Here is a 115,343-nt window from a genome sequence, read left to right as displayed (position 1 = left end):
GTTCACATTCTGCACGATATCCATTCAACTCTAATTGACGGCTATGTACAATCACATCACCTTGTTGAATTTGTTTCGTATTAGAGAATGTATGTGGCATTGTAGAACGTTTGATACCTGAAGGTGACATTACAAAAAATCCAAATTCCGCATCTGGATAGTTTTGAGAAATCGTGTCGAATAAATAACTGTTTCCAAAGTTATCGATATCCATTTCAGTCAAACCTGCTTTCGCATGTTCAATCGTTTGCGCCACGGCTTGACTGACAATTTCTCCACTCTCTCTAATAGCTTGTTGTTCATCTTCATATTTATAAGTTCGTTGTTCTACTAATGCTTGACCGATATCTTTCACTTTAAAGTTATGACTCACAATATCTAAATAAAATTGTGTGGGTAAGAAGCCTGTTTCAATCCCAATCGTTGAGACATTTTGATATTTTTCTAATAAGTCATTAAAGACTGTTTGATAATGCGTCGGAACATCATCTGTGACTGGAATTTCAGTATACGTATAGATATCTTGAATACCCGTTTTATCTCTGAAATGCGCTTCTTCTAGTTTCGGCGCAATTACTTCAATGTTTTCCTGGGAAATAAATAAAATAATCGGACGCGAATAAATGACAGCTTTAAAGCCAGTAAAATACATTTGATTCTCAAAATTCATTACAATACTTAAATCGATGTCTTGTTGTTTCATCGTTTCTCTAAACGCATCAAGACGTTGTTTCAAGTTCACGTTGGTTGCCTCCTTTAGAAGTAAATAATGTCACAACTACTAACACAATAATCGCCAGCGGCACAGAAATTAACGCAGAGTTAATACCTGTACTTTGAACAAAACCAAGTTCCCAAGTCAGTGTTGTTACTAAACCGACTGCCATTGAAGCAAGACCTCCTGCTTTCGTGACTTTCGGATAAATAAACACTGCTAATAATGCCGGTGTAATTCCTGCACCGTATACGGTATAAGCGTACATTTGAACAGATAACACTGATGGGAAGTACATTGTTAATAAGAATGCGATCACACCTAAAATCGGTACAAGAATTCTTGTCATCAATAACATCTTATTTTCATGCTTATACTTAAAGTTATCCCCGAACAAGTCATAAATGACACTTGTCGCAGCAGATAATAAATATGAATTTCCTGTAGTAGTAATAAACGCAGTAAGTGCTGCAATGAGCACACCGCCAATCACAATCGGCAATTGACTCGTTAACGCAATCAAAGCCATTCCTGGTTCAATTTTTGGGAAAATCGAACGAGAAATAAATGCGAGCAATGAAATAAGTGGTGTCACGATTAATAAACCGACAATCCACCCAATCGTACCGATACGTGTCACTTTATTATCACGAGATGACGCCAGTCGTTGATAAATATTCTGATCACCTAACAGTAAGAACAACATTGGAATATAGAAACCTAAAATTTGAACAAAAGTTAATGTTCCCATTGGTTTCAAATGTGTTTTCGGTACATTCGACAAAATAGTATCCCAGCCGCCACCGACCGCAATTGCGACAGGTACTGCGATAATCAACGCAATTGTAATTAAGAATGCACTTAACGCATCTGTTGGTGCGACTGACATCAAACCGCCCATAGTCGCAAGTAAAATAATAATCACTGCCGCAATAATAGTGCCGAGTTCTACTGAAATACCTGTTGAAACATGTAATACATAGCCAAGTCCTTGATATTGATACGAGACAATCCCTACAAACGCCAAAATGATAATGACTGCCGCAAAGTAACTTGCGACCTTTCCATATTTCATCTCTAATATCTCAGCTACAGTATATTTTCCATAGTTTCTGACCTTCGAACTAATAATAAAAATTGTCCCTATTCCGATGATACTCGGAATCGCATAACCGACTGCCGGCCATAATCCAAAACTATAAGCCAGCGAGTTTTGACCGCCTGTGACAGAACCACTACCGACCCATGTCGCAAGTAATGTCCCCATTAATACGACTGGCCCGAGTGTTTTACCTGCGAGAATAAAGTCCTCATTACTCTCTACTTTCTTTGAATACACAAAACCTAATGCAACCATCAATACCCCATAACCAATGACGAACCAAATTAAAATTGGTTCAGCAGAAAATCCCATAATATTCCCCCCTGTATATAAAAAACTAACCGTTTTTCAACGATTAGCTTAAGAATAAAGATTAATTTTAGCACAAAATTAAAACAATAGTAACAACAATCTAATTATTCTGATATTTTAAGAGAGAATACGTCTAAAAATACAATTTATAGTTTCGTAATTTTACCGATTTGTGCTGCTTGAGCGCATTCTAAGGTCTTTGTATATTCAATCGTTTCAACTTCCACATCTTCGTGTAAGATAATATGATCTCCACGAATGACTTTCGCTTTAACACGGTCGACTTCTATACGATCCCCTTCAATAACCTCAGCAGTTAAGTATGCAGAATCTGACTGAGAAGTCATGACAGTTATAAATTTAAACTTCTTCTTTTCTCCATCGTGTTTGCGTATGTGAATCACATTGCCCCCAATTTCGCGAACATAACTATCTTGTCGCACATGTACGTCAACAGTATCTGCATTCAACATTCCTTCGACTTTAACTTGACCATCGATTTCAAGTTCATCTATTTCGCAATTACCTTCTGTTTCAAGTACCCCGAGAAGTTTTAATCTTTTACCGTTTAAATGACCTTTGACATCAACAGTTCCTGTCACTTTAAGTAATTCAAATGTTAAATCTTCTTCTACTTCAACTTCACCGATAATAGAAGCTGTTGTTACATGTACATTTTTACGACCAGTGAAATTACCTATCAGTTTGATTTTGTTTACATTGACTTGGTCTGATGCGGTAATTTCACCCGTCATTTTAATGTTATTAACACTGGTTTCAAATGGAAATTGAACTTCTCCCAATAAAGTAATCGCGTCATATTCACTGTCTTCTAATTGCTTCTTACCCATGCCTTTGATGGACTGACTCATGATGTTTACACTTCTTTCTTAAATAGGTTTTGGATGTTAATTGTTTCTAAGACTCTTACACTATCATCGATTTTAATCGGCGTATTTTGTTCAACCAGCAAATAAAACGTGATTCCGAATTTACGGCAGATATATAATTCTGCTTCTTTATCATTTTCACTATATTCTAGTAAAAACGCCTGTAAATCTTGTGCTTCTTCCATTGAGACAATACTGCGTGTTACTACTTCATCTAAAATAGTACCCACATAAACCGCTTGATCTTGCGGATATTGTTCTAACAAGACTTTACCGACTTCGCGATAAAAGAAACCTGCCCATGATTGAATCAAAGTGTCATTATCTTTGTATTCAATTTCTGGTTCATAACCGTCATCTGCGAACATTTTGACCATATCATCTAAGACATAGTCATGTTTATAACGTTGAATATCTTCGATTCTTTTAATGACTTTGGCTTTAGGTAAGAACGTTTCTTGACCTGTAAAAGTAGATTTACGAATGAACCATTCATCTGGAATTAAGTGTTTACGTTTCCAACGATACAATTGGCCGTAAGTAATGCCACATTCTGTTAATAAGTCTTTTTTGCTGATTAATTGTTCTTTCATAATTATCCTCCTAATCATAATGTAACATAACACTGTTACATGTACGAGTGTTTTCGCTATTTTCCCATAAAAAATAACCTGATCTAGACGGATGCATACGCAAACTGGCTGGATCAGGCTCCTCTTTAGCTATCTATTGTTTCCTTCTACCTTTAAATATCTCGAGTATGATTAATACGATGCATACCACCATAACTATCGTGATGAGTACAGCCACGATATAGTTTAGTCCTATGGTTGATGCGACTATCATTTCAATCAATGCTAACAAGCACATTAACGCAATCAGCAGCGATATTTTCACCAAGTTCATCGTTTCACCCCATCTATTTCTCTTAGGTATTTGCTTCTATTATGCCCGATAACGCGATTATCCTCAAAGCAAAAACTTAAGGTTTGCGTGTTTTGTCAAAAGTTGGGGTAAATTTATACAAAGAAACATAAAACTTTCTTTATGTTAATGGAACGGTTATGATATAGGTATAAAAAGTATACTAGATAAATAGGAGGGATAGTGTGACGCTGATTACAGGACATCATCATATCTCAATGTACACAAAAGATGCGCGTGAAAATAAACAATTTTATACAGAAGTCTTAGGTTTACGCCTAATTGAAAAATCTGTGAACCAAGATAATCCATCGATGTACCACTTATTCTATGGGGATGAAACAGGTGCACCAGGTACTTTGTTAACTTTCTTTGAAATGAAAATGTTAGGAAAACATCATTCAGGTACCAATAGTATTGAACGATTAGTATTACTCGTACCTAATGAAGCAGCATTAGGTTATTTCAAAGAACGTCTGAACGAGAATCAAGTTGAAACAGAAGCTATCACATACCTTAGACAACAAGCATTAGCTTTTGAAGATCCTGACGGCTTAAAACTAATACTCATGGTCAATGGCGACAACGCAGTTCCTAACGCTTGGCATGCGAATCCTTATACAGATGTACCTCAAGAATTTCAAATTTTAGGAATGGGACCTGTAGAATTACATTTACGCAATTTACAACCTACTATCGACTTTCTAACCAACACATTAGGTTATCACGCACACTTTGGCGATGATAATGTCTATACATTAAATCCTAGTGGACGTTATACAGACTTTGTCTTAGTTGAAGAACAAGGTCAAAGTGTAAAACCTGGACGTGGTTATGTACATCATATTGCAGTGAGTGTACCAACTGATGAAGCTTTAGAAACATTATTAGATAAATTAGAACAATTGCCTGGCAGTACTTCAGGTATTATTGACCGTTATTTCTTTAAATCTATCTACTATCGTAACAACAAAATTTTATATGAATTCGCAACAGAAGCACCTGGTTTTACGGTCGACACAGATGTTAAAGATCTAGGCAGCAAACTCGCATTACCTGACTTCTTAGAACACAAACGCGAACAAATCGAAAGCCAGTTAGAAGAAATTTAAGTTAGAAAATCTAAAGATTATATATAATATTCACCGACTGGAATCAAGGTGAAACTGCATTAAAAAGAAGCGCTGGGATGTCATATCTCAGCGCTTCTTTACACTTACCTCAAACACACTAACCCTTGTCATTACAGGAGTTTTAAGACATACCTAAGACTAACCTTTTAGTAAGACGTCATGATACTCCGGTGTCTCTTCTAATACTTGTTTAGCGAATGGGCAAGTGGCTAAAATTTTAATATCATTTTCTCGTGCATAATTCACACCCGCTTCAACTAACTGCTTCGCAATACCTTGTCCACGTAAACTTTCATCTACACCTGTATAATCGATAATAATTTTATCTTTGCCTGTCGGTACATATGTCATTTCTGCATCTGAATTTTCTTCTGAATCGCCTACATAGAATTTATTGTGTCCGTGTTTAATCTCTGCCATACTATCTCCTCACTTTCAAATAAGTTGGTATAAAAGTTATACCACTAACTTCTCTTTCTAAACACAACGAATGATTTAACAATGACAAATATCTACTTAATCTCTATTCATTTTAATATTGTAACGTTCATTTAATATAAAAAGAGTGGAAAAGCGTAAGGCAATTCTATAAACTTAGAATGAAGATATACATCAAGCACCAAGATAAAACTATAGATATAGGGAGCCAACATCATGTTTCAAGCTATCAAACGTATTCTATCAGTCGTTGTCACTGCATTGCTTGTGACAGCTGTCATTGTCACTGGAATGATTGCTTATGATAAATATAAGCATCACAGCAGCGATCAAGTAGATGCTGCGAAATACTATGAAAATAAAGAAAAACAAAAAGAGAAGAAAACTGAGAAAAAAGAGAAAAAAGAACATAAGCAAGAAGCGCCAGAAGAACCTGTGGTAGAGGAACAAGTACATCATGAGGTCCAACAATCAACTGTACATATCTATCAAGCACCTCAACCTGAAGAAAAACCTGAACCTAAACAAGAAAAAGAAGAAACAAAAGAATATAAACCTGGCGAAGGTGGCGGATCACATCCAGAATCAAAACCACAACCCCAACAAGCACAATCGAAACCGCAACCAGAGCCACAACCTGTTCAACAACAAAAACCAGCCCAACCTGCGCAACAACCACAAGGGCAAGGACATTAATCTCAATAGAGAGGACTCAAAAGGTTCTCTCTATTTTGTTATCTTTTCAAATCATCTACATTTCACTCTGTTTCTTAATCATATAAGCAGTGCTATACTTTGAACATACAAAGAGAGAGAATAGGCAGGCTACATATATGTTTAAATCCATGATTCAAAACGTACCTGCCGCGATTTGCGGTTTAGCTTTAGGTACATTTACTTTTAGTCACATTTTATTTCAAATCCACTTAGCTTGGCTAGGTTTATTAGCAACTACTCTAGGTAGTATTTGCTTGGTTTTATTTTTTATTAAGTTGATACGCTTTCCGAAAGCATTAGGCTTAGAATTAAAGGACAGTAATACTTTTGCGATTATGCCTGCATTACCTATGGGTTTCATGACACTCGCTTCAATTTTAAAATCACAATTCCATATTGATAACCTAATACTCACAAGTTTCTGGATAGGTGCTGTATTGCTACATATTATTTTAATGATTTGGTTTATCCTTTATTTCATTATAAAGCACCGCACATATCCAAATACGAGTTGGTTTGTAATGTTTGTCGGTATCGGCGTGATTGGTGAGACGGCTTCATCGTTTTACGCTAAAATCGGTATCTTTGCGATAGATTTCAGTTCAGTCTTATTCTGGATTCTTTTAGCGTTTATTTTACTTGAAAGAATGTGGCATTATTATCCGAAAGATCAATTACCGATGGCAGTCATTATTAGTGCACCTGCGTCCTTATGTTTAAATGCATATCTATCTTATACTGAAAGTTTATCAGTCAGCTATATTCTGTTTTATTTCGTCATTGCGCAATTTCTATTTGTGTTCTCAGTTATCTTCTTGCCTCAAATCATTGAGAAACGATTCAAACCCGCATATGCTGCACTGACTTTCCCGTGGGCTGTTACTGCTGCCTCAACGTATCATCTTTATACACAATTAGACCTCCCTGGTATTTCCCAGGAAATGCTTGGAATCCTTGCGATGATTGAAATCATCTTTGCGGGATGTGTAATCGTGTGGGTCTATTTCCGTTATACAAAACACATCTTTAACACATAAAACAAGCGCGCTAGTCCTCAGACTAACGCGCCTCTTTTATACACTCATTATTATTTATTTACCAAAATATCTTTGTCATCTGTATTTTCAATAAATGCTTTTGCGAACCAGCATTGTGCATCAATTTTTAAGTTATTTTCTTTCGCATACTCTAAACCGGCATGGACTAATTGATTACCTACACCTTGTCCACGTAAGCTTGGATCTACACCTGTATGCGTAATCGTCATCACATCGTCGTTCATTGTATAATCCATTTCTGCATCTGGTTTCGTTTCATCACCAACATAAAATTTATTGTTGCCATGTTTAATCTCTGCCAAGTATCTCACCTCATTTAAAGTTCTATATATAGTTATTATACCCGTTTGTGTGAAAAACAAATGTAACTTAGCTTCCAAGGACTTTGTATATGAGAATTCTTGCTTTATTCACCCTATTTTAGTGCATTCAATATTAAGTTTATAAACAAACTTATTGCATATTTACAATGATTTGTTAAGCTATTACAGTGGAAAATAATGCTTATCGGTAAAAAAATAGGTCTAATGCATCATTTAGGTTTTAGCTTTTTCCTTTATAATGAGAAATAGATAGAAAGATTGAGGAGTATCATAATATGGATTATAGAGTATTGTTATATTATAAATATGTCACTATAGATGACCCAGAAACGTATGCGGCAGAACACTTAGAGTTCTGTAAAGCACACAATTTAAAAGGCCGTATTTTAGTCTCTACTGAAGGGATTAATGGTACGTTATCAGGAACAAAAGAAGACACAGACGCTTATATTGCACATATGCGTGCAGATGAACGCTTCAAAGATATCACATTCAAGATTGATGAAGCAGAAGGTCATGCATTTAAGAAAATGCATGTACGTCCAAGACATGAAATCGTAGCACTTGATTTAGAACATGATATTGATCCACGTGAGACAACAGGTAAATATTTATCACCTAAAGAATTCAGAGAAGCATTAGATGATGAAGACACTATCGTCTTAGACGCACGTAATGACTATGAGTTTGATTTAGGTCATTTCCGTGGCGCAGTTCGTCCAAACATTACACGTTTCCGTGATTTACCGCAATGGATCAGAGACAATAAAGATATGTTCATGGATAAGAAAATTGTCACTTATTGTACCGGCGGTATCCGTTGTGAAAAATTCTCAGGCTTCTTACTTAAAGAAGGCTTTGAAGATGTTGCACAATTAGAAGGCGGTATCGCAACGTACGGTAAAGACCCTGAAACACAAGGTGAATTATGGGACGGTAAAATGTACGTCTTCGATGAACGTATCAGTGTAGACGTTAACCAAGTAGAAAAAACAGTGATTGGCAAAGAATGGTTCGATGGTACACCATGCGAACGTTATATCAACTGCAGTAACCCTGAATGTAATAAACAAATCTTAGTTTCAGAAGAAAACGAACACCGTTATTTAGGTGCTTGCTGTAAAGAATGTGCAGAGCACGAACGTAATCGCTATGTAGCGAAACACAATCTCAGTGATGAGGAAAAAGAACGCCGTTTAGAAAACTTTAAAGAAACTGTCCACCAATAATTATTCAAAACACGATGGGTATTCAGTACCCATCTTTTTTTATGTCTATATTTAAATTGTGTCATAATATAGATGAAAATAAAAAGCACCGTGCTGGTACACGATGCTTTAGAGACCGTTTCAAAGACAGTGACACATTGAAGGTTAAAAAATAAACCATCTGACTTGTCAAAGTTTGTAGATGGTTTATTTTTTCTATTAGAAATGTACAAAAAGATAAATATTACCATAACCCTCGTATTTCTTTCTTATCCTTCAACCTAAACAAAATTGCGGTATATGTAACTAAACACATTATTTGAATGAAAAAGAAATAAGACAGTAAGGTTTGTTTAAGATCTTCTGTTAATGCATAAGTAAGTAAACGATTCATGATAATTATGATACTAAATAACAATAATACATAACCATTCATCACACGTTCTTTTTGGTAGGGAACTGTCTCTTTATACTGTGCCATTTTAAGTCACCTTCCTTACGTTCATCACTCTACCATAAGGTAATGCAATGGCGTTTAAAATTTCCTAAATGTATATAAATATTGCTTAAGTGTCTAAAGTGAATACATTATTTTAGTACAACTTAAAAACCCGCACCTTCGAAGAGTACGGGTTGAACTAATCTATTTAAGACACCTTGTTAGACTGCCGCATCTCGCTGTGACACGATTGGATGATCTAACTCAAATTTCACACCTGCTGTCACTTTCTTGTATTGATAAATGAAATAAGCAATCCAAATTAATGTTAATACAGCACCTAAATAATAGCTAAGCGTTAAATTTAAACCGAAACCAATCTTCTGACTTAAGATATAGACAAAGATATTCCAAGTCATGAATGTCGCTGGTACAGCTGCTACCCAGAAGTTCTTCTTAGCTAGCAACAGATACATTGCGCCGACCCATAATGCAACCACTGCTGTTGTTTGGTTTGCCCATGAGAAGTAGCGCCATAGAATTGTGAAATCAATTTGTGTTAAGCCGAAACTGATAATAAACAGCGGTGCTGCAACGATAATACGTTTAACTAGAGAACGTTGATTGACATTCAAGTAATCCGCAATAATCATACGTGCACTTCTAAATGATGTATCACCACTTGTGATAGGTAAGACAATCACACCTAACACCGCAATTGTACCTAAAACAGAACCAAGCAATAAGTGAGATGCCTCACTCACAACAAGTGCTGCTTCCCCTTTCGCAAGCACTCCTTGCAAGCCTTGATAACCATTAAATAAACTCATACCTGCTGCTGCCCAGATCATCGCGATAACCCCTTCTGCAACCATCATGCCATAGAAGATAAAGCGGCCATTCTTTTCATTGTTCGCAGTACGTGAAATAATCGGTGTTTGTGTCGCATGGAAACCTGATAATGCGCCACATGTAATCGTAAAGAATAACAGTGGGAAAATCGGTGCGCCGTCAGGGTGCATATTTTTTAAACTTAACTCTGGAATCGGTGCGCCTGTTTGAATTAAACGAAAGCCCATTGCGACCGCACTGATTAACAATAACGCTCCAAAGACTGGATAAACACGTCCAATAATTTTATCAATCGGCAAAATCGTTGAAAGAATGTAGTAAACAAAAATAACGAAGATAATAATACCTAACGCAATACGACCGTCCATCATGTTATGAAGCAATAACGCTGGACTCGTCACGAATACTGTTCCCGTAAGCAGCAACAATAAAATCGAGAAGATATTAACGAAGTGCTTCATGACCTTCCCTAAGAATTTACTCGCAAGTTCAGGTAGATGAGCCCCTTTGTTTCGAATAGAAATCATACCTGTTAAATAATCATGAACGGCTCCTGCGAAAATACATCCTAAAACAATCCATAAAAATGCGACCGGTCCATACAATGCCCCCATAATTGGTCCGAAGATTGGACCTACCCCAGCAATATTCAGTAATTGAATTAACGAGTTAGACGATGTCTTCATCGGTACAAAGTCAACATTATCTCGTTGATGATGTGCTGGTGTCGGTCTCCCTGTTTTCGGTCCAAACATCTTATCAATGTACTTTCCATAAGTGAAATAACCAATAATTAGTAAAATGATAGAAATAATAAACGTAATCATTTCACAATCCCCCTTTTTCTATCTCTCTCCCTGTAGTTCAAGATGTGACAACTTTATGAAAGCGTTTTCTTAATTGAACCACATTTCTTTATTTGTCACAAGATTGTGAAATGTTTAGCTAGAAATAGTTGTTACACACTGTTTATTATTGTTTTTATAATAAATTTATGTTATAAAATAATCGTGCTAGTACACTCTTTGAGCCCGTTAAAAGACGGTGACATAGAAAATTTTTAAAATAAGCCATTTCCTTAGTCAAAGCAGAAAGATGGCTTATTTTTTATCTCTTTTTTCAACAAATTTCGTAATAGTAGAGACTAGATTTAGTATAAATTCACCAAATGCCAGTAGCAATACTATTTCAGTTGTACTTCTTATGCGTGTTGTGCGATAATATAAGTGTATTAAAAAAAGAGCCGTGCTATCACACGACTCTTTGAGCCCGTTAAAAGACGGTGACACATTGAAGGTTAAAAAATAAACCATCTGACTTGTCAAAGTTTGTAGATGGTTTATTTTTTTCTATTAGAAATGTACAAAAAGATAAATACTAGAATTGTGAACTGCAAATCACAGAACGCAATCATTATACTTATAGCTTCAAATACACTCATAAAGCATTTCCTTTCTAAATTCAGCGATACCATAGGCATCACCTCCTTTAAATTAGATTTGCCACCCTCTATTCAACTTTCTCATGCATTTATTATATTATGGCTCAATCTACTTTACATTATGACATAATAAAATTCTTTATTTTTATAACCAAATTCAATGCACTTACATGTAAATGTACTTGCAATTTTTACAAATATTTTTATGAAGATGACAGTATGTGTCTAAGTTAAATATCTGAGTATGTGATTGTATTCATAAATCAAATACGACGCTATTTATACGTTTAGATAAAGAAAGGTATGCATAACATATGATTTATACATTGAGCGTTATCCTTATTCCCATAGTTGTCTTAAGCTTCATTATTTACTGTACAGTTAAGCGAAAGCCTTTGTATTATGTCATTATTGCGATGATTCTACTTCAAATCTTTAAGATACTTGATAGTATTTTTATTGAACATAAGTCTGTCCTTCAGGCATTACTTCATCCTTTTGATATTTTATTATGGGTGATATTAATTACTTATGGGATCAGTCACTATCGGAATAAACACAAAGCATAAAACGCCTCGTGATGTCGCGAAACGTTTTATGCTTTGTCTTTTTTACTTAATTTCTCACTTACCGCAATTACCAGTAGCAGTGTAATAATAATTAGTGCTGCGAAACCTTCAATCTTTTCACTTAAAATGGGTTGGTAAACAAACTTGGTAATAAATAGGGTTAAATAACTAATTGAAAAAATAAAAGCGATGATTTTTAACGTTTTAATCATTGTTGTACTTCTCTCTTTCTCTAATTCCTTTCACCTGATTAAGCATACACTTCTTTCTGATTATGTGAATGCTCTTTTAATTATCATATGTAATAGTTATTTAAATTATACAATAAATAATAGCCGCTTCACACACCCATCGTGCGAAGCGGCTATCACTTTATCTCGATATTTTAATCTTCTTTATGTTGGTTCTCTTGTTCTTCTTGTCGCGCTTGTTCTTGCGCTTCTTGTTCTTTTTGAATTTCTTTCTCACGTTTCTCTAATGGAATAGAGAAGTCTTTTTCGTCATCAATATATGACATCTGGAAGTGTTTTGTCGGTTCTCGACGTAAGGCACCCATAATCGCAAAGATCATCAACACTAGGATGATAGAGAATGGTAAGCCTGTCACAAGTGAAGCAGTTTGTAAACTTGTTAAACCACCTGCGATAGTCATTGTGACTGAAATCGCACCGATTAATAAGCCCCAAATAACTTTATCTTTTACGTTAGGGTTATCAACCCCGCCTGTCGCCATACTTGCGACAATGTGTGTTGTAGAGTCAGCACTTGTCACAATAAAGATAAAGATTAAGGCAATGGCTAGAATACTTGTGATATCTGAAATTGGGAATTGTTTCAACAACTCGAATAATGCGACTGAGTAGTCTTTATCCACAATTTTCTCGATACCTGTATTTTGTGTTAATGCAATTTTTAATGCCGTACCACCAAATCCAGCAATCCAAGTGAATGAAATTAATGGTGGAATGATTAATACACCAATGACGAATTCACGAATTGTACGTCCACGTGATACACGGGCAACGAAACCACCGATAAATGGTGACCAAGCAATGACCCATGCCCAGTAGAAGACTGTCCATTGTTGAACCCAACTGTTATCACCTGTGTATGGATTGATACGTAAACTATATTGAATAAAGTGTGTTAAGTAATCTGAAATCGCAAGTGTATAAGATTCTAACACGAATTTTAAATCACCAAAGATTAAGATAAATATCAATAAGATTGCCCCAAGTCCGATATTGATATTACTCAACCATTTAACACCTCGGTTTAAACCTGTAAGTGCTGATCCTAAGAAGATACATACCATAATGACTGTAATCGCAACTTTAGTCACATTTGTATTCGGTACATCAAAGACATGATTTAATCCACCACTGATTTGCATAATACCTAAACCGATAGATGTCGCAATCCCCATCACTGTCGCGATAATTGCGAGAATATCAATCAAGTTACGTAAAGGTCTTGGATAAGCCTCGCCAAAGACCGGTTCCATAGCTGTAGAAATTAATCCGTTACGTTTCTTACGGAATTGGAAGTACGCTACTGTTAAACCTGCCATTGCGAAGATAGACCATTGTGAGATGCCCCAGTGGAAGAAGGTATAACCCATAGCTAAACGTGCAGATTCTGCAGATTGATCTTTAACACCTGGGAACGGCGCATGTAAGAAGTGTGTCAGCGGTTCTGCTACACCCCAGAAGACAATCCCAACACCAAGTCCTGCTGAGAATAACATCCCAATCCAAGACATGAATGAGAATTCTGGTTCAGAGTCATCTGCGCCGAGTTTGAAGCGGCCGTATCGTGAAACGGCTAATGCGATTAAGAAAATATCCAGTACGACAATAATGACTAAGAAGAGCCATCCAAATGCCCCTGCGATGACATCATACGTACTCTGCGCATATTTTCCGAATAGTTTCGGGAAAATGCCCGCAACTAAAGTCGCCAGCAGGATAATCCCTACCGAAGTGAAATAAACTATATTTCTATGTTTTTCTTTCCTGGTTTTCATGTGAAATTAATAATCCCCTTCCCGCTTGTTTCATATAAGCGTTTGTTTCATTAAACCATAAACAGAACATAATCACAATTCATCATTAAAAACATTTACATCATTATTTAATTTTTATTACGAAACATTTTGAGAATTTAATATCAGCCTTACAGACACTTAAAGATGATAACCTCAAGTTTTCATTTATTTTCACAGATTCCAATATATATTTTATAATTTATACCCTTAGTTATTTATATAATAATTACATCTAACAATCATTGTTAAATTTTGAAAATTGTGATAAATTATCGTAAAATTGAATATTTTTAAACAAAGGGGGATTTTTATGCGAAGATTGGGGTACTTCGTGTTAGCCATGACAGTTATTTTAGCGAGCTGCGGTAAATCTGATGATAAGAAAACCGCAAAATCCAATACGTTTCCTGATGAAACTGTTGAGATTATAGCACCCGCTTCACCAGGCGGTGGCTGGGACACCACTGCACGCGCAATTCAGAAAGTCATGTTAGATGAAAAGCTGACAAATCAAAACATTACAGTTGTGAATAAGCCTGGAGGCGGCGGTGAAGTCGGTTGGCAATACTTAAAATCACGTTCACCAAATACAATCGCCATTAACTCAAGTCTATTACTGTCTAATAAAGAATTAGGGTTAAGTGACCTTGGAGATGATGACTTCACTCCTATTGCGATTCTGGCAACTGAATGGATTAGTTTAACCGCATCAAATAAATCTAATTTGAACTCTGGTAAAGAAGTGATGGAAAAGCTCAAGAAAGATCCGAAATCACTGACAATCGGTGTCGCACCTGGTTTAGGAAATAACGACCACCTTGCATTCGTACAAGCAGCGAAACAATACGGTGTAGATGTCGATAAACTTGATTTCTTAGTGTATAAGAGTGGCGGAGATTTACAAACTGCCCTACTTGGCGGTCATGTAGATGTCGCTTCTACAGCAGTATCAGAAGTTAAAGAGCAACATCAAGTACATAAACTGAAAATGTTAGCAGTGTCATCTGATGAACGACTTGAAGGCATTAAGGATGTGCCGACTTGGCAAGAACAAGGTGTCGATATGGTGTTCCCTCATTGGCGCGGTGTCATGGGGACGAAAGATATGACAAAAGAAGAACGTGCTTATTGGGATAAGACCATGCGTAAAGTCGTACATTCTAAACAATGGCAAGAATTACGTAAAAACAATGATTGGGATAACTTCTACAAAGATAGTGCTGAATCTGAAAAATTCTTAAAAGAGCAACGCAAAAAATATGATCAGCTGATTAAAGATGCTGGTTTCTAAGGGGGAATTGTATGGCTCGTTTAATGCCGCCTATTTTACTTACTTTATTAGGCATCATCTATTTAGTTTTAACGCTGAATGTACAACGTTCACGCATTGGTGATCCAAACAGTCCAATGTACTTTCCGCTACTCATTTCAGTGTTATTGATTGTGATGAGTGTAATTTATTTCTTCCAAGAATATAAAAAAAGACATGAGCATTTTGAAATTCTAGACTTGTTACTTCAAAAGAAAACCTTAATACGCTTAGGCGCAACAGTAGTAATGATTATTATTTACGCATTGATTTTTGAACGCTTAGGTTTCTTGATTTCAACAATCCTCTTCTTAGGAGGCGTCTTGTTTTTAATCAATGGGGTGAAACACTGGCTTCAAAATATCATTGTGGCGCTCGTATTTTCAGGGATTACATGGTATACCTTCTCTCAATTATTAGATGTGAGTTTACCATAAGACAAGGGGGAGCAATATGGGAGATATCAATACGTTCTTAGAAGGTCTCACAACTGCCTTTCATCCTATGAATTTATTATGGGTGTTAATCGGCGGATTTTTAGGGACAATTGTAGGCATGCTGCCGGGGTTAGGTCCAGCGACCGCAGTCGCAGTGTTAATTCCTGTGACATTCGGTATGGAACCTGTCAGTGCCTTGATTTTAATGATTGCGATTTATTATGGCGCGATGTATGGGGGATCGCGTAGTTCTATTTTACTGAATACACCAGGTGATGGTTCTGCGATTGCGGCTACTTTCGATGGATATCCTATGACTAAAAATGGGGAAGCGGGCAAAGCTTTAACGATTTCCGCAGTCGCTTCACTCATCGGTGGTATTGTGGCAGTTGTCGGGTTTATTGTACTCGCCAAACCGCTATCAGATTTCTCGCTTCAATTCGGACCACGTGAATACTTTGTATTATTCTTATTTACATTATCGACGATTGTCTCATTATCTATTGGTAAAATGGTCAAAGGTTTTATCGCTACTGCGATTGGACTCATGGTCAGTACAGTCGGCGTCGATTTACAAACAAGCGTTTACCGCTTCACCTTCGATATTCCACACCTAAGTGAAGGGATTAACTTCTTAGTTGTGATTATCGGTGTCTATGCGGTGGCAGAAGTGCTGTATAACTATATGCATCTAGAAGCATTGAAGCCGCCTGATGCGAAATTAGGATCAATGAAGTTGACGAAGACGGATTGGAAGCGGACATGGTGGACTATGTTAAGACAAAGCCCAATTGGATTCGTTATCGGTGTCTTACCAGGTGCTGGTGGTTCTATCGCTTCTATGTTGAGTTACTCTACTGAGCGGCAAGTGAACAAGAATGGTAAAGACTTTGGTAAAGGTGCGATTGAAGGGGTTGCGGCACCTGAGGCGTCTAACAACGCTGCTTCAGTCGGTGCACTGATTCCATTACTTACGATGGGTGTACCTGGTTCAGGAACAACCGCTGTTATTTTAGGTGCAGTTATTATGTTAGGTTTACAACCTGGTCCCTTACTTTTTGAAAATGAACCAGAAACCATTTGGACACTTATTAACAGTATGTTTATCGGTAATATTTTCTTAGTGATTATCAACATCGCACTCATAGGTGTGTTACTTAAGATTTTACGTACACCGCCTAAAGTACTTTATCCAATTATTTTAGTGTTAGCTTACTTAGGTACATACACTTTAGGTTATAGTGTTGTAGATTTCTATATTTTATTAATCTTTGGTTTATTAGGTTTAGGTTTAAAACTTTTAGACTTCCCGATGGCTCCGCTCATCTTGGCAGCTATTGTCGGATCAGATATGGAACAGAACTTCCGTAAAAGCTTAATTACCAGCAATAATAATGTGTTCGATATTTTCTTCGGGTCACCGATCAGTATTGTGTTGACGATTATGACAGTACTTTCATTAACATATCCATTGATAATGAAGATGGTGAAGAAGCGGAAGAAAGCAGAGTAAATGAAAGGCAATGATTTAACATTTTGAAAAACACCGTATAAAGCAGACACTTAAAAAGTGAAAACTTTATACGGTATTTTTTATGTTATCAGTTTTTATTCTTTATCATATTTCTTTGCGTTATATTTCTTATATTTATCGCCATCATTTTTATCTAATACCTTTATCAATGCAGGTCTATAAAGCTTATGACTATATCGCTCTAAACCAAATTTAGTTATACCATCAATGAACTCTCCAACAGTTACATCTAAATTGATTTTTGATCTTACAACTATATTTTTGTCGCAGCTTGGTTGATCGTATTGATTTTTATATATTTTGGCACTCTTATCAAATTTTCTATATTTATCAACTAAATCTTGATTAATTTTCATAATTTCTTGTATATCTTTATTAGATTCGTCTATATGATGACTCATCATTAAGACCAAGTTTTGTAGATGCATATCATACGCATTATAATCATCTGCAACCTCACTTAATATTTCATTAGTCGTTTGTCTATTTAAATTCGACATATCAAATGTAAGTTGGTTATTGCTTATTTTGGCTACTTGAAACACCAAAATATCTAGCATACTGACTAAATCATTTCTATAAGCCACTTCTTGTTCTCGCTTTTGTTTTTCAAACTGCAAATTAATACCATAAATTGTAATGACACATGTTGTAATAGCCCCGATGATTGCTGAAATAATTTCTACCATTTATACCATCTCCTAAACACTAATCTTCTTTTTTAGTATTACACAATATCAAACGTTTTGATATATTATTTACAAAAAAACAAGAAATAATGTTTCAGTTTGAAAATTTAGCATTTCTATTAAAGGTTCATGCCCTATAATATAATGATTTCTAATAAAGTAGCTGGCTCTCTCTGCTAACTGACAACAATTCTTACTACTCCTTCAATTTTTTATGTTAAAAGTCGATATTTACATTATATATTTATGTTAATTTTTATTGAATAAATATTAAATATATATATTGTTATTATTTAAGTGATATTATTGGAATGGGATGTTAGGGATGTTTGCTAATAAACGGAGGCCTAACCATGAATTTTAAAAAAGTTGCTTTCTCACTTTCTGCTTTAACTGTATTATTCAGTGTAACAAGTCAAACTTATATAGATGCTGTTGAACAAATATCTAGTGAAAACGAATCCTCAAGCTTTTATACTAATGAAGAATTAGATATGGAAGGTTTAACTAGGACATTATCTGCTATTGAACACATGCCAGACTCTGTTATTAATGAAGGAAAACCCGCAATTGAAAACTACTTAAATGAACAAGGAGTAGGTGTTCAAACTTACGGAGCAAGTGTCAGTAATTATGCAGCTTGTACAGGAGCAATAGGATATGCACTTGTCACTAATTTTACACCTGCTAAAATCGCAAAAGTAAAGTCTGCTTTAAAAGCTGCCGGGGGCACATTAACGTTTGTTAAGAAGATGTCTGGAGCATATAAACAGTTAAGAAAACTTGGTCATAGTAAACAAAGCGCTGTTAAGAACGCCGCAGCACAAGCTGCAAAAGCGGCTGGACCAGATGTTAAAGAAGCTTTATTAGATTTCTTCGGTATCGCAACAATTGTAGGCGCCTGTGCACCTATCTTTGAAAAATAAAACTACTGAGGTGAATACCACTTGAATACCAAAAAGAAAGAAACACTTTATCTCATAGGATTCGTTATAATTTTGATTGTTTTATTCTTGCCTATCAGCACATTCATTAAAGCTGTTGTAACTATAGTATTATTAGTGTTGGCAGTAATATTAAGGTTTTTTGTTAAGAATAATGATGAAGACAGATAGTTATAAAAATAGCCTCGTCCGCTTTTTTGGACGAGGCTATTTGATCTTTATATTAGTCTAAGAAACCGTTAGGATAAACCATCACTTTTAATGAACCTTGTTTGTTGTTGAGTGCTCTTTCTAATGCTGCTTTTGTATCTTTAAGTTCATATGAATCTGTAAACATTGAGTCTAAATCTGCGTCTGTATTGTTTAACATTTCAATACCCATTGGATAAGTGTTTGCGTAACGGAAGACACCATAAATATTTAATTCACGGTTACCAATGAATGGAATGTTTAAGGCAATTTCCTCTTGTTGTGGTAGGCCAACGATAGATAAGCTGCCGCCTACTGCTAGAGATTGTACAGCTGATTGTAGTGCTGCTGGATGACCTGCTGTTTCAAAGGCATAGTCTGCACCTTTACCATTTGTAATTTCTTGGATACGTTTTACTGGATTTTCTTTAGAGATATTAATTGTTTCAGTCGCACCAAGTTTTAACGCTTCTTCTAAACGAATATCTGCTAAGTCAGTCACGATGATACGTGTCGCACCAAATGCTTTAGCTGCCACAACCGCCATTAAACCAACTGGACCCATACCTGTAATTACGACTGTTGAACCTGGTTGAACTCCTGCACGTTTACAAGCTTGAATACCTACTGAAAATGGTTCGTTTAATGATGCTTGTTCATAAGATAATGAATCTGGAATTGGGAATAAGAAGTCTTCTGGATGTGCAATGTACTGTGCGAATGCACCATCAATCGGTGGTGTTGCTAGAAACTCAACATCTTGGCATAAGTTGTATTGCCCTTTTTGACATTGTTCACATTTACCACATGGTACACCTGGCTCTACTGCGACTCTGTCACCTACTGAAAACTTCGTCACATCTTCACCAACTGCCGCAACCATACCGGCACATTCGTGACCTAAGATTAATGGTTCTTTGACAATGAAATCACCGATTTTACCATGTTCATAGTAATGGACGTCAGAACCGCAAACACCCACTGCCATCATTTTAACTAAGACTTCCTTCGGTCCTAATTTAGGTACATCGACTTCTTTGATTTCAATATCGAATGGTTTATTTAATAAAGCTATCTGCATTGTTTCAGGAATATTATTTGTCATCTGTATAACCCCCGTGATTTTGTTGAATTGATAACAGATCCGCTGTCATCTGTTTCGTATTTTGATAAACGTCTTGATACACTTTGAAGTAACGTTCATAAATTTTATGTTTTTGTGTATGTGGTTTGAATGTCGTGTCGTATTGAATAAAGGTTTCCACACAGTCTTTTAATGAATCGAACCAACCAACACCATATGCAGCTAGAATTGCTGCGCCCATACTTGGTCCTTCTTCGTGTTTTAATTTCTTAACTTCTAAGTTGAAGACATCTGCTTGAAGTTGTAACCAGAAATCACTTTTAGCGCCGCCGCCAATTGAAGTGATGGTGTGGATCGCTGGATAAAACTGTCTGATATAATCTAATGATTCATAAAGCGAATACGTGATGCCTTCAATCACTGCACGTGAGAAATCTACACGTGTTTGTTTACCACTGATACCGATAAAGCTGCCTCTAATTTTTGCATCGCCATGCGGTGTACGTTCTCCCATTAAGTAAGGCGTGAATACTAAACCATTCGCACCTGGTGATGAACTTTCCGCATCTTTCGTAATGTCTTCAAAGCTTTGTTCTGCATAGAAATTACGTTTATACCAGTCTAAACTGAAGCCTGCAGCAAGCGTAACCCCCATCGCATAAGAGATATCCGGTGTGACATGTTTAAAATAATGAATATTATTTTGATAATCACTATAGTCTTTCTGACAAACAAGTACTACACCAGACGTACCGATACTGCACATCGCATCTCCTTCACCGATAATACCGGCACCGAGTGCACCACATGCATTGTCAGCGCCACCCGCAATCACTTTTGTTGAAGTTGGTAAGTTTAATTCTTGCGCTATTGTTTCAGTTACTTCACCCACTACATCTGTTGAATTAACGAGTTCTGGAAGTAAATGTTTAATCTCATAGTACGTGCTTGTTTCTTTATCCCACGCTTCACTTTCACTGTTGTAAAGCAGTGTACCGGATGCATCAGATTTCTCCATTTGAACCTTGCCAGTTAATGCATATCTGGCATAATCCTTTGGAAGAATAAATGTTTCAGCTTTCTCAAAGTGTTGTGGTTCATGTGCTTTCACCCATAATAATTTTGGTAACGTGAAGCCTTCTAGAATAGGATTGCCCAGTAATTTATCTCCGAACTGTGCTTTAATTTCATCACATTGTTCAGTATTTCTAGTATCGTTCCATAAGATTGCCGGGCGAATAGGATGATTGTCTTTGTCTAATAACACTAAGCCATGCATTTGGCCTGAGAAAGACATGCCTTCTATTTGGTACTGACTGTCGTCTAACTGATCTGTCAGTGTTTGAATTGCTTGTTTTGTTGCTTGTACCCATTCATCTGGGTTTTGTTCACTATAACCATTTTGCGGTTGTGAAATACTGATAGGTTCACTGCTTGATGTCACAATCGAACCTTGTTGGTCAACCGCAATCACTTTAACTGAGCTTGTTCCTAAATCTATACCTAAAACAAGTGGTTTCAATATGTTTCATCTGCCTTTTTAAATATTTACATTATCCGGTTTAGGTTGGATTACTTTACGTGGTTTTTCTTTTAATCCTGGTTGATGTACTTTGATGAAGTACGTCAATACAGCACCAAAGAAGTATAATAATGCGAATGCCCATACCACACCGATTTCATTGAAGACTGGTAATAATACTGTCGCAATCACAGATGGTAAGAAGTTACTTAAACCAGCTGCTAAGTTATGTGAAGATAATGTTGCACCAATATGATTTGGTTCTAACGCTGTGAAAATCGCGAAAATCGGAACGAATGCTGATTGTGTAATACCAAATAATACAGCACATAATACGCCGATCAAGAATACGTCTCCGCTAATCATCGGTAAGTAATAGAATGTCAGTGTTGTGATACCGCAACCGACACAACCGAACCACATGACTTGGCGTTTCCAACCGATTTTGTCTGCAGTAATACCCCAGAATACGTCACCAACAATACAAGTGACGTGCATTGTACCCCAGATCCATAACCATTGTTGCATCGTAAAGCCGATTTCATCTGTAAATAAAACTGGGAAGATAATCACTAATCCAAAGAGTGATAGTTGGTTAATAATTCTTACAATGAATACTTTAATAATTTCAGGGTTCTTATAAACCACACCGATATCTTTAAGCACCTTCTTATAACGATCACTTACTGCTAAATCTGCGTTAGGTTTCACATTGTCTTTACCTACTGCGATATAAGCAATAATACCGCCAATCATAATCCATACGATAGATAGCCATAGTGTTCCCATGAAGCCCATATATGGAATTGTAAAACTTGGTAAGTATGAACCTACGACACCCATACCTACTGAGAACATCGCCCAGAACCAACCGATTGCAGTCGCAAGACGTGCTTTATTTGTAATGTATGTCACCCATACTAAGAAACCGTATAAGAATAATGGATATGCGATACCTCTGATACCGTACATCAATAACATCATGTTGTAATTTTCAACTTGCAAACCAAACGTCAAGAAGAGTACATGGAAGACAATCCATAATACAACACCGCTTGTCATTACTTTTCTTGGTCCATATACGTCAGATAAGACTGCCGCTAACCATGAACCTACTACTACCATCACACCATATACCGCAAAGACTAATGATGCTTGGCTTTTGCTGAATCCAATGTCTACGATGTATTTAGACAAGAAGGCTTGTTCAATACCGTCTCCTGTCATAAAAATAAAGATTGCGATAATACCTAAGAATACAACTGTCGGTATTCCCATCCATAACTTTCTATTTTTCTCTATCGTCATTATAGATTTCCCCCTCATTTATAACTAACTTAAACGTTTAAGTTTGACGTTAAGAAAAAAGAACGAACTAGCGTTCATTTTTCTTAGCGCACGATGCTCTTATGGCTAAATGCGTCGATAACTCTACCGAAGTTGCAGGTTCATCGTTGTTCATTTCAATGATTAGTTGTGCTGCACATTCACCGAGTTTACTTGCTGGTTGTTCTACGACCGTAATGGCTGGTGAATATATTTCGTTCCAATGACTATTATCAAAACCGATAAATGAAATGTCTTTGCCGATTTGAATATCCAGTTCTTTAAAGGCTTGTAACGCACCGATCATCAATAAATAGTTCGTTGCGATTAACGCACTTGGCGCATCTTTTGAAGTCAGCCATTGCTTAGTCGCAAGATACCCGCTTCTTATCTGAGCCTCAGTCCCCAATTTATCATCACTAAAACTCATTAAACGCGCATCAACTGTTAACTGGTTATCCATTAACGCTTGTTCATATCCTGCTTGTCTATGGGTAGTTGTACTGATATTAGGATTTGCCAATAAAATCGCAATAGACGTGTGGCCTAAGTCCAATAAGTGTTTAGTTGCTTGGTAACCCGCTGCCTGGTTATTCACTGTGACACTTGGCACATCACTCGCTTCTATCGTTCTGTCTACTGTCACAATCGGTGTCTTTTTCCATTCATCTTTTAATGTCAGGTGCGACGAAACAGGTGCTAACACAATCGCATTGACACGTTGCTTCACAAATAAATCTATCAGTTCGTTTTGTCTTTGTTCACTTTCTTCTGACGAAATCACAATCACTTGCAAGTTGTGTTCTAAACACACTGTAGTTAAACCGTTTAAAATATCCGTAAAGAATGGGTTTTGGTCAGGGACAATAAAGGCAACTAAGTTACTCTGGCCGCTTTTTAACTGACGGGCATACGTATTTGGTTGATAACCTAGCGACTCAACAGCTGCTTCTACTTTCGCTTTCGTTTTTTCGCTGACTTGTCCTTTTTTACCATTCATCACATTTGAAACAGTCGCTACAGAAACACCTGCTGCTTTTGCGACGTCGTGAAGTGTTGGATTATTGTTCATATTGATTACTTCCTTAAACGTTTAAGTTAAAACTGATTCTTATTTTAATGTATCCTAGTATAAATGTAAAGGCTTACATTTACAAAATACAATAAACCCGGCTCCTATGACTACTTAGGAACCGGGTACTGTGATGATTGTTGATGAATCATCTTATATTCACTAGGGGGTTGGGGTTTTATTGGATTATTTTTTAACTAAAGGCATGGATTTTTCCTTTTTTAATGGCAGTCAGAACGTTGATGTCTTCATCTACTAAAATGAGGTCTGCATCTTTGCCTGGTTTGATACTGCCTTTTTGATTATCTATTTTGAGTGCTTTCGCTTGGTTCAAACTCGTTGTTCTCCATGCGTTTTCTAAAGTGTCACCTGTAAAATCAAGTAAGTTTTTAAGTCCTTGATTCATTCTTAATATACTACCCGCAAGAGAACCTGTTTTTAATCTTGCTTCTTTTCCTTTCACTACGACAGTTTGGCCGCCAAGGTCGTATTCGCCTTCTGACATACCTTTCGCGCGCATCGCATCTGTAATCACATAAAAGTGTTCATTGCCTTTCATTTTATAGGCAATTTTAATAGATGCCGGATGAGAGTGTACACCGTCTACAATCAATTCTGTACTTAAATCATCATTCGTCCAGGCAGCACCGAAATCACCAGGGGCACGGTGTAAGAATGGTGTACCTGCATTGTATAGATGAGTAATGTGTTTTGCGCCTTTGGCTACAGCGGCATTGACTTGGTCGAAGTCTGCTGTCGTATGGCCGATAGAGAAGATAATCTCATCTTTAAATGCTTCTAACATAACATCAGCACCTTCCACTTCGGGAGCGAAAGTGAGAATTTTGATATTATGATCTGCTGTTTCTTGGAAATGTTTCAGTTTCTCAACACTTGGTTGTTGCACGTAGGCTGGATTTTGTGCACCGATTTTATGTTCTGAAATAAACGGTCCTTCTAAATGGATACCGACAATTTCCGCAGCATTATAGCTGTTTTGTGTTGCTTTATACGCAACAATTGATTCTAACGCTTTATTAATATTTTCTTCAGATTGTGTCATTGTTGTCGCTAAGAAAGAAGTAGTCCCTTCGCTTAGTAAATTCTCAGCTAAGTGTTGCAACCCTTCAACAGACGCATCCATCGCATCATTGCCATATCCACCGTGGATATGAATATCTATAAATCCTGGAAGTAAGATTTTACCTTCCGCATCATGTTGAGTAAGCGGACCTGTATACACACCACTTTCGACTGCTTCAATTTTACCGTCTTTAATATGGACATATCCTGATTCAATCACTTGATCTTCACTGTAAATCTTAGCGTTGCTAATTACATATTCTGACATGTTTCTACCTTCTTATTCGTAATCTATAATAATAAATCGTTTACTTTCACAATATACTCTTTCGTTTTTCCAACGATATCTTGTGCTTCTCCTAAGAGTTCACCATTTACATATGCGACAATCATTGGCAAGTTCATACCAGCATATAAATCAAACTGCTGACCTTGCATTAATAATTTAGCCGCAACATTGGCAGGTGTCCCGCCCATTAAATCCGCAAAGACTGTAAAGCCGTCTTCTTTGGCCATTTCCGCAAGTAATTTTGCTTGGAAGTCCTCTGCACTTTCTTCTGGTAATAACGGGACAGGAACGATATCAGGTTGTTCACCTAAAATCATTTCTGCACTTTCTTTTAAACCTTCACAAAATGCGCCATGACTGATTAATATTAATTTTTTCATCTCTTTGTTTCCACCTTTGAATTAAGCTTTACCGATAATGCCTAATGCAGATAAGATAATTGATACAACTAATACGATAAAGATGGCTTTAGTTGAACTCATTTTATTGCGTCCAAGTAACCAGTAAATCGCTAATACGATACCAAGTGGTAATAATTTAGGTAAGATCATATCGATATTGTTTTGAACATCAATTGTCAATTTACCGATGTGCGGCATCCAAGCGAACTTCACTTTAATCATCGTGGCGACGAGAGCTCCGACCGTGAAGACCCCGAGCAATGTAGCTGCGTTCGTTAAGTTCTCAAGTCTGTGTTGCATTGTCGTAACAAGGGATACCCCTTCTTTATACGCGAATTCTAATTGTTTCCATCTGAATACCATAACGGCGATTTGAGCTGCTAACCAGATAAATGCGCCGATCGGGTTACCGTTGATTGCCATGTTGGCAGCTAAGGCACCGAAGATTGTCGGGATTAATGAGGCAAAGATTGAGTCACCGATTGCGGCGAATGGTCCCATTAAACCAACTTTCAAACCTTGTACTGAGTCTTTAGCTTTTACTTTTTCTTTCTCTTCCATTGCGATATCAATACCCATGATGATGGTATTGAAGAAGTTACTTGTGTTAAAGAATTGTGTATGAGTTTTCATCATTTCTTTAAGTTCTGGTGTGCCGTCGCCATAAATCTTTCTTAATTGCGGAAGGATAGTATACAAATAACCAGAGGCTTGCATACGTTCATAGTTCCACCCTAATTGATAGGCAAATAAGCTACGGCGATTGATTTGATTAAAATCTTTTTTGGTTAATTTATAAGATGTGCCGTTTTGATTATTAGAGTTCGTCATCCTCAATCTCTCCTTCGCTGTTATTATTCTGAGCTGCGCCACCATACTGCGGTACTGGACGGCTTTCTGATGTACGTTTGTATTCAATTGCCGCAAACGCGAAACCGATCAATGCGATACCTAACATTGATAAACCAGTGAATTTAATACCGAAGTGTTTATCTAAGCCAGCTACTGCTGTACCAAGTCCAGTCATACCATCAAATACAGTTACGAATAATGCTGTTAATACGAAACCTAAAATGAAGTATGGGAAGTGTTTTTTAATAGGTAGATAACGTAAAAGGATTGCGAAACCTACAGCTGGTAAAACGGCACCGGCAACAGTTAAACCATCACCTAACCATTTCAAATCTGAGTTCAAGTAATTTACAACGGCTTTAACTACGCCGCCACCAAAAGCTAATGCTAAGAATACTGGAATCATTCTTGATAATGACCAAGGGATCATACCGTATAAATAGTTTCTTTCAATTGCTTTGTAATCAAATGATTCGATTTTCGCATCGATTCTATGCGCAAAGAATGTGTTAGCAAAACGTGCTAAGATATCTGTTTGAATCATTAAGCTCGCAACTGGCACGGCCAATGTTGCTAAAGCTTGTTGCGGGTTCATTCCAAGTGCTACTGAGAATGCGACCGCAAGTAAGGTACCAGAGTTGGCATCAATTCTTGATGCACCCCCGAATGTCCCTACACCTAAAATCGTTAATTGCATACTACCGCCGATAATCAACCCTGTTGTCACATCGCCCATAATCAAACCGGCGATTAATCCCGCAAATACAGGTTGGCTTAAAGATGAATAAATTTGGATTTCATCTAGGATTTGATACCCTGCATACAAGGTTAATAATAAAATCTGCCACCAAAGTATTTCCATGTTGTCTTCACTCCTGACTATCCCTTAATTAATGTCATAAAATCTTCTGCTTTATCGTTTGGAACCATTTGAGCAGTTATCTTAACGCCTTTTTGTTGAATTGCTTTAAAGTCGTTAATATCTTTATCCGTTACATTGATAGAACGGGTAATAGACTTTGTTTCATCTGTTTGAGACATATTACCTACGTTTAATACATCAAGGTCAACACCTTGATTGATCAGTTCTAAGAAACGATCCGGTTTCTTCGCAATGACCATTAAGCGTTGTGAATCGTATCTGCCTGCTAAAATATTTTCAGCTGCTTTTGCTACAGGCAAGACACTTAAACGCACACCAGCAGGTGTTGCTAATTTCAAGCCTTGCTTGTCAATTGTGCTTTGAGCGACTTCATCATCAATTACCATAAAACGTGTGATATTCAGTTTCGTTGCCTATAAGTTTGCGACTTGACCGTGAATTAAACGGCCGTCAATTCTGTTTGCTATAATCATGATGTTCTCTCCTTACGTTTTGAGGCTATATATTGAGGTGCTTGTAATAAGCGGATTTCCTCTGAGTACTGTCCTTCTGTTTCGAAAATAATGATTTCATTTTGACCTTGTTTCAATAATGCACCTGGGATATACAAAGAAAGTGTCGGGCCTATGTTCCAGTAACGACCTATGTTAAAACCGTTCACTAATACAACGCCTTTACCGAAACCGCTTACATCTAAGTAAGTACTTTCAGGTGTTTCTATGTCAAATTGATATCTGTAGAAACTTGGTTGGTCTGCTTCCCATGCTTGTTCAAAGTGCTTGTCTTCTAACAAGTCAAAATCAATATCGAATTGTTCCCATTGTTGTACAAAGTGCAGATCTTGCATCAAACCTTGACCAAGACCTTTACGTTGTGTCGGTGCGACGAGTTTATAACCATAATTGACACGTCCCATATGTTCGACTAACACATCTGCTTGAACGACAGGTTGTTTTAATGCCACTTCAAACTTGTCACCGATTTCTTCTTGATAGGCGGTATAAACTTTTTCATTGTCTAAGAACAATTGGACACGGTCTCTCGCATCCACGATTCTTAAATACTCTTGTCTAGTCGCTCGTTTCAACTGTGTACGATAAACCATGTAACCATAGCCTGTTCCAGCAGTCTCCATAGATTCTGGATAGAAGCTTTCGCTGTGATGGCTGATGTCGTCTAGGATGTTAAACAAGCTGACTTTATCAGTTAGCGTGATATGCTCTTTAGCCATCAACGGTTTCACTTTCGGTGTTGTTTGTTGAATTTCTGGATGAAGCTTGTGTACCAGCTGTTGAATTTTGTAGTACTTCACGGTTGGATTGCCTGCTTCATCTAAAGGCGCATCGTAATCATAAGATGTCACTTGTGGTAAATCGATACGTCCTCGTGCAGAACAACCATTCCAAAATCCGAAGTTCGTGCCGCCATGAAACATGTAGAGATTAATGGAACCGCGTTTTAATACTTCACCGATTTCATCAATCAATTCATCGCTTTGACGTGTAATAATGCGGTCGCCCCAGCGGTTGAACCAGCCATCCCAAAATTCCATACTCATTAACGGCCACGTTTTGCCGAATTGTTGATGGAACTTGTGCAGGTTGTCTAAACGCTTTTGGGATTTCGAACCGAAGTTGCCTGTCGGTATGATGTCTGCTTCAGCGAGACTGCCGGCCTCTAGACATTGTTGCCATGAGCCGTCTGACGTGAATAGCGGTACTGTTACACCGCGGTCTCGCATCATGCGGGCGAGTGCACTGAGGTAGGTCTTGTCTTCACCATAAGAGCCGTATTCATTTTCGACTTGCATCATGAGGATGGGACCGTGATGGTCGATTTGAAGCGGCGTTAAGATTTCAAATAAGCGGTCGTAATAACGCTCCACATACTCTAAGAATTGCGGATCACGCGAACGCACACGTAAGTTTGGTTTTGTTAACAACCACGCTGGCAAACCACCGAATTCCCATTCTGCACAAATGTATGGAGAAGGTCTGATGATGACATAAAGACCAATAGCTTCAGCCGTATGAATGAAACGTTTAATATCTTTCGTCCCAGAAAAGTCGAACTCACCTTCAACGGTTTCGTGAAAATTCCACGGTACATATGTCTCAACGGCATTAAAGCCCAAGGCTTTCAAGTTGTACAAAGAATGTTCCCAGTCTTCAGGCAACACTCTGAAATAATGAATCGCACCTGACAAAATCTTCAAAGGCTTTCCATCTAACATAAATTCTTCTTCCACTGTGAATTTACTCAACAAGCTCGCCTCCTTGAATATTGTGTCTTAAGCTTCAAATGGATAAATCGTGACACCTTTAACGACACGGTTGATAAATCCATTTGGACTTGGATTATCTGGATTCAATCCTAATTGAACAGATTTATAAAACGCTAATAACTGTCCGAAAATCAAATACGCAAGCGTCAACTCTAAATCACTGTCATGTTCAGCATTTGGGAAAGTAAATGTGAATGCATCATCACTTGTTTTACCGTCTAACACTAAGATTTGATAGTTACGTTCTGGCATATCGATCTCATGAATCACATCTGCTTCATAACGACGTTGATAGTCATTTGCGCCTCTCAACATGATGAATAATGCATTGTCATTCAAACCAGCTTTAGGACCGTGTCTGAATCCAAGTGTAGTTTCTTTCGCAATTTCAATCGCTCCTGCAGTCAACTCGTTTAGTTTCAAGCTGACTTCTTTGGTCAACTCACCTTGCATGCCTGTGCCGGCATAAAAAATTTTCTTGAACGGTTGCGCTGCAACTTCTCTTGCATGTGCATCAATCCAACTGAAGTTCTGTTCGACACGTTTAAAGTAAGCTTCATCGATTTCTTCTGAACTGAATAATAAGCAAGCTGCCAATAACATCGTTGAGAAACTTGATGTCATTGCGAGTGATTTATCATTCGTTTCATCTGGCAAGATAACTTTGAATGCATTCTCAGTATCTGCGTAACGTCCTAAGAAGCCATCTTTATTGTTTGTGATGAAAATGTGATAAACGTGTTGTGACAATTGGTTAAATAATTCTACTGTGCCTTGCGTTTCAGGGCTGTTACCTGATCTTGCGAAGGAAACCACTAAGTATGTTGTTGCATCGTCGATATATGTGCCCGGATTTGTCACAAAGTGTGTTGTCGGTACAGATTCAAAGCTCCATTTCGGGAATTTATTATTATCCACGGCCAAACGCGCAATGTCGCCGACATATGCACTTGAACCTGCGCCAGTGAAAATAACTTTAAGCTTGTCAGTCGATTCATTATGTTCAATGGCTTCAATGAATCGTTTGAAATCCGCTGAAACATCATTCACAATATCGAAAGTTTTCTTCCACACAGAAGGTTGTTGTTGTATTTCTCTATAAGTATCTGTTGTCTTCAAAATGATTCTACCTCCTACTATGTTGTTATGTTGTCATAACCAGTTGTATTATGAATACACAGAGCTTAAAGCAGCTGCACTGTGTATTTGTAATTATTACCACCTGCATAAGATTGCGTATACTCAATGATTTCACCTTTAACGTAACTGACACGTTCAATGAACATACAACTTGCGTTAATGCTTTCATTCAATAAATCCGCAATACTCTTATTCAATTTAATCGCACTTAAACTTTCATATGCATTATCAATCTGAATATCATAATACTGATCTAATGTTTCATAGAGTGAGTGATGGTTAAAATCGAATTTATCCAACCCTTCACATAATATTACTGGTAAATATGTAATTTCATAAATCATCGGCTGGTCATTTGCGAGCCTTAAACGTATTAAACGGTACACTGAGTGAAATGATTTTAAGCCCATTTTCTCTTGTAAGAATGGCGTCGCATCAATACGTTCCATACTGATTACTTTCGTACTTGCCTGCTTTCCATTCTTCTCAATCTCATCTTTGAAACTATAAAGACTGTTTAACACTTGTGTATAATGATTTCCTAGTACAATCGAGCCCTTTCCATGTTCACGTCTGATCATTTGTTCCTGTTCCAAACGATCCAGTGACTCACGAATCGTAATACGACTCACATCATACAAATCACATAATTTTCTTTCAGATGGTAATTTTGTTCCTTCCTCATATTCACCGTTTACAATCCGAGTCTTTATATCTTCATACACTTGGAAGTATAACGGAGCTTTAGAGTTATTCATTTTTATCACCTCTGGTTATAACCACTTTTATTATAATTGAGTTTGTAAGGGCTGTCATTACTTTTTTTGAAAAAAATCAATTTTTCTTACCCTATTAAAAAAGAGAACTGCTGAATCATCAACAGTTCCATCCTACTATCAATTGCCTATCATTTTAACACATGTACATCACTAATATACGTACCATCAACTAGTTATTCTCATAACTCGCTTCAATGAATGCCTTAGCCTTCTCTAAATCTTTTTTATTTCTAAGTGTTAAGGCGACATTACCAGTTCCGTAATGACCAATATGTGTCATATCTTTACTAAATCCTGCTTCCCATTCTATATCTGTCGTGTCTATTCTGACATACATAAGAATAATACCTTTCTTCGGCAACATTTCAACACACACAAAATTTTTAATACGTTTGAATGCACCATAGAACTTTTGCGCTTTAAACTGCACGTCATCCCCTAAACTCATAACATAGTTATATAAATCATCATATAACTGTGTTAGTTCATCTGAAGCTAACTCGATATTTATTAAAAACAAGCTTTTATGTCTCTCTTTATGATGACTTGTCGATTGTACAGCTGGTTTCACTTGTGGTGTATTCACATTTACAAGTTCTAATAATAAATAACGATTATCATAATAGCTGTATCGATATAACTCAATATTACGATCAATCAATTGCACCGCATGTTCATCATACTTAGTAAAGTTACCAGCGATACAAACCAAACGTGGATTCGACCAATCAATCTCTTCAGATGCTGTTCTACCTAGTTGTTGCATTACTTTCATTTGAAATTCACCTTTATGATCAAGCAACCAATCTAAATAAAATAAGCCTTGGTTAATCACATTTTCATTAGTCGTACGTTTATATTCAATAATCACAGGTACATTATTTTCATCAATGCCTAATGTATCTATACGTCCGCCATGTCTTTTTCCTGTTGTATACTCACTTGCGAGAAATTTAACTCCTAAAAAAGTCTCCAAATGATTCTCAATCATCGTTTGAAGTTCCTTCTCAATTGTCACTGATTGCCCTGTTAATTCCCTTACATCGTCACCATTCACATCAAATAATTTAATATCAGCCATTTTCACGTCTCACCCTTATGTATATCTTGATAGTTTTCTTTTTTATTTTACTATAAGTCATGTAAAAACAGTGAGTTAACCAATGATTTTATATACCTTTAAAATCATCACTAAAACAAATTATTATTGTTTGTTATAATTATTAAATAACAAGAACTTTTGAGAGGTGATTCTATGAAAGGGATTGTGAGATTCATACTATTCTACATACTAGCCTTGATTATTTACAACTCGATGATGTTTATCTTCGACAGAAAGGTGGACTTAGCTGATGCCTTCCTACTTCCTTTAGTGGTTACCTTAATTATGTTCCTTGTATTTAAAACCAAAGGAGATCAGTAGCTTTGTCGTGAATTAAAGAGCGTTTAGTAACTTGATATCATCCGTTAAAAAGAACTTAATACTAAAAATATGACAGTAACTAATAACAAACAAGAAACAACAGACTGATAACCACCGATAAAAACAATATTTTAAAAATTAAACTGAACACCGTCATATTTTTGTAGTAAAATAATACATATTAATATATTGACCGCTATGCATTTCCAAAAAATAGAAGTAAATGTTGCTGTCATGATTTGATCGGAGGAGTCATCTTATGAACAACAACTACAATAATATCTATGAATTTAATGAAAATAATAAGCAAAAGGACAAGATAGAGGTATTAAATAAGTTAAGCCGCATAGAATTACTAGACTTACTTCTATCTTATTTAAAGTTATCTAGTGAAAATAATATATTCAAAAAAGAACAGCACGAATTATTACTCAAAAACAATACTCAAAAACAAGAATTACTAACCAATTTAGACAACGTTTATAATTCGAAAAAAACAGAGCTGTATAGAGAATATATGGCAGCTCAAACTAAAAGCGAAGTAGACGCTGTCAAAGAACATCTTAGTCTACCAAAACAGTTGGTATTTGTACTCATGTATATTACAAGTATATTTATTTCTTTTATGATATTATACTTAATTTTCGATTTTAGTGCTGTTCAATCAGATATCGCAAAGCATGGATTGATTATCAGCATAGCTAACGTCATTGCTATCTCAACTATAATAATGTCTTCTAAAATAACAGATGACATTAGAAGAGATTTCATACGTATGATTTGTTTGTTTTTTAGTTTCTGTATCCCTGTATTTACTGCATATTTATATAGAGAAGCTATTTTTAGTTCATTCACTTCTACACTTTCAACATACTATTATTACTTTGTTTCATTAATTGTTTCATTGGCAGTCGGGTTGATTATTTTATCTTTACAACATGTTATCTTTTTTACCAAAGATAATTACAATGTAAAACCCGATATCAATAAAGATAAAAATAAAACATACGACTTTTTTTCAGATACCTCTCTTAAACAAAGGTTAGGTATCGATAAACAAGAAAAGTTAATAATAGAAAATCATCGCTTGTTTGAACAAAAAATAAAAGATAAAACTAAAGAGTATGACATCATGACTAACAGTTACTTAAATATATTAAAATCCTATATTCCATCTTCATTTATTGATAAGCAATCTTTATTTTTAATAATTAAAGCACTAAAAGATGGATACGCCAGAAATTGGCAAGAAGCTATTATATGGGCCCGTGAAGAAAGCAGACATGCTGAAACACAAGAAAATTTAAACATTATATTTAACTCTATAGAAAGAACTAAAGAAAAAATAACGGAATACCAAAAAGAAATAAAGGCACAACACGAGATCCAAATGACTTTTATGAAAGATATCAACCAAAATCTTCTTATTAATACTGATGCTTTAAACACAATGCAAAAAGATCTCGATTCAAAGTTCAAAAAACTTCATAGACAAAACAATAGTATAATCAGTGATGTCAGTTATATTCAATTTCAAAATTTATTTTTAAGAAAATAGTAACAATTTACAACTTTAATATGATAAAAAAGACAATAAACCAGTAAATGATAAAGAACAAGCAAAGATTGAACAATTCCTAAACCAAGAAAACATTTATATTATGGCATTTGAAAAATTAAAAATATCGTAAATAAAATCCACCTCCATCACTTTTAAGAAGCATTTGAGGTGGATTTCTTGTTTTATAACGTCTTTGAAAATGACTTAACTTCTTGTTTCTCTTCAGGCTTTGGTTCAACTTTATCTTTACGATATTTATTATTCACAACTTTGCTTGGTAACAATGTAATTACAAAGCAATAGATACCTAATCCAAGTGTAACCGGTATAAATGAAATATGAATAATAAGCATAATTACTGTAATAAAGTTTGGATGACCTGTACCAAACTGATTGAATGTTAAATCCGGAAGATATGGAATAGTCATTGACATAACCACAAAAAGAATCGGGATGAACATTGATTTTCCATTATCATGAAATCGTCTTACTAATAAAGAAAGTAAAGGAATAAATAAGACAAAAGAAAGAATAAACGTAAACATTGTCAGAATGAACATACCTGCCATTCCCGCAAAATACATCATTCCAGAGACATACCCTAGAAAACTGAAAAAGCCACCTATTGTAATTGGTGTAGTTAAGATAGCTACCCATGCGATCGTGTACCAATATTCTTGCCTTGATGTACATCCTTTAAAATTAAAATAGTTTTTCCAAAATAACCCGAAACACTGACCAAAACTTGCTTGTTCTCTCATGCTGCACCGTCCCTATTTGATTTGGTTATAACAACCACTTTATTATACTAAAGAAAGTTGAATTAAATCTATGTAATTTTGAAAAAGTTACTATAAAAAGCCAGATAAACTAAAGTCATAATAATAATGAAATCGATAAAGCTATACTTCGTGTCAGAAACAAGAAGGATGTTTTTAACTATATAGTTATCCTTAGTATACGGATAATGTTTCAAAAATTTGGAAACAACTATATACAGGTACTTAACAACCACATAGATCAAACTTACTACAACCAACAGCAATAAGAACCTCAACATAAATATCTTCCTCGTTAGTAATATTTATAAAACCTTATTATGTACTCATTATCAAAATATCATATTATTTTATAATAATATTAAATATATCTTGTTTGTCATTTTTTATTCTTTCTTTTTCCGTTTTCTAAGGGCTCTCTATTTATTATTAAATATAAAGAACCAGCTACTCTACTCTGAATAGCTGGTTCTTAAAATTATGTTATTTGCTTTCCGCTTTTTTATTTGCTCTACCTTGTAAGATAAATGCTGCAGCACCAATGACTACAATCGCAATGATAGCGCCAATTAGCCCTAAGAATTTAACGATATTACCAAAGACAATACCTACAACTAAGAAGTCTGTATCTGAGAATGTTGTTGCAGCTACGCCTAAATCTCCTAGGAACGGTAAGAACAGTAATGGTAAGAATGTGATTAATAAACCATTAATGACTGCCCCTGCAACTGCACCTTTAATACCACCTCGTGCGTTACCGAATACACCTGCTGTAGCACCTAAGAAGAAGTGAGGAACTACACCTGGTAAGATAACTACACCACCAATTAGGAACATGATGAACATACCTAATACACCAGTGATGAAACTTACGAAGAACCCAATTAATACTGCGTTTTGTGCATATGGGAAGACAATCGGACAGTCTAAAGCTGGTTTAGAGTTCGGTACCAATTTCTCTGAAATTCCTTTGAATGCAGGTACAATTTCAGCCAAGATTAAACGTACACCAGTTAAGATGATGAATACACCTGCTGCGAATGTTACACCTTGGATTAATGAGAATACAATAAAGCTTTGACCATCACTGATTTCACTATGTACATAACCAGGTCCCGCAAACAGACAAGCGATAATGTACAATGCAATCATTGTTAATGAAATACTGATAGTACTTTCACGTAAGAAACTTAACCCTTTAGGGAATTTAATATCTTCCGTTGATTTAGATTTACCACTAAACAATTTACCTACAGCACCTGCTGCCCAGTAACTAATAGAACCAAAGTGTCCTAATGCGACTTGATCATTACCTGTAATCTTACGCATTGTCGGTTGAAGCAATGCTGGGAAGACTGCCATAATTAAACCTAAAATGATAGCCCCAATAATTACTGTTAATGAACCTTTAATATGACCTACTGTAAGTAAGATTGCTAAGAATGCTGCCATATAGAATGTATGGTGACCTGTTAAGAAAATGTATTTCAAGTTAGTGAAACGTGCAATTAAGATGTTCACTAACATACCACATACCATGATTAATGCAGCTGTTGTACCATAGTCTTTTAATGCTAATGAAATAATCGCTTCGTTATTTGGTACGACCCCTTGTACACCAAAAGCATGTTGGAAAATCTTACCGAATGGTTCTAATGATTTTACTACAACATCTGCACCAGCACTTAAGATTAAGAAACCTAAAATTGTCTTAATTGTACCTGTAGTAATTTGTGAAGCGGATTTCTTTTGAACAATTAAACCTACCAGTGCAATAAGCGCAACAAGAATTGCAGGTTGACTGAGTATATCGACAATAAAATCTAAGATCGCTTGCATGGCTTATCCCTCCCCTTCAATTAGATAAGGTTATCTTCTTTTAATTTAGCTTCTAATTTTTCTTGTAATTCATCTTTATCAAGAATGTTATCCAGTACTAACACGTTACCTAAACGTTCTGCGTTTTCTTCTAAGTCACGGCCGCAGATAAATAAGTCAGCCATATCAGGGCTAGCTGTCATAATGTCACTGTGTTCAACTTCAATATCTGATGGTGCATTAATATTTCTTAACGCCTCTTGTGCGTTCATTTCTACCATGAAACTACTACCTAATCCGTGTCCGCATACTACTAAAATTTTCATCTTAATCATTCTCCTTTATAATTTCGATAATTTCGTCGCTATTTTTTGATGCTAATAATTGATTTACAACTTCTTTATTACCTAAGAGACCTGCTAAACTTTGTAAGACATTTAAGTGTGATGTATTATCTGTCGCACTTAATACAAAGATTAATGAGGCGTAGTGACTATCTTCAGCAAAATTGATAGATTCATTTAACTTCAGTAGGCTTAAACCTACTTTATTCACATTATCTTCTGGTCTCGCATGCGCAATCGCAATCTCTGGCGCAATCACAATGTAAGGTCCAAATTCTTTAACGCTGTCAATCATCGCGTCTATATAGCCTGTCTCGATGTAATCTTGTTCTAACAAAGGTTGTGCTGCTTCAGTAATAGCTTGAGACCAGTCTGGAACTTGGTCTTGCACTTTGATTTTATCTTTAGTCAAAATGTCGAGTGCCACGTGTTACTCCCCTTTCATACTCACTTGGTTAATATATTCATTTATTTCACTTACGTTTCCTTTTAGAAATGCTGCTTGAGAATCTTTGTTCATCAGTAATTCACTAAGTTGTCCTAATGCTTTTAAATGAACCTTAGGTGATTTCGTCGCTAAGGTAATAACTACATGCACTGGGTCATGATTTGGATTTCCAAATGTAATACCATGCTTAAAGTAGGTCAGCGCAAACCCTGCACCTTGTATCACTTGTTCTGTACTCGCATGTATCAATGCGATATGTGGACTAATCACCATGTATGAACCGAATTTTTCAAACTGCATTTTAATTTCTTTCGCATATGCTGGCTTTACAATGTCGTCTTCAACAAGTGATTGAACTGAGACATCAATCGCTTGTGATTTGTTTAATGACTCATTATTTATTGAAATACGATGCTTTGGTAGTAAAGCACGTAAGTCGTCACCCATCTCGTTCATCATCGCTATGCGTTGTTCTCTTGCTTGATTAATCATGTGATTCAGTTTATCTCGTGAATTTTTGTTTAGGAATGGATCCACGTGGATGACTGGAATGCTGTCGATATTAAAAGAAACTGTAGAGATGATGTAATCTACTTTTTCGTTTAATAGTTGTTGTTCGTTAATTTGATAAACTGAGTACGCATCTGCGATGTCTAGTTCTGGATAAGTATTGGCGAGTTTACTTTTGAGTAGCTGGGAGGTGCCGATACCTGAACCGCATAGTAGAACGACTTTAATTTTGTTGTTGTCGTGTGTTGAGACGCGCTCAATGCTAGATGCGAAGTGAATCGCGATGAAGGCGAGTTCGTCTTGGGAGAAGGTGATGTGAAGCGCTTCTTCCAAGATATCGATATGATTTTCTATCGCTTCTACAATATTTGGATAGCGTTGATATATTTCGTCTTTTAATGGATTCTTTTGAGTCATATCAAACTTCAAACGATGTATTGCTGGCTTCATATGGATCATTAAGTTGTTGAGTAGCTTATGATCGTTTGTTAAATCGATACATAATATGATGCTGACTTGTTTAATTAACTCTGTGACCCACGTTTGTAATTCAGAATTATTTCCTGGGTTATCATCATCTGAAACTTTTGAACCTAATAAATGTAATGTAATAAAAATGGCTTCTGATTTTGGAAACTCGATTTCAAATTCTTCTTCTAAGTTCTCTTTCATCTTTGTAGCAATTTCATATTGAGATGTTTGAGACAATCGTTTAACTTCATCTTCTGGAATATCAAAAGAGAAGTCTTCCTTTAAACGTTGCAAGGCAATTAACACATGATAGATCAGACCGTCGGTCGCTGATTGTACTAAGTGATAATGTTCATTCTTCAAAGTATCTACTACAGTTTGTCTCACTCTCATGAGTTCATCTTCAGAAAACAATCCAGAACGTGCAAAAGGAACAGCATTACGAAAATAAGCACGAACCTGATGCGCATATGCTTTACGGTAATCTTCTTCATGTCCCTGAATGTTAAAACCTTTATTCTTAATGTAGTTTAACTCCAAGTGGTAAGCATTTAACCATTCTTGAACGACCTTTAAGTCTTCAACGATTGTTCTTCTAGAAACATTAACCATTTCAGCCAATGTATTAGAAGAAATCGGTGTTTCAGACTCAAATAATTTCAAAGTAATATTTAAAACACGTTCTTCTTTTGTATAATGCACACATAATGTATGAGAAGCATCATCCAACAAATAATTATCTAATGCTTCAACCTTCACACCTGATGATTTATTACGATACACACGATAATTAAAACGATTTGCATGATCTTCAATACCTTCCAAATCATATTGGATAGTACGTTGAGATACATCAAACCGTTCAGCTAACTCCACAATCGTTTTATACTCATCTTCTTCAATCAGAAGACGCAACATATTCATTTGTCTATTACTCAACAAGTTAATAGCCTCCCTATATCTTTATTGTAAGCGATTTCTTAACTGTATAGATGTGCAATCTATTGCATGGAAAAATCCGAAAAATTGCACAGCAAAAAACGCTGAAATATATTCAGCGTTTATTAAATCGATACTCCTAAAAATGTCACTCATACTTTTCTTTTTCGTTCAATTGCTTAATAGTACTTATAATATGGAGCTTGTTGTGATACCTTACCACATTAATATTTTTAGCATTAATGACCATGATAACAATGAAAAAGCTAGTCAATAAAGATGGTAATAATTCCTTGATAAATTGTAAAAAAGAAGCATCTTTTAAATAGTATACAATTACGAACAATACTATAAATATAAATTTATTATACCATTTAAATTTAACTTTTCTATTATTCTTAACGTTTCTATTCAAATAATAAGCATAATATTTTAATCTATCTCCTTCTTTCAAATGAATGATTGAATGTTCTACTTTATTAAATTCTAATTCTTCCTTTTTACTATTTTTTAAAACATCCGAATTAACACTCGAATTGAAAGTAGAGTACTCTTCATAAACTTCCTTGAGGCCTTGTACTTTTATATATCCTTTATTTTCCTTAAGTAATCTATAATAGTTGTTATCTAAGTTTACAATCTTGAAGCTTTTATTTTTACACAATATATATATAAATTCGGAAAAATATATTCCAAGTGCAATTATCATCGTAACCGTTACAATATGTATTTGAGATAGCATATATAGAAGAGGTAAGTACAGTGCTAGCTTAAAAACAGATTCTGACAATATGTTATTAAAGTTATCTATTGAATTTCTATTTGCTATAAAATAATTATATACACTTGCTATAACCGCAAAAATTACAGGCAAAAGAAACTTCAACATCTCCAAAAATAATTTATTATCTTGAAGATAGGCCAATTAATTTCACACACCTTTGTTATAGAAATTCATTAAAGGTTCATTTTACATTCTGAATACAAAATATTTTACAAAAGTATATTTTTATCACATTATAGAATTTATTATTATTTACCATTAAGCTTTTTCTTAACAGTTATAAATAGATTTGTTGTAAAAGTGATTTTTTCATATCTTGCATCCGCTGTGTTTTTTGGAGATTTTTCAAAATAATTCCATCTATTTTTTCAAAAAAACTACCTATTTTCACTTGTTCTTCAGTGCTTGGGACTGTTATTAATCCTGTTTCTAAATCTTTCTTAGACAAGTTACCTATTGATCCATTTCCACCTTGAACTTTAGTAATAATTCGTTGATACTCTGTTGTATACATCCATGTTTGTATAAATTTAGTGTTTTCTGCCTTCAAAGTATACATAAATCCACCAGCTACACTGTTATTACTCAACTTATTGATTAATGCATGTTTTCCAACTAATCTCGGGCTACCGTTAGCTGCTGTTATTAATATGTCTCCATTATTTACAAATGGTATTTTCACTATTTTGTCATCAACAAAAACATCATCATGGTGCATGTAAAATTTATTGTTAATTATGTTGGAGGATCTTAAAACTCTTACTCCATTACATCGAACATCTGATGGTTTATAAGTTAAACCTCTTGTTATTTTTGCAATTTCTCCTAATCTTTTCTCTTCCCACTCAGGATATTCATTCCCATTTTCATCTTTAAATCGTAATTCTTGAGAGAAAATCTTTTGCATATAACCCTTCTTCTGTTCTTCTAACAATGCTAATTTCTTTTCTTCCAGTTCAATTTGTCGATCTAGTTTGCTAAAGAAATCACCAATTCTTTTTTGTTCATTATATGAAGGGAAAACAATTTTAAAACTTTCAATATCTTTTTTTGTGATATTGGGGTCTTTTCTACTACTTGCAGCATATCGTCTCCATTTATTTACATTATGATTGAAGTAATATTGAAAGAAATATGAGTTGTGTTTTTGTTTTATATCCAATAAAGCTGATATAGCTTGATTAATTGTTGACTCAAATGTTAATAAACCCGTTCTTCCTATTTGATTAAAACCCCCATACATTGCAATTAAAATTGTGTTTTTAGGTAATACTTTTAAGTTCAACTCGTTGAGAGCCATTTTAGAAATTCGTTCTGAAACTGCATTTATCTCAGAATTGTTTAAATCCATAGTCTTAATCCACGGTATACCGTTGTCATCAAAATATTCTCTTTTTGAACGCAATGGTGTTGAACCAGATACAACTTTAAATTCTTCCTTTACTTTCTTTTCCTCCCACTCTCCACTAAACTCAGGAAAGCGTAGTTCAGGAACATTTGGTTTGTGTTGGTTTTGCTTACTCATGTTTATACACTCCCAATTCTTTTAAGTAGCCGTTGATTTCTTCTTCGAGTTGGGCTATTTCTTTATCGATGTCTGCGATATCTTTTTGGACTTGATCTAAGTCTACAGGTTCTTCTTCTTCGAATGTATCAACGTAACGTGGAATGTTTAGGTTATAGTCGTTTTCTTCGATTTCTTCAAGGGTAGCTTTGTGACTGAATTTATCTATTTCTTCTCTATTTCTGTATGTGTCTACAATTTTATCTACATCTTTATCTGAAAGATGATTTTGGTTTTTACCTTTTTCAAATGATTGAGATGCGTCAATGAATAAGACATCATCATCTGATTGACGACATTTTTTGAAAACTAAGATCGCTGTTGGAATACTTGTACCGAAGAATAAGTTCGCTGGTAAACCAATAACTGCGTCTAAATAGTTTTTCTCTTCAATTAAGTAACGACGAATCGTACCTTCAGCTGCACCACGGAATAACACACCATGCGGTAAGACAACAGCCATTGTACCTTTATCATCTAAGTGATAAATCATATGTTGAATAAACGCAAAATCCGCCTTAGATTTAGGTGCTAATTTACCATAGCTACTGAAACGCTCATCATCTAAGAACTTTTTATCCGCACTCCATTTAGCACTATATGGCGGGTTAGCCACAACCGCTTCAAACTTCTCTTCATTCGCAGCTGGATTTTCCAATGTATCTCCGTTTTCAATTTGGAAACGTGTATAGTTCACATCATGGAGTAACATGTTCATTCGTGCTAAGTTGAACGTCGTACTATTGAACTCTTGTCCATAATAATTACGCACATTAGCTTCGCGTCCAACACGTAATAATAATGAACCGGATCCACATGTTGGGTCATATACACTACGTAAGTCAGTCTTACCAGTTGTGACTATCTTAGCTAAAATCTTAGACACTTGTTGTGGCGTATAGAACTCTCCTGCTTTCTTACCTGCAGTCGCTGCAAATTGTCCTATTAAGTATTCATATGCATCACCTAACATATCGATTTCAATGTCATCATGCATAAATGGTAATTCCGCAATATTTTTTACTACTTTTGCGATTAAATCTGATTTTTCTTTAAATGTTCTTCCTAGTCTTGAAGATCTTAAATCCATGTCATCAAATAAGTTAATAAAATCATCATGACTATCTTCACCTTGGGTAGACTTCTCTACTTCTTGAATTGCTTCAGCTAGTTTGTCTAATTCAAATTGATTATTACGTGCATCTTTCACAAACTTACTAAATAAGAATTCAGGTTTCACAAAGAAACCAATACGGTCTGTTAAAGCGTCTTTAAGCACTTCACGATATTCATCGTTTTCCCATGCCTCTTCGTATGTAATATCATCTTCTCTAAGCAAGATATCTACTTGTTCTTCAGTTTTTTCAGATAAGAAGCGATAGAAGATTAAACCAAGGATATAATTTCTGAATTCACTCGCATCCATATTACCGCGTAAGTCATTCGCAATATCCCATAGTTTCTTTTGTAATTCAGCTGTTTGTTGACGTTGTTTTTCAGTCGTTGACATTAATGATTCCCCCTGAGTAATGTTTCTTTTAAATAACTATCCATTAGCTTTTCACGTTTTTGTTTTAAATATTTAAGTCGTCTTCTTTTTTCTGCAATGTCACCTATTAATTTTTGTCTTTTGTAAGGTGGTAAAGTGATTTTCATTTGTTGAAGTTGTTTAGCAGTAATTTTCTTAACTAAACTTCCGCCTTGTCTAAACAGATTCAGTTGTTTTAATGATTCCGGTGATTCGTTAAACCAATAAACAAAATACGCTGGATAAATCTTATTTCTATCTATCTCTATCTGCGTATAGTTATAAGGTAAGAGCGCACCTGAATGCTTGTGACTGATTAACACACATTCAGCATTCATCATATTAACTACAATCTGATTTTTATAGACATAGGTCGCATTATTATCTTCTTTCAAATATAAGGTTGTAGGTTGGTGTGATTCTGAAAGATAGTATCCTAAGTCATCATTCATCATACTTTGATCATAAACAATGCGACAGATACCTTCTGCCTTACCAACTGTCTTTAATCGGTTTAATAATGAACCGCTTCGATAATCCTCTATAAAATTAATGATATCCACCTCACTATTATGTATTTTTTCATTACTACATTAAATATAGCTCATTTATCTCGTATAGTAAAGCTGAAATACAAACGTTTGTTCTCATTATACCCTAAAATGTCTATTCTTTAAAATCGTCATAGCTTTTTACAATTCACCTAAGTTTTAACTGATTTTCTTTTTATATGCTACATTTATATTAATAATATTTTCTAATTTGAGTGTGTGAAGTTCTACTTGCTTTTATTACATCATGAAAGGTCGTGTGCATTTGAAAGCTATTGTGTGGATTATCAATATACTGAATTATCTTCTTTTAATCGGTTTGATTAGCATTTCTGTTTTTACTGATCATGTTTCAGAATGGGCCCAAATATTATTACATTATTTCTCACATTTACTTTAGCTTTGTTAGCTGCTTCGCTTGTGTTAAGTGTTCGTTTTAATAGAGATGATAGAATTAATAATTATTTTTATGTGAGTACTTTTTTAAACTTGTTTAACCTTTTTATTATCTATCCGGCACTTGCTATCTTTCTCTTTTAATACATTTTTATTACATGAAAAAGCAGACCTCTTATTGTCAGGTCTGCTTTTGATATCTAGCTTATGCTTGTAAATTTATTGACTGTGTTTTTGATAAATGTAGCGATTTGGTTCACTGTTTTGTTTCGTAATAACAAACTGCCTTTTGTTTCTTTATCTATTTCTGATTTATTGATTTGTCCGCTATATTCGTATTCATTGATGAAGCGCTCTAACAGTTTAGCGGAGAACGCTTTAGCAACTGCGAATGATTTAATTTCTTCTCTTTTTTTACGTTCTTCAAAACGATAGTACATTTCTCTGATATCTGCGTCTACGCTTAATGTTGGGATGATATCATCTAAGAATTCACGAATTAAGTCAGATTTTAATCTTAAGTGTTCATCATCTGCTTTATCGAGTAACTTGCGTATTTCATCTGTATCTTCTTGTTGTGCTTTTTTATCTTTCAAGTTAATACGTGCAAGCAAGTCTAAAATGTAATCCACATTGATAACATCATTACGCATCAATTCAATTGAGAAATCGATATCTTCTAAAATAGACGCTTTTTCCCCAGCATTTTCTTCTCTTTGTTGTTTTCGTAGTTGTACTTGTCGATAGATTTCTTTATATTGACCGAGATAATCCTCATATTCCTGATGATCAATACCGATTTCATCTAACGTAAACTCGAATTCTGGGAATGGTTTAATTTTGACTAATAGGAATGTTAAGTCTCTAAATGCTTTAACAAATTTTTCTTTGTCTTCATCACGTTCTAATTGTTGAATCGTTTCCGCTAGCGGCGCTATATCATAAACTGCAGCTAACGCTTTTTGGAAACGTTGTAATAACACGTGATAAGGCGGGCTTAACACTACATCTGTATTATCTGTTTTAGAGAATATTTCTATTGCTTTATCAGTGTTCGCTTTCAAGTTACGATAGCATACGATATTCCCATATGGCTTTGTTTCTTTTTCAACACGGTTAGTTCTTGAGAATGCTTGAATTAAGCCATGGTGATATAAGTTTCTATCTACGTATAATGTATTTAATAACTTACTGTCAAAACCAGTTAAGAAGATATTAACCACAATTAAGATATCTATCTTTTCACCTGGAATCACTTTCTTCATACGTTTAGAAACATCTGAGAAATAACCTGCATAGTTATAGGTATCAAAGTTAGTATCGAACTTTTGGTTATAATCTTTCATGACATATTCTAATTCGTCACGCACATAAACATGGTCTTCTTTTTCTTTCGTGTCCTCATTTGGATCAGAACTTGTGAAAATAGATGATACTTTCAGGTTGTGTTCTCCCGCTTCTTCTTTCTCTTTAAATACACGGAAATATTCCATTGCTCTTTCGATACTATCTACTGTGAAGATTGATGTGTATTTACCATCGTATGTTTTCTTTTTATAGTTTTCGATAATATCATCTACTATGATTTCATGACGCTCTTTATAGCCATAATATTCTGGTCTATCAATATCTTTAACTTCTCCATCATTCATATGCTTTTTAAGATGCGCAACTTTAACATAGTCTACTGAGAAGCCCAGTACGTTATTATCTCTAATAGCATCTTTAATTAAGTAATGATGTAAGCAACGACCAAAGATATCAGCTGTACTGCGGCCATCTTGGCTTTTATTTACTTCAAAGCGTGGTGTACCTGTAAAACCAAAGTATTGTGCATTTTTAAAGTGTTTCTTTACATCACCATGCATACTCCCGAATTGCGAACGATGACATTCATCAATAATAAAGATGACTTTATCTGTCTCATAACGATCCATTACTTTATTACCAGAGTTAACAGCCTTAGCCATTTTCTGCATTGTCGTTACAATGAGTTTATTTTCGTCTGAGCCGAGTTGTTTTAATAAGGTTCTCGTATTTTCTGTCGTATCTACGGATCCCTTATCGAATTTATTAAATTCTGATATGGTTTGACTGTCTAAATCTTGACGGTCAACTAAGAAAATCACTTTTTTGATATCATCTTTTTCAGCAAGCAACTGACTGACTTTAAATGATGTCAGTGTTTTACCACTTCCGGTTGTATGCCAAATATAACCATTATTATTTGTTTCAGTTGCTTGGTTTAAAATTTCTTCCACGGCATAAACTTGATATGGCCGCAAGGCCATCAAGATACCTTCAGTTTGATTGATAACCATATAGCGACTGATCATTTTAGCAATTTGACATGGTTCTAAGAAATCATCAATGAAATCACGTAAGTGTGTAATACGCTCATTTTCTTTATCTGTCCAATAGAACATATGACTCTTCAATAATTGCTTATCACTATTCGCAAGATAGCGTGTCTGTAATTTATTACTGATAACCAATATTTGTATGTACTTAAATAAGCCCGTATAGTTATAGCGTTGATAACGCTCAACTTGGTTAAAGGCTTCAGTAATTGCAACACCGCTTCGCTTCAATTCAATTTGAACCAATGGTAAACCGTTAATTAGAATCGTCACATCATAACGGCTTTTATGTTTATCTTTAACAGTGACTTGGTTGGTCACTTGAAACTTATTTTGACACCATTTTTCTTTATTGAAGAACTCCAAATAAGCGATAGTACTGTCGTCTCTGACTAATTCATATTTATCTCGTAATTTCATCGCACTATCAAATACCGATTTATCCGAAATATCTACCATTAATCGTTTAAACTCTGTATCTGATAACGGTTCGCCCATTAACCGATCAGCATTACGTTCATTCAGAATCTGGCGAAAGTTATTTTCTAACTGTTCTGTATTATGAATCTTTACACGTTCATAACCTAAGTTGTTAAGTTGCTGCATTACTTCTTCTTCTAAAGCATGTTCACTCTGGTATGACATAGTCTCCCTCCACTCTATCCAACATTTATTCATCCTTTATTTACATCAATCATACTATAAAAACTTCCTATTTTAGAGGACTTTATAGTATGATGTGTACGAATTATTCAATGATATTGTTATTCAACTGAATTGGGTTTAGATTTCTTTTTTTTCTGAAGCTTCTTTTTTACTTCTTTTAACTTTTCTAAAGCTTCCTCCGAAAGTAAGGCATAATAACTTTCTAACACTTCAAACATCTCTTTATAATTTTTATTTGTTTCAAATTCATCCCATAAGAAAAAGTACTTTTCAATAATGTCTATAAGAACTAGATTTTGATTTTCAAATTTTAAATTGCCTTTCAAAAATTTATATTGTTCTTTCTTGTCAACATCAGAATAATTTAAAATAAATAAGAAAGATGTAATTAAGTCATCGTAATGACTATAAACGTTATTTTTTCTGTACATATCTATTAACTTATTAACGGCAACCTCATCTCTTACATGAAAATATTTTACAAGTTGGCTAACAAATTCATCTTCTTTTAGCGCTACATGTTCAAGATGTGCTACAGGAACCAACTCTTTTATAAGCTTTTCTTTTTCGTATTCATCTTCATACTCGTTCATATTAAAATGAACATTATGCTCTCGTAATTCGTTTTCTATTTTCTTAGCGATTGTAATTATACGTTCAATACTAAAATATATTGCAATTGTTGCCAAAAGTATACTTTCAATTGATATTGATTCAGTAGATTTACTAAAGATAATAACCGGAATAATTAGCAGGTAAAATAATAATTTAACTGTTAATTTATGCACTTCTTTTTTTAGGCTTTCACTACCAACCAATATTATTATTGATAATGAAAGTGTTATAGGTATTACTTTTGACACCATTGGCAAGTATATATGACAGATTGTTACAATCGTTAAGATTACTAAAATTAGCAGCGTTATTTTCAAAGGTGTTGGTCTCACTTTAAATCCTGAATTTGTTATCAACAGATAATATAGTCTTTTTAAAATTTTATAATATTTTCCTGTCCCAACTGGCTGAAAAATCAATATAATAGACAACAAAACTAATCCTAATAAAAGAGGGCCCAATACAACTTTATAGACAGCTACAATAACAATTATTAAAGCCAACAAGTTAATATTAAATATCGTGATAAAAAATCTTTTTTGAGTTATCGGTTTTAAAATCAGCATGAGTATTGTCGTTAAAACTGTCATGATAATTACTACTAATATCAGTTTTCCATAAGTATATAACAGTAGGTTTTGGACATCATTTATTAAAGATACAAATTTTACTTCGATTGGTTTTCCAGGGATAAACAACTCATTTTTACCTTGAATAATATTTCCAAAATTTATTCCAAACGCTATAACAAAAAGTACTAAAATGTCAATTATAGGAGAGAGAGGCACTAAAAAAGTACTTAATAAAAACAGCATCAATAAAAACCCTATTAAAAGTATATTTATAGCAGTTAAATCTTGAATATTTTTCTTTTTATTTCCTAAAGATTCCACAAGAATATTTAAACTTCTCAATAAAGTGTCTTTATCTTTCAATTTTTCTACCCCCAGATTCACATTATTTTAAATCCTCTAAACTATATCGAACTATTTGTTTAATATAGAAAGGAGTTTAGCCTTGCTTGAATAGCACTCTAAACTCCTTTTATTTATATTTGATCAATGTTTTCAATAGCTTTAATGTATTGTCCATTTGTATAGACTTTGATGGTATAGTCATTGTCTTTGTTTTTGTCGTAGTACCAAGTATCGCCACGTTTTTCATTTGGTACGTTATGGAAGTCGGTGAACTCTCTTGTTGTGACGTTAGAAGGAACAACGAAGACATGATCTACTTTGTTGTCATTGTCATAACTTACGGCAATATTGCCATATTTATTAGCGTCATGACCGTTAATATCTAGACTTTCTTCTGGTTCTCCATATTTCTTTTCAATCGTTTTCTTAGTATCTCCAATATGGAATCCTTTATAACCTGAAGAGTTATCTGCGTTCATAAAGTTAGCGCTAAAGTCATCTGAGTTTACTTCAACTTTAACTGTTTTTGTTTCTTGTTTTGATGTTGTTGCTTGTTCTTGTGTTGTATCGTTTTGTGCGGCTTTTTTGTCGTTATCTTCACGGATACTCATAAAGTGAGAGATAGCGAAAATCAACGCAGCAACCAAAACGAGGATAATAAGACTAATCACGATAATCCAACCTTTTGATAATTTCTTTTTAGATGACTGTATGCTGTGTGTTTCGTTTGTAGGTTTTGATTGTGCTGCATCACGCCTGTCTTTTTGTGGCACTTTTGCGCCGCAGTTTGTGCAGAATAGTTCATCAGGTTCTAATTTTTTTCCACAATTTGTACAGTACTTCAAAGTTAAACTCCTTTCTATATTCAGATGACATAGATGCCGTTATTTTAAGTACAAACTATCACCTTTACAGTTTTCACAACTTGATAATGTACTTCAATTATACATCTTGTTATTTGAATTTATAGTACATTTTTTGTCTTTTTTGAAAATTATTTCAATAACTTTAATTGTGTTATAGATATTGAAAAATGAGTGTGCTACTATGACATTAATCACACAAAATGTTGTGTATTATTTTTTATATTTAATTAAAAGTTAAGGGGGATTAACATGAAATGTCCAAAATGCGGAGCACCTGTTGAACAAGACGATCGTTTCTGCGGAGAATGCGGAATCGATTTAACTAAAGTATCAGCTGTTTCCTCACAAAATTCTACTGAATCAGAATCATCTCAAGCATTACATAACCACAATGAAAATGAACCAACACACTCTAATCAACAACCTAGTTTCGACAAAGAAAAATTTAATCAACATGCGAATGAAATTAAACACGAAGGGACGAGTTTCTTTTCACAACTCTTCAAATCACACGACAGTGTGATTGCAGGTACTAAATCTTTCTCACTTAAATTTATCGGCATACTCTCTGCAGTATTTTTAATTTTGACACTGATTGTTTTAGCTATCTTCGTTCCAAGCGAAGTTAACTACATTGGATATGGCGTTACGAAATCAGGTATTGTCACAAAATCATTCTTCGGTATTCTGTTATTCTTAATTATTTCTTATGGATTACTTGCTGGTGTGACACGCCTAGTAGTTAAAGATAACATCAGCTTTGCGAAGATTCTGTCTGACTTTGTATTCATTAATACTTTCTCATTCATTTTCTTCATTTTAGGATTACTGTTACTAAGAGGCGAAATCTATTCAATAGGATCATTCTTATTATTACTAGGAATTGTCAGCTTCTATGCATCAGCTGTTTATCTCATCACGAAATACTCTAGCTACCATACATTACGCATTCCAGTATTCTTCGGTATCATCATCTATATTGTAGTTCAATTTATCGTACTATCAATCTACGGTGAAATGCTTCGAAATACATTTGTAGATATCTTTGGAAGTATGCTTGAAGACTTATTTAGATTTGGAGGTGGTTTCTAGTGAAGTTCTGTCGTAATTGCGGACACAAACTTAAAGAGGGACAGAAAGTTTGCCCACAATGCGGAACACCCACGAATCAGACACCTAAGCGCTCTAATCAAAACTATCACTCAGCACCACGCCAACCACAATCTAAAAAGATGTGGGTAATCATCGGTATTATTGCCGCAATCATTATTGTTTTACTGATACTCTTCTTTGTTGGTAAACAACAAGCAAGTGTCACACATCAAGCAGATCAAGTCGCAGACGCGATTAAAGATAAAGACCCAAATAAAGTTAAAAAGTATGTCACGTCAGACGGTAAAAAGCTAAGTAAAGATGAGGCTAAAGCTTTTCTTGATATCTTAGAAGGTGGAAAACTTTATAAAACCGTCGGTAATGAAGTTAAGGAAAAAGGCGAAAGCATGAAACGTAATCATAAGTACAGTGATACTGTTAAATATGATAGCGAAACAATTATGAACATCGACCAAGATGGAAAGAAATGGCTCTTCTTTGATGATTATAAATTTGATATTCCAAACTACTCTATTAGTATGGATGATATTTCAGACGGTGGCACAATTACTTATAAATACGAAGGCAAGAAACACAAAGTAGATAGTAATGGTCATATCGGCTCGTTCCCACTTGGTCTTTATGAGTTAAAAGCTACGAAGAAAGTTAACGACAAAGACTATAAAGGACAACTTCAAATCTATGCATCACAACATTCTAGTCTTGCTCACTCAAACTTTGATCAAATCAAATTCAATGTTGAGTTAGATAATTACAGTATTAACGAAGAAGATACAACACTCTACATCAACAACAAACCACATGACTTCGACTCTTCTACTGATTATGGTCCATATCCGCCAGATGAGAAAGTTGAAGTCTACGCAGTAGCTGATGTTGAAGGTAAGAACTTCACTTCAGACAAACAAGTAGTGAAATTCGAAGGTGATTCAGAAAGTCCAGAAACAGTAAAACTTTCTTTCGATGACGATGCTATTGATAAACAAATCGATAAAGCATTAGAAAAAGAAATGAGCAAAGATGACGATGATGACGAAAGCTCAGACGAAAAAGTCACACGTGAAAACGTCATCGACGTTGTAGAATCATTCGAAGGCAGCACTCTTGATACAGACACTTACACATATAAAGAACCAGAAAAAGATGGAGACGACTGGGGATTCTCATTCACAGATAAAGACGGTGACCTTGCCGGATCTTACATCATTGAACCAGACAAATACGTCACTAAATATGATGAAGATGGCGAAGAAATCGACTCTGGTTACGGAAAATAACTTTATAGAACTATTAAAGCTGCATGACCTTGAAATTAAAGGCATGCAGCTTTTCATTACTTTCTAAAATAATATATTCTATTATGACTTATACATGTAATATAGGTCACATCAATCGGCAACTGTTTATTTCAGCCAATTTCAGAGATACTAAAACTCACTCAATACTTCTAGCTATTTTCTTCGATAATCTCATTTAACTCATCTACAAATGGTTGCATTTTCAACTCTTCTAAAAGGTCATCAACTACTGTATCAACCTTATTTTGAGATTCCTTAGATGAACTACCATATATTATAATATTACCTTTAGAAAAACCTGCATTTTGATCATTTTTCAATCGAAAAATTGAAGTATCTTTATAGTCTTCTAATAGCAGATTTCTCTTCTCCATACCATTTTTTAGAGGCCTTTCCCAAAGAGTAGAGAAACTTCTAAAGATTGCTACTGTACTTTTGTCATGCATCAATTTTTCTATCACCAAATCCGATATATAACTATTGCTAATAAGAACACTTAAATCCTTTTTATTCTCTCCACCCTTTATTTTTATATCCCCACTTCCATTTGAACGATAAGGAAATACCTCGACATTACAAATTAACATACTCTCAACTGCCTGATTAAATGCTTGTTCAACATCATAATTCAAACTCTTTTCATTGACGATAACTTTAGATCTTTCTATTTTTTCAAACAAGTTATAATAATAGTCTATAGCGTTTTGTATAGCACTTTTATACTTACCTTCTTCCGAAAAAGCTTTGGAATAATAAGCAAAAAGATAATATGCAACTTTCTCTATCATCTTTTTATCGTAAACAATCTCTCCATTATTATTTGTACTAAAGAACGCACTAGAGTCTTGTTTAAAAATTTTGTATAACTTTTTTAACTCTTGTGACATAATGTTTTCATTTGAAATAACATGTTCTAAATAGAAGTCAGGATTTTCACTATATTCTTTTGATTCAAAGTGAACATTATTTACTCCTGTATTGTTTTCTTCTGCTTGTTCTGCTGTAACATATTCAGTAATATTGTCACATTGATTCCCAGCTAATGTACTTATTTGTGTTCCTGGATTGATTAAACCAATTACAAACTTAGCTTTTTCAATATCTCCTATAATTTGATTAGGAATACCCCAACGTATCGCTTTACATATATTTGCATTAACATAAGGCGCATCTTCTGGATGTACCCAAGAGAAGTGATCACTATTTCCGTTAGACTGATATAAATCAATATATTCTCTTGCTTTCTCTCTAATATCATAGTTTTCGTGATTACTCCAAAAATCTTGTAAAGCTTCAATAGATTGTCTTAAATTATCTTGTTCATTGTTTGTCATTAAAATCTCCTCTTCTCTGTGTTTCAGTATTATTAAAGTATAAATAAATTTCGTTCAATTCATTTAATTATGGCAAATAATGAGGACAAGAGATGTCCATTAAACAATCTTTTTTAAGATTTTGTTAAGCCATGATTTTGTGTGTGTTATCAAACACTTATTGATTGGTGCACAAGGCAGTCTCACGCTTGTCTGAGGTGAGTATGACGGCGGTATAGAATATACTGAGTTATTCGCATTAAAAAAGAACCGCTAATCTGTTTAGATTAGCAGTTCTTGTGTCATATTATTTTATTGTTTCTCCATTTTTCCTTTCGGTATTGTCACAAAGGATGCGACGAATGCGCTAAGCATTACGGCTGCACCTACAACAAAGGCAATACCTGCTGAGAATTCTGGTGTATGGTTTGGTGCGAGTGATGAGTAGACTGTTGTCAGGATTGCGATACCGAATGCGGCACCGAGTGTTGATGACATTTTGATGATACCTGAGGCAACCCCTACTTTTTCAGCTGGAACACTTGTTAATGCTGTATCAAGAACTGGTGTCGCGAAGAAACCAAGTCCGAGTCCAATGAATAAGAATCCGATGACTGAAACGATGATATAAACTACGTCTGGTAAGAATACTGTTGAGATAAGCAGTATACCTACTGCGATAGAAATCGGTCCTGCAAGCATTGGGAATCTTGGTCCTTTACGTTGTAAGTAACGTTCACCAATACGAATCATAGATAAGCTTCCGATTAAGTAAGTGATTGTGACGAAACCTGCTTTTAATCCAGAGAAACCTAATCCTGCTTGTGCGTAGATATTAAATAATGCGAGTGATCCGATAACTGTGTTTAACAAGAAGTTCGCTGATACAGTACCGATATACGTTTTATTAGAGAATACACTGAAGTCGATAAACGGTTGATGTTTTTGTCTTTCATAGAAGTAGAAGACAAAGACTGAAATAACGAAAATCGCATCGAGTGTTAAAGTAATCGGGTTCAACCAACCTAATCTTGTTCCTTGTGTTGTAACTACGTTGATACTTAACATCATAATTAAGAAGATAGTAATCCCTACAACGTCGAACTTCATATTTTTAGCGCCAGGCTCTTTTGATTCTGGAACTCCTCTAAATAAGTAGAGTGCGACGAATGATAGGATAATTGATAATACGAAAATCCACTTCCATCCAAAGAATGTTGCGACAAGTCCTGCGAAGAATGACGCGATACCTGTTCCGCCATATGATCCGAATGACCAGAAACTTAACGCTTTTTGACGTTCTTCGTCATGATAGAACTGATTAATAATCGCAATCGTTGCCGGCATTAAACATGCGGCTGATAAACCTTGTAAGACACGGCCGATAATCAACAGTGCAGGAATGCTTGAGATAATGACGGAAATAGATCCGACAATACTCAAGATAATTCCGACACGTGTCATTTTCACACGACCTAGCTTATCCGCTAAGCCACCTGCTACAACAATGAAGATACCTGTGAATAGTGAAGTTAAACTTACTGCAATATTCACGACAGTCATATCAATGTTGTAATCTTTTTGAACATGCGGTGCGATGTTCAAGAAGGATTGCGCGAATAACCAATACGTGAGGATGGATAAGATAATCGCAACGATGAGCTGTGTACCCGGTTTAAATGCTTGATGTTGTTTCTTATTTTGTGCCATTACTTGTTCCTCCTCATTTAGTGATTTTTAATAATGCTTTGACCTGCGATACGACCATAAGTGAAGATATCCGCAAGTGCGTTACCACCTAAACGGTTACCCGCGTGGATACCGCCCGCAACTTCACCTGCTGCGTATAAACCTTTGATTGGGTTGTTATCGATATCAATGACTTGTGCAGTTGTATCGATTTTCAGACCGCCCATTGTATGGTGAACTGCTGGTTTACGTGGTGTAGCGTAGAACGGTGCGCGTTCAATCTTAAGATCGAATGCGTTCTTACTGAAGTCATCATCATGACCTTTATCCACGAAGTCGTTATAACGTTCAATTGTTTTCACAAAGTGGTCTGGATCCATATTTAATTGTCTTGCTAAATCTTCAAGCGTATCTGCTTTATAAAGCACTTTTTCTTCAATTTCTTTATCAATTTTTTCTTGAGATGTGTTCATCGCAAGTTCTTTAATATTTTCATCAGCAATGATGTAGAACAAGCCATCTTTTTGGTCTAATGCTGCTTTAGATAAGACGTCACGGCTTTCAAATTCGTTGACGAAACGGTCACCGTCTTTGTTGACGAAGACGAAGTTAGATGGTGTCACAATTAAGCCTGTGAATAATGCACCTGTTTTAGGGTCAGAAATCGGCATCATTTGTGAGAAGCCCATGCCGACTAAGTCAGCACCTACTTGAACACCTAATTTAATACCGTCACCTGTGATTGCTGGTGAGTTTGTTGTTTTAATATCATCAGGAATGTTATCCCAATATGTGTTATATTGTTGAATCATTTGTGTATTCGCACCGAATCCGCCTGCGGCGATAACCACACCATAACGTGTATGGATTCTAACTTTCGCACCATTATGTTTCGTTGCTTCTACACCGACAATTTTACCGTCTTCTTTAATCAGACGATCCGCTGTTGTTTCAGTCATGATTTGACCATGGTTCTTACGAACATAGTCACTTAGTGATTCAATGAACTCTAAACCTTGAGCTTTCATTGGTTTATGTCCACGTCTCCATAAAGCACCTACAGGCATATCTACAATTGTTCTATCGAAGTGTACGCCTTTTTCAGTTAACCATTTCACTGATTCTAAGACATTGTCTGTTAATGTTTTAACTAAGTCATATTGACCTGTGATGACTTTACCGTTTCTATCCGCACGACGTCCGCCAAGGTACGTTTGGATACGGTGCAATTCAATAGAGTCGAACAAGTAATCTTGTCCTTCTTTTTGTGTTTCTAAATATTCTTTGATTTGTTGTTTCAATGTACGGAAGTCTTCAAGGTATTCTTCTTCAATATCATTTTCATCATGGTTCATTAATGCTTCTAATGTTTCTTGTTCACCATGTAATGATGGGAATGTATTTTGCCATGAAGGTTCAGGTGCGTTTACTTGGCCACCTGTACGGATTGTGTTACCACCAATAGCTGCGAATTTCTCAAGCATAATCACTTCTTTGCCTTGTTCTAAGACTGAAGCTGCTGCACTTAAACCAGCACCACCTGTACCGATGACTACAACATCTGTTGTTTCTTCGATAGTTTCGTCTGACCATTCTACAACTGGTTTTGGACGCGCACGTAAGATGTCTGGATTTTCGCCTGCTTGTTTAATCGCTTCTGCCACACCTTCAATAACCGCTTCACACGTCACTGTCGCACCAGAAATCACATCTACGTTCAGTGTTTGACCATTAATGATTTCATTTGGTAAACGTTCAAACGCCGGGTTTGCGATACCTTCTGATTCATTACTGTCATCTACTTCAATAGACACGATTTCATCTTCAGAGAACACAACTTTCATTGGTAAGTTCGCATTGTGTCCTTGTGCGAAGACTTCATACGTACCTGGGTTATATTTAACCTTTTTATTTTGTAACGCTTTTAAGCGTTCATATTTACGTTGCTCTTCTTCTTTATCGACAATCATGAAGTCCATTACTTTCCATAATGGAGATGGAATGTGTAATAAACGTTGATCATGAATATCTACGAAATCTTCAACTTTTTCATTCTTTTCAATCTTTTCAGCCCAATGTGGTTCAACTAAATAAGCTTTACCTACGCTGACTAAATCGTATCCAAGTTCTAATGCTTCTTCAGCATCTTCACGTTGACCAATACTACCTACACCCATAATTGGAATGTCAGCTAACGTATCGCTTTGAAGTTTTAAATATTTTGAAATTAATGGTTCTTTATCCGCTGTATCTACAATAGATGTACGTTTATAGCTGTTCGCAGAAATATGGAAGTAATCTGGATGTGCTTCTGCTAAAGTATTTAAAAGATACATTGTATCGTCAAAACGGATACCTGGTTCTTCTAATTCTTCTGGTGAGAAACGGTAACCAATAATGAAGTTTTCAGCTCCATTATCTTTTGCTGCTTTTTGTACTTCTTTCAAGACAGCCATTGGGAAATTCGTACGTTTTTGTCTGCTTCCGCCCCACTCATCTGTTCTACGGTTACTGTGAGGTGAGAAGAATTGTTGTAAGAGGTATGTGTTCGCACCATGAATTTCAACACCATCATAGCCCGCTTCAATTGCTCTTCTTGTGGCTTCACCGAATTGGTGAATCATATCTTCAACTTGTAATGCTGTCATTTCACGAGGTACTGCCGCATTTGGACGAAGCGCCGCAACCGGACTCGCTGAAATCGGAGTCGCACCCCCGTTTAATTTAGGATCAGCCATTCTCCCTGCGTGATATAGCTGTAAAATTGCTTTAGATCCATTTTCGTGAATCGCATCTGCTAAACGTTTTAAACCTGGAATCTTTTCATCTGTATCTATACCGATAGCACCTGGGAAGCCACGGCCGTTGTCCATTACGAAACAACTTTCTACAATAATCGCACCCACTTTACCAGAGCGGTGTTTATAGTAATCAATCATCTCTGCCGTTACTGATCCATCAAAGTAAGCTGATTGGATGGTCATAGGTGCCATTGTAATCCTATTATCTAATTCAGCTCCTGAAGCTAATTTAACCTTTTCAAATAATGACTTTGTCATACCCTCTTCTCCTTTGTGAATATTTTCACATGATACCGCAAAATTTTTTCTCATATCTAGCATATGAGAAGTTAACGCGTATCAAGTGATTCATTTTTTATATTTACCTTTGATTCACTGAAAGTATAACATAGAAAGAAAGTTTGTGAAATAGTTAACAAGATAAATTTAAACTATTTTTACAATCACTTATTTTAGTATCTTTATTAATTCACATGGTGATTTAAGCATCGAATCACCATGTGATTATATTAAATTAATGTAAGGTGCGTCATGCGTTGTGTTGTGAAGACTTCACCATCTTTACTGATAATCACCGCTTCAATACCAGGAATTTCATTCAACACCGCAATCGCTTGATTAATCGACATCGCAAAACATACGGTTGTCCAAATCTCTCCATCAATAGATTGATCAGAAACAATCGTTATACTAGCAATGCCCCCTTCTACTGGATAGCCCGTTTTTGAATCTAAAATATGGTGATACAGCTTGTCACCTTTATAGAAATAACGTTCATAGATACCAGAAGTCACCACAGATTGACCTGCGATTTCTACTACACCTACTAATCCTCCACGTTCAGAATCAGGTTGTTGAATCCCTACTGTCCACTTATCTTTATTTATAGGATGACCAATCGTTAAGACATTACCACCTAAATCAATAATGCCTGTTTGTACACCTTGTGAGACAAAGTAATCTTTTAATCGATCCGCAAAGTAACCTTTCGCAATGGCACCTAGATCAATTTCCATCCCTGGCACTTTTAAATAAACTGTATATGCTTCATGATCTAATACTACATTTTCTGGTTGGATTTTTTGTAAACGCTCTTGAATGTCAGATTCATTTGGTAATTGAGCATCTTTAAAACCAATTTTCCATAATTTAACTAATGGCCCAATCGTCAGATTGAACTTAGAATCAGAAGACAGACTGACCGCATGTGCTTGTGCAATCAATTCAAATAAATCTTCATCTACTTGTACAGGTTTAATGCCTGCATTTTGATTTACATGCATTAAATCTGATTTATCATCATTTGCGCTAAAGCGTTTTTCATAGTCTTTCAACATCTCTTCAGCATGGTTTAATAGTACTTCCGCTTTAGGATGTTCAATTTGTAGGGTAATACGTGTCCCCATGAGGTTTAATACTTTCTGTTTCATTTCAGCAACTCCTCAATACATAACGATAGATTTATCTTTATACTATCAAACTCTCTTTCATTCTCGAAATTCAAATTAAAAAACGACATTCCTTTTTAAGAAATGTCGCTTTAAATTAAATCTGCGGAATATTTTCAATGGCTTCAATCATATTGTCTTTTGTATATACCTTAATACTGAATCCATTATCTTTCAGCGTATCGTAATACCATATACTTCCATGGTCTATATCGGGTGCGTTATGAAAACTTGTAAACTCAGTTTCAGACATATGAGATGGAATCACAAAGACATGATCAATTTTATTGTCATTATCATAGCTGACACCCATATCGCCATATAATTCAACTTTGTTTCCACGAACTTCTTTTGTACCTTCTGGTTTACCGAATGTACTTTGTACATCTGATTTAGATTGACCAATTTCAAAGCCTTTATAGCCATGCGTATTCGATGATTTCATAAAGTTTTGACTAAACTCCGTTGAATTCACATTGACTGAGATTTTATCTGTGTCTGGCAAGTTATGATGTTTAGCTTGTTCATGACTATTTGCGCTTTGTTGATGGTTTCCTGAACCTCCGCTATAGAAATAAAAAGCAAGATAAGCGCCGCCTATGATTAAAGCTAAGATAACTAAGCCTAACAGACTCCAACCGATGACTTTCCAAGGTGAAACTGATGTACGCTCGTGTAGAATTTCAGTACGTGAAAATTCATGATAATCTCTGTTTTCTTTACCGCAATTTGTGCAATAGTGTTCATCTGGTGCTAAAGGTTTCCCACAGTTTGTACAGTACTTCATAACGCTTTTCCCCTCACGTTTATTGTTATCTTTATTATAGTTGATAAAAACATACACTGCTATATCATTAAATATTCAATTCAACTTTTTACCTTAAATTGTATTAAACGTTACGCTTTCACGCACTATTTCAACTTAATATCAATCTAACCAAAAAACATTGTTCCACGCATAAATTAGCGATATAATTATGTTAAAGAAAGCCATTTCATCCAAGCGTCACAAGGCTTTAGACAAGTTACCCAGCATCAAGATATTCACAACAATTCCAATCAATTAACCTATTGGAATTATAGAAAGGGAGCGTTTTATTTTATGAAAGCAGCTGTATGGTACGGACAAAAAGATGTACGTGTTGAGGAACGTGAAATCAGACCATTAAAAGACGATGAGGTACGCGTTAAAGTATCTTGGACAGGTATTTGTGGAACAGATTTACATGAATATTTAGAAGGACCTGTATTTATCGCGGTCGATGAGCCAGATCCGTTATTAGGTCAAAAAGCACCTGTTACTTTGGGTCATGAATTTTCAGGTATAGTCGAAGAAGTAGGTAGTGAAGTTACTGAATATAAAAAAGGTGATCGTGTAGTAGTTAACCCTACTGTTTCTAAACACGAAAAAGAAGAAAACATCGATTTATATGATGGCTATTCATTTATCGGTCTAGGTGCAGATGGTGGTTTCGCATACTACACTAATGCACCTGAAGGTAATGTATACCGTTTACCTGATAACGTATCAGCTAAAGAAGGTGCTTTAGTAGAGCCTACGGCAGTAGCTGTACAAGCCGTTAAAGAAGGCGAATTGTTATTTGGTGATACAGTAGCAGTTATCGGTGCAGGACCAATTGGTTTATTAAATGTCATCGCGGCAAAAGCTGCTGGAGCAAGTAAGATTTTTGTATTCGACTTATCTGACGAACGCTTAGCAAAAGCTAAAGAAGTCGGTGCTACTTACGCAGTAAACTCTGGTGAAGTAAATCCGGTAGAATTCGTTCGCGAACACACTGAAAATGGTGTAGATGTCACATTTGAAGTTGCTGGTGTAGCTGCTACATTAGCGCCATCTATTTCTATGACACGCCCACGTGGCACAGTCGTTATCGTATCTATTTTCAGTCATCCAGTACAATTTGATCCAATGCAATTAACAAACACAGGTGTGAAATTAACATCAACAATTGCTTACACACCAACTACTTTCCAACAAACGATCGATTTAATCAGCGAAGGCAACTTAAATGTTAAACCAGTCGTTACAGATGAAATCGAATTAGAAGATATCGTTGAATCTGGATTTGAAAAATTAGTCAGCGACAAATCACAAGCTAAAATCTTAGTAAGATTAAATGGTGACCAAGCATAATAAAATAATAGGTATATCCAGTTAAGGTAGGGAGCACAGTCTTCCTGCCTTTTTATATTGAGTATATATTACTCTTTCTTTCAATTTAAAAAACGACACTCCTCTTTCAAGAAATGTCGTTTTCCTCATATATGATGATGTGTGTTATTAATGTTCGTTCGGATCATTTTCTGCATCTTGGTGTGTTTTGTGTACAGTACCGAATTTATGGTCTGGACCACCGTAGATTGAGTAAAGTTTTAATGGTTCGTCACCTTTGTTTGTGACGTTATGCCATGTATCTGCAGGAACGATAATCGCATCGTCAGGGTTGACTTCTTTTTCGAAATTCAAATTGTCTTCTGTTGGACCCATTTGGCATAAACCTTTACCTTGTTCAACACGTAGGAATTGTTCAATACCATGGTGGATTTCTAAACCGATGTCATCTCCTGGTTGAATTGTCATTAATGTAACTTGAATATTTGAACCAGTCCAAATGGTAGTACGATAGTTTTCATTTTCCAATGTCATACCTTCGATATTATCTACTACTGGTTTGTTACCTTGGTCTTCAAAATTATAAGTCATTTTAAAACCCTCCTTGATTTAATGCTTACATTTATATTGTACTCCGTTTTAATTCATTGAAACGACTTTTATAAAGAGTTCACAAATTCTTCAAGAACAGTTATTAATTTTTTCAAAGAACGAGTGCTATTCTTTAACAGTTTTTTAATGCGTCATGCTACAATCAATGTAGATAGATTAGAATCATTCTAAATAAGGAGAGTTGAATATGAGTAAAGACAAATCAAAATTAACAGGTCTTTTCGGCCATCCCGTAGGAGATCGTGAAAATTCAGCAACAGCTGGTCCACGTGGTCCATTACTAATGCAAGACGTATATTTCTTAGAATTATTAGCACACTTTGATCGTGAAGTTATCCCTGAACGACGTATGCACGCTAAAGGTTCAGGTGCATTCGGGACATTTACAGTAACTAATGATATTACACAATACACAGATGCGAGCATCTTCGCAGAAGTCGGCAAACAAACACCTATGTTTGCACGTTTCTCTACAGTAGCTGGTGAACGCGGTGCAGCTGATGCTGAACGTGACATCCGTGGCTTCGCATTAAAATTCTATACAGATGAAGGTAACTGGGACCTTGTAGGTAACAATACACCTGTATTCTTCTTCAGAGATCCTAAATTATTCCCAAGTTTAAACCACGCAGTGAAACGTGACCCACGTACAAACATGCGCAGTGCACAAAACAACTGGGACTTCTGGACTTCATTACCTGAAGCATTACATCAAGTGACAATCTTAATGTCTGACCGTGGTATTCCTCGTGGCTATAGACACATGCACGGTTTCGGCTCACATACGTATTCTTTATTAAATAAAGATAACGAACGTGTATGGGTGAAATTCCACTTCCGTACACAACAAGGTATTGAAAACTTCTCACCAGAAGAAGCAGAACAAGTGATTGCGAAAGATCGTGAATCATCTCAACGTGACTTATTCGAAGCTATCGAAGAAGGCAACTTCCCTAAATGGAAAATGTACATCCAAGTTATGACAGAAGAACAAGCACGTAACCACAAAGATAATCCATTCGACCTAACTAAAGTTTGGTTTAAAGATGAATATCCATTAATTGAAGTCGGTGAGTTCGAATTAAACCGCAACCCTGACAACTACTTCATGGATGTTGAACAAGCAGCATTCGCACCAACTAATATTGTACCTGGTATCGACTTCTCACCAGATAAAATGTTGCAAGGTCGCTTATTCTCTTATGGAGATGCTCAACGTTACCGTTTAGGTGTTAACCACTGGCAAATCCCAGTCAACCAACCTAAAGGTGTAGGTGTTGAAAACTTATGTCCATTCGCACGTGATGGTCAAGGTCGCTTCTTAGACGGCAACCAAGGCGGTAAAACACATTACTACCCTAACAGCACAGGCGCAATGGAAAGCCAACCAGGTTACAAACGTCCACCAATGGATGTCGTAGATGGTCCAGCTTATGAATACGACTACCGTGAAGATGACGACAACTACTTCGAACAACCAGGTAAATTGTTCAGATTACAAACTCCTGAACAACAAGAACGCATCTTCCAAAACACAGCAAATGAAATGGAAGGCGTAACATTAGAAGTAAAAGAACGTCATATCCGTCATTGCTATAAAGCAGATCCTGAGTATGGTAAAGGTGTCGCAAAAGCAATGGGTATCGACATTAACAGTATTGATTTAAATGCTGAAGACTAAGCCGATTATTTCCTAGGCAATATATAAAGAAGAGGTAGCTTATTTATGATATTAGATAAAGTGAACCCAAATGACCTATTTCCAACCGAGTCACAACAAGCTTCAGTATTAGGCAAAATGGGTTATCCAATGAACGGTGAAATTAAAATCTTTGAAGCAGCTTACATCGCCACGAATGAACGTTTGATTTTAAACGTAGATATGGCTGGAGAGTTCTATTATCGCAACATCGCATACAATGAAATTAAAGCGATTGAACTCACAGAAGACACATTAAGTCTGACATTTGAAATTGGCACATTTAAATTAACTGATTTCAAACAAGATGAAGCTGAAAGCTTCAAAGCCTATGTTACATCGCAAATAAAATAACTTTTAAAAGTTTTAGTGCAAGATCGAAGCACTACGAAATCGAAGCACTACTAATTCTTTTAATAAAAAGAAGAAGCTATCATCTTTTCCGGATTGATAGCTTTTTTATTTTGTTTATATTGGAACATGAATTTTTCAATTTTAATCATTTGTCGGCTTTTCTGAGGGTGTTTACAAATTCTATTGTTTTCCAATAGTTTAGGTAAAATCATATAACTGATTCTTAAACTTGGTGGCAATGTTTGGGGGAATGCGCCTAAGTAAATCACCCTATTATTTTTATCCAGCTTTAGTGTGGATTGTGGACGCTGGGGGTATTGGAGTAGTAATTGGTTATTTATTGGTTGCACTCTCTTTCTTAAAGTTAAGAAAAGCAGCACCAGATTTAAAACGACCTTATAAAATCAAGAATGGTAAAGCAATAGGTGTCATCGCAATTATTTTAAGTTTATCGTTCATCATTATTTACTTGCCAGGAATGCCATCTTCATTAATATGGCCTTCTGAATGGCTAATTGTCTTTGTTTGGTATGGAATTGCAGCGATTTTATATTATATACAAAAAAGGAAAAATAAGGTGATAGAAAATGACAAAATTAGAAGTTTTGAACCCAGCAACGAATGAAGTGATTGAAACACTTGAGTATACGGATGAAGCTACAGTGAATAAACAAATAGAAAAAGCACATGATGCCTTTCTATCTTGGCGTGAAGTAGATGCCCACACACGTTCTGAGAAACTATGGGCTTGGTCAAAATTAATTGATGAACATAAAGAGGAACTCGCTGAACTGATTACAAAAGAAGGCGGTAAGCCTTTAAAAGAAGCTCTAGGTGAAGTTGATTATGCACGTTCCTACGTTGATTGGTATGCAGAAGAAGCAAAACGTCTATATGGACGTACTATTCCAGCAAATTCCGCATCAAAAAAGATCATTGTTCAATCTTTCCCAGTCGGAGTTGTCGGTGCGATTACACCTTGGAACTTCCCTGCAGCTATGATTACTCGTAAAATGGCACCTGCTTTAGCTGCAGGTTGTACGATTGTATGTAAACCAGCGGTACAAACACCACTGACTACAATTCGTTTAGTAGAACTAGCACATGAAGCAGGCATCCCAAAAGATGCTATTCAATACGTTATTATATCTGGTAAAGATGCTGGACGTATTTTTACTGAAAGTCCAATCATTCAAAAGATTACCTTTACAGGTTCTACACCTGTCGGCAAGAAATTGATTGAAGGCGCTGCTAGTTCTGTTAAGAATGTCACTATGGAACTCGGTGGTCTAGCACCCGTAATTGTGCACAAAGACGCAAATATTGATGATGCAGTCGATCAAACAATCGCAACTAAATTCAGAAACGCCGGTCAAACATGTATTTGTGCCAACCGTATTTATGTACATGAGGATATTGTCGATACGTATGTAGATAAATTAATACAAAAAGTACACGAATTAAAAGTAGGTAACGGTTTAGATAAAGGAGTAGACGTTGGCCCATTAATTAACCAAGATGGAGTAGATAAAGTCGTTCATCAAATTAAAGATGCAGAAGCTAAAGGCGGACAATTATCTCGTTCATTGGATGAAATTGAATCACTAGGCGGCAATTTCTTAAAACCAGTCGTCATTTCAAATGCGAATCAAGATATGGAAATTATGCATAAAGAAACATTTGGTCCTGTAGCGCCTGTTATGGCTTATGCTGATTTAGATGACGCAATCAAAATGGCGAATGACACTGAATTCGGTTTAGCTGCTTATTTCTTTACTAATAATTATAAAACTGGTTTCTACATCTATAATAATCTAGATTACGGTGTTATTGGATGGAACGATGGCGGCCCTTCTGCTGCACATGCCCCATTCGGTGGTATGAAAGAAAGTGGTTATGGCAGAGAAGGCGGCATTGAAGGTATTCAGCCATATTTAGAAACGAAATATTTATCTATCGGCGATATGTAAACTAGTTAAAAAACAAGTAATAAATCAAGTCTCAAATAAAAAGTCGGTGAAAACCTTAAGTGTTTTCATCGATTTTTTATTGAGCCTATACGTACTACTAAAAATAATATTACCAATTAAAGTTAAACGCCTCCTCAGTTTTAAAGCTGAGAAAATTTAAATACTAAGCGTATTTTTATATTGAATTCCTAGTATTTTAAAAGGATATTGACTTTCATATGAAAAGGGCATAATATAGGCATACGTTTAAAGTTTTCAGATTTTTTAAATAATAAGTCCGTCATCTGAAGAATCACACATTAGAGGAGAGAATAAAGATGAGTAACAACTTAATTTTACAATCAGATTTTGGTATAGAAGACGGTGCAGTCAGCGCAATGAAAGGTGTTGCACGTATGGTCAGTGACAATATCTTCATCAGTGATTTAACACATGACATTTCACCTTATGATATTTGGGTGGCTTCCTATCGTCTCTACCAGACTGTGAAATACTGGCCAAAAGGCACAGTCTTTGTTTCTGTCGTTGACCCTGGTGTAGGCAGTGATCGCAGAAGTATTGCCTGCTTGACCAAAACAGGTCACTATATCATTACACCAGATAACGGTTCACTGACACATATACTGCATTATGAAGGCATTGAATCAGTCATTGCGATAGATGAAGTCAAAAGTCGTTTACCGCATTCTGAAGAAAGTCATACTTTCCATGGTCGTGATATTTATGCCTATAATGGTGCACGCTTAGCTGCCGGTCAAATTGAATTTGAAGATTTAGGCCAGTCTATTGATTTAGACTCAATCAAACAACTTCCAATCAACGATTCTAGACAAGAAGGCGATACACTCATCGGTTATATTGATGTCTTAGATATCCGCTTCGGCTCTCTATGGACCAACATTCCACTTTCTTACTTTAAAGAGAATGATATACACCATGGAGATAACCTGATTGTGACCATTTATAACCGTGAAAACAAAGTCTATCAAAACATCATGAAATTCGTACGTTCTTTTGCGGACGTCAACATTGGTGAACCTTTAGTTTACATTAACTCACTCGTTAATATAGGCGTTGCGGTCAACCAAAATTCATTTTCTAAACTCTATCATATTGGCACAGGAAATGACTGGCGTATCGAAATAACCAAAGGACCAACCTTCTAACCTCTACTAGTGATTCTTATAATGATTAAAATATAGTTGAATAAATGTAAAAGGAGAACTATCACTTAACAATAAGTGCAGCTCTCTTTTTTATATTGCTTGATTCACACAAGATGACTTCTTAGACATCTCAAAATATAAAAAAACCGAACACCCTTAAACGAGTGCTCGGTTAGACTGGATTTTACCTATGCAATGATTACTTATTTTTTAAGAGAATCTGGAATTGCTTGGTAACCTTCTCTTACATTAATCACATTTGTGAAGCCTTTATTTTCTAAGACGCCGACTGCGATTGAACTACGTACACCTGATTGGCAATGTACATAGATTGGCGCGTCTTTATCAAATGGAACATCCGCATCTAGTAATTTACCGTGTTTGATGTGTTTCGCTTGGTCAAGGTGACCTGCATCCCATTCATCATTTGTACGTACGTCTAATACATTTTCTTCTTTACCTGTCATGTCTGCACTGTGTACAGAAGGTGTCATGACATCGTATTTCGGTAATCGATAACCTGCGACACGATCATAACCGATTAATTGAAGTTGGTAAGCTGCTTGTTGTACTAAGTCGCGGTCACCGATTAAATCGATGTCTTTGTCGTAGTCAAGATACCAACCGATTTGGTTAATGAAGCCTTTATCGAATGGAATATTGATTGTGCCGTATTCATGACCACCATGATACGCTGAGCGTGAACGTACGTCGAATGCAAGACGGTCTGAGTCAAGACTTGGATATACATCATATGGTGTATATAAGTCTGTTCCCATTTGGTTGATATATTTCATATGACCGAAATGATGTGGTGGATCAGGTTGTTCTGAAGTGAGCTGTTTCACGAATGCTTCTTTATCATTCACATTGAATGCCCAGTTGTTTACACGTTCATAACCGAGTGTAGATGTTGGGACAGCACCTAGTGATTTACCACAAGGACTGCCTGCACCATGACCGGGCCAGATTTGGATATAGTCTGGTAATTCACTCACTGATTGAATAGAATCATACATTTGTTTCGCACCTTTTTCAGTTGTGCCTTCAACTTGTGCTGCTTTTTCTAATAGGTCTGGACGACCGATATCGCCTACGAAGATGAAGTCACCAGTAAAGAGACCCATCGGTACTGAAGAGCCACCGCCTTTATCAGTGAGTAAGAAACTGATACTTTCTGGTGTATGACCTGGTGTGAATAACACTTCAATATCAATGTTACCTACATCAATATGATCATGGTCTTTCACAAATGTTGTGTTTTCAGGCATATTTTTGTAGCCGAATTGTTCTCCGCCTTCAGCTGAGACATACACTTGTGCGTTTAAGCGTTCAGCTGCATCACGGATACCTGATGCGAAGTCAGCGTGAATGTGTGTTTCAGCTGCTTTAGTAATTGTGAAGCCTTCATCATCTGCGACTTCAATATATTTAGATAAGTCACGTACTGGATCGATAATCATTGCTTCTCCTGTACGTTGACAACCGATTAAATAAGAGGCTTGTGATAATTTATTATCATAAAATTGTTTGAAAAACATTCTAAAACTCCTTTACTTATTTGTGTTTTGTCTCTCTTTAGATAAATAAGTTATGGCTTGCGTTTTGTGTGTCACCGATATAGCTTCCTACACCGCCGTATGACACTTCGTCACGTAATTCTTCTTTTTCAATGCCCATGACATCCATACTCATTGTGCAGGCAATCAATTTAATATCTTGTTCGATTGCTTTATCTAACAATGCTGGAAGAGAATCCACATTTTTCTTTTTCATGACATAACGCATCATTAAGTTGCCTAAGCCGAACATATTCATTTTAGATAACGGCATTTTCACTGGTGTTTTCGGCAACATCATATCGAACATTTTTGCGATACCTTTTTTCTTCACGTTCGCTGGATTTTCTTTCTTCAACGCATTTAATCCCCAGAATGTGAAGAAGATTGAGACGTCACGACCTGCTGCTTTCGCACCATTTGCGATAATCAACGCAGCTAATGCTTTATCAAGCTCTCCGCTAAATAACACGATTGTTGTACCGTTTGCGGAATGTGAAACTTCCATTGCTTTTGGTTCTTCTTTTTGAATAATTGCTGTGACTTTTTCGTCATCTTGGTTAATACGTACTAGGGTATTACCTGTTTGTTTCACCCAGCTTTGAATGTCACTGTAGAAACCTGGGTCAGTAACTGTTGCTTCAACTTGATCACCTGGTTTAAGTTGTTTCATTTCTTGGCTTAAGTTCATGATAGGACCAGGACATTGTAAGCCACTGTAGTTTAATTGTTTGCGGTTATCTTTTACTTTCGTTTCTGTACTTTCTTTAACTTCTGTATTATCGTCACCTTCACTATAAGCCACATAACCGCCATCTAGATTTACAACGTCATAACCTTGTTTGTCTAGATACTCTGCAGCTTTTAGACTGCGTTTACCGCTTCTACAATAAATATAGTACGTTTTATCTTTCTTCTTATCGAACTGTTCTATTTGATCGACTGGATATAATTCCGCACCTTTAATGTGCCCGTCTGCGTATTCTTCAGGTGTTCTGACATCGATTAATTGTCCATCTTTTGCTAAACGTTCAAAATCTTGATTACTGAATTCATTAATGTGTTGTGTTTTCATATACTCCCGTGTTGCCTCCCTTTCAAAAATACCTATAGGGGTATCTTAAAGCCTTTCAGGATAAATGTCAAATGCCCTATGGGGTATTTGACAAAAATTCTTTTTCCAACTACAATAAAACTACTCAGTCTTAATATGGGGGTATTATGAATGAATTATGATCAAAAAATGATTAATCGTATTAAACGTTTACAAGGACAATTGAATGGCGTCGTGAAAATGATGGAAGAAGATAAAGATTGTAAGGATGTTATTACACAATTAAGTTCTTCTAAAAGCGCATTACAACGCTTAATGGCAGTAATTGTCAGCGAAAATTTAGTAGAATGCGTTAAAGCAGCAGAAGATAATAACGAAGATTCACAAGCCTTAATTGAAGAAGCAATCAACTTGCTTGTGAAAAGTAAATAATGGATATCGTGACTTTAATTACGATGCTCCTTATCGGGGTATTTGGCGGTTTAGTTTCTGGAATGGTCGGTATAGGTGGCGCAATTATTATCTATCCCGCTATTCTAATCATTCCGAGCCTTTTAGGCCTTCATACTTACACGCCTTATCTCGCTTCAGGACTCGCATCCAGCCAAGTATTCTTCAGTACACTCAGCGGTTCGATTAAAGCGAAAAGCAATCCAGAATTCTCATTAAAACTCGTACTGTACATGGGTGCTAGCACACTAATTGGGAGTACAGTCGGTGCTTTCTTTACACAATGGTTCAGTACGACTGCAGTAAATATTGTTTATATCGTGGTCGCAATTCTTGCGTTGGTGTTATTATTCATTAAAGTGAAACCGCAAGAAGGCACACCACACTTAAACCGTATGTTACTCATCTTATTCGGCATTGGTATCGGGGCCATTTCTGGTATTGTTGGTGCAGGTGGCTCGTTCATGATTATTCCAGTCTTGCTCGTATTCTTTAAATTACCGATGAATACCGTCGTCGCAAACAGTATCGTAATCGCATTTATCTCATCTATCGGTTCCTTTGTGATTAAACTCTTCCAAGGCTTTATTCCTATCGCAGATGCGATTCCTTTAGTCATTGGTAGTATTATCTTCGCACCGATTGGTTTAATGATTGGTAAGAAATTACCAAGTGTCGTTCAAAAATGGATTATCAGTATATTAATAATCATCGCAGTCATTCAATTAATCTTTTAAATAGATGCCAAGTTCTGATATAGAGCTTGGTTTTTTATTTATACATATAGGTATCAGGGTATAAAATAAGCGTCCATATAGGTGTAACCCCCTATTTAAATCAATAACTCAGGGTTAAACTTGTTTCTGTGAAGTTTTACGCTAAAATTAATAGTGAAGCGTTAAAACTACCTAGCTATATAGAAAGTGGTGAAATAATGGCTAAGAATCAAAAGCGAGAGATGTTATTACGAGCAGCAGCCGATATTGTGAATGAACAAGGTGTCAGTGCCTTAACACTTGATGCCGTGGCACAACGTGCAGAAGTGAGTAAAGGCGGACTCCTCTATCACTTCAATACCAAACAAGCCTTAATTCAAGGTCTAGTGGACCATGCGAATGAGCTTTATAAAGAAAATGTTAATCATTATATTGATAACGAAAAAGAAAGTAAATGGCTACATGCCTTTATTGAGGCAACACGTGAACATCGTAAAGAAAACAAAGCTGTGACTTCTGCCATTCTAGCAGCACAAGGTAATGATCGTAATTTACTCGGTCCCCTACAAGAAACCTACCAAGATTGGCAAAATCATATTGAATCGGATGGTTTAGACGCAGTGGATGCGACGATTTATCGTTTAGCTGTAGATGGCTTATGGCTATCTGAAATTTTCGGTTTAACATCTATCGACGAAGACATGCGAGAAGCTGTCTTAGATCGCTTAAAAGAATTAAGCAGTAAATAAATAGAGGTACAACCCTTGTCATGAGAGGCTCTTACAAAAAAGAGACTCTCTTTTTTTATTTTTCTTAAACAAAGGGGTTGAAATAAAACCGTCCAGTTGGTACACTAACAACCGTTGAAAAAAATAACTGAAACTCGGAGGGATAAATAGTCCATGAAAAAAGTAATGTTAACAGCAGCAATTACAGGCGCTGGCGACACAACAGAAAAAAATAAACATGTACCCGTAACACCTGAAGAGATTGCGGATGCCGCAATTAAATGTGCACGTGCAGGCGCAACAGTGGCACATATTCATGCAAGAGATCCAGAAACAGGTGGCGTAAGCCATGATGTTGAATTATATAGAGAAGCAGTACGTTTAATCCGTGAAGCAGATGAAGATATTGTGATTAATATTACTGCAGGCGGCGGTGGCGACTTCCTCCCAGATATGCAGAACCCTTACCAAGCCGGAGAAGGTTCAGATATCCAAACACCAGATGAACGTCATGAGCCAGTTGGAGAATTATTACCAGAAATTTGTACACTAGACTGCGGTAGTGTCAACTTCGGAGATATGGTTTATATCAGTCCGACAGATTGGTTACGCCGTCAAGCACAATTAATCAAAGATGCAGGTGTAAAACCTGAATTAGAATGTTTCGATAGCGGTCATATCCGTTTTGCGAACCAATTAGTTTCTGAAGGTTTAATCGAAGGTGAACCAATGTATCAATTCTGCCTAGGTATTCCATGGGGTGCAGACAATGATGCAGAAACGATTGAATACTTCAAAACACGTTTACCAGAAAATGCTCATTGGTCAGCATTCGGTATCGGTAAAATGCAGTTGCCAACAGTAGAAGAAGCTGCGAAACGCGGCGGCAACGTACGTGTCGGCTTAGAAGATAACATCTATTTATCAAAAGGTGTTAAAGCGACAAACGAAGAACTAGTAGAAAAAGCAGTAGAAATCTTAAAAGGTTTAGATATGGAACCTATGACACCGCAAGAAGCGCGTGAAAAATACAATTTAACTCAGCCAAAAGGAGACAATTAAAATGAAATTTGCAGTAGTAGGAACAGGCGTTATCGGCAGTGGTTGGATCACTCGCATGCTTGCGCATGGTCACGAAGTGATCGCAACTGACCCAGGTGAAGGCGCACAAGAAGCAATGATGGCACAAATCAAACAAAATTGGCCATACGCTGAAGAAATGGGATTAGCAGAAGGTGCATCTTTAGATAATCTGACTTTCACACCACACTTAGATGAAGCTGTGAAAGATGCAGACTTGATTCAAGAAAATGTACCAGAAGTTGAAGAAATCAAAGCAAGTGTCTTAAAAGAAATCGACACTTATGCACGTCCTGACGCAATTATCGGTTCAAGTACTTCAGGTATTATGCCAACTGAACTGCAAGAAGGATTAAAACATCCAGAGCGTTTAGTTGTAGCACATCCTTTCCATCCTGTTTATATCTTACCATTAGTTGAAATTGTACCAGGTAAAGAAACTGCAGAAGACACAGTTGTAAAAGCTGAAGAACTTTATGAAGGTATCGGTATGGACGTCTTACATGTCCGTAACGAAATCGAAGGACACATTGCGGACCGTCTTATGGAAGCTTTATGGCGTGAATCATTACACATCGTTAATGAAGGTATCGCAACTACTGAAGAAGTAGATAAAGCCTTCACTCACGCAGCAGGCTTACGCTACGCACAATATGGTCCATTCATGACATTCCACTTAGCTGGTGGTAATGGCGGTATGCGTCACATGTTGAAACAATTCGGTCCAGCACTTAAGAAACCTTGGACTAAATTAGTTGCGCCAGAATTAACAACTGATTTATACAACGCAGTTGTAGAAGGATGCGAAACAAGTTCACAAGGTTACACAATGTCAGAACTTGACCAAAAACGTAATGAATTCTTAGTGAAAGTGAAAAAACTTGCGCAAGAATATTGGCCAACTGAAACACCAGGTATGAAGAAACGTCAACCTCAATCACAGGGGGTATAAATTCATGACACAACTCTTTACGTATCAAGTGACAGTAAAAGACGAATGGCTCGATCATAATAATCATATGAATGACGCAGAATACAACCGCGTCTTCAGTAATGCGACAGATGCATATCTCGCTTACTTAGGTTTAAGCGAAACTGAAATCGAGCGCCGTCATTACACAGTCTTCACTTTAGAAAATCATGAAACGTATCAAAAAGAAGTTAACAAAGATGAAAATTTGACGGTGACTGTACAACTTGTCGATCATGATGCGAAACGTCTTCATGCATTCATGACACTGTATGATCAAGCACAAGATGTATGTGCCACATACGAAGTCATGTTAATGGGCATTGATACAAACTCAGGTCGCCCAGCACCCTTCCCTGAAGACATCGCACAAAATATTGAACAAGATGCTGAACTAGTAGATAAAGAAGGATTAGACCAACCTAAAGAACTTGGTCGTCAAATCGGTATCAAACGTAAAAAATAATCACAATACTAATGAATCGATTAATATCACAATTTGCATAACACCCAAATGGGTTTCATATAGATAAAAAAGTTCCACTTGCGATAAGATAAGTGGAACTTTTTTATCTTATACTTTATATAATTTTATACATTAAGCATTTCTAATTTGATCTTGAGGAATCAAATCATAATCAAATAGAACTTCTGAATGGTTATCTAAAACTAATTCTTTTTTAAGCACTTTAGATGTTTGTTTATCAACTGTCTCTTTATAAATTTTAGAGATTCTATAGTACTTATCGCCTTCTTTAGCAAAATGATGGTCTTCTTCTACTAATCTGTATTCCCAAGGGAATATTTCCTCACTTCTTAACTCTGCATGAAGTTTCTTATCTGCACACCATAAATGCAGTTGAACATCTTGGTTTGTTTTATTTTTGAATCGGTAATCTACATAGTTATATGAAATAGATGTACCTGTCGCAAACGGAACACGTTTACCTGGATCTGGTGCCAAAGCATCAGAATGATTATGGAATTCTGTAATAGTTAATGGGCTATGCAAAATAAGCAAATGAATAGAGTTAGCTAAGTTACATAGGCCACCACCCATGCCAGCTTGAATTTTATTATTGATAATCACACGACCATCTCTGTAACCATTTTGTTTATTAATTTTGCCTACGAGTTTCCAAAATGAGAATTCTTCTCCTGGATGTACGACAATTTTATCGATTTTAGAAGCAGCCAAATCAATATTATAGGCTTTGTTTTCTTGTAAGACAGGATCAATACCTCGCCCTGTTTTAATTAAGTTAGATGCATTGTAAGAAACTACATTGGGCAGTAATGCCTCTTCTTTTTCTTTTGAAAACTTTTTATGTCCGCGTGCGTCATCAATATTACGTTTTAAAATCCCTTTTTTCTCAGCTAGTGCATAAAAGACAGGATGAATCTCACTTAATAATTTTCGTTTCTTGGGCATAGGTTTCGTCTCCTCTTTAATGATGTCTGTAATTCTTTTTGGATAATAATGATTTAAGTTATATAGACCTAACAATACTTGTTCAACGCGTCTCTTCTTACCAATCTTAGTTTCACCTTCGTGCAACAAATACTTCACTAAAATGCTTTGAATGCCACATAGGTTAGCACCTAAAACATCTGTGAACATTTGATCTCCAATCAATAAAACTTCAGATTTCTCAACACCTAACATTTTAACTGCCTTTAAGTAATTCGCTTTATTAGGTTTATTAGCCATAGGTATGTACAACGTTTGAATATTTCTATTGAAGTCTTTTATACGTTCATCGCTATTATTAGACAGCAATAATGTTTTTAAGCCTAGTTCATGAATATGTTTAAATAACTGATCAACTTCAGCAGTTGTATCAGCACCATGCGGTACTAAAGTGCTATCGATGTCAAAAATCAAAGCTTTAAACCCTAATTTTTGAATTTTCTCATAATTAATCATAAACACATTATCTACGTATGCATTTGGAAATATAAAGTTAAACACGAAGATGTCACATCCTATTCTCAGGTTAAATAAATCTACTCAATTTAATAAATTAAAAATAATTATATGGATTAGTGTAAGTGAATGACATATCAAAGTCAACGCAATATTAATGTTAACAACTGAATTATATATTTTTACAGTTTGTAATGTCTTAAAAACCAAAAAATAAATTGTAATAGTTAATATATTGTGTTAATCTGATTGAAACAAAAACCGAGGGAGCTGATGGGAATTGGGGAAGAGTGAGTTGATTGTGATGTTGACACACAACGATTATACAGTTGAAAATGCACATGAAATATTTGAGGCATGCAAACATACTAAAGCCAATTATTGGGGATTTAAAGATAGTGGATTACCTAAAGCACAAATGATAGAACTGTTTAGATTTATGAAACAACATAATAAGACAACTATTCTTGAAGTTGTTGAATATACAGAACCTGAATGTATCAAAGGGGCACAGTTAGCATTAGATTGTAACTGTGATATTTTAATGGGTACTGTTTACTTCGAATCAGTGAATCAGTTTTGCCAAAAACATAATATTAAATATATGCCGTTTGTCGGCCATATTTCAGAACGCCCTTCTATACTTAAAGGCACACTTCAAGAAATGAAAGAGCAAGCTGAACGTTATATTCAATCAGGTGTGTATGGCTTTGATTTATTAGGTTATCGTCACATTGAAAATCCACCAGAATTAATTAAACAATTTGTCACTCAAACCGATTATCCTGTTTGTGTTGCTGGAAGTATCGACAGCTTTGAAAAACTGGACTTGATTAAAAAAGTGAACCCTTGGGCATTCACAATCGGCAGCGCATTCTTTGAAAACAAATTCGACGGATCTTTCTCCGAACAAATCGATAAGGTCTGCGAATATATTAGTGAAAATGCATAACTACAAGGTTTATAAGACGTCCGCATCTCTTACTTCAGACAAACGTCAGTCTGACCTTTGATGCTAAAAAAGCGCCATGAACTTTTTGTTCAGGCGCTTTATCTTATGTACTATTTCGTACTTCTACTGTTTTGAATCTATCTCTGCATGATGTTTTCAATGGCTTCTATATCATTTTTTGAAGTATAGACTTTGATTGAAAAACCGTTGGCTTTATCTGTATCGTAATACCAATTGCCATTTGAAATTTCATCAGGTCCATTATGAAAATCTGTGAAGTCATCTTTTGTCATTTTTCCAGGTACTACAAACACATGACTGACTTGATTGTTTGAATTATAACTGACACCAATATTGCCATATAATTCAGCTTTCTTGCCATCAATTGTTTTAGCACCTTCTGCACGACCATATTCTCTCTCTATCGCACTTTTGGTTTCCCCTATTTCAAAACCTTCATACCCCTCTGTATTAGGCGCATGCATGTAACCTTGACTGAACATTGGTGAGTTCACATCAATCTCTACTTTATGCGTAGGTGGTAAATGTGACGCTCTAGGTTGTGCTTTACCAACTTGATTCGACCAAAATGCCAACACACCATAGAATAGTCCAGCGACCAGAGCTAAGAATACTAATACGAGTACACTACACCAAACGAAAGTTTTAATTCTGCCATAATCTTTTTGTTGATGTATGACCTCCGAACGAGAAAATTGACTAGGTGTACCACATTGAGTACAAAAAGCTTCACTAGACTGTAACGCATTTTTACATGTTGTACAGTATTTCCCCATATTCCTTCCTCCGATAAATCTTTTTCACAATTCAATTATATTTAAAACTTTGATAATTTTCTACATAAAACGTTTTAAGAAACTGTAAAGTTGTTAAAGAAAACTAAAAAAGTACCTCAGTTATCCTGAAGTACTTCAAAGTTTCACGTAAAACATAGAAACTTATTTATGAAATTAGAATGCGATAACCCCAATAATACCTGCCACAATAATCATACATACCGAAGAACCGATTGCCCATTTTAAAACAACCTTTTGGTTCGTTCCATAATCTATACCAAGCATACCTACAAGCAAGTAACCTGCCGCATACAAAGGACTTAAGACATGAACTGGTTGTCCTAAGATAGACGCTCTCGCCATCATTGCTTTAGAAACACCGAATTGTTGTGCAGATTCTGCAAGAATAGGCAAGATACCATAATAGAATGGATCATTCGCCATAAAGTAAGTGAACGGCATACTGAGCACGGCAGTGATCAATGCGAAATGATTCCCCATCGCATCTGGCACAATATGTACTAAAGCACTTGCCATATGGTCTACCATTTTCGTCCCACTCATAACTCCCGTAAATACACCTGACGCAAAAACTAAACTCACTACCGCAAGTACGTTTCCTGCGTGGCGTTTAATAAGATTGGATTGTACTTTTAGTTGAGGATAGTTAATAATTAACGCTAACGCAAAGCCAAGCATAAAGAGTACAGGAATCGGTAAGAAATCTGTAATCAATGCCACTAATAAGGTAATTGTCAAAGCAGCGTTAATAATTGTTAATTTTGGTCGTAATAATGCAAGTTCATCTTCATCTTTGTCATTTGAAATATGCATTTCTTCTAAAGTGAGTGATAAATGGTTCTTAATACCAATACGTTTGCGCTCTCTCTTCCCCAAGATATAAGCAGCCACAAACGCAAAGAGAATCCCTGCGACCATCACTGGAATAACAGGTGTGAATACTTCCTCCGTTGTTAACTGAAGTGCTGAAATAGCACGTGCTGTCGGTCCACCCCACGGCGTCATATTCATCACACCGATAGCTAATAGCGCAAGCGTTGATAAAATATATGGATTCATACCCATTTTCTTATACAACGGCAACATCGCTGTAACAGTAATAATAAATGTAGTAGTACCGTCCCCATCTAACGCAACAATAGATGCTAAGGCGACTGTTCCGATTGTAATCTTTACAGGGTCTCCCTTAACCCCTTTCATAATCACACTGATAATTGGATTGAATAATCCAGCATCAATCATAACCCCAAAATAGAGAATCGCGAAAACCAACATAATTCCAGTTGGCGCAACAGTCGTAATTCCCGCAATGATATCCTTTCCTAAACTAGAGTAAAATCCCCCGATTAATCCGAATACTACTGGTACCACGATAAGTGCTACCAGCGCTGACATTTTTCTACTCATAATCAGAGCCATAAAGACAATGATCATTACAAAACCTAATAATGCTAAATTCATGATGTGTCCCCTTTTGTTTGTAATTTAACTGTCAGCAAACGCTTACAATTATATATAGTTTACCACAACATATAGTATTTTGAATATTCTAATCATTAAAGTCGGGTATTTTCATTTAAAACAAATAAAAAACGTTATCTCCGAATAAGCTTCAGAGATAACGTGAAAAGGTTATAAAATATGATTAATGATATCGAACTATAAGTTAATAATTATGCTCTGCTGTTGATGTAGCTGTCTGGGTTCACACTGTATTGGTTACCTACGCCACCTTGCATGCGTTGGAAGTGTAAGTGTGGTGCAGTTGAGTTACCAGTGCTACCTGATAAACCGATTTGGTCACCAGCGCTAACATCTTGTCCTTGTTGTACATTTAAGCTGTTCATGTGCATATACCATTGATAGTTATTGCTGTTTTTCTCTTGGATTGTAACTTGGTTACCGCCACCATAGTTACTCCAGCCAGCTTGTGTTACTGTACCGTCTGTTAATGAGTAAACAGGTGTGTTTTCAGGCATACCATAGTCTACACCATAGTGAGCGCCGCCACCGTGATATTGACCATATGGTTGGATTTTAGGATGTTTAGTTAACCAACCTGCATCTTGTGCTGTTGCACCGTCTGCTTGGTTAGAAGGTGCACTGTCACCAGATGTTTGTGCTGCTTGGTCAGAACCTTGTGTTGAACCGCCGCCTTGTTGTCCTTGAGCTGCAGCATTAGCTTGTGTTGTTTGTGGTGCTGGTGCTTGTGTAGCTTCAACATTTTGTGCTGTACCTGCATCAGATGTAGCGTTTTGTGCAGGTGCATATGTTGTATTATCTTGTGATTGGTTATATGTGTTTTCGTATTGTGCGTTTGATGTATTGTTGTTATAAGTTGCGTTATTTTCTGAAGCTTTGTTTGGATTGTTTGCGATATCTTCTGCTGATGGTGCTTCATTTACGTCATAACCATTTGCTTGAACATCTGAATTTGATGCATTTGCTGAATAGTTATTGTCATCGTATTGGTAGCTAGGGTTTAATAAACTTTGTGGGAAATAGAAATAGTGTGTTGCCCCTGCTTCATCTACGATAGTGAATTGATATTCTTTATTATCAAACATTGATTGGTCCCAATTGCCATCTAATGTGTGGTGGTAATTACCTTGTGTATCTTTCGTGAAGTATGATCCATATGAATAACCTTTAGTCTGATCTGCTGTCTGTTGTGCTTGTTGTGTTTGTTGCGGTGCAACTTGGTTATTTTCAGCTGCGTCTGCGTGGTGACTGATAAATCCTACTGAAGAAACTCCCAAACCTACAATAGTAGCTGTTACTAATTTATTCATCATGTAAACTCCCGTCCTTAAAAATTTTATTGATTCGTTAATACGTTTTTCGTTTTTCTCTCAATCAAAATTACAAGACTAAAGGTAACACGGGAAGTACACTAAATAAAGGCGTATAATTGTTTTGTAAACAAATGTATTTTGCATGTAATATAGTTACTGAAATATTACTACCTTGTAAGTACTGTGAAGACGGGGTTAAAACGTCGTTCTTCTTTTCCTTTGTTATCTCTTTATTACTATATTGAAATGTTTGAAACCCTTGATTTCCGGATATTTTAATAATGATTCTTGTGCGCAAAAGCCTTATAACCCCTGGATTTACCTTACATTTTCAATTTCAAAACCGCTTCTCTTCCTTCCTCTATCACACTAACTACATACTCTTATTGTTTTCTTTACTTTGTTGATAATATCGAAATATAAAATACAAACCAGCTAAAAAGAATAGGAAAAGTACGCCACTACCTATAACTTTCGCAATAATATATGTCATTAAGATAAAGGAAAGAAACGCTAAAGTAATAGAAATAATTAAAACCAACCATCTTGTACTATCACTATTTTCTCTTCCAAGAAACACTCGACTTAAATGCGTCTTATAAAAATCTATCAATTTCAGATACAACTTCAGCATTGCTCCAACTGCTACTATAAAATACACACCAAACACAATGATTTTTAAAATATTCCATATGAAACCCAACAGTTCATTCATGATGATAATCTCCTTTATATTTCTATCACCTGTAATGCATGACGCATTTCTTTATCAATATCTTTTGTCCGCCACTCTCTGAAGTAGCCTAATGAAACACAACTATAATGGATATTATCCTTTGTGATACTTCCTCTGAAATGAACATGTCCCATCAAACTATAGCATATGGGATAGTCTTGATATAACTTCATAAAGTCAGAAGTTCCGATAAATGCGTTGAAGTAATCAAAAATACGATGCGGCATCGGCACTTTAAAACTAGGATCCGTCACCACATGTGTAATCAAAATAATATTTCTACCTTGAACCTTTTTCATATCCGCTTCTGCCAGTTCAGCAGCTTTACGAGATACTTCTCTATCCGGCATTCCCCAATCAACATGAACTTTATCTTGCCACGTTGCACCTTTAAAGCGTCTGCGCTCTAAATAATCCAGGCTATATTTAGGATTTGCATAACTATAGTCATACCAACCGCTATTTCCGACAATTGCCCATTCATCATTAATAATGTAAGGATTGCTCATCAATTGTTCCGGCTTACTCATAAAGAAATCATGAATCACTTGTGTAGACGTGCCATCTGTTGACCAATAATCATGATTGCCCGGAATAAAACGTACATCTATACCTGTTAATACTTCCATTTGTTGGATGAAGATATACGATTGTTGATGATCATTCGAAATATCTCCAGCAATCACTAACAAATCTAATTGTTCTTGTTTAACAAGCTGCGCTAAATGTTCTGTATATTGTGCTTCAGTATAATCAGAAGGGCGATCGATATGTAAATCTGAAATGACTCCTATTTTCATTTGTTTGATCCTTCCTCTTTATTGAACGTTTATGTATTATTTTAGACTAATTAAAAAGGAGCACAAGCATTACATGCTCATCCTCCTTTGAACTTATTACTATATAAATAGGAACTTAGTCTATCGTATTGAGTTGGATTAAGATTTTTTCTTGCGACTTATCTTGAATCAATTTTTCAAAACCATCTTCTTTAATATGGTCTAAAGTGATTTTACTAGTAATGATAGGTTCTGACGCTAATGCACCGGAAGCTAATTCATTCATAACTTGATTGTATGTGTCATTACCATATCCAACAGAACCCATAATATTTACACCCGTAAACAATAAGTTTTGCGGTACATTGAATTCTAAACTTTGCGTGTGGAAACTTACAATCATGACTGTGCCTCTTACACGTGTAGATTGAATAGATTGTGTAAATGTATCTGCCACACCGGCTGCTTCTATACTTACATCTGCACCTTCTGGATACATTTTTCTAATGGCCTCTACTGGATTTGTTTTTGTAGAATCAATCGTTGTATCTGCACCCATTGCTTCAGCTATTTTCAAACGTTCTTCAGCAATATCAATTGCGATTACTTGCTTTGCGCCTTGTGCTTTTGCGGCCGCAATAGAGAACAGACCGATTGGCCCAGCACCATAGACAGTCACAATATCCCCTTCTTTAATTCCAGCATCTTTAACAGCTTGATACGCAACAGATGCCGGCTCTACCAATGCTGCTCGTTCTAATGATAACTCTTCTGGTACTTTGAATACAGAATTCTGTGGAATGATTGTATATTCAGCAAATCCTCCATCAATCTGTGCACCAACCGCATCTAAAGTAACAAAGCGTTCATATAATGCATTCTCTTGATCTTCGAACATCATCGGATAAATACAAACACGATCGCCTTTTTTAAGCTCTGTAACATCTGAACCTACTTCTTCTACTACACCTGAAAATTCATGTCCAAGCACAGTCCCTCTCTCCATCGGTACTGAGTCTGGATGCAAATATGCGTGCAAGTCTGAACCGCAAATACCTGCCCAAGCTACTTTCACTTTGACATCATCACTGCTCATTTCTTTTAATTGTCTCTCTTGAACTCTAATATCTTTTTCGCCATACCAAACGGCTGCTTTCATTATGAATTCCTCCCTTTTTCTTTTGAAATTACGTTATAATGAAAACTTGTAATCTCAACTATAGACTGGTTATATGAGGGAATGAATTCTAAAGCAGAACTTTACTCGAAAGTTCTGCACACTTATATACAATTTGTGCAGAAAGAGGATAAACATGGATAAAAGAACAAAGTATACAATGGAACAAATTAAATCTACTTTATTAGGCCTCTTAGATACACATTCTTTTGAAACCATCACTGTAACTATGATTTGTGAACAAACAAGTATTAGTAGACGTACATTCTACAATCATTTTTCAGACAAATTTGAAGTGATAGATGAAATTATGAATGACTATACCCAAGCAATACGCCAAGCCGCTTCAGAAAGTACGCCTGAAAACTTCAAACAAGGCATACTGAATGGCTTTAACTTTATTCATAAAAATAAGGTTGTTTTTATAAAACTTTATAAAAGTCCAGTCTCTAATCTATTTCTTACACGACTAGGTTCTGTCATTACTGAACTAGTAGAGCCTAAACTTAATCATGCTTACTTACAAATGCACAACATCTCAGTTCAAACTATCTTAGTTTTCTTAACGAGTGCAGTTCTAGGTATTGTTATTGAATCAGTTACTAAAAATGATGAGGATTATACAACTAAAGTTGAAGAAATAGCCACACTAGTCAAACCTTATTTCAAAACTAAAACAATATAATTATAAGTAGAATTTTAAATGAAAAGGTTATTTTCAAATTAATAATAATAAAAATGGGTATCCGTATATTGGAGAGATTTGTGCAAACAGGCCTCTTCCGCTAAGCCCTATAATCCATACTTATATCGATGCAGAAAGGGTGATATAGTGGAACAATTTGAAGCTTCTGATAGTGCAGTAGATCTTGAGGATATTAATTTCGCTTGGGATCAACTTATTACTGACGAAGACGAATTGGTGGAGGCTGGCTATCCTCAAGGTCTGCTCGAAGAGTGGATAGAGGATGGTGTTATCAAGCCTTTCTCTCCCAGAGGCAATAAAAGGCACTTTTATTCAAAAGATGTCTTCGTTGCAACTGTTCATCATGTCTTACGAACATAGCATGATGGGAAGCAATGGATCGACCAATGGTTGATCCGCTTCCTTTTATATAGATCATACATAACAAAAAACTGCCAGTTTTTACACTGACAGCTTATACTTCTTATTGGAACTCAACAAATTTTTCATTTGGCATTCTAAATGAATCACGTGGTGCTTTAGCTTGTTTACCAATTGCGATGATCATTACAGGTACATAACGTTCTAATGGATAGCCTAGGGCTTCACCAATTTGATCCGCTTCAAATCCACCAATCGGATTCGTATCATAACCATGTTGTTTCGCAATTAACATCAATTGCATAGCCATTAAACTACTATCGATTTTGACAATGTCACTCATTTGTTCTCGCGTTAAACTTTTATAACCGTTCTTTGCGAGTGGCAGGATTTGGTCTCTGACTTCTTGTGGCATCATACCTTTTTCAACTGCACTATCATAGATATATTCTGCATTCTCATAGCATTGCAAGTCGCCAAAGATAACGAGCATCGCAGAGGATGTGTCGTTCTGGTTCGTATTGAATTGAACGAGTGGTCTTAATTTCGCTTTAGCTTCATCACTTTCAACCACAGCAACTCTTCATGGCTGCATATTCACTGAAGAAGGTGCTGTCGCAGCTTTTTCCAATATCTCATTCATTTCTTCTTTTGAAATTTTAAACTCCGGATCGAACCCTTTTACAGACTTTCTACTATTTAGAATATCAGTAAAGTTTTCCATACTTTCACCTCATATATATTTTCTATACAATAGACTACAGGTTAAACTATGGTTTAAGGGAAGTGATTTGTTTGAAAAAGTACTCCATTCAAGAAGTTTCTGAGATGAAACATATCTCTAAGAGTAAATTGCGTTATTATGAAAAGCATGGTTTATTGTTGAATATTGAAAGAAATGCAAATAATCAACGTGTATATTCTGAAACAGACATAGAAATTATCAGCTTAATTCAATGCTTAAGTTTACTCAATATGCCACTCAAGAAAATTAAGTATTACGTTGAACAACTTAACGAGAATAAAGCACAGATTTCAGATGTTTTAGAAGCACACCTTAAAGTACTTAAAGCAGAAAAAGATATTATCGAAATGCGTATTGATGTCATTGAAGAAAGATTACATCGCACTAAAATAACAATTTAGTTATTCAAGTATGGAGTCTTTCTTCAAGCATACTTATATAAAAACACCCCCTTACTCTATCGTGTGTAAGGGGGTATTCGTCTACTGACTCTATTTTTTTCTTTTATGTAGCTGTCTTGTCCATAAAAGATAACTTATGAATGGCTACCTTGCATCAATTGTATTTCGTTCTCTGCTTCTCTTCTTACTCTTGTTTTATCTGCTTCAACCCAACCTGGAATTAAGAACGCATCCACAATCACCCAAATCAATGTTGGAATACCAAATGTAAACCAAGCTGTTAATAATGTTAATGCAATCATCCCAATAGCTGATCCCGTTTTACCGAAATAGAAACGGTGTCCTCCTAAGCTTCCAAAGAAAAACCATAATACATAAGCAATCGCAGGTTGTTTTGCTTTGCTTGCGATTTGTGATTCAATAAAACTTTTTTCTTGTAAATTCATCAATGTTCCACCTTTCTGTATACTTCAATCAATCCTAATAAAAACTTAATAAATCTTACTATACACATCTAGGTGGTCAATTATTGTCCAGTAATGCAATCTTTTTTGTTTTTCCAAAATAATAACTTTTAAATCTTCATTTTATTAAACTTTCTTGCTTACCGTTTACTTAGCTTTGTTTTTGTTTACTCATAGCAACTTTTGATTTGATTAATACGCTCAATAAAGCTATCAATGTACTTTTGAGGTTCTAAAATGCGTGCTAAAGGTGCCATTTGATAAGCAATATAGTATGCATCTAATTCCGTACAAGCGACTTTCACTATGATTTTTCCATCCTGTGTACGGTCTAGCACCTCGACAATCTTATATTGTTGGCGGAACAACGCCATTTTCGATTCATCAATTTCAACCGTGACGAGTTCTTTGCTTTTGACTTCATCAAACTTATGATTGGAAACCATAAAATTTTCAATCAGACGAACGCGCTCGGTATAAACTGTTTTTTCATATTCATAAGTAAACCAATAGTCATAATGCATGTACATCGTTGATAATGGTTTCACTTCAATATTACGTCCTTTGAATTTCATCCATACTAAGTATTTTTGACTAATCGCTTTTTCGATTAACATTAGAGTTTCACCTGGAAATGTTTCATCTCGATTATTAAAATGATCCAACATTTCACTTAAAACTTTTCTATCTTCAATACGCATGCCCTGTATTTCTCTTCTGAATAAGTTATACACATCTACATGCAAGATAGGCGTTAAGCTTTTAATTTTTACCATAAGCCCTAACAGTGCTAAACCACTTAAACTGTTAGAATGCGTGACTAATTCATAACCGCCCTTTTTATGTACTACCTCAGTATTTCTATTATTCCAATATTCACTTTCATAGAAAAAATCATTAATCGTTCTAATATCCCTTTGAATCGACTTCGTACTAACATTCCCAAAATCAGAGAGATCTGATTTTCTAACTGTTTCCCCATTCAACAAACGTGTGAAGATATTCAAGACTCTTGTTGATTTATCCATGTTTACCATCTCCTACAGTTCAATATACAGTTATAAGTGGACAATCTTTGTCCATTACACAATCTTCTATGTTATTTATCAAATAACTCACTTTATTATTATGAATAATTACCTGTCTTACCCCATTGATAAACCATTATGAGCAAAACTGTTTATTTTTCTCTCAAAATATTGTTAAATGTAATTATAATAGTTACATTAAGAAGGTGAACACGGTGAACTTAGAATTTAATATTGCGGTACATGTGCTGGCTTTCTTAACGAAACATGCAGATGAACGTTTCTCAAGTAAAGCTTTGTCTGAGTTAGTTTGTATTAATCCCGTACAATTACGGCGTGTGACAGGAAAGTTAGTGGAACAAGGCTATATTGATACAGTTCGCGGTAAATATGGTGGCTATCAAGCTAATGTTAAAACAGCCAAAGCTGATTTAGCAGATTTGTTTCAATTATTTACTGCTGAACGGACACAAGGTCGTCTTTTTACAGGAAATTCTGCCAGTCATTGTGAGATTTCTCGAAAAATCGGGAATACTATGGCTAAACATCATGCGAAGGAACACGAACTGCTGATGCAGTATTATCGTGGTTTCACAATTGAAGAAGTTTTACGTGAAACATTAACAGCAATTTAAGAATTTGGAGGAAAATTTCATGACACATTATGATTTAGTGATTATTGGATTTGGTAAAGCAGGTAAAACGTTAGCTAAGTTTGCGGCGAGTGAAGGTAAAGCCGTCGCAATGATAGAGAAAGATCAGAAAATGTATGGCGGTACATGTATCAACGTCGGATGTATTCCGTCAAAAACATTAATACATGATAGTTTAGAAGGCAGTTCTTTTGCGAGTGCGTTTGATCGTAAACGTGAAGTTGTAGACGCATTAAATAACAAAAACTATCACATGTTGGCAGATACACCAGGGATTGATGTGATTAATGCTACAGCGCAATTTAAATCTAATAAAGAAATCGTATTATTAGATGAAGCAGGACAAGAATTAGATGTCTTAACTGCTGAAGATATTTTAATCAATACAGGTTCTACACCGGTTATCCCAAACATAGAAGGTATTGGAGACTCAAAACACCTTTATGATTCTGCAGGAATTATGGACTTACCATTTAAACCTGAACATTTAGTGATTGTCGGTGCAGGTTATATCGCATTAGAATTTGCGTCACTCTTCGCACGCTTCGGCGTTAAAGTGACAATGTTTGTACATCACGATACATTGTTGCCAAAAGAAGACCGTGAAATTGTTGAACTTATTGAAGAAGATTTGATTCAAGATGGTGTGAACATTGTCTATAATGTAGAAACACAACGCTTTGAAGATCAAGAACGCAGTACAATTGTGCATACATCACAAGGCGAATTTGAAGCAGATGCTGTTTTACTTGCGACAGGTCGTCATCCAAATACTTCAGACCTTGGTTTAGACCATACAGATATCGAAGTCGGCAAACGCGGTGAAATAGAAGTTAACGAACACCTACAAACAGCTGTACCAAACATTTATGCAGCAGGTGACGTTACTGGTGGCTTACAATTCACATATATCTCACTCGATGACTTCAGAATTATTAAAGACAATATCTTTGGTGAAGGTAAACGTACGACAGAAAATCGCGGCGTGGTACCATATTCTATGTTCATTAACCCACCTTTCTCTCGTGTCGGTATGACTAAAGATGAAGCACAAGCTGCAGGTTATGAAGTACACGAAACAAATCTTGCGGTTAAGAATATCCCACGTCATAAAGTAAATAATGATGCACGTGGTATGTTGAAAGCAGTCATAGATGCACAATCAGGTTTAGTACTTGGTGCGACACTGTATTGTCGTAACTCTGAGGAAATTATCAACCTTGTTAAACTAGCGATTGATCAAAACATCCCAGCAGAAGTATTAGCCAACAATATTTATACACACCCTACAATGGCTGAAGCCTTTAATAATATCTTTCAAGTTTAAGTTATAACGAAAGAAAGTGATGCATACTTTGTGTACGCATCACTTTTTTATGTTTATATAAGGTTGTTTTGTTTATCTATTTGATTGTTTCAGCTTATTGTCTTGTTTTGGAAATATACGTAGATGGTTTATCTTTGTCGTAAATTGTTAAACCTGTAATATCTTTCGTATATTTAGCAGGTACGAACAGACTCACAATGTATCCGAATAAGAATGCGATGAAGAATGAAATAATTGATACATAGAATGGTGAGTTCGCGCCACCGATACCTTTTAATAGGTAAGCGACAATAACACCTGTGAATAATCCGACTAAGACACCGAATGTATTCGCACGTTTTGTGAAGATACCAACCGCAAAGATACCTGCTAAAGGTACACCGAATAATCCAGTAACTAATAAGAATAAATCCCATAAGTTGTTAGAATCCGCAGCGATTAAGTAAATCGCAATACCATAGCTTAATAAACCTGCGATAATGATTGTCCAACGTGCAAAGCGAACGTTGCCTTTATCTGTACCTTTACTGAAGAAACGATCTTTAATATCTTCAGAAATACACGCAGAAATCGAGTTCAAACTTGAAGAAATCGTAGATTGCGCTGCCGCAAAGATAGCTGCGATTAATAATCCACCTACAAATGGCGGCATTTGAGTCAAGATAAAGAATGGTACCACTGAAGACGTGTTGAAATCTTGTGGTAACGCTGCTTCGTGTTCATAGAATGAATACATCATTGTACCCATACCATAGAAGATCGGCGCTGAGATTAACGCTAATAAACCGTTAATCCATAATGATTTTTTCGTTTCATCAATAGAGTCTGATGCTTGATAACGTTGTACTACATCTTGACTGGCTGTATATTGATGTAAGTTGTTAAAGATGTTTCCTAGGAAGATGATCGGCAAGGCTGCCGCTGTTGTATTCAACTTCCAGTTATCTACACTCAATAACTTTTTCTCAGCTAATGCATCATGAAGAATTGTGCCGAAACCGCCTTTGATTTCCATCGCACCAATTACGATAATCATGAGGGCACCGCCTAAAAGGATAACACCTTGGATAAAGTCACTCCATACCACCCCTTCGAAACCGCCGAGGAAAGTATAAAGAATACATAAAATCCCTACTAAACTTGCGACTAAATAAGGATTAATGTCTGTAACGGCTGTAATCGCAAGTGTTGGTAAGTAAATAACGATTGCGATACGACCTAAGTGGAACACTACGAAAAGTAATGAACCGAGAACACGGACACTTGGTCCGAAACGTGCTTCAAGATATTCGTAAGCTGACGTTACGCGAAGCTTCTTGAAGAACGGTACGTAGAATGCGATTAAAGCCGGGATAATTGCGACAATCGCGATATTCCCTGCGATATACGACCAGTCAGTTAAAAATGCTTTTTCTGGTGTAGACATAAATGTAATCGCACTTAACGTCGTTGCATAGATTGAGAAACCGATGGCCCACGAAGGAAGGCGTCCACTGGCTGTAAAGAAACTATCTGTGCTTTGACCTGCGCGCTTAGTAAAGTACGCTCCAATTATTAACATGACTACTAGATAGGTAATGACCGCTACCCAGTTCCATGTGCCAAAACCCACTTGTTGCATAAACAACACCCCTTAACGTATTATGTCGGTATTACAAGTTGTATTTATCAATAAGATTATTTAACGCTTCTCTGTTTGATTCATTGAAAGGCGCAAATGGACGTTTCGGCACACCGCCGTCGATACCACGTGATTTTAAGATCTCTTTAAGTGTTGGGTATAATCCCATGCTTAAAACACCTTCAATAATGTCATTTGTATCATGTTGAATTTGGTAAGCTTCATCAATTTTGCCTTCTTTAGCTAAATCGAAGATTTGACGTGCACGCACACCGTTCACATTATAAGTAGAACCGATGGCACCATCCACGCCTGAAATCGCAGCTTGAACTAACATTTCATCAAACCCTGATAAGATTAGTTTGTCTGGATATGCTTTTCTGATACGTTCTAATAAGAAGAAGTTTGGCGCAGTATATTTCACACCAACAATTTTCTCGTGATTGAACAACTCACCGAATTGTTCGATACTGATGTTGACACCTGTTAAATCAGGAATCGCATAAATAATCATATTATTTTGAGTTGCTTCGATTAAATCGAAGTAATATTGTTTAATCTCTTCGAATGAGAAAGGATAATAGAAAGGTGTTACTGCTGAAATGGCATCATAACCAAGTTCAGTCGCGTATTTACCTAATTCAATCGCTTCATTTAAATCTAATGAGCCTACTTGTGCGATTAATTTCACATCATCGCCGACTGCTTCTTTCGCAAGTCTGAAGATTTGTTTTTTCTGTTCTGTGTTGATTAAGAAGTTTTCACCAGAGCTGCCATTGACATATAAACCGTCTAATTTTTCATGTTCAATCGCGTTTCTCGCTATTTGTTTGAGGCCTTCTTCTTTCACTTGTCCTTGTTCATCAAATGGAACAAGTAACGCAGCATATAAGCCTTTTAATTTTTCTTCCATATCTAAATCCTCCAAGTTAAGTATTAATAGCACAATAGCTATCCTAAACATCCAACAATGTCCCTTGTTTATACTATATTTACACTTTCAATTGTAAACGCTATCATAACCCTACACAACTGGTTTTGAAAGATTGTAACAAAATATGGACAAAATAATGAAAATAATTTTCAAAATTGGATTTACACTTCCTAGTTGAAGTATGCTCTATATATAATGAAGTGGAAGCAGAGGAGGAATCATCTTATGAACCAGATCGCAATAGATATCGGAGGCACAAACATCAAGGCAGCCCTCATCAATGAAAATCAAGAAATTAAAGATTATAAGAAAATCTCAACACCCGATAATGTGCAGACACTGATTATCGATGAAGTGTATCAATTAGCACATGAACTTATCACTAAACATAAGCTAAATAAACCCCATATCGGCATTTCCAGTGCAGGTGTTGTCGATTCAGAATTAGGAGAAATTGTTTATACTGGTCCAACTATTAAAAACTTTGATGGTACGAATTTTCGTCGTTCTTTAAAAGACTTATATTCATCAATGACCGTACACAATGATGTGGATGCAGCCCTACTTGGAGAATTGTCACTCAATGATTATGAAGAGGATAATATTTTTTGTTTAACTTTAGGCACAGGCATTGGCGGTGCATTTTATAATCAACAATTAGGTGTTTATGGTGGTGCACGTTATCGTGCGAATGAAATCGGCTATTTATTATATCGAGACACTGATCAAAAAACGTTTGAACAACGTGCTTCAACGTCAGCCCTCAAAGCTTTGATGCAAGAACGAGATTTTCAATATGGTACTGACGTACCGAAGTTATTTGAACTTGCACAAACAAATGATAAACAGGCACAAGCTATCTTAGAAGAATGGGCAACTTATGTCGCTGAAGGCATCGCTCAAATTCAAATCATTTATGATCCAGGCTTGATTTTAATCGGCGGCGGTATCTCTTCACAAGGTGAAAATCTTATCCAATACATTGAACCTAAAATCAATCAATTCTTGCCACCAAACTATGGACACGCACCTATCCAAACAACAAAAACTGAAAATCACGCTGCGTTATTTGGCGCAATTACCGAAGGTTAAAGAAAAACCGCGCACTATCTCATAATGTCTTAAAACCCTTGATAGTACGCGGTTTATTTAGTGTTCCGTATGTCTTACAGCAGACAACCGTTAGCCTTACTTGCCTTCACCTTTCTCTAATACTGTGCGACGTGTACGTTGATAAAGTTGATTCATATAATCATTGTTCAATAATAAGTAACAGATTATGTCCATCAAGAATGTAGTCGCAGTTTGTGTATTAATAAAGCGTGTATCATTGACGTTAGACTTCGCAGAAGTAATCAAAACTAAGTCTGCATGTTTCGTAATCAGACTGCCTTTATAATTAGTGACCACAGCCACAAAGGCACCTTGTTCATGTGCAATCTTAGCCGCATCTGCCAACTCTTGAGTTTCACCGCTATTAGAAATACCGACAAACATATCTTGTGAAGATAATAATGAAGCTGAAATTTTCATTTGATGCGCATCCGTTGAGACATTACCTCGAATGCCCATACGCATCGTACGGTAATAAAACTCACTCGCAGTTAAACCAGAACTGCCGAGTCCTGCATAACTGACTTGTCTGCTGGTCTTTAAGTAATGCGCAAACCGTTTAATCTTCTCTTCTGAGATAAATTCTCCCGTTTGTTGAATAATATTTTGATGATAACGGTGTATCAATTGAACTAAAGGTGCATTCTCCACAACTTTCTCTGATTTTTCATGTTGCAAATTGAATTTCATATCTTGGAAATTATGATATTCCAACTTATTACTAAATCTAGTAATAGTAGCCGGAGAGGTGCTTATCGCATGCGCTAAAGAATTAATCGTTGAGAAACGATCATCTAATTCATTGGTACGGATAAACTCAATAATCTTCTTATCCATTTTAGTCAGTAAATGGCGGCTACGTTGAACACGATTTTCAAACTTCATGCCTCTTCACTCCCCTTAAGGTATTACATTTACTCTATTATATATGAAAATCTTTTTCAAACGATAGTAAAGAATTGAATATAAATTTCATCGTGTTATGATATGAGTAACTTAACCGACAACCTTTGAACTACTATATTTACAAATTAACAATATTTTGGAGTGTGTGCTTATGTTACCACAAGGTTTAATCGTTTCTTGTCAGGCTTTGCCTGATGAACCGTTACATTCATCATTTATTATGTCAAAAATGGCACTAGCTGCGTACCAAGCCGGTGCAGTCGGTATTCGCGCAAACAGTAAAGAAGATATCATCGCAATTAAAGAAGAAGTACCGTTACCTGTTATCGGTATCGTTAAAAGAGATTATCCAGGTTCAAAAGTATATATTACTGCGACTTCAAAAGAAGTCGATGAACTGATTGAAAGTAAATGTGAGGTCATCGCGCTAGATGCGACAAAACAAGAACGTCCGAAAGAAACGTTAGAAGAACTTGTTGCATATATTCGTGAAAAAGCACCAAACGTTGAAATCATGGCTGATATCTCTACAATTGAAGAAGCAAAACATGCGGATGAGCTTGGCTTTGATTACGTAGGTACAACATTACGCGGATATACAGACTATACTCAAGGTCATATCCTATATGAAAACAACTTCGCTTTCTTAAGGGAAGTCTTAGATCAAGTAAATGCGAAAGTCATCGCTGAAGGTAATGTGATTACACCAGAAATGTATAAAGCAGTCAGTGATTTAGGTGTACACTGTACGGTTGTCGGCGGTGCGATTACACGTCCGAAACAAATTACAGAACGTTTTATTAACGCCGTAAAAGAATAGTCATACTACTTGGAGGATTAGAAATGCAACTCTACAACTTAAGAAATAAACAACTTGCCAGTCAATATGTCGCAATCGAATTCTTGAAACAAATTAAAGCACGCCCTGACGCTGTCTTAGGACTAGCTACAGGCTCGACGATGACAGATTTATATACTCAACTCTCAGATTTATTAAATGCGAATCACGTCGATGTCAGTGGTGTCAGAACGTTCAACTTAGATGAATACGTTGGTGCAGGTCCAAAAGATCTGCATAGCTATTATGCATACATGCATCAACGTTTCTTTAACCAAAATGAACAATGGAATGAAGACAATATCTATATTCCGAGCGGTGTAGCTGAAGACTTAGATCAAGAAGCAAAACATTACGAAGATGCGCTTAAAGCTGTCGGTCAACCTGACATCCAAATTTTAGGTATCGGTGAAAATGGTCATATCGGTTTCAACGAACCCGGTACGTCTTTCAATAGCCAAACAAGAGTCGTAGACCTTACACCTTCTACGATGCATGCGAACAGTGTCCATTTCAAACACTCAGAAGATGTACCGAAACAAGCACTGTCTATGGGCCTTTCTTCTATCATGCGCGCAAAACGTATTATCTTACTCGCATTCGGAGATAAGAAAATCGATGCGATACAACGACTCGTTAACGGTGAAACTACAGAAGATTTACCTGCGTCTATCCTTCACAACCACGATAATGTAGAAATCATTGTAGATGACGTCATTTATCAAGCGATTAAATAATGACTGATACCATTATCAATATTAAAAATGCCTTTGAGGACAATATGATGTCTTCAAAGGCATTTTATAGTTAGAACCACTTTTTCTTCTTAAAGATTAACAACAATACCACTACGATAATGATAGAAAATGCGATGAAAATAAAGTAGTTGTACTGACCATGCAGCTCTGGCATGTTTGTGAAATTCATGCCATACCAACCCGCTAAGAAAGATAACGGGAAGAAGATGGATGAAATAATTGTCAGCACATTAATCACTGAATTAATACGACTTGAGTGATAAGACTGATTATTGTCTTTAATATCATCCGTCAATGCTTCACAAGATTCTAATGTTGCATTTTGATGTTTCAAATGGTTATAAATTTGATGATACAAACGTGCTTTATCTTGACCGCTGTCATAAATATCTAATGTCTGAATCGCATTGACCATTTGTTCCATCGGCAGTAATATCCGCTTCAACTTAATAATCTCAGACCGTATCTCATACACTTGCTTCATAAATGCACGTCGTTGTTTACGATTCTCTTCTTCGTATTGAAAAGAAAACACCTGATCTTCAATCGCATTGACATAAGAGAAATAAGACTCTACAATCCCCTTCAATAACTTCAATGCGATTAATCCAGCATCTCGTTTTACTTTATTTGTCTTAACAGCATCAAACAACTGTGTCACCGTTTGAAGTTCAGCATCATGAACCGTAATCACATGATTACCATCTATCGTAATCCCTAATGGTTCCGCTTCAAAGTCCTTTCCATCTATCGCATGCATCAATAAATGTTCAACATCATTTTGAGCATCATGGTAGAGGTTCGGCCGTCTTAATGTATATATAGAAGCTGTAATCTCTTGAATATTCAATTCAAATGTTGTTGCGAGAAAATGCGTTTCTTCTTTCGTCGGCTGGATACAATCATACCAAGTAAACACACTTTCTTTTGGCACTTCTTCAACTTTGTCTGTCGCAATAACTTCATGATCTGGTGTCACATATATACAACGTATCGCCATAGTGTACGCTCCTTTCTCTTTCTTATTTTGTATTTTAATTACCCTAATGAAAAAGGTTAATCAATAATAATAGAGAAAAGATGAGAGTTTAAATTTCCCATTCACTTTTCATTATATTTTCAATTTCTTCTCTTTTTTTATCATTCAATTCTGATAGGCGTTCACTAAATTTATCTTCGAATATTTTATTATATGCAATATTAGATAAGTTCAAATACTTCGTTGTAATAGTGTGATTTTCAGTAAATTTAGTAGTACTCCCTGCCAACTTATTTATAACAAATTGGTAAAACTCACTATTATCCAACTCAAAAATCTCTTCAAGTTTTTCATCAATGTTTATATGACTCTTTACATTGTTATAGTGTCCTGTATATAACATATAAATGTAAATAGGAACATTTAAATCAAAAACACTTTTAAAATGATTATTTTGAATAGTTTTCACAAACAATTCAGATTGTTTTATTTTAGAATCTTCATCACGAAGTGGTACAAATAAAGTTAATAACTCTAACTTTTGTGAAACATCTATCCATTCTAATGGAATAATATATTCTTCATACTGCTGATATGGTTTTATCTTAAAATTAAAGTCAAGTAAATCTCTCACATTCCTTAGTAATGATTCTTGCCAAGGCAATGACAGCATTCTTTTTTCTTTTTCAATAAAGAAATAGGGATAAGCTAATTTTTTTAATAGCTCTATATAAACTTTCGCATCACTTTTTATGTCTAGAACTAAACTATCTTTTATCATCATTGCAAAACTTTTTAGCTCTTTTTCATTCAGTTTATTTATTATGTCTCTCGATTCACTGAAGGTTTTTTCAAAATATTCATAAACCAACTCTGAATCTATAGAACTATAATTCTCTATTCTTTCAATTTGATATAAAGGGAAATGCATTTGTTCTTTTATAGATCTAAATTTAAATAGTCCATCATGCTTCTGATGGAAAAGATTATAAATAAATCTTATATCACTATATTGTTGAGTTAGCCAGTTTTTTTCAAAAAAGTCTACTAATGAAGGATTGTTATTGTTATGTGACTCTAAATTCCATTCATATACATCTTTGATATTATTAGAAATATATTTATATTCTTTATTATAAAAAATATAAATATAACATAAATAAATCATTTCTCCAACATTAACTTTACAGTTTCTCTTTTCGACGTACTCATGTTTAAAAATATTAAATAACTGCTTCGCTTCTCTATATGTTCGTTGGTCTTCAATAAATTTATCTTTCACATCATTAATTAATAATGTATCTCTTTGCTTAATATTATCTTGTCGAATAATGTTATTTAAACGACTCTCTAAAACTTCCCATATAAAGTTAGGGTTTGTTTCATAAGGTATCGATGTAATTTCATTCAAAATTTTTTGAATAAATATGTTTTGTTCATCAGCGATTTTAGAGTAATCTCCAACAACAATAATTAAGGAATTTTCAAATGAGTTGATAGTTGATAGTTTGCTATATAGTTCATTTCTTTGTCCTTCATCTATACGGTCAAAATCATCTATAATAAAAATTACATTATTATTTTTGGCTAAATATTTACAAATTCTTTGTCTAAGCATTTGAGTCATTGAAAGTTTATCTTTCCAATATGTGAATAATCCTGTTAGAACTAAATAAAATCCGACAGAAACGAATACCCAAATATTTTGTATAAGAGTTGTTGCTTTTAAATACATAGTTAATGTTTGTATTAATCCGATTATAATTATTATGATAAAAGGCATTAAGCTATACAACCTGTATCTTTTAGGCATCAGTTTTAGATAAATATATTTATAAAAGTCATCCGAATTACTTTCATCCCAAAAGTCTAACCAAATAAAATCTCTTTCCTTTTTATTATTTTTATTTACACTTTCTTGAATTAGATTAAGATAACTAGTTTTACCGGTTCCCCACTTACCATTTAACAATATCGAACCATTGTATCCTGAATTGATATATTTTCCAATAAAATCTCTTACGTGTTCATCTAGGCCCAATTTATCGTCTTTTTTACTTTTGATTGCGCTATCTTGTAAAATGATTCAAACCTCCTTTTTTAAATATTTAATTCAGTATAACTGATAACCAACTCTAAAAGATAAAAATATACTCTATTTAAAAGAAACAAAAATACTACCTTCTGATTTTTCTAGAAAAGGTAGTATTTTTGTCATCTTCTTTCAATTTGATCCACAAAATCTTTAAATAATGCATCCATACTGTTTTCATGCCACAACATTTCAGGGTGCCACTGAATACCGACCATATATGGATATGATTCTGATTCAAAGGCTTCAATCACCCCATCATTAGATTGTGCCATGACTCTGAAGCCTTCTGCGAGTTGATTAACGACTTGGTGATGGAAAGAGTTCACATAGAATCGACCTTCAGGAAATAACGCACTTAGACGTGTGTTCGGAAAGACTTTGATTTCATGTGTCTTCTCAGTCGGATTCGTTGGTTGCCAGTGTCTAAGTGATTGTATTTGACGATACGACGTATCTTGGAATAAAGAACCACCGTGGAAAACATTTAAGACTTGGGCACCACGACAAATCCCTAGAATTGGTATAAAACGTTCTTTCGCTTTCTCTATCAATTTAAAATCAAACACATCTCTCGAAAGTAGCGTTTCGCCTAATTTGTCTTGCGGGTCTTCATTGTAAAGTTGCGGACTGACATCTTGTCCCCCGCTTAAGAGTAAAGCATCTACTTGTCTGATTTGTGCTTCTATAATGTCATCGTTATCTGTTATAGGAATAACCATCGGCACAGCGCCTTGTTTCACAATCGAGCGGATATAATCCTGATTGACATAACAACGCTTATAGCCTGGAAACATTCCTGCTTGATCCGTTAATATATTTGCGGAAATACCTATCGTTTTCATGATGTCTGCCTCCTGTTGTTGAATAATTTTAATTATAGTGAGACCGTCGGAATTGTCAATGTGAATTCATAATTTTCAGATATCACCCCAATAAAAAAGACAACCTCCAATTGGAAGTTGCCTTTTAGAATCTATAAATTAAATGATTTTTTGTAACTTTATTAATGCGTTTCTGATTTCTACAAGCTCTTCATATGAGAAAGTATCTGCGCATTTTTTACTAAAATCATGAATATAATCATTAATACTCTCTTTATATTCTAGTCCTTTTTCACCTAGACCAATGATGGATGAACGTTTATCATGGTCATCTTTATACAGATAGATATAATCTTTTTGTTTCAACTTTTGAAGTTGTTGGCTGATGGCACTTTTAGAGACATCTAAACGTTGTGCTAATTCACTTGGTTTCATATCTTGGTTTTCTACTAAGATGGTCATAATCACATGTTGCTGATTGTTTAATTTAAAATGTGAATACTCTCGTTCTTGCTGCATGTATTCTATCGCAATCTCTTCGTTAATTTTGGTGATTTCCTGAGCGACATGTTCAATTTGCGTTAGGTTTGATTGTGTCATGTTTACGACTTCCTTTTTTCACTGTTTTTAATTCAATAACTGTTGTTTGATCTGCTTGTGTTTCATTATAAGGGGCTTCTGTTGCGTTCTCAACGTTCACTTCAGTTGCTTCTGTGACTACAGTTTCTTTTTTCTTGAACCAGTTTTTCGGGTTTAATTTGCTTTTGTATTTTTTAACGACTTGTTTACCAAGCAATACGATTGATACTAAAATATTAACTTCTCCAAATACTAAGACACTGCCGATAATAATTCCTTTAAGTTTTAACGCAATCGGTAAGAATCCAATAAGTGCTGCAACACCGTACATCGCTGCTCCAATAATTAAAAGTGTAATTCCTATTTTAAATTTTTTCGATTTATTTTTAAGCATAATAACCGCCTACCTTTTCCTTGTTTTATTTAATTAGTTTAGTTAACTTAACTAAATTATAAGTGGTGTTTTAAAATTTGTAAACCCCTAAGCTCAACTTTTTTTAAATTTTTTGATTTGCTTCATATCAATACGCTTTAAAGCCTTGTCACTAAAGGATTTCTTTTAAAAATAAATATAAAAAAATCCTCTTTCATTAATGAGATACTCACATGAAAGAGGATGATAAAGACTAATTTCATTTGTATTAAGTTAAAAGTTTACTTTGAGCCGCTTCGCCAAATTAATAATCAGCACGATAAACAACACTGTCAAAATAATACTGCCTTCGATACCCATCGTACCGCCAGTCAGTATGTTATCCGTATGATATTTCGTTTTAAACAAACTGAAATTCAGTTCATTTCCACTGACATTAATCCCATAAATACAACCTTGTACGAAGTTCCATATAATATGGAACCCAGCAACTGTCCAAATCGTACCGTCGATTCTGTAGATTAAAGACAAGACAATACCGACTAAGAATATATTCGTCACACCGACAATGGAAATATTAGGGTTCATCCCATGGAGTAAGGTAAAGACCACTGCTGAACACACAATCGCAAAACGATCACCATATCGCTGTGTTAAACGTGTTTGGAGATATCCACGCATCAAAAGTTCTTCTGCGCTTGCTTGAATACAAAATCCAATAAATGCTAAACCGATACCTAATAACACCGTTTGATTCAGCGTATTACCGACAATTGAAATATTTCCAAATAACACTAAAATTAAAATCACTACAGAGAAGACGATAAAGCCGAATAAGCCTCCGATACCTAGCTTTCTAAAAGCATATGTACGGTAAATACCGACTGAACTTAACGGAAGGTGCTCTCTGTTATGTACATACCAAAAGAGAATTAATATTGAAAATATAAATGGGACAGGAAGTAGAATGACTTCTTGAAGGGGATGATTTCTGACCATTAAATAAAAAGGCCCCGCAAACAACCCGCCACCTAGCATCATCAAGATGGATAAGAGTGAAAACTTAAGCCAACTTCCCTTATAATGTTGTGTAAATTGATTTTCCATAAGTTGTTCTCCATTATATAATTAGTATAGTTTATCTATTTAATTTTCTCACAATCGGATATCTACCGCAAATATTATTTTTTAACTTCATTAATCAAAGGACGTGACATCTATGACGCTATTTAACATCATCTTAGTACTTATCATGTTTTTAGCTATTGATTATTTGGCTAATCTCGGTAAAAAGAAAAACGCATTCCTACAAACAGCACTCTTAAGTACACTCTTAATCTTTACCGCTTTTATTGCTTTACTGCTAGGTGTATCTATTATCTTATTAATAAGTGCTGTCATTGACTTGGGTAATGATTTATTCATAACGGGACTCTTAATGATTTTAACAAGTGGAATTATTGAATTTTTCTTACTTCGTTATTTCATCAAACGTTGGTTCAATGATGTATGGACCTTAACTGTCGTTGAATATTTCATCCAATGGTTATTAGTCTATCTCACCCTCTATCAAGTAATGACACAGTCATTATCTAGAATTAAATTAGAAGTCGACATCCATACGCTGTTTCATATCTTGAATATCGAAGCTTTGAATTTAACGTTACTGCCTGTGCTTTTAATCAGTTGGATCTCCCTCATCATGCATAAGATTAATCTCAGACAATGAAAAAAACCTATCCTCGCATATATGGATAGGTTTTTGAAATTCGTTTAATATTCAATGTCTTTTGCGAATGGGATAGAGATTTGCGCCCCTGCTTTTTGAACTGTATAAGATGCTGCTTTATTCGCAAAATCAATCGCAGTTTCTAAATTCATTTGTTTCACGTCAAACGCACTGACAAATGCGCCGATAAAAGTATCTCCGGCTGCTGTTGTATCCACAACATCAACTTTATATGCTTTGACTAAGCCAGAGTTGCCTTTGACTGCGTAATACGTACCTTGTGCACCGATAGTAATTAATACGACTTTAATTCCTAAACTTAAGAAATAGTCTGCGTTTTGAGCCATTGATTTTTCATCCGTCACTGGAATACCAGATAAGATTTCTGCTTCAAACTCATTCGGAATAATCACATCTATCAGTCCTAATAATTCTTCAGGCAATTCACTCGCTGGTGCTGGATTTAAAATCGTTGTAATACCATGCTTACGCGCAATTTCAAACGCACGGATAATCGCCGGTATAGGGACTTCTAATTGTGCCACTACATAATCCGCTTCTTTAATCACTGCTTCAGCTTGTGCCACATCTTCAGGTGTAATATCCATATTCGCACCGCCATAGACGTAGATGGTATTACTGCCGTCTTTATCTACTGTAATAAATGCTTGTCCCGTATCTGCTGTTTCTGATTCTGTAATATACTCGGTATTCATTCCTGCTTCTTTGAAACCTTCAAACATAAAGTCAGCTAAACCATCTTTACCGACTTTTGAAATAAACGTGGTATCTGCGTTCATACGTGCTGTCGCAATCGCTTGATTCGCACCTTTACCCCCGCCATATTTCTTTTGTCCTTCTTTGACATGCAAGGTTTCACCAGGTTTCGCATAACGCTCAACAGTTAAGAACTGATCCACATTCGTTGAACCTAAAATTACTACTTTATTCGTCATACTGTATCTCTCCTCGCTTAAAATGTCACATTAGATTCTAAAATAATATTTGAAAATGGTGTGATTTCACCTGTACGTATATTGCCTTTATTTAATGAATGACTTAAGTAGGCTTTCATTTCTGTATGTGGAATAAATTCAATCTCTACATCATCCTCTAACAGTGCTTTAATTTGTTTTAGCTGCGCTGGGTTATGTGTTTTAATTTCTTCAGCTAAATAGATTTTTTGAATTTTCATTTCTGTTAAGACTGTTTCTAGCACATCAATAAAGCGTGGCAACTCTTTTGTGACCGCTAAATCAATTCTACGTGCATCATTTGGAATCGGCATACCCGCATCATTAATGGTTAATAAATCAAAGTGGCCGATTGTCGCAATGGCTTGTGAAACATGACTATTTAATACAGGGGTTTTCTTCATTTCTATTCCCTCCAAAATTATTTAATAAAGACTGTGACTGTTGCGGCAGCTAAAATTAACACTAAACCAACCATCGTAATCAACATTTCTTTCTTCGTCTTACGTTGATTTAAGAAATAAATACCTGTTAACGTCGCAAGAACCACTGACGTTTGAGATAAAATAAAGCCTGTCGCAAGACCGTTCATATCTGGTTGTGCTGAAATTAAGTAAGTTAACGCCGCAAATGCGAAGAAGAAACCTGAAATGATTTGAAGCCATGTAATCTTATTCTTAAATGGATTGTCTTTCTTCATCATTGTTAAACCATAGATTACTGCGACGAGAACCATACCCATAGCTTGAGGTAAGAAGGCTGCTTTTCCTCCGATATCTGTCGCTTGTGGTGCAGCTGAATATAGCCAATATCCAATTTCACCAATCAGCAAGATAACTACTGCTTTCTTTAAGTTACCGCTGTTTTGTTCCTCAGGATGTTCACTCCATACTGTCATACGTGCACCGATTAAAATCACAATTAACGCCACAAAACCGATAATTTTATTGCTTAGTCCTGGCCAGTTACCTAACGCAAAGACACCCCATAATGAAGCACCAAGCAATTGGAAAGCTGTTGTGACTGGCATTGCTCTTGAAGAACCGATAAGTTCAAAGGCTTTGAATGTTAAAATTTGGCCGAAACACCAACCTGCCCCAGAAAGCAACGCAAACATTAAGTTCATACCTGTCGGGAAGTGTTGGGCTGTCAATCCCGCAAAGACTAACGCAAAGATTAATGTCCCTACCGTCGTTCCGATAATTTGATGGACTGGTTTACCTCCGAACTTTGACGCAATCGTCGGGAATAAACCCCAACCAAGCAATGGACCTAAACCAATAAGTAAAGCGACTAGATTCATGAATAACACCTCTATTTTTTTCTAAGTGGATTTAGTAAAACGTTTTACTTTACTCACATACTAGCACTTTTCATTTATTTTGTATACGTTTTCATATAGATTTAAGATTTTCGACACAATAAAAAACGAGTACACTTATCAAGGAATAAGCGCCCCGTCTTTGATGGATGATTATTGATTTAATTGTTGTGTTGTTTCTCTGACCACGAGTTCATTCGGCAATTCAATACGTTCAACCCCTTGATCAGTCTCCGTAATTTTCTTCACGATTAATCTCAGTGCTGTTTCCCCAATTAACGCAATGGGTTGGGCTACTGTCGTTAATGCCGGTGTCATATATTGTGAAAAACTGATGTTGTCATAACCTACGACTGAAATCTCTTCAGGTACAGCTTTACCACGTTCTTTTAGACCTCGTATGATTCCGATGGCCATTTCATCGTTAATCGCAAAAACCGCAGTCACTTGACTGTCGATGATTTGATCAACGATTTGTTTACCGCCTGAAGGTGATAGTTCTGTTTCTATCTTCAACGGTTTTTGAACATCATGGGATTCGCAATAATCTTCAAAACCTTTCACACGTGCCTGCATATTCGACATCATTTCATACGGTTGTACAATGGCAATATGTTGATGATTTAAATCAATAAGATGTGCTGCCGCTAAAGCACCGCCTGTCTGTTCATCTGTTCGGATGATATCGGTATATCCATTATCTTCACTTTGGTCTAACACGACATAAGGAACATTGTGTCTCTCTAAATAATTGTTCATACTTTCAGGTTGATCGATTAATCGCGCAATGACTAAACCGTCCATGCCTCTTTCAACTAAATGCTTGATGTTATGTTCTAGATGGTCACCTGAAGTACTTAAGAAGAATAAATCCACATAGTCCGGCTTATGTTGTTCCATACTCTGCATAATCGCTGAGAAGAAAGGGTTCGTTAAACTGGGGACTAAAACCCCGATTAATTTAATCGTATGTCCTCTTAATTGTTGAGCATTTTTATTTGGAATATAACCTAATTTATCTTTAGCTGTTAACACTTTATCAATTGTCGCTTGCGAAAAGCGTTCTTGTTTATGATTTAAAATGTGCGAAACCGTTGTTAAGGATACACCTGCTTCTTTTGCGACATCTTTAATTGAAACTTTCTTCATGAGTGCTTAATCCCCTTACGTTGACAGACTCGCTTACGCAAATGTGCCACCTTTTTATCTCTTTCATCATATCATCTCTGATTTCGTTTGTAGAGTTCAATTCAATACAAACAGCCTATATTGCGACATACAATACAGGCTGTTGTTTAAAATACTATGATTTTATATGACTCGCATTTTGAGCGTCTTGTTTTTTAAGTTCCTCGCAAATACTGTGATAGATACGTGCACAGTTCTGATGATCGATATGGTCGAAAATCAAGCTGCGGTCATAGTGTTGCGGTTCATTGTGTTTTACTTTGTCGGTAATTTTACTGATTAATTCATTTTCTGAATACGTAATATCACCGATAAAGGTTTCATTAATCGGTCTTAGAATGCCTTTTCTAAAGAACTTGTTCACATCAAAGTGATAGAAAATCACAGGTTTATCCATATAGTTAAAGTCCGTGCTGACTGTACTGAAGTCTGTAATCAGTAAATCATGTTCAATCAATAAGTCTTGAACAGTTTTCGTCCCAAGCTCTATAAAGTTCACATGTTTCAATTCACGTTCACTTAAGTAATCTTGGAAGAATTGTTGTGCTCTATAGTGCGGGTAGAAGTTGATTTCTACACCATATTGTTCACTTAAAGTTTTTAATTCAGGATTGTTCAAGAAACTGATATAACGTCTTAAGTATTCACTTTTTTCAAAGGCTTCATTACTGTTCAACCAATCACGCCATGTCGGCATAATTAAGACTTTCTTCATTTGTGGTTTAGGTTCTAGCGGCAATCTATCATAACGTGCTAAGCCAGTCACTGCGATTTCTTCAGGTTCATAGCCCATTTCATCAACTACGATATCGTATTTCTCATGATGGCTAGAGACATTGAATAAATCGAATGGGTCATCATAGAACTTCTTATGATATTCGACATTCTTTCTACCGAGAACTCCGTGTTGTAAGAAGATTTTAATCGTTTCATCATAACCGAAGAATTGTGGTGCTGCTTTATATGGCATAATATTTTCAATATCATGTGTACTCATGACCACTTTCGCTTGTGGGGCGATACGTAAATGTTCATCTGAACCAAAGACTAAGACATTCTCCATATCTTTGATTTTTTCATAGTCTTTAGATTCGCCATCAATGACGTAATAAACATCCGCTTCCGCATGTTCATAGAGCCACTCAAAGAGCTGAATGCCGCTTTCTTGTGCTGTATCCGTACGTTCTCCGACCATCCAGATATTCGGATCTTTATGATTATGGTTATTTAAAATTTGAAGTTGACGTTCTGTCATCGTAAACGTTTCAAATTTAATGTTTTTAAATGGCGTCAATGTCAACATAAAGAACGTCGTGAGACCATTCTCTTCTACTGTTTTTAACGTATGGATGCCGTCTTTCTTATAGACCCCTTGACGGTATTTGATTTTTTCTTTTCTGATTAATGTATCTTCATCATAAATTGTGATGAAGACATCGATAATCGATTTATTTTCAGTCAATAGCGTATTCAATTGGTCATAATCAATTGAGATATCATAAACGCCTCTCGCAATCGGTAAATGATATTGATTGCCTGAGATACGTTCTTCAAAGGTTAAATAATATCTGCAATGTTGATATAGCGGATGTGGCTGGAAGTACATATTCAAACTCTCTTCTGCCACTTGATTAATCCCTAATTTAAATTTAGGTTTACGGTGTGTAATGGTTAAACCGTATCGATTGCGGATTTGAAGCTGGTAAATTTCATGATCGATTTGATGTAAGGCATCAAACGGTCTTGTTTTACCTTGTAGTAAATAACAATGACCATTAATCTCAATAAATAATTTCTTCTTAATCGTTGTTTCTAAATGATCTAAAGCTAATTTAACTGTGACTTTATTACCCATCATCACTTGTGTTGGTAAGTAAACTGCGTTTTCGTAATCGACATCAATTAAACCTACTCGGATTTTATCCGTCTCATCAAAGCTGCCTTTGATGAAGAATGACAGGTTGATGTCTTCTGTGTTCATTAACTGTGTCATATAAACTTGGTCTACTGCGTAATACATACGATCAATCGAGAGTTGTTCATCCGTCCAGTCATATTCCATAAAGTAATGATGCACGACTTCTGGAGATTCAATTTTAGCTGGATACATCGTCGTCCCTTGTATCACATGTACTTTATAATTTTCTTTTTTCAAACGATCTTGGATATACGTGTAGTTAATCTTGTTATCTCTAAGATCTAGTACTTTCATATTTTGATCGTTAATTAAAAACACACTGTCTATGGGTGTTGAACTCGAAACTTCAATTGTGTCAGGACCTGCGCTTGTTAACGCGATAGGTAAAGCTTCGTTCACAAACTTGAAGCCTGTTTTAACTGGTTTAATCGTAATAGATTGATTAACAATCAGTTCGAAAATACCGTGATCCATATAGTATGTACGTCTTAATTCCGGTGCACGTGTCAGCCATAGGGCTTTTTGACCGTAATAGAATTTTATCGTTTGTGCAGGTTCAGCATGTGTAATAAAGTCGCTTTTAATTGCGACGATTAATTCATTTTTTTGATGTGATAAGATGTCGAACGTAATTTCTTCATCATTCATCCCTTGCGTCTCTTTTACATCTTCAGGTGTTTCAATATCCACTTCTGAAAATGCTTGATGGCGTTGTTTTAAGAGACGTTTCCAAAACCATCCTAGTATCACTACAGGAAACAACCACAGGATGTTCTTCCTCATATCCCTCACCTCTATTCCTCATAAATTATAACATGGTACATTAAAAATATAACAAAATTTTTCGTATTATCTTTTTTAATGTGAAAAAAGATAATTAAAAACAACTAAAAAAGTTACTTTAAACCATTTCGGTATTAAAAAACACAGACTACAACTTTAACTTTTCATAAATTTTATTTCTGAGATAGATAAATGAACACTCAGTTCGTTTTGATTGCCTAAATCTTTTAATCTTTTTAGACTAGTACTGAGGTTAAAGAGAGGAGGCATCACCATGAATCATTGGGATGAAAAATTTGATTACGACACATATATTTATGGTAAAGAAGCGAATCAATATGTTAAAAGCGTCTTTTTAGAAAAAGTAGATACACCAAAGAAAGTATTGATGTTAGCTGAAGGTGAAGGACGTAACGCAGTTTATCTTGCGACATTAGGCTATGATGTCACAACGTATGATTTATCTAAAGTCGGCATTGAGAAAGAATTAAAACTTGCGGAAGAAGCAGGTGTTACAGTCGATGCGAACTATGGTGATATCACTGCGTCTGATTTAACTGCAGAAAATGCCTATGATTATAGCGTGAATATCTTCGGACATGTTCCTCCAGAAGGTAAACGCGGGATGTTCAATAACTTAATCAAACCTTTAAAATCAGAAGGTCATAGTTACTTTGAACTTTATTCAACAGAACAACTCGAAAATAAAACAGGTGGCCCACCAAACAAAGCCATGCTTTATGAAGTAGATGAAATCAAAGGTTATCTTGAAGACCTTCCTGTTAAAATCCATAGTCTAGAAAAACGAGATATTGAACGTAAAGAAGGTACTGCACACACAGGACATGCGAGCGTCATTCAAGGACATATTGAAAAGCTATAATAAATAAATGAAAAGCTGAGACATGTATTAAAGCATACTTTGTCTCAGCTTTTATTTGTCTTTTGAAATATCAATGATGTTTTGCATGTAAAGAATGCGATTGTGATGAACTCATACTTGCATAAGCAAACTTTTCAGCAACTATCGCTACTTTCTTTCATTTTCTAACACTTCAATTGACTGCTTGTCTCTTAATACTTCATTAACATCGCTTGAAGGATATTCAAGACCTATTGGTAGCCCTGTTGGTAGTTTTTCAAATACTGATTTCCAATCAATAATACCTTTATCTAAGGATGTAACGATAAAGTTACCATTTTGTTCTGCTAGGTTTTTCAAGTGAATATAAGTAACATATGATCCTAGTATGTCAGCCGCATCAACTTCACTTTCTTGAACATATCGGAAATTACCCAAATCAAATGTATAACCTATATTTAATTTAGCTTTTTTAGCATCTTGTAAGAATTGATTAATCTTATTAATCGTTCCTGACTGTTGTGTTTGATCATTTTCAACCGTAAAGTTAAATGGTTGATCATTAATAAAATTCAGTTGTTTTAATTGACTAAAATGTCGATAATTTCCAATCGACATCTTTACATTAACCACATTAAGACGTTTAGCTTCTTCAAAATATTCGAAAATTTTAGGGTTTAATTCACCGTCATCTAAAAATATATAGTCGGGCACGCTATAAAATAACGTAATGTTTTTACTTTCTGCTGCTTTGCGCATCTCAGGAATTTCTTTGTCGATGTCTACGAAGTACTCTCTTCTAGGTTCAATTTTGTTGAAACCTAAAGATAAAATATCATCAAAAAGTTCAACTTGCTTCAAACCACTGTTAATTTTTGCTTGAAATACTAAGGTATTAAATACTAAGTTGTTGTTCATTGTTGTTCAGTCCTTTACATAAATTAGTAAACCCATTTATCATTCTCATCCATATCATAAACTGGTTTACTCAAAATGTCGACGCTTTCATTTTTTTATATTCAATGATTAAGACAAAAAAACAGACCTCTCTAAAGAAGAAGTCTGCTTGTTATCATAAGTCGTGTGTATAGAATGTGTTAGCTCTTTAATACATCCGCATATTCTGGTGTTTTATCAAAGACACTTTTCGCAAATGGACATAATGGAACGATTTTCATATTATTTTCTCTCGCATAATTGACTGCTGCTTCTACCATCGCATAGCCTACACGTTGGCCGCGTAATGCTTCTGATACTTCTGTATGATCAATAATAAATAAGTCTGGACCTGTTGGGACATATGTCATCTGTGCTTGATAGTTATTTTCATCTTGGCCTACATAAAATTTATTGTGTCCGTGTTTTACTTCTGTCATTGAAATCACTTCCCTCTTTTTATTAATTCGATATTACCTTGTGCACCTCTTAAAAGCAAGAATATTAACTTATCTTACAATACTGATTGTTATTATTAATAGTATAACGAGTTATATTAATTTTAAACAACTTATTTGTGTGCTATATTGAACTTAAGTATTTGGCATAATATGAGGAGTGATAAAATGAGAAAGACTTATACTAGTGAAACAATTGATGTCTCTTTTGAACCTGCGCGTTGTATCCATGCAGCTGAATGTGTGAAAGGATTACCACAAGTTTTTGATACAAAGAAACGCCCTTGGATTGACCCTGCGAATGCGACAGCTGATCAAATCGCAGAAGTCGTAGAACGTTGTCCAAGCGGTGCGTTGGAATATCATCGTAAAGACGGTAAACCAAATGAACATCACGAACACACAGAAATCTCAATCGGCAAAGATAACCAAATTATTATTAAAGGTGAATTTACGTTAAACCATAATGGTGAAGTCATTGAATTAAACCGTGCGATTTTAAAAGGCGGTCCGAATGTTTCGGATAATCCGTTCTATACTTTAGGTTAATCATCATATTAACTACACTTCTTGACTTGTTTATAAAAGAGTTAGAAGTGTAGTTTTATTAAGTTTATGCTTTATTAATAAATCTTATTTAAATCTTGTTGAATACAGTATTCTCTTATAGTAACGTAAGAGTATATTATCTTATAAAAGGATGGCCATACATTGTGAAAAGAGTTATAAGCATCATTGTGTCAGTTATGTTCTTAATGAATATACTGATTGCACCTACCGCTCACGCTGAACAGACGCCAATAGACGTTGCGAAAGAAAACCATCAAACGATTCAAAAACAGTTTGATCCTAAAAGTGCCTATGTGACTACCGAACAGGGACAAATTTTGTATGATTATCACGGCACACGTAACATCGACCCTGCTTCTACCACAAAGTTGATGACCATATACTTAATATTAGAAGACATCAAACAAGGTGACGCTCACCTGTCAGATAAAGTTAAAATCACACCGACTTATGAACAAATGTCTCAACTCCCGAATTTGACGACATTTCCTTTAAAAACTAAACAAACCTATACTGTAGACCAATTGTTGAAACAAGCCATGTTAGAGTCTAGTAACGCTGCGACATTAGTACTTGCACACCATGTGGATGGTGATATTTCTAAATTCACAGACCGCATGAACCACAAAGCGAAACAATTAGGGATGCATCATACACATTTTACTAATCCAAGTGGTGCGAATAACCAATTGATTCATCAATTTATCCCAAAGGCTTATAAAAGTGAAACAACTTCTCAAAGTACAGCACAAGACATGGCAATACTTTCTCAAGCAATCTTGAAACAGTATCCTGAGGTACTCAATTACTCAAAGTTAGAAACCGACAAACAGTATGGTAAAACACTAAAAAATACAAACTTATCGTTACCGCATGGTCCAGATGCATTAAAAATTGTAAATGCTGACGGTCTAAAAACAGGTACGAGTGAAAATGGCTACAATTTAGTATTAACAGCCAAACAAAAAGAACTACGTATCAACACAGTCGTTATGAATGTACAACCTTATCCTAATGAAGCTGCGAAACATGCACGCCAAAAGCTTGCGAATGCTTTAACGGAAGAAGCTTTCAAAAACTATGAATACCGTAAAGTTATCTCTAAAGGTGAACATGAAATTGATGGTAAGACGTATGAAGTAAAAAAAGATTTATATGATCTGGTGCCTAAAGACAAAGCTAAATATGACTTGAAAATTATTGAAGATGAACAATTAAAAGTAGACTATCCTAGAAAATTCCTTAAAGGTTATCATGCACCTTCTGTTGAAGTTGAGCCAGTAACGCACTGGGGTACTTTGATTTTAGGTGCGCTTGTCATGATTGGCGGTGTCATATTACTGACTGCAATCATCTATATTATTGTGAAACGACATAAATAATCATTCTATATGTAAAAATGAGCGGAATCTCACAGGTTCCGCTCATTTTTTCGAATCTATTTTGTTTTACGTGTAACATCTAGTTCTGTTTCATATTTAGGTAATGCTTTCTTGAACAAGTATTCACCATGACGTACAGACGCTAGGCAGTCTGAGCGACGTCTTTGTGCTTCAAATACTGTTGGCGCATCTACTACGATAAAGTTAGCAGGTTTACCTTCATCTAAACCGTATTCATCTTCAATGCGCATTAATTGTGCACCGTTGTAAGTGATTAAATCAAAGTTGCGTGGGAAGTCTTGTTCACGCATTAATTGTGTCGCATGCAGACCGTTATCTAAAATATTCATCAAGTTACCTGAACCTGCTGGATACCATAGGTCTACGATAGAGTCTTGACCAAATGCGACGTTAATGTCGTTATCTACAAATTCTTTTACGCGTGTTAAACCACGGCGTTTAGGATACGTATCTTGACGTCCTTGTAAGAATAAGTTCTCTGTTGGGCATGAAACAAAGTTCAAGCCAGATTGACGGAATAAGCCCATCATACGGAATGCATACGCATCATCTGCTGAACCGAATGAACAAGTGTGAGAAGCTGTCGTATAAGGGCCATAGCCTTGTTTCATTGCTTCTGCGTTCAATTGTTCAAGATAACGTGCTTCTGCATCATCTGTTTCATCACAGTGTACATCAATCAATTTGTCATATTTAATCGCAAGACGTACGATTTCTTTCACTGATTCTGCACCGTCTTCAGGACTCCATTCGTTATGTGGAATACCTCCGACACAGTCAGCACCTAGTTTCAATGCTTCTTCTACTAAGTCGCGACCTGTTTTACCGTCTTCTTCGAATGAATACATACCATTTTGTGGGAATGCGACCACTTGAATCGTGATATTGTCTTTCAATTCGTCTCTGACTTCAATTGCCGCTTTAATCCCTGTTAAGTTAGGGTCTGTACAGTCTGTTTGTGCACGGATATATTGTGTTCCGTAACTTGCGACATCATTGACTGCTTTACGCATACGTGCTTTCATTTCTTCTTTTGTCGTACCTTTTTTATAATCATTCCATAAATCAATCGCTTCAAATAGCGTACCTGATTCGTTTTTGATTTTAGGATCTTGTCCTGTAAAGTAGTAATCTAAATGCAAGTGTGAATCTACATAAGGTGGTAGCACTAAACGCCCTTGTAAATCGATGACTTCATCAGCATCGCCTAAATCATTACCGAACGCCACAAACTTGCCGTTCTCTACTAAGATTTCAGAGGCATCATCATGTTTATAGATTGATGCGTTAATAAATTTTTTGCTCATTTCCATTCCTCCATCTCTCTTACCTTCACAAACAAAAAATTATTCAGTATTCCAAAAATGTTACATCCCAATTTTATCAACTTAAGATTCAATAAAGAAACTTAACGCATTGAGTTTTACCACTTCGAAGCTATTTTAACCATATGTTCAAACTGACGCCCATATTAATATGTAAAAATTATTTTATATTTTTATCGACTTGTATTGTGATACTGTTATATTATATAAATGCGATATAAAGAGCTAAGTAAGCTGTCACTTACTTAGCTTTTAATAAAGGCTCACAATGGATCTTGTGAAACTCTAACGAACCTAAATGGTTAGTTAACTTCTGTACTTAATTGTCCGTTAGTACAGAAGTTATTTTTTCCATCTTATTGATAGCTCCTTTTAGCAAAAAAGTCACTAAAACGACGGAACATACATTTTCAAAATTCAAATGAATTTCTATTAGCGTAATATCCATACTATCACCTCCCCGATAACTCCATTTAAGGCTCGAGGCGGCTTCACATGCTTCTCTCTATTTCATGCTAGGTTCTTTACCCTTGGATATCATGCCATATTTATCTATAAATTACTTTTATAATTTTTAAATGTAATATTTTTTCTCGCAAAGTAAAAAAAGAGCTGAAACAGCCAAAACTGTCTCAACTCTTCATTAGTTCATACAAATATTTATGAATGACTTACTATAATACTCATATCACCTTTGAATGTGATATCTAAATCTTCTGAAGTTATGACAAAATGTGTACCTTTGTCTATAGTGTTTGATTGGCCATCTACAATTACTTCTCCGCTTCCTTCAATCACAGAGATCAAACAATACTCATACGGCTTTTTGAAAATCAATTCACCCTGAATATCCCATTTCTCTACAGTGAAGAATTCATTTGATACAAATTGTGTAAATGCTTGCCCATCGCGTGTTTCGTGAATTGGTTTTGTATTAGGATTTGTTTGGTTTACATCGATGACTGCCTTACTTTGTTCAAGATGTAATTCACGTGTATTACCATGCTTATCTTTACGGTCATAGTCATAAATACGATACGTTGTATCCGATGATTGTTGTGTTTCTAAAATTAATATCCCTGCGCCAATCGCATGAACAGTACCTGCTGGTACATAATAGAAATCACCAGGTTTTACTTTTTCTTTATGGAATAAACCTTCGAATTCTTTATTATCTATCATACGCTCTAAATCTTCTTGATTATCTACATTAACACCATATATAATTTCTGCATCTTCTTTAGCGTCTAAAATATACCAGCACTCAGTCTTACCATAGCCGCCTTCATATGCTTTCGCGTATACATCATCT

At 35.6% G+C, this 115,343-nt stretch carries 107 protein-coding genes and 2 pseudogenes (1 of these 109 cut by a window edge); 36 read left to right on the top strand and 73 right to left on the bottom strand.

From position 1 onward, the window contains the following. The 4 genes from HMPREF3031_RS04360 to HMPREF3031_RS04345 all read right to left on the bottom strand — a co-directional run. Nucleotides 1-742, bottom strand: partial view of a M24 family metallopeptidase gene (locus HMPREF3031_RS04360; RefSeq protein WP_002480132.1) — the 5' portion only. 392 nt of this gene lie to the left of the window's left edge; 742 of the gene's 1,134 nt are visible here — the first part of the coding sequence; its start codon is at nt 740-742; its stop codon lies beyond the left edge, outside the window. After that, a complete protein-coding gene (locus tag HMPREF3031_RS04355) occupies nt 720-2,129 on the bottom strand; it encodes a sodium:solute symporter family protein (RefSeq protein WP_002480133.1) in 1,410 nt (469 codons plus the stop codon). Before HMPREF3031_RS04355 ends, HMPREF3031_RS04360 begins: the two co-directional genes overlap by 23 nt. Nucleotides 2,130-2,275: 146 nt before the next feature. After that, entirely contained in the window at nt 2,276-3,001 is a 726-nt protein-coding gene (locus tag HMPREF3031_RS04350) for a hypothetical protein (RefSeq protein ID WP_002480134.1), read from the bottom strand. 5 nt (nt 3,002-3,006) lie between these two features. Beyond that, entirely contained in the window at nt 3,007-3,612 is a 606-nt protein-coding gene (locus HMPREF3031_RS04345; RefSeq protein WP_002480135.1) for a DUF4004 family protein, read from the bottom strand. Between the two features lie 549 nt (nt 3,613-4,161). Between HMPREF3031_RS04345 and HMPREF3031_RS04335 the strand changes: the two genes are divergently transcribed. After that, entirely contained in the window at nt 4,162-5,055 is an 894-nt protein-coding gene (locus HMPREF3031_RS04335; RefSeq protein ID WP_037556234.1) for a VOC family protein, read from the top strand. Nucleotides 5,056-5,214: 159 nt separating this feature from the next. Here HMPREF3031_RS04335 and HMPREF3031_RS04330 read toward each other — a convergent pair whose 3' ends face one another. Continuing rightward, nucleotides 5,215-5,496: a GNAT family N-acetyltransferase gene (locus tag HMPREF3031_RS04330; protein WP_002480137.1), complete on the bottom strand. Its 282-nt coding sequence runs from the start codon at nt 5,494-5,496 to the stop codon at nt 5,215-5,217. Between the two features lie 234 nt (nt 5,497-5,730). On the opposite strand from HMPREF3031_RS04330, the gene HMPREF3031_RS13425 reads away from it, so the two are divergent. Both HMPREF3031_RS13425 and HMPREF3031_RS04320 read left to right on the top strand, forming a co-directional pair. Continuing rightward, the gene (locus HMPREF3031_RS13425; RefSeq protein ID WP_002480138.1) at nt 5,731-6,210 is read left to right on the top strand and encodes a hypothetical protein; all 480 of its coding nucleotides are present in this window, start codon (nt 5,731-5,733) and stop codon (nt 6,208-6,210) included. Between the two features lie 137 nt (nt 6,211-6,347). After that, entirely contained in the window at nt 6,348-7,268 is a 921-nt protein-coding gene (locus tag HMPREF3031_RS04320) for a TDT family transporter (protein ID WP_002480139.1), read from the top strand. Between the two features lie 50 nt (nt 7,269-7,318). Here HMPREF3031_RS04320 and HMPREF3031_RS04315 read toward each other — a convergent pair whose 3' ends face one another. Next, entirely contained in the window at nt 7,319-7,600 is a 282-nt protein-coding gene (locus HMPREF3031_RS04315) for a GNAT family N-acetyltransferase (protein WP_372510741.1), read from the bottom strand. 287 nt (nt 7,601-7,887) lie between these two features. Between HMPREF3031_RS04315 and HMPREF3031_RS04310 the strand changes: the two genes are divergently transcribed. Further along, nucleotides 7,888-8,841: an oxygen-dependent tRNA uridine(34) hydroxylase TrhO gene (locus HMPREF3031_RS04310; RefSeq protein ID WP_002480141.1), complete on the top strand. Its 954-nt coding sequence runs from the start codon at nt 7,888-7,890 to the stop codon at nt 8,839-8,841. 223 nt (nt 8,842-9,064) lie between these two features. Here the strand turns inward: HMPREF3031_RS04310 and HMPREF3031_RS04305 are convergent, their stop codons facing one another. From HMPREF3031_RS04305 to HMPREF3031_RS04290, 5 genes are all read right to left on the bottom strand, one after another. Next, entirely contained in the window at nt 9,065-9,301 is a 237-nt protein-coding gene (locus tag HMPREF3031_RS04305; protein ID WP_002480142.1) for a hypothetical protein, read from the bottom strand. Between the two features lie 179 nt (nt 9,302-9,480). Beyond that, complete coding sequence (locus HMPREF3031_RS04300; RefSeq protein ID WP_002480143.1) at nt 9,481-10,938, bottom strand: carbon starvation CstA family protein; 1,458 nt, start codon at nt 10,936-10,938, stop codon at nt 9,481-9,483. Between the two features lie 512 nt (nt 10,939-11,450). Continuing rightward, nucleotides 11,451-11,552 carry a putative holin-like toxin gene (locus tag HMPREF3031_RS13870; RefSeq protein ID WP_219727503.1) on the bottom strand — a complete coding sequence of 34 codons (102 nt, stop codon included), beginning with the start codon at nt 11,550-11,552 and terminating at the stop codon, nt 11,451-11,453. 595 nt (nt 11,553-12,147) lie between these two features. Continuing rightward, a complete protein-coding gene (locus tag HMPREF3031_RS04295) occupies nt 12,148-12,333 on the bottom strand; it encodes a hypothetical protein (RefSeq protein ID WP_002480144.1) in 186 nt (61 codons plus the stop codon). A 173-nt stretch (nt 12,334-12,506) separates the two neighbouring features. Further along, nucleotides 12,507-14,147: a BCCT family transporter gene (locus HMPREF3031_RS04290; protein WP_002480145.1), complete on the bottom strand. Its 1,641-nt coding sequence runs from the start codon at nt 14,145-14,147 to the stop codon at nt 12,507-12,509. A gap of 331 nt (nt 14,148-14,478) precedes the next feature. Here HMPREF3031_RS04290 and HMPREF3031_RS04285 point away from each other — a divergent pair, with 331 nt between their 5' ends. From HMPREF3031_RS04285 to HMPREF3031_RS04275, 3 genes are read left to right on the top strand one after another with little or no spacing between them, the layout of a single operon-like run. Then, nucleotides 14,479-15,459, top strand: coding sequence for a tripartite tricarboxylate transporter substrate binding protein (locus HMPREF3031_RS04285; RefSeq protein ID WP_002480146.1), 981 nt, complete (start codon nt 14,479-14,481; stop codon nt 15,457-15,459). An 11-nt stretch (nt 15,460-15,470) separates the two neighbouring features. Then, on the top strand, nt 15,471-15,914 hold the full coding sequence (locus tag HMPREF3031_RS04280) for a tripartite tricarboxylate transporter TctB family protein (RefSeq protein ID WP_002480147.1): 444 nt from the start codon (nt 15,471-15,473) through the stop codon (nt 15,912-15,914). 16 nt (nt 15,915-15,930) lie between these two features. After that, nucleotides 15,931-17,427, top strand: a complete 1,497-nt coding sequence (locus HMPREF3031_RS04275; protein WP_002480148.1) for a tripartite tricarboxylate transporter permease — start codon at nt 15,931-15,933, stop codon at nt 17,425-17,427. Nucleotides 17,428-17,522: 95 nt separating this feature from the next. Here the strand turns inward: HMPREF3031_RS04275 and HMPREF3031_RS04270 are convergent, their stop codons facing one another. After that, the gene (locus HMPREF3031_RS04270; RefSeq protein ID WP_070724631.1) at nt 17,523-18,137 is read right to left on the bottom strand and encodes a hypothetical protein; all 615 of its coding nucleotides are present in this window, start codon (nt 18,135-18,137) and stop codon (nt 17,523-17,525) included. 353 nt (nt 18,138-18,490) lie between these two features. On the opposite strand from HMPREF3031_RS04270, the gene HMPREF3031_RS04265 reads away from it, so the two are divergent. Next, nucleotides 18,491-19,063 carry a hypothetical protein gene (locus HMPREF3031_RS04265; RefSeq protein WP_002480150.1) on the top strand — a complete coding sequence of 191 codons (573 nt, stop codon included), beginning with the start codon at nt 18,491-18,493 and terminating at the stop codon, nt 19,061-19,063. A gap of 241 nt (nt 19,064-19,304) precedes the next feature. On the opposite strand, the gene HMPREF3031_RS04260 is transcribed toward HMPREF3031_RS04265, so the two are convergent. The 13 genes and pseudogenes from HMPREF3031_RS04260 to HMPREF3031_RS04200 all read right to left on the bottom strand — a co-directional run bounded on the left by HMPREF3031_RS04260 (nt 19,305) and on the right by HMPREF3031_RS04200 (nt 33,066). Continuing rightward, complete coding sequence (locus HMPREF3031_RS04260; RefSeq protein ID WP_002480151.1) at nt 19,305-20,375, bottom strand: NAD(P)-dependent alcohol dehydrogenase; 1,071 nt, start codon at nt 20,373-20,375, stop codon at nt 19,305-19,307. After that, entirely contained in the window at nt 20,365-21,879 is a 1,515-nt protein-coding gene (gene xylB, locus HMPREF3031_RS04255) for a xylulokinase (RefSeq protein ID WP_180363384.1), read from the bottom strand. The genes HMPREF3031_RS04260 and xylB overlap by 11 nt, the downstream gene beginning before the upstream one ends. Nucleotides 21,880-21,894: 15 nt before the next feature. Beyond that, nucleotides 21,895-23,184, bottom strand: a complete 1,290-nt coding sequence (locus tag HMPREF3031_RS04250; protein WP_002480153.1) for an MFS transporter — start codon at nt 23,182-23,184, stop codon at nt 21,895-21,897. 67 nt (nt 23,185-23,251) lie between these two features. Further along, complete coding sequence (locus HMPREF3031_RS04245) at nt 23,252-24,274, bottom strand: LacI family DNA-binding transcriptional regulator (RefSeq protein WP_002480154.1); 1,023 nt, start codon at nt 24,272-24,274, stop codon at nt 23,252-23,254. 193 nt (nt 24,275-24,467) lie between these two features. Next, a complete protein-coding gene (gene nagA, locus HMPREF3031_RS04240; RefSeq protein ID WP_070684264.1) occupies nt 24,468-25,625 on the bottom strand; it encodes an N-acetylglucosamine-6-phosphate deacetylase in 1,158 nt (385 codons plus the stop codon). Nucleotides 25,626-25,648: 23 nt separating this feature from the next. Next, a complete protein-coding gene (locus HMPREF3031_RS04235; RefSeq protein ID WP_002480156.1) occupies nt 25,649-26,026 on the bottom strand; it encodes a PTS sugar transporter subunit IIA in 378 nt (125 codons plus the stop codon). 21 nt (nt 26,027-26,047) lie between these two features. Then, nucleotides 26,048-26,878 (bottom strand): PTS system mannose/fructose/sorbose family transporter subunit IID, encoded by an 831-nt coding sequence (locus tag HMPREF3031_RS04230; protein WP_002480157.1) that lies wholly within the window; start codon nt 26,876-26,878, stop codon nt 26,048-26,050. After that, a complete protein-coding gene (locus HMPREF3031_RS04225) occupies nt 26,865-27,761 on the bottom strand; it encodes a PTS mannose/fructose/sorbose/N-acetylgalactosamine transporter subunit IIC (protein ID WP_002480158.1) in 897 nt (298 codons plus the stop codon). Before HMPREF3031_RS04225 ends, HMPREF3031_RS04230 begins: the two co-directional genes overlap by 14 nt. A 17-nt stretch (nt 27,762-27,778) precedes the next feature. After that, nucleotides 27,779-28,258, bottom strand: a pseudogene (locus HMPREF3031_RS04220) (PTS system mannose/fructose/N-acetylgalactosamine-transporter subunit IIB). Continuing rightward, nucleotides 28,252-30,045: a glycoside hydrolase family 35 protein gene (locus HMPREF3031_RS04215; protein ID WP_002480160.1), complete on the bottom strand. Its 1,794-nt coding sequence runs from the start codon at nt 30,043-30,045 to the stop codon at nt 28,252-28,254. The pseudogene HMPREF3031_RS04220 and the gene HMPREF3031_RS04215 overlap by 7 nt, the downstream one beginning before the upstream one ends. Nucleotides 30,046-30,072: 27 nt before the next feature. After that, on the bottom strand, nt 30,073-31,188 hold the full coding sequence (locus HMPREF3031_RS04210; RefSeq protein ID WP_037556115.1) for an SIS domain-containing protein: 1,116 nt from the start codon (nt 31,186-31,188) through the stop codon (nt 30,073-30,075). A 62-nt stretch (nt 31,189-31,250) separates the two neighbouring features. Continuing rightward, on the bottom strand, nt 31,251-31,964 hold the full coding sequence (locus HMPREF3031_RS04205) for a GntR family transcriptional regulator (RefSeq protein WP_070724630.1): 714 nt from the start codon (nt 31,962-31,964) through the stop codon (nt 31,251-31,253). A 190-nt stretch (nt 31,965-32,154) separates the two neighbouring features. Further along, nucleotides 32,155-33,066 carry a DUF5655 domain-containing protein gene (locus HMPREF3031_RS04200; protein WP_002480163.1) on the bottom strand — a complete coding sequence of 304 codons (912 nt, stop codon included), beginning with the start codon at nt 33,064-33,066 and terminating at the stop codon, nt 32,155-32,157. 601 nt (nt 33,067-33,667) lie between these two features. Between HMPREF3031_RS04200 and HMPREF3031_RS04195 the strand changes: the two genes are divergently transcribed. Further along, nucleotides 33,668-34,966, top strand: a complete 1,299-nt coding sequence (locus HMPREF3031_RS04195; RefSeq protein ID WP_002480165.1) for a UbiA prenyltransferase family protein — start codon at nt 33,668-33,670, stop codon at nt 34,964-34,966. 185 nt (nt 34,967-35,151) lie between these two features. Here HMPREF3031_RS04195 and HMPREF3031_RS04190 read toward each other — a convergent pair whose 3' ends face one another. From HMPREF3031_RS04190 to HMPREF3031_RS04130, 12 genes are all read right to left on the bottom strand, one after another. Further along, nucleotides 35,152-35,730: a DUF805 domain-containing protein gene (locus HMPREF3031_RS04190; RefSeq protein ID WP_002480166.1), complete on the bottom strand. Its 579-nt coding sequence runs from the start codon at nt 35,728-35,730 to the stop codon at nt 35,152-35,154. Nucleotides 35,731-36,231: 501 nt separating this feature from the next. Further along, nucleotides 36,232-37,587, bottom strand: coding sequence for a PTS ascorbate transporter subunit IIC (locus HMPREF3031_RS04180; RefSeq protein WP_002480168.1), 1,356 nt, complete (start codon nt 37,585-37,587; stop codon nt 36,232-36,234). 20 nt (nt 37,588-37,607) lie between these two features. Continuing rightward, entirely contained in the window at nt 37,608-37,892 is a 285-nt protein-coding gene (locus HMPREF3031_RS04175; protein ID WP_002480169.1) for a PTS sugar transporter subunit IIB, read from the bottom strand. A 1-nt stretch (nt 37,893) separates the two neighbouring features. After that, nucleotides 37,894-38,337 carry a PTS sugar transporter subunit IIA gene (locus HMPREF3031_RS04170; RefSeq protein WP_002480170.1) on the bottom strand — a complete coding sequence of 148 codons (444 nt, stop codon included), beginning with the start codon at nt 38,335-38,337 and terminating at the stop codon, nt 37,894-37,896. A 3-nt stretch (nt 38,338-38,340) separates the two neighbouring features. Further along, the gene (locus HMPREF3031_RS04165; protein WP_002480171.1) at nt 38,341-40,281 is read right to left on the bottom strand and encodes a BglG family transcription antiterminator; all 1,941 of its coding nucleotides are present in this window, start codon (nt 40,279-40,281) and stop codon (nt 38,341-38,343) included. A 145-nt stretch (nt 40,282-40,426) separates the two neighbouring features. Beyond that, a complete protein-coding gene (locus tag HMPREF3031_RS04160; protein WP_070724628.1) occupies nt 40,427-41,203 on the bottom strand; it encodes a hypothetical protein in 777 nt (258 codons plus the stop codon). Between the two features lie 136 nt (nt 41,204-41,339). Further along, on the bottom strand, nt 41,340-42,587 hold the full coding sequence (locus tag HMPREF3031_RS04155) for a restriction endonuclease subunit S (RefSeq protein ID WP_002480173.1): 1,248 nt from the start codon (nt 42,585-42,587) through the stop codon (nt 41,340-41,342). Continuing rightward, nucleotides 42,580-44,136, bottom strand: coding sequence for a type I restriction-modification system subunit M (locus HMPREF3031_RS04150; protein WP_002480174.1), 1,557 nt, complete (start codon nt 44,134-44,136; stop codon nt 42,580-42,582). The genes HMPREF3031_RS04155 and HMPREF3031_RS04150 overlap by 8 nt, the downstream gene beginning before the upstream one ends. Beyond that, the gene (locus HMPREF3031_RS04145) at nt 44,136-44,717 is read right to left on the bottom strand and encodes a restriction endonuclease subunit S (RefSeq protein ID WP_002480175.1); all 582 of its coding nucleotides are present in this window, start codon (nt 44,715-44,717) and stop codon (nt 44,136-44,138) included. The genes HMPREF3031_RS04150 and HMPREF3031_RS04145 overlap by 1 nt, the downstream gene beginning before the upstream one ends. A gap of 584 nt (nt 44,718-45,301) precedes the next feature. Further along, nucleotides 45,302-48,106 (bottom strand): type I restriction endonuclease subunit R, encoded by a 2,805-nt coding sequence (locus HMPREF3031_RS04140; protein ID WP_002480176.1) that lies wholly within the window; start codon nt 48,104-48,106, stop codon nt 45,302-45,304. Nucleotides 48,107-48,225: 119 nt separating this feature from the next. Next, nucleotides 48,226-49,677 carry a hypothetical protein gene (locus tag HMPREF3031_RS04135; protein WP_037556120.1) on the bottom strand — a complete coding sequence of 484 codons (1,452 nt, stop codon included), beginning with the start codon at nt 49,675-49,677 and terminating at the stop codon, nt 48,226-48,228. A gap of 113 nt (nt 49,678-49,790) precedes the next feature. Further along, the gene (locus HMPREF3031_RS04130) at nt 49,791-50,504 is read right to left on the bottom strand and encodes a zinc ribbon domain-containing protein (RefSeq protein WP_002480178.1); all 714 of its coding nucleotides are present in this window, start codon (nt 50,502-50,504) and stop codon (nt 49,791-49,793) included. Between the two features lie 270 nt (nt 50,505-50,774). On the opposite strand from HMPREF3031_RS04130, the gene HMPREF3031_RS04125 reads away from it, so the two are divergent. Next, entirely contained in the window at nt 50,775-51,617 is an 843-nt protein-coding gene (locus HMPREF3031_RS04125; protein WP_002480179.1) for a zinc ribbon domain-containing protein, read from the top strand. Further along, on the top strand, nt 51,617-52,915 hold the full coding sequence (locus tag HMPREF3031_RS04120) for a TcaA second domain-containing protein (protein WP_002480180.1): 1,299 nt from the start codon (nt 51,617-51,619) through the stop codon (nt 52,913-52,915). Before HMPREF3031_RS04125 ends, HMPREF3031_RS04120 begins: the two co-directional genes overlap by 1 nt. 170 nt (nt 52,916-53,085) lie before the next feature. Here HMPREF3031_RS04120 and HMPREF3031_RS04115 read toward each other — a convergent pair whose 3' ends face one another. From HMPREF3031_RS04115 to HMPREF3031_RS04095, 5 genes are all read right to left on the bottom strand, one after another. Next, nucleotides 53,086-54,270, bottom strand: coding sequence for a hypothetical protein (locus HMPREF3031_RS04115; protein WP_002480181.1), 1,185 nt, complete (start codon nt 54,268-54,270; stop codon nt 53,086-53,088). A gap of 291 nt (nt 54,271-54,561) precedes the next feature. After that, on the bottom strand, nt 54,562-55,959 hold the full coding sequence (locus HMPREF3031_RS04110) for an MFS transporter (protein ID WP_002480182.1): 1,398 nt from the start codon (nt 55,957-55,959) through the stop codon (nt 54,562-54,564). Nucleotides 55,960-55,976: 17 nt separating this feature from the next. Then, a complete protein-coding gene (locus tag HMPREF3031_RS04105; protein ID WP_002480183.1) occupies nt 55,977-58,997 on the bottom strand; it encodes an NADH-dependent flavin oxidoreductase in 3,021 nt (1,006 codons plus the stop codon). A 251-nt stretch (nt 58,998-59,248) separates the two neighbouring features. After that, entirely contained in the window at nt 59,249-60,169 is a 921-nt protein-coding gene (locus HMPREF3031_RS04100) for an FAD:protein FMN transferase (RefSeq protein ID WP_002480184.1), read from the bottom strand. Between the two features lie 115 nt (nt 60,170-60,284). Beyond that, nucleotides 60,285-60,974 (bottom strand): zinc-ribbon domain-containing protein, encoded by a 690-nt coding sequence (locus tag HMPREF3031_RS04095; RefSeq protein WP_002480185.1) that lies wholly within the window; start codon nt 60,972-60,974, stop codon nt 60,285-60,287. A gap of 315 nt (nt 60,975-61,289) precedes the next feature. Here HMPREF3031_RS04095 and HMPREF3031_RS04090 point away from each other — a divergent pair, with 315 nt between their 5' ends. Then, entirely contained in the window at nt 61,290-62,342 is a 1,053-nt protein-coding gene (locus tag HMPREF3031_RS04090) for a 2,3-butanediol dehydrogenase (protein WP_002480186.1), read from the top strand. A gap of 147 nt (nt 62,343-62,489) precedes the next feature. Here HMPREF3031_RS04090 and HMPREF3031_RS04085 read toward each other — a convergent pair whose 3' ends face one another. Beyond that, nucleotides 62,490-62,912, bottom strand: a complete 423-nt coding sequence (locus HMPREF3031_RS04085) for a cupin domain-containing protein (protein ID WP_002480187.1) — start codon at nt 62,910-62,912, stop codon at nt 62,490-62,492. A 208-nt stretch (nt 62,913-63,120) separates the two neighbouring features. Here HMPREF3031_RS04085 and HMPREF3031_RS04080 point away from each other — a divergent pair, with 208 nt between their 5' ends. The 5 genes from HMPREF3031_RS04080 (at nt 63,121) to HMPREF3031_RS04060 (ending at nt 68,122) form a co-directional block, all read left to right on the top strand. After that, nucleotides 63,121-64,614, top strand: a complete 1,494-nt coding sequence (locus HMPREF3031_RS04080; protein ID WP_002480188.1) for a catalase — start codon at nt 63,121-63,123, stop codon at nt 64,612-64,614. A 45-nt stretch (nt 64,615-64,659) separates the two neighbouring features. Next, the gene (locus HMPREF3031_RS04075; protein WP_002480189.1) at nt 64,660-64,986 is read left to right on the top strand and encodes a hypothetical protein; all 327 of its coding nucleotides are present in this window, start codon (nt 64,660-64,662) and stop codon (nt 64,984-64,986) included. A gap of 250 nt (nt 64,987-65,236) precedes the next feature. Further along, on the top strand, nt 65,237-65,611 hold the full coding sequence (locus HMPREF3031_RS04070) for an APC family permease (RefSeq protein WP_002480190.1): 375 nt from the start codon (nt 65,237-65,239) through the stop codon (nt 65,609-65,611). Further along, nucleotides 65,574-66,956, top strand: coding sequence for an NAD-dependent succinate-semialdehyde dehydrogenase (locus HMPREF3031_RS04065; RefSeq protein WP_002480191.1), 1,383 nt, complete (start codon nt 65,574-65,576; stop codon nt 66,954-66,956). The genes HMPREF3031_RS04070 and HMPREF3031_RS04065 overlap by 38 nt, the downstream gene beginning before the upstream one ends. A gap of 317 nt (nt 66,957-67,273) precedes the next feature. After that, nucleotides 67,274-68,122, top strand: coding sequence for an SAM hydrolase/SAM-dependent halogenase family protein (locus HMPREF3031_RS04060; protein ID WP_002480192.1), 849 nt, complete (start codon nt 67,274-67,276; stop codon nt 68,120-68,122). Nucleotides 68,123-68,325: 203 nt separating this feature from the next. Here the strand turns inward: HMPREF3031_RS04060 and cstB are convergent, their stop codons facing one another. Then, complete coding sequence (cstB, locus tag HMPREF3031_RS04055) at nt 68,326-69,663, bottom strand: persulfide dioxygenase-sulfurtransferase CstB (RefSeq protein WP_002480193.1); 1,338 nt, start codon at nt 69,661-69,663, stop codon at nt 68,326-68,328. Nucleotides 69,664-69,700: 37 nt separating this feature from the next. Next, nucleotides 69,701-70,756, bottom strand: a complete 1,056-nt coding sequence (locus HMPREF3031_RS04050) for a DsrE/DsrF/DrsH-like family protein (protein ID WP_002480194.1) — start codon at nt 70,754-70,756, stop codon at nt 69,701-69,703. Nucleotides 70,757-70,906: 150 nt separating this feature from the next. Here HMPREF3031_RS04050 and cstR point away from each other — a divergent pair, with 150 nt between their 5' ends. The 6 genes from cstR (at nt 70,907) to HMPREF3031_RS04020 (ending at nt 75,145) form a co-directional block, all read left to right on the top strand. After that, a complete protein-coding gene (gene cstR / locus HMPREF3031_RS04045) occupies nt 70,907-71,167 on the top strand; it encodes a persulfide-sensing transcriptional repressor CstR (RefSeq protein WP_002480195.1) in 261 nt (86 codons plus the stop codon). After that, nucleotides 71,167-71,922 carry a sulfite exporter TauE/SafE family protein gene (locus tag HMPREF3031_RS04040; protein WP_002480196.1) on the top strand — a complete coding sequence of 252 codons (756 nt, stop codon included), beginning with the start codon at nt 71,167-71,169 and terminating at the stop codon, nt 71,920-71,922. The genes cstR and HMPREF3031_RS04040 overlap by 1 nt, the downstream gene beginning before the upstream one ends. A gap of 197 nt (nt 71,923-72,119) precedes the next feature. Continuing rightward, a complete protein-coding gene (locus HMPREF3031_RS04035; protein WP_023014808.1) occupies nt 72,120-72,650 on the top strand; it encodes a TetR/AcrR family transcriptional regulator in 531 nt (176 codons plus the stop codon). A 153-nt stretch (nt 72,651-72,803) separates the two neighbouring features. Beyond that, on the top strand, nt 72,804-73,691 hold the full coding sequence (locus HMPREF3031_RS04030) for a beta-keto acid cleavage family enzyme (RefSeq protein WP_002480198.1): 888 nt from the start codon (nt 72,804-72,806) through the stop codon (nt 73,689-73,691). A 1-nt stretch (nt 73,692) separates the two neighbouring features. Further along, entirely contained in the window at nt 73,693-74,661 is a 969-nt protein-coding gene (locus tag HMPREF3031_RS04025) for a 3-hydroxyacyl-CoA dehydrogenase NAD-binding domain-containing protein (RefSeq protein ID WP_002480199.1), read from the top strand. A 4-nt stretch (nt 74,662-74,665) separates the two neighbouring features. Continuing rightward, nucleotides 74,666-75,145 carry a thioesterase family protein gene (locus tag HMPREF3031_RS04020; RefSeq protein WP_002480200.1) on the top strand — a complete coding sequence of 160 codons (480 nt, stop codon included), beginning with the start codon at nt 74,666-74,668 and terminating at the stop codon, nt 75,143-75,145. Between the two features lie 132 nt (nt 75,146-75,277). Here HMPREF3031_RS04020 and HMPREF3031_RS12965 read toward each other — a convergent pair whose 3' ends face one another. After that, a complete protein-coding gene (locus tag HMPREF3031_RS12965; protein ID WP_002480201.1) occupies nt 75,278-76,651 on the bottom strand; it encodes a YqeG family HAD IIIA-type phosphatase in 1,374 nt (457 codons plus the stop codon). A 235-nt stretch (nt 76,652-76,886) separates the two neighbouring features. On the opposite strand from HMPREF3031_RS12965, the gene HMPREF3031_RS04010 reads away from it, so the two are divergent. Beyond that, nucleotides 76,887-77,558, top strand: a complete 672-nt coding sequence (locus HMPREF3031_RS04010; protein WP_002480202.1) for a hypothetical protein — start codon at nt 76,887-76,889, stop codon at nt 77,556-77,558. 137 nt (nt 77,559-77,695) lie between these two features. On the opposite strand, the gene HMPREF3031_RS04005 is transcribed toward HMPREF3031_RS04010, so the two are convergent. The 6 genes from HMPREF3031_RS04005 to HMPREF3031_RS03980 form a co-directional block, all read right to left on the bottom strand. After that, complete coding sequence (locus HMPREF3031_RS04005; RefSeq protein ID WP_002480203.1) at nt 77,696-78,355, bottom strand: hypothetical protein; 660 nt, start codon at nt 78,353-78,355, stop codon at nt 77,696-77,698. Nucleotides 78,356-78,529: 174 nt separating this feature from the next. Continuing rightward, nucleotides 78,530-79,837: a CitMHS family transporter gene (locus tag HMPREF3031_RS04000; protein WP_002480204.1), complete on the bottom strand. Its 1,308-nt coding sequence runs from the start codon at nt 79,835-79,837 to the stop codon at nt 78,530-78,532. A gap of 212 nt (nt 79,838-80,049) precedes the next feature. Beyond that, nucleotides 80,050-81,171 (bottom strand): M23 family metallopeptidase, encoded by a 1,122-nt coding sequence (locus HMPREF3031_RS03995; protein ID WP_002480205.1) that lies wholly within the window; start codon nt 81,169-81,171, stop codon nt 80,050-80,052. Between the two features lie 373 nt (nt 81,172-81,544). Beyond that, nucleotides 81,545-81,886, bottom strand: coding sequence for a hypothetical protein (locus tag HMPREF3031_RS03990; protein ID WP_002480206.1), 342 nt, complete (start codon nt 81,884-81,886; stop codon nt 81,545-81,547). A gap of 14 nt (nt 81,887-81,900) precedes the next feature. After that, a complete protein-coding gene (locus tag HMPREF3031_RS03985) occupies nt 81,901-82,707 on the bottom strand; it encodes a metallophosphoesterase (RefSeq protein ID WP_002480207.1) in 807 nt (268 codons plus the stop codon). A gap of 115 nt (nt 82,708-82,822) precedes the next feature. Then, entirely contained in the window at nt 82,823-83,845 is a 1,023-nt protein-coding gene (locus tag HMPREF3031_RS03980; RefSeq protein WP_070684421.1) for a zinc-binding dehydrogenase, read from the bottom strand. 154 nt (nt 83,846-83,999) lie between these two features. Here HMPREF3031_RS03980 and HMPREF3031_RS03975 point away from each other — a divergent pair, with 154 nt between their 5' ends. Both HMPREF3031_RS03975 and HMPREF3031_RS03970 read left to right on the top strand, forming a co-directional pair. Further along, nucleotides 84,000-84,548 (top strand): TetR/AcrR family transcriptional regulator, encoded by a 549-nt coding sequence (locus tag HMPREF3031_RS03975; protein WP_070724627.1) that lies wholly within the window; start codon nt 84,000-84,002, stop codon nt 84,546-84,548. 147 nt (nt 84,549-84,695) lie between these two features. Beyond that, nucleotides 84,696-84,929 carry a hypothetical protein gene (locus HMPREF3031_RS03970; protein WP_002480210.1) on the top strand — a complete coding sequence of 78 codons (234 nt, stop codon included), beginning with the start codon at nt 84,696-84,698 and terminating at the stop codon, nt 84,927-84,929. Nucleotides 84,930-85,032: 103 nt separating this feature from the next. Here HMPREF3031_RS03970 and HMPREF3031_RS03965 read toward each other — a convergent pair. After that, nucleotides 85,033-85,653: pseudogene (locus tag HMPREF3031_RS03965) on the bottom strand (nitroreductase family protein). A 71-nt stretch (nt 85,654-85,724) separates the two neighbouring features. Here HMPREF3031_RS03965 and HMPREF3031_RS03960 point away from each other — a divergent pair. After that, on the top strand, nt 85,725-86,075 hold the full coding sequence (locus HMPREF3031_RS03960) for a MerR family transcriptional regulator (protein WP_002480212.1): 351 nt from the start codon (nt 85,725-85,727) through the stop codon (nt 86,073-86,075). Between the two features lie 134 nt (nt 86,076-86,209). On the opposite strand, the gene HMPREF3031_RS03955 is transcribed toward HMPREF3031_RS03960, so the two are convergent. Continuing rightward, a complete protein-coding gene (locus HMPREF3031_RS03955; protein WP_002480213.1) occupies nt 86,210-86,521 on the bottom strand; it encodes a TM2 domain-containing protein in 312 nt (103 codons plus the stop codon). A 185-nt stretch (nt 86,522-86,706) separates the two neighbouring features. Continuing rightward, the gene (locus HMPREF3031_RS03950) at nt 86,707-87,567 is read right to left on the bottom strand and encodes a WYL domain-containing transcriptional regulator (RefSeq protein WP_002480214.1); all 861 of its coding nucleotides are present in this window, start codon (nt 87,565-87,567) and stop codon (nt 86,707-86,709) included. A 215-nt stretch (nt 87,568-87,782) separates the two neighbouring features. Between HMPREF3031_RS03950 and hypR the strand changes: the two genes are divergently transcribed. Together hypR and merA are read left to right on the top strand one after the other, a co-directional pair. Beyond that, nucleotides 87,783-88,202: a redox-sensitive transcriptional regulator HypR gene (gene hypR, locus HMPREF3031_RS03945; protein WP_002480215.1), complete on the top strand. Its 420-nt coding sequence runs from the start codon at nt 87,783-87,785 to the stop codon at nt 88,200-88,202. 19 nt (nt 88,203-88,221) lie between these two features. Then, entirely contained in the window at nt 88,222-89,547 is a 1,326-nt protein-coding gene (gene merA / locus HMPREF3031_RS03940) for a hypothiocyanous acid reductase MerA (protein WP_002480216.1), read from the top strand. A 94-nt stretch (nt 89,548-89,641) separates the two neighbouring features. On the opposite strand, the gene HMPREF3031_RS03935 is transcribed toward merA, so the two are convergent. Together HMPREF3031_RS03935 and HMPREF3031_RS03930 are read right to left on the bottom strand one after the other, a co-directional pair. After that, on the bottom strand, nt 89,642-91,168 hold the full coding sequence (locus HMPREF3031_RS03935) for a sodium:solute symporter family protein (RefSeq protein ID WP_002480217.1): 1,527 nt from the start codon (nt 91,166-91,168) through the stop codon (nt 89,642-89,644). Nucleotides 91,169-91,199: 31 nt separating this feature from the next. Beyond that, the gene (locus tag HMPREF3031_RS03930) at nt 91,200-92,081 is read right to left on the bottom strand and encodes an N-acetylneuraminate lyase (protein ID WP_002480218.1); all 882 of its coding nucleotides are present in this window, start codon (nt 92,079-92,081) and stop codon (nt 91,200-91,202) included. 246 nt (nt 92,082-92,327) lie between these two features. Between HMPREF3031_RS03930 and HMPREF3031_RS03925 the strand changes: the two genes are divergently transcribed. Further along, nucleotides 92,328-93,194, top strand: a complete 867-nt coding sequence (locus HMPREF3031_RS03925) for an ROK family protein (RefSeq protein ID WP_002480219.1) — start codon at nt 92,328-92,330, stop codon at nt 93,192-93,194. Between the two features lie 96 nt (nt 93,195-93,290). Here the strand turns inward: HMPREF3031_RS03925 and HMPREF3031_RS03920 are convergent, their stop codons facing one another. Further along, nucleotides 93,291-94,100 (bottom strand): MurR/RpiR family transcriptional regulator, encoded by an 810-nt coding sequence (locus HMPREF3031_RS03920; protein WP_070684420.1) that lies wholly within the window; start codon nt 94,098-94,100, stop codon nt 93,291-93,293. A gap of 172 nt (nt 94,101-94,272) precedes the next feature. On the opposite strand from HMPREF3031_RS03920, the gene HMPREF3031_RS03915 reads away from it, so the two are divergent. Further along, the gene (locus tag HMPREF3031_RS03915; protein ID WP_002480221.1) at nt 94,273-94,941 is read left to right on the top strand and encodes an N-acetylmannosamine-6-phosphate 2-epimerase; all 669 of its coding nucleotides are present in this window, start codon (nt 94,273-94,275) and stop codon (nt 94,939-94,941) included. 23 nt (nt 94,942-94,964) lie between these two features. Next, entirely contained in the window at nt 94,965-95,696 is a 732-nt protein-coding gene (nagB, locus tag HMPREF3031_RS03910) for a glucosamine-6-phosphate deaminase (RefSeq protein WP_002480222.1), read from the top strand. Nucleotides 95,697-95,766: 70 nt separating this feature from the next. On the opposite strand, the gene HMPREF3031_RS03905 is transcribed toward nagB, so the two are convergent. The 6 genes from HMPREF3031_RS03905 to HMPREF3031_RS03880 all read right to left on the bottom strand — a co-directional run bounded on the left by HMPREF3031_RS03905 (nt 95,767) and on the right by HMPREF3031_RS03880 (nt 101,671). Next, complete coding sequence (locus tag HMPREF3031_RS03905) at nt 95,767-96,717, bottom strand: CorA family divalent cation transporter (RefSeq protein ID WP_002480223.1); 951 nt, start codon at nt 96,715-96,717, stop codon at nt 95,767-95,769. Nucleotides 96,718-96,805: 88 nt separating this feature from the next. Then, nucleotides 96,806-98,737 carry a P-loop NTPase fold protein gene (locus HMPREF3031_RS03900; RefSeq protein WP_023014830.1) on the bottom strand — a complete coding sequence of 644 codons (1,932 nt, stop codon included), beginning with the start codon at nt 98,735-98,737 and terminating at the stop codon, nt 96,806-96,808. Between the two features lie 173 nt (nt 98,738-98,910). Beyond that, on the bottom strand, nt 98,911-99,633 hold the full coding sequence (locus tag HMPREF3031_RS03895; protein ID WP_002480226.1) for a gamma-glutamyl-gamma-aminobutyrate hydrolase family protein: 723 nt from the start codon (nt 99,631-99,633) through the stop codon (nt 98,911-98,913). A 138-nt stretch (nt 99,634-99,771) separates the two neighbouring features. Then, a complete protein-coding gene (locus HMPREF3031_RS03890) occupies nt 99,772-100,212 on the bottom strand; it encodes a MarR family winged helix-turn-helix transcriptional regulator (protein ID WP_002480227.1) in 441 nt (146 codons plus the stop codon). Beyond that, nucleotides 100,184-100,585 (bottom strand): transporter suffix domain-containing protein, encoded by a 402-nt coding sequence (locus HMPREF3031_RS03885; protein WP_002480228.1) that lies wholly within the window; start codon nt 100,583-100,585, stop codon nt 100,184-100,186. Before HMPREF3031_RS03885 ends, HMPREF3031_RS03890 begins: the two co-directional genes overlap by 29 nt. A 252-nt stretch (nt 100,586-100,837) precedes the next feature. After that, nucleotides 100,838-101,671, bottom strand: coding sequence for a CPBP family intramembrane glutamic endopeptidase (locus tag HMPREF3031_RS03880; RefSeq protein ID WP_002480229.1), 834 nt, complete (start codon nt 101,669-101,671; stop codon nt 100,838-100,840). 112 nt (nt 101,672-101,783) lie between these two features. Between HMPREF3031_RS03880 and HMPREF3031_RS03875 the strand changes: the two genes are divergently transcribed. Continuing rightward, on the top strand, nt 101,784-102,293 hold the full coding sequence (locus HMPREF3031_RS03875) for an SA1002 family membrane protein (RefSeq protein ID WP_002480230.1): 510 nt from the start codon (nt 101,784-101,786) through the stop codon (nt 102,291-102,293). A gap of 44 nt (nt 102,294-102,337) precedes the next feature. Here the strand turns inward: HMPREF3031_RS03875 and rbsK are convergent, their stop codons facing one another. The 5 genes from rbsK to HMPREF3031_RS03850 form a co-directional block, all read right to left on the bottom strand. Next, nucleotides 102,338-103,249, bottom strand: coding sequence for a ribokinase (gene rbsK, locus HMPREF3031_RS03870; protein ID WP_002480231.1), 912 nt, complete (start codon nt 103,247-103,249; stop codon nt 102,338-102,340). Between the two features lie 17 nt (nt 103,250-103,266). Continuing rightward, a complete protein-coding gene (gene rbsD, locus HMPREF3031_RS03865; protein WP_002480232.1) occupies nt 103,267-103,671 on the bottom strand; it encodes a D-ribose pyranase in 405 nt (134 codons plus the stop codon). Nucleotides 103,672-103,688: 17 nt separating this feature from the next. Then, a complete protein-coding gene (rbsU, locus tag HMPREF3031_RS03860) occupies nt 103,689-104,570 on the bottom strand; it encodes a ribose/proton symporter RbsU (RefSeq protein WP_002480233.1) in 882 nt (293 codons plus the stop codon). A 171-nt stretch (nt 104,571-104,741) separates the two neighbouring features. Continuing rightward, nucleotides 104,742-105,737, bottom strand: coding sequence for a ribose utilization transcriptional repressor RbsR (rbsR, locus tag HMPREF3031_RS03855; protein ID WP_002480234.1), 996 nt, complete (start codon nt 105,735-105,737; stop codon nt 104,742-104,744). 154 nt (nt 105,738-105,891) lie between these two features. After that, complete coding sequence (locus HMPREF3031_RS03850) at nt 105,892-108,477, bottom strand: CDP-glycerol glycerophosphotransferase family protein (protein ID WP_257243473.1); 2,586 nt, start codon at nt 108,475-108,477, stop codon at nt 105,892-105,894. A 274-nt stretch (nt 108,478-108,751) separates the two neighbouring features. Between HMPREF3031_RS03850 and HMPREF3031_RS03845 the strand changes: the two genes are divergently transcribed. Further along, nucleotides 108,752-109,360 carry a class I SAM-dependent methyltransferase gene (locus HMPREF3031_RS03845; protein WP_002480237.1) on the top strand — a complete coding sequence of 203 codons (609 nt, stop codon included), beginning with the start codon at nt 108,752-108,754 and terminating at the stop codon, nt 109,358-109,360. A 147-nt stretch (nt 109,361-109,507) separates the two neighbouring features. On the opposite strand, the gene HMPREF3031_RS03840 is transcribed toward HMPREF3031_RS03845, so the two are convergent. Next, nucleotides 109,508-110,257, bottom strand: a complete 750-nt coding sequence (locus HMPREF3031_RS03840; RefSeq protein ID WP_002480238.1) for a sugar phosphate isomerase/epimerase family protein — start codon at nt 110,255-110,257, stop codon at nt 109,508-109,510. A gap of 179 nt (nt 110,258-110,436) precedes the next feature. Next, nucleotides 110,437-110,715, bottom strand: a complete 279-nt coding sequence (locus HMPREF3031_RS03835) for a GNAT family N-acetyltransferase (RefSeq protein WP_002480239.1) — start codon at nt 110,713-110,715, stop codon at nt 110,437-110,439. Between the two features lie 186 nt (nt 110,716-110,901). On the opposite strand from HMPREF3031_RS03835, the gene HMPREF3031_RS03830 reads away from it, so the two are divergent. Further along, nucleotides 110,902-111,282 carry a (4Fe-4S)-binding protein gene (locus tag HMPREF3031_RS03830; RefSeq protein WP_002480240.1) on the top strand — a complete coding sequence of 127 codons (381 nt, stop codon included), beginning with the start codon at nt 110,902-110,904 and terminating at the stop codon, nt 111,280-111,282. A gap of 164 nt (nt 111,283-111,446) precedes the next feature. After that, nucleotides 111,447-112,685 carry a penicillin-binding protein PBP4 gene (pbp4, locus tag HMPREF3031_RS03825; protein WP_070724625.1) on the top strand — a complete coding sequence of 413 codons (1,239 nt, stop codon included), beginning with the start codon at nt 111,447-111,449 and terminating at the stop codon, nt 112,683-112,685. Between the two features lie 56 nt (nt 112,686-112,741). Here the strand turns inward: pbp4 and HMPREF3031_RS03820 are convergent, their stop codons facing one another. Beyond that, nucleotides 112,742-114,013 carry an amidohydrolase family protein gene (locus HMPREF3031_RS03820; RefSeq protein WP_002480242.1) on the bottom strand — a complete coding sequence of 424 codons (1,272 nt, stop codon included), beginning with the start codon at nt 114,011-114,013 and terminating at the stop codon, nt 112,742-112,744. A gap of 678 nt (nt 114,014-114,691) precedes the next feature. After that, on the bottom strand, nt 114,692-115,343 hold a 652-nt coding region (gene manA, locus HMPREF3031_RS03815), incomplete at its 5' end, for a mannose-6-phosphate isomerase, class I (RefSeq protein WP_070724633.1).

Source organism: Staphylococcus sp. HMSC072B07 (assembly GCF_001815505.1).
GTDB classification, from domain to species: domain Bacteria; phylum Bacillota; class Bacilli; order Staphylococcales; family Staphylococcaceae; genus Staphylococcus; species Staphylococcus simulans.
The sequence above is the reverse complement of the archived record's forward strand: the minus strand, read 5'-3'. Positions and strand labels throughout refer to the sequence as shown.

Excerpts from the sequence above, each read along its gene's own strand:
- HMPREF3031_RS03915 (WP_002480221.1), top strand. The coding sequence starts at position 94,273 with ATGTTACCACAAGGTTTAATCGTTTCTTGTCAGGCTTTGCCTGATGAA.
- HMPREF3031_RS04330 (WP_002480137.1), bottom strand. The coding sequence starts at position 5,496 with ATGGCAGAGATTAAACACGGACACAATAAATTCTATGTAGGCGATTCA.
- HMPREF3031_RS04070 (WP_002480190.1), top strand. The coding sequence starts at position 65,237 with ATGCGCCTAAGTAAATCACCCTATTATTTTTATCCAGCTTTAGTGTGG.
- HMPREF3031_RS04265 (WP_002480150.1), top strand. The coding sequence starts at position 18,491 with ATGAATTTTAAAAAAGTTGCTTTCTCACTTTCTGCTTTAACTGTATTA.
- HMPREF3031_RS04305 (WP_002480142.1), bottom strand. The coding sequence starts at position 9,301 with ATGGCACAGTATAAAGAGACAGTTCCCTACCAAAAAGAACGTGTGATG.
- HMPREF3031_RS04225 (WP_002480158.1), bottom strand. The coding sequence starts at position 27,761 with ATGGAAATACTTTGGTGGCAGATTTTATTATTAACCTTGTATGCAGGG.
- HMPREF3031_RS04190 (WP_002480166.1), bottom strand. The coding sequence starts at position 35,730 with ATGAGAGAACAAGCAAGTTTTGGTCAGTGTTTCGGGTTATTTTGGAAA.
- HMPREF3031_RS04005 (WP_002480203.1), bottom strand. The coding sequence starts at position 78,355 with ATGGGGAAATACTGTACAACATGTAAAAATGCGTTACAGTCTAGTGAA.
- HMPREF3031_RS04180 (WP_002480168.1), bottom strand. The coding sequence starts at position 37,587 with ATGCAAGCGATCTTAGATTTTATTGTCGATATACTCAGTCAACCTGCA.
- HMPREF3031_RS04275 (WP_002480148.1), top strand. The coding sequence starts at position 15,931 with ATGGGAGATATCAATACGTTCTTAGAAGGTCTCACAACTGCCTTTCAT.
- HMPREF3031_RS04290 (WP_002480145.1), bottom strand. The coding sequence starts at position 14,147 with ATGAAAACCAGGAAAGAAAAACATAGAAATATAGTTTATTTCACTTCG.
- HMPREF3031_RS03890 (WP_002480227.1), bottom strand. The coding sequence starts at position 100,212 with ATGACACAATCAAACCTAACGCAAATTGAACATGTCGCTCAGGAAATC.
- rbsD (WP_002480232.1), bottom strand. The coding sequence starts at position 103,671 with ATGAAGAAAACCCCTGTATTAAATAGTCATGTTTCACAAGCCATTGCG.
- HMPREF3031_RS03835 (WP_002480239.1), bottom strand. The coding sequence starts at position 110,715 with ATGACAGAAGTAAAACACGGACACAATAAATTTTATGTAGGCCAAGAT.
- HMPREF3031_RS04280 (WP_002480147.1), top strand. The coding sequence starts at position 15,471 with ATGGCTCGTTTAATGCCGCCTATTTTACTTACTTTATTAGGCATCATC.
- HMPREF3031_RS03930 (WP_002480218.1), bottom strand. The coding sequence starts at position 92,081 with ATGGAAGAAAAATTAAAAGGCTTATATGCTGCGTTACTTGTTCCATTT.
- HMPREF3031_RS04125 (WP_002480179.1), top strand. The coding sequence starts at position 50,775 with ATGAAATGTCCAAAATGCGGAGCACCTGTTGAACAAGACGATCGTTTC.
- HMPREF3031_RS03995 (WP_002480205.1), bottom strand. The coding sequence starts at position 81,171 with ATGATGAATAAATTAGTAACAGCTACTATTGTAGGTTTGGGAGTTTCT.
- HMPREF3031_RS13425 (WP_002480138.1), top strand. The coding sequence starts at position 5,731 with ATGTTTCAAGCTATCAAACGTATTCTATCAGTCGTTGTCACTGCATTG.
- HMPREF3031_RS03820 (WP_002480242.1), bottom strand. The coding sequence starts at position 114,013 with ATGAGCAAAAAATTTATTAACGCATCAATCTATAAACATGATGATGCC.
- HMPREF3031_RS03850 (WP_257243473.1), bottom strand. The coding sequence starts at position 108,477 with ATGAGGAAGAACATCCTGTGGTTGTTTCCTGTAGTGATACTAGGATGG.
- HMPREF3031_RS04285 (WP_002480146.1), top strand. The coding sequence starts at position 14,479 with ATGCGAAGATTGGGGTACTTCGTGTTAGCCATGACAGTTATTTTAGCG.
- HMPREF3031_RS04230 (WP_002480157.1), bottom strand. The coding sequence starts at position 26,878 with ATGACGAACTCTAATAATCAAAACGGCACATCTTATAAATTAACCAAA.
- HMPREF3031_RS04115 (WP_002480181.1), bottom strand. The coding sequence starts at position 54,270 with ATGACAAACAATGAACAAGATAATTTAAGACAATCTATTGAAGCTTTA.
- HMPREF3031_RS03950 (WP_002480214.1), bottom strand. The coding sequence starts at position 87,567 with ATGGATAAATCAACAAGAGTCTTGAATATCTTCACACGTTTGTTGAAT.
- HMPREF3031_RS04100 (WP_002480184.1), bottom strand. The coding sequence starts at position 60,169 with ATGAAACAGAAAGTATTAAACCTCATGGGGACACGTATTACCCTACAA.
- HMPREF3031_RS04080 (WP_002480188.1), top strand. The coding sequence starts at position 63,121 with ATGAGTAAAGACAAATCAAAATTAACAGGTCTTTTCGGCCATCCCGTA.
- HMPREF3031_RS03895 (WP_002480226.1), bottom strand. The coding sequence starts at position 99,633 with ATGAAAACGATAGGTATTTCCGCAAATATATTAACGGATCAAGCAGGA.
- HMPREF3031_RS03845 (WP_002480237.1), top strand. The coding sequence starts at position 108,752 with ATGAATCATTGGGATGAAAAATTTGATTACGACACATATATTTATGGT.
- HMPREF3031_RS04060 (WP_002480192.1), top strand. The coding sequence starts at position 67,274 with ATGAGTAACAACTTAATTTTACAATCAGATTTTGGTATAGAAGACGGT.
- HMPREF3031_RS04020 (WP_002480200.1), top strand. The coding sequence starts at position 74,666 with ATGACACAACTCTTTACGTATCAAGTGACAGTAAAAGACGAATGGCTC.
- HMPREF3031_RS04000 (WP_002480204.1), bottom strand. The coding sequence starts at position 79,837 with ATGAATTTAGCATTATTAGGTTTTGTAATGATCATTGTCTTTATGGCT.
- cstR (WP_002480195.1), top strand. The coding sequence starts at position 70,907 with ATGAATTATGATCAAAAAATGATTAATCGTATTAAACGTTTACAAGGA.
- HMPREF3031_RS03875 (WP_002480230.1), top strand. The coding sequence starts at position 101,784 with ATGACGCTATTTAACATCATCTTAGTACTTATCATGTTTTTAGCTATT.
- HMPREF3031_RS13870 (WP_219727503.1), bottom strand. The coding sequence starts at position 11,552 with ATGAGTGTATTTGAAGCTATAAGTATAATGATTGCGTTCTGTGATTTG.
- HMPREF3031_RS04335 (WP_037556234.1), top strand. The coding sequence starts at position 4,162 with ATGTACACAAAAGATGCGCGTGAAAATAAACAATTTTATACAGAAGTC.
- HMPREF3031_RS04270 (WP_070724631.1), bottom strand. The coding sequence starts at position 18,137 with ATGGTAGAAATTATTTCAGCAATCATCGGGGCTATTACAACATGTGTC.
- HMPREF3031_RS03830 (WP_002480240.1), top strand. The coding sequence starts at position 110,902 with ATGAGAAAGACTTATACTAGTGAAACAATTGATGTCTCTTTTGAACCT.
- HMPREF3031_RS04310 (WP_002480141.1), top strand. The coding sequence starts at position 7,888 with ATGGATTATAGAGTATTGTTATATTATAAATATGTCACTATAGATGAC.
- nagA (WP_070684264.1), bottom strand. The coding sequence starts at position 25,625 with ATGTCAGAATATGTAATTAGCAACGCTAAGATTTACAGTGAAGATCAA.
- HMPREF3031_RS03840 (WP_002480238.1), bottom strand. The coding sequence starts at position 110,257 with ATGAACAACAACTTAGTATTTAATACCTTAGTATTTCAAGCAAAAATT.
- rbsR (WP_002480234.1), bottom strand. The coding sequence starts at position 105,737 with ATGAAGAAAGTTTCAATTAAAGATGTCGCAAAAGAAGCAGGTGTATCC.
- HMPREF3031_RS04065 (WP_002480191.1), top strand. The coding sequence starts at position 65,574 with ATGACAAAATTAGAAGTTTTGAACCCAGCAACGAATGAAGTGATTGAA.
- HMPREF3031_RS04200 (WP_002480163.1), bottom strand. The coding sequence starts at position 33,066 with ATGGCTGATATTAAATTATTTGATGTGAATGGTGACGATGTAAGGGAA.
- HMPREF3031_RS04245 (WP_002480154.1), bottom strand. The coding sequence starts at position 24,274 with ATGAACAATAATCCAACACTTCACGACGTCGCAAAAGCAGCAGGTGTT.
- rbsK (WP_002480231.1), bottom strand. The coding sequence starts at position 103,249 with ATGACGAATAAAGTAGTAATTTTAGGTTCAACGAATGTGGATCAGTTC.
- HMPREF3031_RS04235 (WP_002480156.1), bottom strand. The coding sequence starts at position 26,026 with ATGAAAAAATTAATATTAATCAGTCATGGCGCATTTTGTGAAGGTTTA.
- HMPREF3031_RS04090 (WP_002480186.1), top strand. The coding sequence starts at position 61,290 with ATGAAAGCAGCTGTATGGTACGGACAAAAAGATGTACGTGTTGAGGAA.
- HMPREF3031_RS03990 (WP_002480206.1), bottom strand. The coding sequence starts at position 81,886 with ATGAATGAACTGTTGGGTTTCATATGGAATATTTTAAAAATCATTGTG.
- HMPREF3031_RS04250 (WP_002480153.1), bottom strand. The coding sequence starts at position 23,184 with ATGACGATAGAGAAAAATAGAAAGTTATGGATGGGAATACCGACAGTT.
- HMPREF3031_RS04175 (WP_002480169.1), bottom strand. The coding sequence starts at position 37,892 with ATGAAAATTTTAGTAGTATGCGGACACGGATTAGGTAGTAGTTTCATG.
- HMPREF3031_RS04050 (WP_002480194.1), bottom strand. The coding sequence starts at position 70,756 with ATGAAAACACAACACATTAATGAATTCAGTAATCAAGATTTTGAACGT.
- HMPREF3031_RS04150 (WP_002480174.1), bottom strand. The coding sequence starts at position 44,136 with ATGTCAACGACTGAAAAACAACGTCAACAAACAGCTGAATTACAAAAG.
- HMPREF3031_RS03925 (WP_002480219.1), top strand. The coding sequence starts at position 92,328 with ATGAACCAGATCGCAATAGATATCGGAGGCACAAACATCAAGGCAGCC.
- rbsU (WP_002480233.1), bottom strand. The coding sequence starts at position 104,570 with ATGAATCTAGTCGCTTTACTTATTGGTTTAGGTCCATTGCTTGGTTGG.
- HMPREF3031_RS03920 (WP_070684420.1), bottom strand. The coding sequence starts at position 94,100 with ATGAAGTTTGAAAATCGTGTTCAACGTAGCCGCCATTTACTGACTAAA.
- HMPREF3031_RS04085 (WP_002480187.1), bottom strand. The coding sequence starts at position 62,912 with ATGACTTATAATTTTGAAGACCAAGGTAACAAACCAGTAGTAGATAAT.
- cstB (WP_002480193.1), bottom strand. The coding sequence starts at position 69,663 with ATGTTTTTCAAACAATTTTATGATAATAAATTATCACAAGCCTCTTAT.
- HMPREF3031_RS03880 (WP_002480229.1), bottom strand. The coding sequence starts at position 101,671 with ATGGAAAATCAATTTACACAACATTATAAGGGAAGTTGGCTTAAGTTT.
- HMPREF3031_RS03975 (WP_070724627.1), top strand. The coding sequence starts at position 84,000 with ATGGATAAAAGAACAAAGTATACAATGGAACAAATTAAATCTACTTTA.
- HMPREF3031_RS04350 (WP_002480134.1), bottom strand. The coding sequence starts at position 3,001 with ATGAGTCAGTCCATCAAAGGCATGGGTAAGAAGCAATTAGAAGACAGT.
- HMPREF3031_RS03935 (WP_002480217.1), bottom strand. The coding sequence starts at position 91,168 with ATGCAACAAGTGGGTTTTGGCACATGGAACTGGGTAGCGGTCATTACC.
- HMPREF3031_RS04095 (WP_002480185.1), bottom strand. The coding sequence starts at position 60,974 with ATGAAGTACTGTACAAACTGTGGGAAACCTTTAGCACCAGATGAACAC.
- HMPREF3031_RS04295 (WP_002480144.1), bottom strand. The coding sequence starts at position 12,333 with ATGATTAAAACGTTAAAAATCATCGCTTTTATTTTTTCAATTAGTTAT.
- HMPREF3031_RS04195 (WP_002480165.1), top strand. The coding sequence starts at position 33,668 with ATGAACAACAACTACAATAATATCTATGAATTTAATGAAAATAATAAG.
- HMPREF3031_RS04345 (WP_002480135.1), bottom strand. The coding sequence starts at position 3,612 with ATGAAAGAACAATTAATCAGCAAAAAAGACTTATTAACAGAATGTGGC.
- merA (WP_002480216.1), top strand. The coding sequence starts at position 88,222 with ATGACACATTATGATTTAGTGATTATTGGATTTGGTAAAGCAGGTAAA.
- HMPREF3031_RS04105 (WP_002480183.1), bottom strand. The coding sequence starts at position 58,997 with ATGACAAAGTCATTATTTGAAAAGGTTAAATTAGCTTCAGGAGCTGAA.
- HMPREF3031_RS03955 (WP_002480213.1), bottom strand. The coding sequence starts at position 86,521 with ATGAATTTACAAGAAAAAAGTTTTATTGAATCACAAATCGCAAGCAAA.
- HMPREF3031_RS04110 (WP_002480182.1), bottom strand. The coding sequence starts at position 55,959 with ATGGCACAAAATAAGAAACAACATCAAGCATTTAAACCGGGTACACAG.
- HMPREF3031_RS03980 (WP_070684421.1), bottom strand. The coding sequence starts at position 83,845 with ATGAAAGCAGCCGTTTGGTATGGCGAAAAAGATATTAGAGTTCAAGAG.
- HMPREF3031_RS03985 (WP_002480207.1), bottom strand. The coding sequence starts at position 82,707 with ATGAAAATAGGAGTCATTTCAGATTTACATATCGATCGCCCTTCTGAT.
- HMPREF3031_RS04040 (WP_002480196.1), top strand. The coding sequence starts at position 71,167 with ATGGATATCGTGACTTTAATTACGATGCTCCTTATCGGGGTATTTGGC.
- HMPREF3031_RS04140 (WP_002480176.1), bottom strand. The coding sequence starts at position 48,106 with ATGTCATACCAGAGTGAACATGCTTTAGAAGAAGAAGTAATGCAGCAA.
- HMPREF3031_RS04205 (WP_070724630.1), bottom strand. The coding sequence starts at position 31,964 with ATGAATAACTCTAAAGCTCCGTTATACTTCCAAGTGTATGAAGATATA.
- nagB (WP_002480222.1), top strand. The coding sequence starts at position 94,965 with ATGCAACTCTACAACTTAAGAAATAAACAACTTGCCAGTCAATATGTC.
- HMPREF3031_RS03885 (WP_002480228.1), bottom strand. The coding sequence starts at position 100,585 with ATGCTTAAAAATAAATCGAAAAAATTTAAAATAGGAATTACACTTTTA.
- HMPREF3031_RS04155 (WP_002480173.1), bottom strand. The coding sequence starts at position 42,587 with ATGAGTAAGCAAAACCAACACAAACCAAATGTTCCTGAACTACGCTTT.
- HMPREF3031_RS04025 (WP_002480199.1), top strand. The coding sequence starts at position 73,693 with ATGAAATTTGCAGTAGTAGGAACAGGCGTTATCGGCAGTGGTTGGATC.
- HMPREF3031_RS03905 (WP_002480223.1), bottom strand. The coding sequence starts at position 96,717 with ATGGCGATACGTTGTATATATGTGACACCAGATCATGAAGTTATTGCG.
- HMPREF3031_RS04300 (WP_002480143.1), bottom strand. The coding sequence starts at position 10,938 with ATGATTACGTTTATTATTTCTATCATTTTACTAATTATTGGTTATTTC.
- HMPREF3031_RS04260 (WP_002480151.1), bottom strand. The coding sequence starts at position 20,375 with ATGACAAATAATATTCCTGAAACAATGCAGATAGCTTTATTAAATAAA.
- HMPREF3031_RS04035 (WP_023014808.1), top strand. The coding sequence starts at position 72,120 with ATGGCTAAGAATCAAAAGCGAGAGATGTTATTACGAGCAGCAGCCGAT.
- HMPREF3031_RS04355 (WP_002480133.1), bottom strand. The coding sequence starts at position 2,129 with ATGGGATTTTCTGCTGAACCAATTTTAATTTGGTTCGTCATTGGTTAT.
- HMPREF3031_RS04075 (WP_002480189.1), top strand. The coding sequence starts at position 64,660 with ATGATATTAGATAAAGTGAACCCAAATGACCTATTTCCAACCGAGTCA.
- HMPREF3031_RS04320 (WP_002480139.1), top strand. The coding sequence starts at position 6,348 with ATGTTTAAATCCATGATTCAAAACGTACCTGCCGCGATTTGCGGTTTA.
- HMPREF3031_RS04030 (WP_002480198.1), top strand. The coding sequence starts at position 72,804 with ATGAAAAAAGTAATGTTAACAGCAGCAATTACAGGCGCTGGCGACACA.